General features: G+C 51.5%; 106 protein-coding genes, 1 tRNA gene, 1 other RNA gene and 2 pseudogenes (2 of these 110 cut by a window edge). 56 read left to right on the forward strand and 54 right to left on the reverse strand.

The window, feature by feature from the left end; translation table 11 throughout:
• The 4 genes from ACLJPE_RS16055 to ACLJPE_RS16070 all read right to left on the reverse strand — a co-directional run.
• Nucleotides 1–79: non-coding RNA, RtT sRNA (locus ACLJPE_RS16055), on the reverse strand (it extends 155 nt beyond the left edge of the window).
• Nucleotides 80–114: 35 nt separating this feature from the next.
• Nucleotides 115–191, reverse strand: a tRNA-Pro gene (locus ACLJPE_RS16060).
• A 90-nt stretch (nt 192–281) separates the two neighbouring features.
• A complete protein-coding gene (gene eptB / locus ACLJPE_RS16065; protein ID WP_023251479.1) occupies nt 282–1973 on the reverse strand; it encodes a kdo(2)-lipid A phosphoethanolamine 7''-transferase in 1692 nt (563 codons plus the stop codon).
• A 230-nt stretch (nt 1974–2203) separates the two neighbouring features.
• Nucleotides 2204–2908 carry an autotransporter outer membrane beta-barrel domain-containing protein gene (locus ACLJPE_RS16070; RefSeq protein WP_023233423.1) on the reverse strand — a complete coding sequence of 235 codons (705 nt, stop codon included), beginning with the start codon at nt 2906–2908 and terminating at the stop codon, nt 2204–2206.
• A 156-nt stretch (nt 2909–3064) separates the two neighbouring features.
• Between ACLJPE_RS16070 and tag the strand changes: the two genes are divergently transcribed.
• Together tag and ACLJPE_RS16080 are read left to right on the forward strand one after the other, a co-directional pair.
• Nucleotides 3065–3646 (forward strand): DNA-3-methyladenine glycosylase I, encoded by a 582-nt coding sequence (tag, locus tag ACLJPE_RS16075; RefSeq protein WP_001608639.1) that lies wholly within the window; start codon nt 3065–3067, stop codon nt 3644–3646.
• Nucleotides 3624–4064, forward strand: coding sequence for an N-acetyltransferase (locus ACLJPE_RS16080; protein WP_000619902.1), 441 nt, complete (start codon nt 3624–3626; stop codon nt 4062–4064). Before tag ends, ACLJPE_RS16080 begins: the two co-directional genes overlap by 23 nt.
• On the opposite strand, the gene ACLJPE_RS16085 is transcribed toward ACLJPE_RS16080, so the two are convergent.
• The gene (locus ACLJPE_RS16085) at nt 4033–6366 is read right to left on the reverse strand and encodes a molybdopterin guanine dinucleotide-containing S/N-oxide reductase (RefSeq protein ID WP_023233424.1); all 2334 of its coding nucleotides are present in this window, start codon (nt 6364–6366) and stop codon (nt 4033–4035) included. The two genes, ACLJPE_RS16080 and ACLJPE_RS16085, sit on opposite strands and share 32 nt — an antisense overlap.
• Nucleotides 6367–6518: 152 nt before the next feature.
• On the opposite strand from ACLJPE_RS16085, the gene ACLJPE_RS16090 reads away from it, so the two are divergent.
• Both ACLJPE_RS16090 and ghrB read left to right on the forward strand, forming a co-directional pair.
• Nucleotides 6519–7181 (forward strand): OmpA family lipoprotein, encoded by a 663-nt coding sequence (locus ACLJPE_RS16090; protein ID WP_000747548.1) that lies wholly within the window; start codon nt 6519–6521, stop codon nt 7179–7181.
• A 229-nt stretch (nt 7182–7410) separates the two neighbouring features.
• Nucleotides 7411–8385: a glyoxylate/hydroxypyruvate reductase GhrB gene (ghrB, locus tag ACLJPE_RS16095; protein WP_000804678.1), complete on the forward strand. Its 975-nt coding sequence runs from the start codon at nt 7411–7413 to the stop codon at nt 8383–8385.
• A 49-nt stretch (nt 8386–8434) separates the two neighbouring features.
• Here ghrB and ACLJPE_RS16100 read toward each other — a convergent pair whose 3' ends face one another.
• Nucleotides 8435–9145: a DUF3053 domain-containing protein gene (locus ACLJPE_RS16100; RefSeq protein ID WP_000190524.1), complete on the reverse strand. Its 711-nt coding sequence runs from the start codon at nt 9143–9145 to the stop codon at nt 8435–8437.
• 438 nt (nt 9146–9583) lie between these two features.
• Here ACLJPE_RS16100 and ACLJPE_RS16105 point away from each other — a divergent pair, with 438 nt between their 5' ends.
• The 3 genes from ACLJPE_RS16105 (at nt 9584) to cueP (ending at nt 11086) form a co-directional block, all read left to right on the forward strand.
• Nucleotides 9584–9874: an HTH-type transcriptional regulator gene (locus ACLJPE_RS16105; protein WP_000455790.1), complete on the forward strand. Its 291-nt coding sequence runs from the start codon at nt 9584–9586 to the stop codon at nt 9872–9874.
• A gap of 287 nt (nt 9875–10161) precedes the next feature.
• A complete protein-coding gene (gene cspA, locus ACLJPE_RS16110; protein WP_000014594.1) occupies nt 10162–10374 on the forward strand; it encodes an RNA chaperone/antiterminator CspA in 213 nt (70 codons plus the stop codon).
• 172 nt (nt 10375–10546) lie between these two features.
• Nucleotides 10547–11086, forward strand: coding sequence for a copper-binding periplasmic metallochaperone CueP (cueP, locus tag ACLJPE_RS16115; RefSeq protein ID WP_000047140.1), 540 nt, complete (start codon nt 10547–10549; stop codon nt 11084–11086).
• A gap of 371 nt (nt 11087–11457) precedes the next feature.
• On the opposite strand, the gene ACLJPE_RS16120 is transcribed toward cueP, so the two are convergent.
• On the reverse strand, nt 11458–11943 hold the full coding sequence (locus ACLJPE_RS16120) for a GNAT family N-acetyltransferase (RefSeq protein WP_000533909.1): 486 nt from the start codon (nt 11941–11943) through the stop codon (nt 11458–11460).
• On the reverse strand, nt 11931–12218 hold the full coding sequence (locus ACLJPE_RS16125) for a DUF1778 domain-containing protein (protein ID WP_000965886.1): 288 nt from the start codon (nt 12216–12218) through the stop codon (nt 11931–11933). The genes ACLJPE_RS16120 and ACLJPE_RS16125 overlap by 13 nt, the downstream gene beginning before the upstream one ends.
• A gap of 632 nt (nt 12219–12850) precedes the next feature.
• On the opposite strand from ACLJPE_RS16125, the gene ACLJPE_RS16130 reads away from it, so the two are divergent.
• Nucleotides 12851–13477, forward strand: a complete 627-nt coding sequence (locus tag ACLJPE_RS16130) for a hypothetical protein (protein ID WP_130559547.1) — start codon at nt 12851–12853, stop codon at nt 13475–13477.
• 70 nt (nt 13478–13547) lie between these two features.
• Here the strand turns inward: ACLJPE_RS16130 and ACLJPE_RS16135 are convergent, their stop codons facing one another.
• From ACLJPE_RS16135 to ACLJPE_RS16160, 6 genes and pseudogenes are all read right to left on the reverse strand, one after another.
• Nucleotides 13548–14540 (reverse strand): HNH endonuclease, encoded by a 993-nt coding sequence (locus tag ACLJPE_RS16135; RefSeq protein ID WP_001528230.1) that lies wholly within the window; start codon nt 14538–14540, stop codon nt 13548–13550.
• 312 nt (nt 14541–14852) lie between these two features.
• A pseudogene (locus ACLJPE_RS16140) lies at nt 14853–15626 on the reverse strand (IS3 family transposase); the annotation flags it as partial.
• 173 nt (nt 15627–15799) lie between these two features.
• Nucleotides 15800–16219: pseudogene (locus tag ACLJPE_RS16145) on the reverse strand (transposase); the annotation flags it as partial.
• Nucleotides 16220–16616: 397 nt separating this feature from the next.
• Nucleotides 16617–18686, reverse strand: coding sequence for a glycine--tRNA ligase subunit beta (glyS, locus tag ACLJPE_RS16150; protein WP_001291744.1), 2070 nt, complete (start codon nt 18684–18686; stop codon nt 16617–16619).
• 9 nt (nt 18687–18695) lie between these two features.
• Nucleotides 18696–19607, reverse strand: a complete 912-nt coding sequence (glyQ, locus tag ACLJPE_RS16155) for a glycine--tRNA ligase subunit alpha (protein WP_001168556.1) — start codon at nt 19605–19607, stop codon at nt 18696–18698.
• A gap of 138 nt (nt 19608–19745) precedes the next feature.
• Nucleotides 19746–20048 (reverse strand): YsaB family lipoprotein, encoded by a 303-nt coding sequence (locus tag ACLJPE_RS16160; RefSeq protein WP_000605592.1) that lies wholly within the window; start codon nt 20046–20048, stop codon nt 19746–19748.
• A gap of 165 nt (nt 20049–20213) precedes the next feature.
• On the opposite strand from ACLJPE_RS16160, the gene ACLJPE_RS16165 reads away from it, so the two are divergent.
• A complete protein-coding gene (locus ACLJPE_RS16165) occupies nt 20214–21209 on the forward strand; it encodes an acyltransferase (RefSeq protein WP_001182575.1) in 996 nt (331 codons plus the stop codon).
• Nucleotides 21210–21231: 22 nt separating this feature from the next.
• On the opposite strand, the gene ACLJPE_RS16170 is transcribed toward ACLJPE_RS16165, so the two are convergent.
• From ACLJPE_RS16170 to xylA, 3 genes are all read right to left on the reverse strand, one after another.
• Nucleotides 21232–21585 (reverse strand): YiaA/YiaB family protein, encoded by a 354-nt coding sequence (locus ACLJPE_RS16170; RefSeq protein WP_000340933.1) that lies wholly within the window; start codon nt 21583–21585, stop codon nt 21232–21234.
• A gap of 174 nt (nt 21586–21759) precedes the next feature.
• A complete protein-coding gene (xylB, locus tag ACLJPE_RS16175) occupies nt 21760–23214 on the reverse strand; it encodes a xylulokinase (RefSeq protein ID WP_000275319.1) in 1455 nt (484 codons plus the stop codon).
• A 99-nt stretch (nt 23215–23313) separates the two neighbouring features.
• Complete coding sequence (xylA, locus tag ACLJPE_RS16180; RefSeq protein ID WP_001149561.1) at nt 23314–24636, reverse strand: xylose isomerase; 1323 nt, start codon at nt 24634–24636, stop codon at nt 23314–23316.
• A 362-nt stretch (nt 24637–24998) separates the two neighbouring features.
• Between xylA and xylR the strand changes: the two genes are divergently transcribed.
• On the forward strand, nt 24999–26177 hold the full coding sequence (xylR, locus tag ACLJPE_RS16185) for a D-xylose utilization transcriptional activator XylR (RefSeq protein WP_000459824.1): 1179 nt from the start codon (nt 24999–25001) through the stop codon (nt 26175–26177).
• Between the two features lie 60 nt (nt 26178–26237).
• On the opposite strand, the gene ACLJPE_RS16190 is transcribed toward xylR, so the two are convergent.
• Nucleotides 26238–27062: a protein bax gene (locus ACLJPE_RS16190; RefSeq protein WP_001562170.1), complete on the reverse strand. Its 825-nt coding sequence runs from the start codon at nt 27060–27062 to the stop codon at nt 26238–26240.
• 315 nt (nt 27063–27377) lie between these two features.
• On the opposite strand from ACLJPE_RS16190, the gene ACLJPE_RS16195 reads away from it, so the two are divergent.
• The gene (locus ACLJPE_RS16195; RefSeq protein ID WP_039513527.1) at nt 27378–29405 is read left to right on the forward strand and encodes an alpha-amylase; all 2028 of its coding nucleotides are present in this window, start codon (nt 27378–27380) and stop codon (nt 29403–29405) included.
• A 173-nt stretch (nt 29406–29578) separates the two neighbouring features.
• Nucleotides 29579–30829 carry a valine--pyruvate transaminase gene (avtA, locus tag ACLJPE_RS16200; RefSeq protein ID WP_000144384.1) on the forward strand — a complete coding sequence of 417 codons (1251 nt, stop codon included), beginning with the start codon at nt 29579–29581 and terminating at the stop codon, nt 30827–30829.
• A gap of 36 nt (nt 30830–30865) precedes the next feature.
• Here avtA and ACLJPE_RS16205 read toward each other — a convergent pair whose 3' ends face one another.
• Together ACLJPE_RS16205 and yiaJ are read right to left on the reverse strand one after the other, a co-directional pair.
• A complete protein-coding gene (locus tag ACLJPE_RS16205; protein WP_001528249.1) occupies nt 30866–31339 on the reverse strand; it encodes a 4Fe-4S dicluster domain-containing protein in 474 nt (157 codons plus the stop codon).
• 116 nt (nt 31340–31455) lie between these two features.
• Nucleotides 31456–32256, reverse strand: a complete 801-nt coding sequence (yiaJ, locus tag ACLJPE_RS16210) for an IclR family transcriptional regulator YiaJ (protein ID WP_000081338.1) — start codon at nt 32254–32256, stop codon at nt 31456–31458.
• A 229-nt stretch (nt 32257–32485) separates the two neighbouring features.
• On the opposite strand from yiaJ, the gene yiaK reads away from it, so the two are divergent.
• From yiaK to araD, 10 genes are all read left to right on the forward strand, one after another.
• A complete protein-coding gene (gene yiaK, locus ACLJPE_RS16215; RefSeq protein WP_000869008.1) occupies nt 32486–33484 on the forward strand; it encodes a 3-dehydro-L-gulonate 2-dehydrogenase in 999 nt (332 codons plus the stop codon).
• 11 nt (nt 33485–33495) lie between these two features.
• Complete coding sequence (locus tag ACLJPE_RS16220; protein WP_001646653.1) at nt 33496–33960, forward strand: YhcH/YjgK/YiaL family protein; 465 nt, start codon at nt 33496–33498, stop codon at nt 33958–33960.
• Between the two features lie 23 nt (nt 33961–33983).
• Nucleotides 33984–34916 (forward strand): DUF4862 family protein, encoded by a 933-nt coding sequence (locus tag ACLJPE_RS16225; RefSeq protein WP_039513522.1) that lies wholly within the window; start codon nt 33984–33986, stop codon nt 34914–34916.
• Nucleotides 34917–35054: 138 nt separating this feature from the next.
• The gene (gene yiaM, locus ACLJPE_RS16230; RefSeq protein WP_000832313.1) at nt 35055–35528 is read left to right on the forward strand and encodes a 2,3-diketo-L-gulonate TRAP transporter small permease YiaM; all 474 of its coding nucleotides are present in this window, start codon (nt 35055–35057) and stop codon (nt 35526–35528) included.
• 2 nt (nt 35529–35530) lie between these two features.
• On the forward strand, nt 35531–36808 hold the full coding sequence (gene yiaN / locus ACLJPE_RS16235) for a 2,3-diketo-L-gulonate TRAP transporter large permease YiaN (RefSeq protein WP_000301822.1): 1278 nt from the start codon (nt 35531–35533) through the stop codon (nt 36806–36808).
• Between the two features lie 11 nt (nt 36809–36819).
• Entirely contained in the window at nt 36820–37806 is a 987-nt protein-coding gene (yiaO, locus tag ACLJPE_RS16240) for a 2,3-diketo-L-gulonate TRAP transporter substrate-binding protein YiaO (protein ID WP_023215192.1), read from the forward strand.
• A gap of 3 nt (nt 37807–37809) precedes the next feature.
• The gene (locus ACLJPE_RS16245) at nt 37810–39306 is read left to right on the forward strand and encodes an FGGY-family carbohydrate kinase (protein WP_039513519.1); all 1497 of its coding nucleotides are present in this window, start codon (nt 37810–37812) and stop codon (nt 39304–39306) included.
• Entirely contained in the window at nt 39303–39965 is a 663-nt protein-coding gene (gene ulaD / locus ACLJPE_RS16250) for a 3-keto-L-gulonate-6-phosphate decarboxylase UlaD (protein WP_039513517.1), read from the forward strand. Before ACLJPE_RS16245 ends, ulaD begins: the two co-directional genes overlap by 4 nt.
• Nucleotides 39958–40818, forward strand: a complete 861-nt coding sequence (locus ACLJPE_RS16255; protein ID WP_023218903.1) for an L-ribulose-5-phosphate 3-epimerase — start codon at nt 39958–39960, stop codon at nt 40816–40818. Before ulaD ends, ACLJPE_RS16255 begins: the two co-directional genes overlap by 8 nt.
• Nucleotides 40812–41507, forward strand: coding sequence for an L-ribulose-5-phosphate 4-epimerase (gene araD, locus ACLJPE_RS16260; protein ID WP_000893176.1), 696 nt, complete (start codon nt 40812–40814; stop codon nt 41505–41507). Before ACLJPE_RS16255 ends, araD begins: the two co-directional genes overlap by 7 nt.
• A 148-nt stretch (nt 41508–41655) precedes the next feature.
• On the opposite strand, the gene ACLJPE_RS16265 is transcribed toward araD, so the two are convergent.
• Nucleotides 41656–42471, reverse strand: coding sequence for a helix-turn-helix domain-containing protein (locus ACLJPE_RS16265; protein ID WP_023225554.1), 816 nt, complete (start codon nt 42469–42471; stop codon nt 41656–41658).
• Nucleotides 42472–42734: 263 nt separating this feature from the next.
• On the opposite strand from ACLJPE_RS16265, the gene ACLJPE_RS16270 reads away from it, so the two are divergent.
• Entirely contained in the window at nt 42735–44690 is a 1956-nt protein-coding gene (locus tag ACLJPE_RS16270; RefSeq protein WP_039513513.1) for a glycoside hydrolase family 127 protein, read from the forward strand.
• 161 nt (nt 44691–44851) lie between these two features.
• On the opposite strand, the gene ACLJPE_RS16275 is transcribed toward ACLJPE_RS16270, so the two are convergent.
• On the reverse strand, nt 44852–45013 hold the full coding sequence (locus ACLJPE_RS16275; RefSeq protein WP_023230100.1) for a hypothetical protein: 162 nt from the start codon (nt 45011–45013) through the stop codon (nt 44852–44854).
• An 18-nt stretch (nt 45014–45031) separates the two neighbouring features.
• Nucleotides 45032–46570: an aldehyde dehydrogenase AldB gene (aldB, locus tag ACLJPE_RS16280; protein ID WP_000183988.1), complete on the reverse strand. Its 1539-nt coding sequence runs from the start codon at nt 46568–46570 to the stop codon at nt 45032–45034.
• 168 nt (nt 46571–46738) lie between these two features.
• Here aldB and ACLJPE_RS16285 point away from each other — a divergent pair, with 168 nt between their 5' ends.
• Complete coding sequence (locus ACLJPE_RS16285) at nt 46739–47620, forward strand: ROK family protein (protein WP_001188277.1); 882 nt, start codon at nt 46739–46741, stop codon at nt 47618–47620.
• Nucleotides 47621–47904: 284 nt separating this feature from the next.
• Here ACLJPE_RS16285 and selB read toward each other — a convergent pair whose 3' ends face one another.
• The 3 genes from selB to ACLJPE_RS16300 all read right to left on the reverse strand — a co-directional run bounded on the left by selB (nt 47905) and on the right by ACLJPE_RS16300 (nt 51850).
• Nucleotides 47905–49755 carry a selenocysteine-specific translation elongation factor gene (selB, locus tag ACLJPE_RS16290; protein WP_039513511.1) on the reverse strand — a complete coding sequence of 617 codons (1851 nt, stop codon included), beginning with the start codon at nt 49753–49755 and terminating at the stop codon, nt 47905–47907.
• A complete protein-coding gene (selA, locus tag ACLJPE_RS16295) occupies nt 49752–51143 on the reverse strand; it encodes an L-seryl-tRNA(Sec) selenium transferase (protein WP_000200188.1) in 1392 nt (463 codons plus the stop codon). Before selA ends, selB begins: the two co-directional genes overlap by 4 nt.
• Before the next feature lie 98 nt (nt 51144–51241).
• On the reverse strand, nt 51242–51850 hold the full coding sequence (locus ACLJPE_RS16300; protein WP_000766675.1) for a glutathione S-transferase: 609 nt from the start codon (nt 51848–51850) through the stop codon (nt 51242–51244).
• Between the two features lie 475 nt (nt 51851–52325).
• Here ACLJPE_RS16300 and mtlA point away from each other — a divergent pair, with 475 nt between their 5' ends.
• The 3 genes from mtlA (at nt 52326) to mtlR (ending at nt 56198) form a co-directional block, all read left to right on the forward strand.
• Nucleotides 52326–54242, forward strand: a complete 1917-nt coding sequence (gene mtlA / locus ACLJPE_RS16305) for a PTS mannitol transporter subunit IICBA (RefSeq protein WP_023233433.1) — start codon at nt 52326–52328, stop codon at nt 54240–54242.
• 220 nt (nt 54243–54462) lie between these two features.
• Complete coding sequence (gene mtlD / locus ACLJPE_RS16310; protein WP_000645385.1) at nt 54463–55611, forward strand: mannitol-1-phosphate 5-dehydrogenase; 1149 nt, start codon at nt 54463–54465, stop codon at nt 55609–55611.
• A complete protein-coding gene (gene mtlR, locus ACLJPE_RS16315) occupies nt 55608–56198 on the forward strand; it encodes a mannitol operon repressor MtlR (protein WP_000193201.1) in 591 nt (196 codons plus the stop codon). Before mtlD ends, mtlR begins: the two co-directional genes overlap by 4 nt.
• A 9-nt stretch (nt 56199–56207) precedes the next feature.
• Here mtlR and ACLJPE_RS16320 read toward each other — a convergent pair whose 3' ends face one another.
• The gene (locus tag ACLJPE_RS16320) at nt 56208–56417 is read right to left on the reverse strand and encodes a hypothetical protein (protein ID WP_001062558.1); all 210 of its coding nucleotides are present in this window, start codon (nt 56415–56417) and stop codon (nt 56208–56210) included.
• Nucleotides 56418–56707: 290 nt separating this feature from the next.
• On the opposite strand from ACLJPE_RS16320, the gene ACLJPE_RS16325 reads away from it, so the two are divergent.
• The 7 genes from ACLJPE_RS16325 to trmL all read left to right on the forward strand — a co-directional run bounded on the left by ACLJPE_RS16325 (nt 56708) and on the right by trmL (nt 66761).
• On the forward strand, nt 56708–57070 hold the full coding sequence (locus ACLJPE_RS16325; RefSeq protein WP_000665687.1) for a YibL family ribosome-associated protein: 363 nt from the start codon (nt 56708–56710) through the stop codon (nt 57068–57070).
• Between the two features lie 487 nt (nt 57071–57557).
• Complete coding sequence (locus ACLJPE_RS16330; protein WP_023233434.1) at nt 57558–58241, forward strand: DUF3251 domain-containing protein; 684 nt, start codon at nt 57558–57560, stop codon at nt 58239–58241.
• A gap of 43 nt (nt 58242–58284) precedes the next feature.
• Complete coding sequence (gene sadA, locus ACLJPE_RS16335; protein ID WP_039513504.1) at nt 58285–62310, forward strand: trimeric autotransporter adhesin SadA; 4026 nt, start codon at nt 58285–58287, stop codon at nt 62308–62310.
• Nucleotides 62311–62608: 298 nt separating this feature from the next.
• On the forward strand, nt 62609–64264 hold the full coding sequence (gene lldP / locus ACLJPE_RS16340; protein ID WP_001055308.1) for an L-lactate permease: 1656 nt from the start codon (nt 62609–62611) through the stop codon (nt 64262–64264).
• Nucleotides 64261–65037 (forward strand): transcriptional regulator LldR, encoded by a 777-nt coding sequence (lldR, locus tag ACLJPE_RS16345; RefSeq protein ID WP_000636700.1) that lies wholly within the window; start codon nt 64261–64263, stop codon nt 65035–65037. The genes lldP and lldR overlap by 4 nt, the downstream gene beginning before the upstream one ends.
• Nucleotides 65034–66224, forward strand: coding sequence for an FMN-dependent L-lactate dehydrogenase LldD (lldD, locus tag ACLJPE_RS16350; protein WP_000587001.1), 1191 nt, complete (start codon nt 65034–65036; stop codon nt 66222–66224). The genes lldR and lldD overlap by 4 nt, the downstream gene beginning before the upstream one ends.
• A gap of 63 nt (nt 66225–66287) precedes the next feature.
• The gene (gene trmL, locus ACLJPE_RS16355; protein WP_000932335.1) at nt 66288–66761 is read left to right on the forward strand and encodes a tRNA (uridine(34)/cytosine(34)/5-carboxymethylaminomethyluridine(34)-2'-O)-methyltransferase TrmL; all 474 of its coding nucleotides are present in this window, start codon (nt 66288–66290) and stop codon (nt 66759–66761) included.
• 182 nt (nt 66762–66943) lie between these two features.
• Here the strand turns inward: trmL and cysE are convergent, their stop codons facing one another.
• The 5 genes from cysE to ACLJPE_RS16380 form a co-directional block, all read right to left on the reverse strand.
• Nucleotides 66944–67765 (reverse strand): serine O-acetyltransferase, encoded by an 822-nt coding sequence (cysE, locus tag ACLJPE_RS16360; protein ID WP_001112114.1) that lies wholly within the window; start codon nt 67763–67765, stop codon nt 66944–66946.
• 77 nt (nt 67766–67842) lie between these two features.
• Nucleotides 67843–68862, reverse strand: coding sequence for an NAD(P)H-dependent glycerol-3-phosphate dehydrogenase (gene gpsA, locus ACLJPE_RS16365; RefSeq protein WP_001076596.1), 1020 nt, complete (start codon nt 68860–68862; stop codon nt 67843–67845).
• A complete protein-coding gene (secB, locus tag ACLJPE_RS16370) occupies nt 68862–69329 on the reverse strand; it encodes a protein-export chaperone SecB (protein WP_000003370.1) in 468 nt (155 codons plus the stop codon). Before secB ends, gpsA begins: the two co-directional genes overlap by 1 nt.
• Nucleotides 69330–69372: 43 nt before the next feature.
• Nucleotides 69373–69624 carry a glutaredoxin 3 gene (gene grxC / locus ACLJPE_RS16375; protein WP_001273795.1) on the reverse strand — a complete coding sequence of 84 codons (252 nt, stop codon included), beginning with the start codon at nt 69622–69624 and terminating at the stop codon, nt 69373–69375.
• Between the two features lie 85 nt (nt 69625–69709).
• Nucleotides 69710–70141: a rhodanese-like domain-containing protein gene (locus ACLJPE_RS16380; protein WP_001156179.1), complete on the reverse strand. Its 432-nt coding sequence runs from the start codon at nt 70139–70141 to the stop codon at nt 69710–69712.
• Nucleotides 70142–70388: 247 nt separating this feature from the next.
• On the opposite strand from ACLJPE_RS16380, the gene gpmM reads away from it, so the two are divergent.
• Genes gpmM through ACLJPE_RS16395 form a run of 3 tightly spaced genes read left to right on the forward strand, consistent with a single transcriptional unit; the run spans nt 70389 to nt 74192 of the window.
• Nucleotides 70389–71933: a 2,3-bisphosphoglycerate-independent phosphoglycerate mutase gene (gene gpmM / locus ACLJPE_RS16385; RefSeq protein WP_000116588.1), complete on the forward strand. Its 1545-nt coding sequence runs from the start codon at nt 70389–70391 to the stop codon at nt 71931–71933.
• 33 nt (nt 71934–71966) lie between these two features.
• The gene (gene envC, locus ACLJPE_RS16390; RefSeq protein WP_058814511.1) at nt 71967–73226 is read left to right on the forward strand and encodes a murein hydrolase activator EnvC; all 1260 of its coding nucleotides are present in this window, start codon (nt 71967–71969) and stop codon (nt 73224–73226) included.
• A 3-nt stretch (nt 73227–73229) separates the two neighbouring features.
• On the forward strand, nt 73230–74192 hold the full coding sequence (locus ACLJPE_RS16395) for a divergent polysaccharide deacetylase family protein (RefSeq protein ID WP_001135514.1): 963 nt from the start codon (nt 73230–73232) through the stop codon (nt 74190–74192).
• Here the strand turns inward: ACLJPE_RS16395 and ACLJPE_RS16400 are convergent.
• From ACLJPE_RS16400 to kbl, 3 genes are all read right to left on the reverse strand, one after another.
• On the reverse strand, nt 74179–75213 hold the full coding sequence (locus ACLJPE_RS16400; RefSeq protein WP_000798200.1) for a glycosyltransferase: 1035 nt from the start codon (nt 75211–75213) through the stop codon (nt 74179–74181). The two genes, ACLJPE_RS16395 and ACLJPE_RS16400, sit on opposite strands and share 14 nt — an antisense overlap.
• Before the next feature lie 292 nt (nt 75214–75505).
• Nucleotides 75506–76531, reverse strand: a complete 1026-nt coding sequence (gene tdh, locus ACLJPE_RS16405) for an L-threonine 3-dehydrogenase (protein ID WP_000645990.1) — start codon at nt 76529–76531, stop codon at nt 75506–75508.
• A 9-nt stretch (nt 76532–76540) separates the two neighbouring features.
• Nucleotides 76541–77737 carry a glycine C-acetyltransferase gene (gene kbl / locus ACLJPE_RS16410; RefSeq protein WP_001213790.1) on the reverse strand — a complete coding sequence of 399 codons (1197 nt, stop codon included), beginning with the start codon at nt 77735–77737 and terminating at the stop codon, nt 76541–76543.
• A gap of 202 nt (nt 77738–77939) precedes the next feature.
• Here kbl and rfaD point away from each other — a divergent pair, with 202 nt between their 5' ends.
• The 4 genes from rfaD to rfaL are packed head-to-tail and all read left to right on the forward strand — an operon-like array spanning nt 77940 to nt 82128.
• Entirely contained in the window at nt 77940–78872 is a 933-nt protein-coding gene (gene rfaD / locus ACLJPE_RS16415; protein WP_000587780.1) for an ADP-glyceromanno-heptose 6-epimerase, read from the forward strand.
• A 2-nt stretch (nt 78873–78874) separates the two neighbouring features.
• The gene (gene rfaF, locus ACLJPE_RS16420) at nt 78875–79921 is read left to right on the forward strand and encodes an ADP-heptose--LPS heptosyltransferase RfaF (RefSeq protein WP_000699198.1); all 1047 of its coding nucleotides are present in this window, start codon (nt 78875–78877) and stop codon (nt 79919–79921) included.
• Nucleotides 79921–80874 carry a lipopolysaccharide heptosyltransferase RfaC gene (gene rfaC / locus ACLJPE_RS16425; RefSeq protein WP_001264614.1) on the forward strand — a complete coding sequence of 318 codons (954 nt, stop codon included), beginning with the start codon at nt 79921–79923 and terminating at the stop codon, nt 80872–80874. The genes rfaF and rfaC overlap by 1 nt, the downstream gene beginning before the upstream one ends.
• A gap of 39 nt (nt 80875–80913) precedes the next feature.
• Nucleotides 80914–82128 carry an O-antigen ligase RfaL gene (gene rfaL, locus ACLJPE_RS16430; RefSeq protein ID WP_023212615.1) on the forward strand — a complete coding sequence of 405 codons (1215 nt, stop codon included), beginning with the start codon at nt 80914–80916 and terminating at the stop codon, nt 82126–82128.
• A gap of 56 nt (nt 82129–82184) precedes the next feature.
• Here rfaL and ACLJPE_RS16435 read toward each other — a convergent pair whose 3' ends face one another.
• The 10 genes from ACLJPE_RS16435 to rfaQ form a co-directional block, all read right to left on the reverse strand.
• On the reverse strand, nt 82185–83330 hold the full coding sequence (locus ACLJPE_RS16435; RefSeq protein ID WP_039513499.1) for a lipopolysaccharide N-acetylglucosaminyltransferase: 1146 nt from the start codon (nt 83328–83330) through the stop codon (nt 82185–82187).
• A 99-nt stretch (nt 83331–83429) separates the two neighbouring features.
• The gene (waaZ, locus tag ACLJPE_RS16440; RefSeq protein WP_000536017.1) at nt 83430–84239 is read right to left on the reverse strand and encodes a 3-deoxy-D-manno-oct-2-ulosonate III transferase WaaZ; all 810 of its coding nucleotides are present in this window, start codon (nt 84237–84239) and stop codon (nt 83430–83432) included.
• A gap of 149 nt (nt 84240–84388) precedes the next feature.
• A complete protein-coding gene (gene rfaY, locus ACLJPE_RS16445; protein ID WP_000582813.1) occupies nt 84389–85087 on the reverse strand; it encodes a lipopolysaccharide core heptose(II) kinase RfaY in 699 nt (232 codons plus the stop codon).
• Between the two features lie 22 nt (nt 85088–85109).
• Nucleotides 85110–86123 (reverse strand): lipopolysaccharide 1,2-glucosyltransferase RfaJ, encoded by a 1014-nt coding sequence (rfaJ, locus tag ACLJPE_RS16450; protein WP_001608820.1) that lies wholly within the window; start codon nt 86121–86123, stop codon nt 85110–85112.
• Between the two features lie 17 nt (nt 86124–86140).
• Entirely contained in the window at nt 86141–87154 is a 1014-nt protein-coding gene (gene waaO / locus ACLJPE_RS16455; protein ID WP_000088482.1) for a lipopolysaccharide 3-alpha-galactosyltransferase, read from the reverse strand.
• A 5-nt stretch (nt 87155–87159) separates the two neighbouring features.
• Entirely contained in the window at nt 87160–88239 is a 1080-nt protein-coding gene (gene waaB, locus ACLJPE_RS16460; RefSeq protein ID WP_039513599.1) for a lipopolysaccharide 1,6-galactosyltransferase, read from the reverse strand.
• 85 nt (nt 88240–88324) lie between these two features.
• On the reverse strand, nt 88325–89197 hold the full coding sequence (locus ACLJPE_RS16465) for a glycosyltransferase family 52 (RefSeq protein ID WP_254893368.1): 873 nt from the start codon (nt 89195–89197) through the stop codon (nt 88325–88327).
• 105 nt (nt 89198–89302) lie between these two features.
• A complete protein-coding gene (gene rfaP, locus ACLJPE_RS16470; RefSeq protein ID WP_000229825.1) occupies nt 89303–90100 on the reverse strand; it encodes a lipopolysaccharide core heptose(I) kinase RfaP in 798 nt (265 codons plus the stop codon).
• A complete protein-coding gene (locus tag ACLJPE_RS16475) occupies nt 90093–91217 on the reverse strand; it encodes a glycosyltransferase family 4 protein (protein ID WP_001261579.1) in 1125 nt (374 codons plus the stop codon). The genes rfaP and ACLJPE_RS16475 overlap by 8 nt, the downstream gene beginning before the upstream one ends.
• A complete protein-coding gene (gene rfaQ / locus ACLJPE_RS16480; RefSeq protein ID WP_072035431.1) occupies nt 91214–92284 on the reverse strand; it encodes a lipopolysaccharide core heptosyltransferase RfaQ in 1071 nt (356 codons plus the stop codon). Before rfaQ ends, ACLJPE_RS16475 begins: the two co-directional genes overlap by 4 nt.
• Nucleotides 92285–92692: 408 nt before the next feature.
• On the opposite strand from rfaQ, the gene waaA reads away from it, so the two are divergent.
• Both waaA and coaD read left to right on the forward strand, forming a co-directional pair.
• The gene (gene waaA / locus ACLJPE_RS16485) at nt 92693–93970 is read left to right on the forward strand and encodes a lipid IV(A) 3-deoxy-D-manno-octulosonic acid transferase (RefSeq protein WP_000891580.1); all 1278 of its coding nucleotides are present in this window, start codon (nt 92693–92695) and stop codon (nt 93968–93970) included.
• A gap of 8 nt (nt 93971–93978) precedes the next feature.
• A complete protein-coding gene (gene coaD / locus ACLJPE_RS16490; RefSeq protein WP_001171884.1) occupies nt 93979–94458 on the forward strand; it encodes a pantetheine-phosphate adenylyltransferase in 480 nt (159 codons plus the stop codon).
• A 27-nt stretch (nt 94459–94485) separates the two neighbouring features.
• Here the strand turns inward: coaD and mutM are convergent, their stop codons facing one another.
• The 4 genes from mutM to radC form a co-directional block, all read right to left on the reverse strand.
• Nucleotides 94486–95295, reverse strand: coding sequence for a bifunctional DNA-formamidopyrimidine glycosylase/DNA-(apurinic or apyrimidinic site) lyase (gene mutM / locus ACLJPE_RS16495; protein ID WP_001114508.1), 810 nt, complete (start codon nt 95293–95295; stop codon nt 94486–94488).
• 97 nt (nt 95296–95392) lie between these two features.
• Nucleotides 95393–95560, reverse strand: a complete 168-nt coding sequence (gene rpmG / locus ACLJPE_RS16500; RefSeq protein WP_001051798.1) for a 50S ribosomal protein L33 — start codon at nt 95558–95560, stop codon at nt 95393–95395.
• A 20-nt stretch (nt 95561–95580) separates the two neighbouring features.
• Nucleotides 95581–95817 (reverse strand): 50S ribosomal protein L28, encoded by a 237-nt coding sequence (gene rpmB, locus ACLJPE_RS16505; protein ID WP_001519051.1) that lies wholly within the window; start codon nt 95815–95817, stop codon nt 95581–95583.
• Between the two features lie 217 nt (nt 95818–96034).
• Nucleotides 96035–96700 carry a RadC family protein gene (gene radC, locus ACLJPE_RS16510; protein WP_000380129.1) on the reverse strand — a complete coding sequence of 222 codons (666 nt, stop codon included), beginning with the start codon at nt 96698–96700 and terminating at the stop codon, nt 96035–96037.
• A gap of 175 nt (nt 96701–96875) precedes the next feature.
• On the opposite strand from radC, the gene coaBC reads away from it, so the two are divergent.
• The 3 genes from coaBC (at nt 96876) to slmA (ending at nt 99236) form a co-directional block, all read left to right on the forward strand.
• The gene (coaBC, locus tag ACLJPE_RS16515; RefSeq protein ID WP_000050107.1) at nt 96876–98096 is read left to right on the forward strand and encodes a bifunctional phosphopantothenoylcysteine decarboxylase/phosphopantothenate--cysteine ligase CoaBC; all 1221 of its coding nucleotides are present in this window, start codon (nt 96876–96878) and stop codon (nt 98094–98096) included.
• The gene (gene dut / locus ACLJPE_RS16520; protein ID WP_000976078.1) at nt 98074–98532 is read left to right on the forward strand and encodes a dUTP diphosphatase; all 459 of its coding nucleotides are present in this window, start codon (nt 98074–98076) and stop codon (nt 98530–98532) included. The genes coaBC and dut overlap by 23 nt, the downstream gene beginning before the upstream one ends.
• 107 nt (nt 98533–98639) lie before the next feature.
• Nucleotides 98640–99236: a nucleoid occlusion factor SlmA gene (gene slmA / locus ACLJPE_RS16525; protein ID WP_000818607.1), complete on the forward strand. Its 597-nt coding sequence runs from the start codon at nt 98640–98642 to the stop codon at nt 99234–99236.
• 77 nt (nt 99237–99313) lie between these two features.
• Here slmA and pyrE read toward each other — a convergent pair whose 3' ends face one another.
• Nucleotides 99314–99955, reverse strand: a complete 642-nt coding sequence (gene pyrE, locus ACLJPE_RS16530) for an orotate phosphoribosyltransferase (protein ID WP_000806167.1) — start codon at nt 99953–99955, stop codon at nt 99314–99316.
• A gap of 78 nt (nt 99956–100033) precedes the next feature.
• Entirely contained in the window at nt 100034–100750 is a 717-nt protein-coding gene (gene rph / locus ACLJPE_RS16535; RefSeq protein WP_023233389.1) for a ribonuclease PH, read from the reverse strand.
• Nucleotides 100751–100875: 125 nt separating this feature from the next.
• Between rph and ACLJPE_RS16540 the strand changes: the two genes are divergently transcribed.
• Nucleotides 100876–101739, forward strand: a complete 864-nt coding sequence (locus ACLJPE_RS16540) for a YicC/YloC family endoribonuclease (protein ID WP_000621347.1) — start codon at nt 100876–100878, stop codon at nt 101737–101739.
• Between the two features lie 49 nt (nt 101740–101788).
• Here the strand turns inward: ACLJPE_RS16540 and ACLJPE_RS16545 are convergent, their stop codons facing one another.
• Nucleotides 101789–102691: a LysR family transcriptional regulator gene (locus ACLJPE_RS16545; protein WP_023213958.1), complete on the reverse strand. Its 903-nt coding sequence runs from the start codon at nt 102689–102691 to the stop codon at nt 101789–101791.
• A 73-nt stretch (nt 102692–102764) separates the two neighbouring features.
• Between ACLJPE_RS16545 and ACLJPE_RS16550 the strand changes: the two genes are divergently transcribed.
• Both ACLJPE_RS16550 and ACLJPE_RS16555 read left to right on the forward strand, forming a co-directional pair.
• A complete protein-coding gene (locus ACLJPE_RS16550) occupies nt 102765–103646 on the forward strand; it encodes an HARLDQ motif MBL-fold protein (protein WP_001631316.1) in 882 nt (293 codons plus the stop codon).
• 250 nt (nt 103647–103896) lie between these two features.
• On the forward strand, nt 103897–104514 hold the full coding sequence (locus ACLJPE_RS16555; RefSeq protein WP_000924334.1) for a trimeric intracellular cation channel family protein: 618 nt from the start codon (nt 103897–103899) through the stop codon (nt 104512–104514).
• On the opposite strand, the gene ligB is transcribed toward ACLJPE_RS16555, so the two are convergent.
• Entirely contained in the window at nt 104511–106196 is a 1686-nt protein-coding gene (gene ligB, locus ACLJPE_RS16560; RefSeq protein WP_023212621.1) for an NAD-dependent DNA ligase LigB, read from the reverse strand. The genes ACLJPE_RS16555 and ligB overlap by 4 nt on opposite strands.
• Before the next feature lie 256 nt (nt 106197–106452).
• Between ligB and gmk the strand changes: the two genes are divergently transcribed.
• The 5 genes from gmk to recG are packed head-to-tail and all read left to right on the forward strand — an operon-like array spanning nt 106453 to nt 112317.
• Nucleotides 106453–107076: a guanylate kinase gene (gmk, locus tag ACLJPE_RS16565; RefSeq protein WP_000046966.1), complete on the forward strand. Its 624-nt coding sequence runs from the start codon at nt 106453–106455 to the stop codon at nt 107074–107076.
• Between the two features lie 54 nt (nt 107077–107130).
• Complete coding sequence (rpoZ, locus tag ACLJPE_RS16570) at nt 107131–107406, forward strand: DNA-directed RNA polymerase subunit omega (protein WP_000135058.1); 276 nt, start codon at nt 107131–107133, stop codon at nt 107404–107406.
• 18 nt (nt 107407–107424) lie between these two features.
• Entirely contained in the window at nt 107425–109536 is a 2112-nt protein-coding gene (gene spoT, locus ACLJPE_RS16575) for a bifunctional GTP diphosphokinase/guanosine-3',5'-bis pyrophosphate 3'-pyrophosphohydrolase (RefSeq protein ID WP_000280481.1), read from the forward strand.
• Between the two features lie 4 nt (nt 109537–109540).
• Nucleotides 109541–110230 (forward strand): tRNA (guanosine(18)-2'-O)-methyltransferase TrmH, encoded by a 690-nt coding sequence (trmH, locus tag ACLJPE_RS16580; RefSeq protein ID WP_410966015.1) that lies wholly within the window; start codon nt 109541–109543, stop codon nt 110228–110230.
• Between the two features lie 5 nt (nt 110231–110235).
• The gene (gene recG / locus ACLJPE_RS16585; protein ID WP_023233388.1) at nt 110236–112317 is read left to right on the forward strand and encodes an ATP-dependent DNA helicase RecG; all 2082 of its coding nucleotides are present in this window, start codon (nt 110236–110238) and stop codon (nt 112315–112317) included.
• 35 nt (nt 112318–112352) lie between these two features.
• Here the strand turns inward: recG and gltS are convergent, their stop codons facing one another.
• Nucleotides 112353–113558: a sodium/glutamate symporter gene (gene gltS / locus ACLJPE_RS16590; protein WP_000462249.1), complete on the reverse strand. Its 1206-nt coding sequence runs from the start codon at nt 113556–113558 to the stop codon at nt 112353–112355.
• 227 nt (nt 113559–113785) lie between these two features.
• On the opposite strand from gltS, the gene xanP reads away from it, so the two are divergent.
• Both xanP and ACLJPE_RS16600 read left to right on the forward strand, forming a co-directional pair.
• Complete coding sequence (gene xanP, locus ACLJPE_RS16595; RefSeq protein ID WP_000115428.1) at nt 113786–115177, forward strand: xanthine/proton symporter XanP; 1392 nt, start codon at nt 113786–113788, stop codon at nt 115175–115177.
• A 120-nt stretch (nt 115178–115297) separates the two neighbouring features.
• A protein-coding gene (locus ACLJPE_RS16600; protein ID WP_039513485.1) for an AsmA family protein crosses the window boundary here: on the forward strand, nt 115298–115343 show its 5' portion. 1664 nt of this gene lie beyond the right edge of the window; 46 of the gene's 1710 nt are visible here — the first part of the coding sequence; it begins with the start codon at nt 115298–115300; the stop codon falls past the right edge of the window.

A 115343-nucleotide genomic window follows, 5' to 3' on the forward strand; every position in this document is an offset into this window, starting at 1 on the left:
TGACGCAACGTTCTCTCGCTGCGCTCGAGTCGAACCTCTTGCCCCCGGAGGTTCTCATCCTCGTCAGGCTTCCGATACAAAAAAACCCTGCTCATTGAGCAGGGTTTCTGAATTTGGTCGGTGATAGAGGATTCGAACCTCCGACCCCTTCGTCCCGAACGAAGTGCGCTACCAGGCTGCGCCAATCACCGAATGCGGGCGCATCTTACTGCTCAGGCGCACGCCCGTCAATCCCTTAGTCGCAAAATACAATTCAATCGGCGAGAAAGTCGGCAGACAACCTACTTCGCGGCGACTTTCTGCGCATCGGGAATATGGCACCAGTTGTTGTTCTGGTTAATGCCGCCATCCGGCGATGTATACCCCAGGCAGCCCATTATCGTATCGTATAGCTCCACATGACGACGCGGCACTTTGATCTCCGCCTGCTGCTTCAGGTGAGCGAACATCTGCGCATGTTGCGGACTGGCAAGATATTTATCCGACATCCATACCAGCATCGGAACACGGAATTGCTCCGGCGGCGCCATATTGCGCGGCGTACCGTGCAAATGTTCGCGTTCGTTAATCGACTCGCCGTGGTCAGCCGCGTAGAACACAATCGCTTTTTTATCACGTAGCTGATCGAACACACTGGTAATAAAGTGATCCACATAGGTCACGGAGTTATCGTAAGAGTTGATCATCTGCGCTTTCGTGCAGCCGCTATCGACCCCAATACATTCGGGCTTCCACTGAGCGTAGCTGCGCGGATAACGTTGCGTATAGTTAAAATGCGACCCCTTAGTATGCAAGATAATCAGATGCTTACCCTCCGGATTCTGGGCAAGCGAGTTCTGCATCTCATCAATCAACAGCATGTCATCAACCGTTTTACCACGGTTACGCGGCTCGGCGCCGATCTGCTCGCGGTAGGAGATATTATCCGCCATGGTATTGCTATAGAACCACATCTCGCTCTGCATGGCGTACAGATCGGAACTGAATCCGAGCTGTTTGAGAACGGCAAACACATTCTGCTCTTTTAAGGTACGCTGCGGGTTATTATCCGCCCCGCCTTCCCGTACAAACATACAGCGTAAAGAAAGCTTCGTCGCGGTATCGCAAGAATAGCCGCGGAACGCCGCCAGATTTTTTTCCTGCGCCAGCTTCGGCGTGGTATTACGCTCGTAGCCGAAAATCCCCATGTGATCCCAACGGGTCGTCTCACCGATAATGAAAACGACGTAGGTGTCATCCCCATCCTTCGGCGCAACATAGGTAAATTTCCTGGCCGGGTTTATTAACGAATTATTGTCCGACGACTCATCTACCTGCGCCCAGGCATACAGCCCTAACGCAGATAACCAGTTTGAAGGCAGATAGGAGTTCGCCACCACGCCGCCATAGCTGGGTAAGTCGATACCTGTCGCCCGTTCAACCTTTTTTTGCTGTATATCCAGCAGGCGGATAGGCGCCCACACCATTACGCCTGCGAGTACCACTACAGCGGCGCTGCGAAAACGCTGCCCCGGCGTACGTAGCTGGCGCAACAACGTGTAGCGACAGTGGTTACTCCAGATAAAGATGAGCGGAAGCACGCTCACGGCAATCAGCCACAATACGAAGTGCAGCCCCACCACCTCTTTCGAGAGATCGATATCGGTGGTCATAACAGACGCAATAATGCCGTAGCCAATCACCACGTTCAGGAAGGTCATGTAATAACTGGCGCCAGCGGAAAACAGCACCACCAGCGTGGCCAGCACGCGCCAGACGCGTCGGCCAAACAGTGAAAGAAGACGAAGTAAGAAGAAAGTGACCAGCACCGTGGCGCCAAGTTCGACAGCTGCGGAGAGGCCTTTCCAAATGGTAAATTCTTGCGCATAACTGCCGAAACGGCGGTAAAACACGGCGCAATTCATAAACAGACCGATATAGAGCGCAAGCAAGAAACTAAGTTTCTGTTGCGTCATCGATTTAATGTATCTCATGCAAACAAACCCTGGGAATCGGGATAAAAACGACCTGTACAACGATTCTTTAATCAAACAGGTAAATATGCGGCTAACGCAGATGTGAGAAAGTCTACCAGCGCGGCTAAGTAGACCACAGGAAGCGCAAAAAGTGTCTATAGAGAATGTGATTGACCTATATATTTTTGTAAATATATAGACAGGGTATTAGATGAACTTCTAATAAGTCCAGGCGGTGGTTTATCTCGTTAAAAGCGAGCGCTCACCCCCAGGGTATACAAATAATCGCTATCCGTAGCGCTGTTTTCCGCCTGGGAAAACGCCGCATACGCCGCCATGTGCGGGTTAAGTAACACGTCCGCGCCTACGGTGACATCCAGCCAGTTTCCCGCCTGATTTCCTGCGGTCATACGACTCAATCCGGACTGCGCTTTCCAGATATTTTCCCCAAACTGTTGGTTATAGCTAATTTGCGCCCAGGGACGGACATCGCCGAACTGCGAGTTTACCCGCCAGCCTAACTTACTGACGCTGGCGTGCCATAACGGATCGGTAAGCGCTAATGTCGTCGCGCTATCGCCATATTCGTTATACATTGATGACGTCGAACCGTCGTAATGCAGCGCCGCGACCGGCCCAGTGGTCACGCGTCGGGAAAGCGGAAAATTCCAGCCCATACTGATACCGCTGGTCGCATCAAGCGGGGTTTCATCCGCCAGGCTAAGCACCGGACCCACCGTATTTTGCGTAGACTGAATACGTTCGGCCAGTATGTCGTTGTAATTCGGTTGGTGATCGCTGTCCCAGGTATAGCGTTCCGTCGTATGCCCCGGAGCCGCTTCAGCGATATATTCTTGTTGCCAGGCATACGTGGTATTGATAAAAAACGAGCAGGCCATAAGGCCCGCCAGACAACGCAATGTCCGGCGACCACGGCGTTTTCTTACAATCATCAACGCGACTCCAGAGTAGAGCCGAATTCGGCGATATTATTGTCATTGAATGAAGGATGTCGGGCATCAGCCCTGTATTAACTATTGTCCTTTTAGCGGGCCCGTCAAGGCGGGTTGAAGGAAATTTTCGCGGTAACCACAATAACGAGGAAGTCTATGCAGCGTTGCGACTGGGTCAGCCAGGACCCCCTTTATATTGCCTATCATGATAACGAGTGGGGCGTGCCGGAAACCGATAGCAGAAAGCTGTTTGAAATGATCTGTCTTGAAGGTCAACAGGCCGGTTTATCCTGGATCACCGTGCTTAAAAAGAGAGAGAACTACCGCGCCTGTTTTCATCAATTTGACCCGGTACACATCGCAGCTATGCAGGAGGAGGATGTTGAACGCCTGCTGCAGAACACGGGCATCATACGACATCGCGGTAAAATTCAGGCCATTATCAGTAACGCCCGCGCCTGGCTTGCGATGGAGCAAAACGGCGAGTCTTTCGCCGATTTTGTCTGGTCATTCGTTGATGGCCAGCCGCAGATCACCCAGGCGGCCAGCCTGGATGAGATCCCTACCTCAACACCTGCGTCCGATGCGCTTGCTAAGGCATTGAAAAAACGCGGCTTCAAGTTTGTCGGTACGACTATCTGTTACTCCTTTATGCAGGCGTGCGGACTGGTCAACGACCATATTACCGGCTGTTTTTGCCATCCGGGAGAAAAACATGATTCGCAAATCCCAGAGTGAAGACATGGCGTCTATTCTGGCGCTGTGGATGAAAAGTACCATTTATGCCCATCCCTTTATCGAAGAACGTTACTGGCACGAGAGCGAAGCAATTGTACGCGACGTCTATTTACCCGCCGCGCAAACCTGGGTATGGGAGGAAAATGGACAACTGAAAGGCTTCGTCAGCGTACTGGAAGCCCGTTTTGTCGGGGCGCTGTTTGTCGCCCCCGACGCGTTAAGACACGGCATTGGCAAAGCGCTTCTGGAATATGTCCAGCAACGTTTTCCTCTGCTGAGCCTTGAGGTTTACCAGAAAAATCAATCCGCCGTAAACTTCTACCATGCGCTTGGTTTTCGTATTGAAGATAGCGCCTGGCAGGAGGATACCGCCCACCCCACCTGGATTATGAGTTGGCAGGCGGATCAAACGCCGTAAGCGGTAGCGCCGGGCCGGTATATTTCTCAAACCAGACCAGCGCGGTGTTGCCCGCACAACCGTTCCCCAGCCGGGAACTGGGAAGATCTTTTGTCAGGACGTTTACCGCGCCGTTTTTGCATATGCCGCCTGCGGTAGGTTCAGGGTCCGGCCATGCGCCTTCGTGAATACAGATCACGCCAGGCCGAATTCCGTCGGTAACGACCGCGCCCGCCAGAACCTGCCCGCGATGATTCCAGACGCGTACCGTATCGCCATCGACGATTCCACGCGTTGTCGCATCCTGCGGATGAATCGTCACCGGTTCGCGTCCGGCTACCGCATACCGCTCCCGTAACGAACTGTAGTTAAGCTGGCTATGCAGACGGTGCGCCGGATGCGCGGAAAGTAGCTGAACCTGCCCCGCATCAGCGTTCCCGTGCCACTCATCCGGCACCAGCCACATCGGATGGCCGGGACAATCCGCGTAACCATAGCTGGCAATGCGCGCAGAATAGATTTCGATTTTGCCGCTGGCCGTTTTTAGCGGATGGTTATCAGGATCGCGGCGAAAATCCGCGAAGCGCACAAACTGCGCGTTGGCGGGATTTTCCGGCATCTCCAGTAAACGGTTAGCCTGCCAGAATGCGGTAAACGGCGGCAGCGTCACCCCCTGGCTGGCGCCACGCTGGGCGGCAATATTGTAGAAAGTCTCCAGCCACGCCAGCTCACTTTTTCCTTCGGTGAACCGAGCGTAACCGCCGGCTTCCCACCGTTCGCTCAGTTCAGCAAAAACGTCAAAATCATTCCGCGCCTCCCACCGGGGCGACACGACCTGCTTCATCGGCGCCAAATGCTGATTGCTATAGTCGCCGGTCATGGTTAAATCGTTACGCTCATAGCTGGTGGTCGCAGGCAGAACAATATCCGCGTGTTTCGCGGCGGCCGTCCAGAAACATTCTGAGATAACGACCAGTTCCGGTTTTTGCCACGCGCGAATCAGACGGTTGGTATCCTGATGATGGGTAAAGTTCGCGCCGCCCGCCCACCAGATAAAACGAATATCCGGGAAGCGGCGATCCATCCCATTGTGTTGGTAAAACCCACCGGGGTTTTCCAGCGCCTCGACAATACGCGCCACCGGTATTTTATCTACCGCATCGACCCCGCCAGGGAGGCTTCCCTGCATCGAGGCTAACACGGCGGCGCGGCGCGTCGGGTTTCCGCCGTTAGCAAAATGATAAGAAAAACCAAACCCGCCGCCAGGCGTACCAATTTGCCCCAGCATTGCGGCCAGCGTGACGATCATCCAGTGCTTTTGCTCGCCGAACTGCTGACGCTGCATTCCCCAACCGGCCATCAACATGGTGGTGTTATGATGAAATATTTCCGCCAGTTCGCGGATTTTCACCGCAGAAACGCCGCAAATTTCCGCCGCCCATTCCGCTGTTTTGGCCGTACCGTCGGTCGTGCCCAAAAGATAGTCGGCGAAGCGGTCATAACCCGTTGTGCAGCGGGCAAGGAACGCTTCATCCTGCCAACCGTTTTCCACCAGCGTATGGGCGATTCCCAACATTAACGCCACATCGGTGCCCATATGTGGGGCGATCCACTCCATCTTATCGCCAAAAAAGTCGACGCTTTCCGATCGCATCGGATCGATGCAGATCAGGCGTTTGCCGCTTTGTCGCAACGCCGCAAAATAGTCGAGCCCCTGTTCATCCGAGGCGTTCCAGGCAATTTTCAGAGTATTCAGCGGGTTCGCGCTCCAGAGCACCACCACCTCGCTGTGTTCCAGCACCACCGGCCAGCTAGTCTGCTGCTGGTAAACCTCGTTGCCACCCACTACATAAGGCATGATAGCCTGCGCCGCGCCGGTGGAATAATCGCCAAGATGGCCGGTATACCCTCCCGCCAGCGCCATGTAACGCTGCAATAGCGTAGCCGCTTTATGCAATACGCCGTTCGAACGCCAACCGTAGGAGCCAGCGAAGATGGACGATGGTCCATAACTTTCGCGAATACGTTTGTGCTGAGCGTGGATCAGATCCAGCGCGTCATCCCAACTTATGCGAACAAACTCATCCTGCCCGCGTATGCCTTGCGGCTTATCGGGAGAAGCCAGGAACCCTTTACGCACCATCGGGAAGCGAACCCGCGTTTTACTGTGAACCTGGTCATGCACAACGGTTTGCAGGGAGTTTTGGTGTGCCGTCGGGAGTTCGCCATACGAGGCAAAAATGCGTTCTCCGTCGGTTTCAACGCGGACTGGCCCCCAGTGTGCGGCGGTCAATACCGAATGACGCGATGGTACGTGGGTCAAGGTTCGCTCCTGAATTATTGGGATTATTTATTTTGCCGATCAATGTTACTTACAAATTTCAGAGTTTTCCCTGGAATTTTCTTCATGTGCAGACGTCATAATCAACCGCCACGGTCGCTGTGGTAAAAATAAAAAAGTGATAAGGATTTAAGATGAAAAAACGTGTATTTGTGATTGCTGCCATCGTGAGCGGCGCCCTGGCAGTATCTGGCTGCACAACAAACCCTTACACCGGCGAACGCGAAGCAGGTAAATCCGGCATTGGCGCGGGTATTGGATCGCTGGTCGGCGCAGGCATCGGCGCGCTCTCCTCCTCCAAAAAAGATCGCGGTAAAGGCGCGCTGATTGGCGCGGCGGCTGGCGCGGCGCTGGGCGGCGGCGTGGGTTACTACATGGACGTACAAGAAGCGAAACTGCGTGACAAAATGCGGGGCACAGGCGTTAGCGTGACGCGAAGCGGCGATAATATCATTCTGAATATGCCGAATAATGTCACCTTCGACAGCAGCAGCGCGACGCTGAAACCAGCAGGCGCTAACACGCTGACCGGCGTGGCGATGGTGCTGAAAGAGTATCCCAAGACCGCCGTCAATGTGGTGGGCTACACCGACAGTACCGGTAGCCACGATCTGAATATGCGTCTGTCGCAGCAGCGTGCTGACTCCGTCGCCAGCTCGCTGATCACCCAGGGCGTCGACGCCAGCCGTATCCGTACCAGCGGAATGGGTCCGGCGAACCCGATCGCCAGCAACAGTACGGCAGAAGGTAAGGCGCAAAACCGCCGCGTCGAAATTACCTTGAGTCCATTGCAGTAAACTACCGTACCGGGTAAAGCGGTATGCTTTACCCGGCCTGCATTACTCCCTCGCCATTCCCTCGCCAAACCGGATACATCGCGCATCATTCGGTATTCATTCATCATTTACCACGACACGGCTGCCGACAGCGGGGAAATTGGCTGGTCGATGATGGCTAAACGGGTTAATAATAAGCCTGTTCCGGTTGGCGCATGCCGCGCTTACCTTTTGATTTACGGAGAGTCGCATGAAGCCGTCCATCATTCTCTACAAAACCCTGCCTGATGATTTGCTGCATCGCCTGGAGGCGCATTTTACCGTCACCCAGGTACCGAACCTGCATCCGGAAACGGTAGCGCGACACGCGCAGGCATTTGCCAGCGCGCAAGGCCTTCTGGGCGCCAGCGAAACCGTTAACCGCGCGCTGCTGGAAAAAATGCCGGCGCTACGCGCGGCGTCGACCATCTCGGTGGGATACGATAATGTCGAGGTGGACGCCCTTACTGCCCGCAAAATAGTCCTGATGCACACGCCTGCCGTTTTGACGGAAACCGTTGCCGATACGGTGATGGCGTTGATGCTGGCCACTGCCCGCCGCGTGGTGGACGTCGCAGAACGGGTTAAAGCGGGTGAATGGACGGAAAGCATTGGCCCGGCATGGTTTGGCGTCGATGTGCATCACAAAACACTCGGTATCGTTGGGATGGGGCGTATCGGGATGGCGCTGGCGCAGCGAGCGCACTTTGGGTTTACCATGCCGGTTCTCTATCACGCCCGTCGGCGGCATCAGGAGGCGGAAGACCGGTTTAACGCCCGCTACTGCGATCTGGATACGTTGTTGCAGGAGGCTGATTTTGTCTGCGTGATCCTGCCGCTAACGGCAGAAACGCGACATCTGTTTGGCGCAACACAGTTTGCCAGAATGAAATCGTCCGCCATTTTTATTAATGCCGGACGCGGCCCGGTGGTCGATGAAAACGCGCTGATTGCCGCGCTGCAAAACGGTGAAATATATGCGGCAGGTCTGGATGTTTTTGAACAGGAACCGCTATCCGTGGATTCGCCCTTGCTGAACATGTCTAATGTCGTCGCGGTACCGCATATTGGCTCGGCAACGCATGAGACGCGCTATAACATGATGGCCTGTGCGGTGGATAATTTGATTGATGCGCTGCAGGGAAAAATAGAGAAGAACTGCGTCAATCCGCAGGCGGCGGGATAACGCTACAGGCCCGATAAGCGCTGGCTTGCGCTTATCGGGCAGACTGTCATTACTGGGTCGCGTTTACCGCCGCCGTCCAGGCCTGATTAAACGCCTGATGCTGCGAGGCCAACGGCCCAATCAGCGCATTATATTGGCTGGCCTGCTGTGAGGTCGGGAACTGAATGCCGTTCGCGACAAAGCTCACCTGCTCGCCCTGTTGCGCAATATAATCGCCCACTTGTACCAACTGCTGCGTAAAGATCTGCGCCGCCGGGATCAGCGGCTGCAAAGCATCTGCCGGCACGGTGACTACTTTTTTGTAGACCTGATCAAACACAGGTTTCAGGTCATCGGCCTGCTTTAACGCGCCATGCGCGGCATCAGCCTGCAGTTTTGCATTCTGCAACTGTTGCGCCAGCACGCCTAACGAACCATTTGCCTGCCGCAGCGGCTCACGTTGCGTCATATAATCCTGCGGAACGCGGATGGCGTTAACGCTATCGACCACCGGGCGCAGACCGGAATCCATCGCCTGGTTTACCTGCTGCGAGTAGCCATACAGTATCGCGTAATCAGACACGAACGGACCAAACTGTTTTTTCTGATCGGCCGTCAGCGTTGGTAAACGCTCTCCGCTACGCATTGCTGTATTCTGCAGGAAATCGACAAACGCTTTGCGCTGATCGCCTTCTTTATCAAAACACCCGCTCAGGCTAAACACCATTAATAACGCCACAACAGGCGCAAACCAGCGAGAGCAGGACTTACCTGTCGCCATTGTTAATACTCCTTTCACCCAAAAATGCGCACAACGACACCTGCGTGCCTGACGGCTTACAAGGATAGTCCAGGTCAGGCTTGCAGGATACCCTTTCCACGCGATCTTGTAGCGGAAAATTATGTTTATCTGCATCAATGCTTAATTTGTTATTTTATTGTTAATTTTTGACCTGACACTGCGATAAAAAACGCGGCAAGAGAGCTTTCCAGCGGGGAATGTAATATTTTTTTAATCTTTACAATTATTTTCTGAAAGACGGATATACCTTCCTGGATCAAATTGTTAGCGTCCTAAAAGTCGCGTAGCGTAAGGCATCGAAACGAATCGATAGCGCTTCCTGGCGGCGCGTCGCCCCCCACCCGCAAGTTTCCCGACTATTCTTAAGAGGCTTCGATGCACTTCACGATCCCGCTGTGTGATTTACAGGAGTTCTCAATGGAATATAAAGATCCGATGTTTGAGCTGCTGAGCAGCCTGGAACAAATTGTTTTTAAAGATGAAACGCGAAAGATCACCCTGACGCAAAAACCCAATCCTTTTACCGAATTTGAACAGTTACGGAGAGGGACGGGACTAAAAACAGATGAATTCGCCAGAGCGCTGGGCGTAACGGTTGCCATGGTTCAGGAATGGGAATCGAAACGCGAAAAACCCACGCCAGCAGAGCTCAAATTGATGCGCCTGATACAGGCGAACCCACGCTTAAGTAAGCAATTGATGGAGTAATTTTTACCCCTCTCTGTTTTAACGGTCCTGCGTAAGGACCGTTTTCCCCGCCCGATTCCTGACCTGGAGAAATAAAGTAAAATAAAAGTTGCATCGCCCGGCATTACATGAGTTAATGTGCTCAACGGTTTGACGTACAGACCATTAAAGCAGTTTAGTAAGGCAAGTCCCTTCAAGAGTTATCCATTAGATACCCCTCGTAGTGCGCATTTCCTTAACGCTTAAAAAATCTGTAAAGCACGCCATAACGCCGAAAGGCACACTTATTTTTTAAAAGGTAATACACTATGTCCGGTAAAATGACTGGTATCGTAAAATGGTTCAACGCTGATAAAGGCTTCGGCTTTATTACTCCTGATGACGGTTCTAAAGACGTGTTTGTACACTTCTCCGCTATTCAGAACGATGGTTACAAATCTCTGGACGAAGGTCAGAAAGTTTCCTTCACCATCGAAAGCGGCGCTAAAGGCCCGGCAGCTGGTAACGTAACCAGCCTGTAAGCTTAAAAAGCTCAGAATTTTGAATCCCTGCCTGATGGCGGGGATTTTTTTTATTCCAATTCCCCCTCTCCCCCAGCATAACTTTGCATTACTTTACCCTGCGTTCCTTTGACCTTTCCCTTAGGGGAACCCCTATAGTAGGCAGGGAGATTGTTCACAAGGAATTGAAGTTATGTCGAAATCATCATGGTTATTACTTTTGGGTTTATGCGCCAGCGGCTCCGCGCTTGCGGCATCCGCAGAATCCGCTTTTCTGGCGCAACATGGGCTGGCGGGAAAAACGGTTGAGCAGATCGTGGATACGATTGATCAGACGCCGCAGAGCCGTCCTTTGCCTTACTCCGCGTCGATTACCAGTACCGAGCTCAAATTATCTGACGGAGAGCAGATTTATACGCTACCGTTAGGCGACAAATTCTATCTCTCTTTTGCGCCCTATGAATGGCGGACACACCCCTGTTTTAACCACAGCCTTTCCGGCTGTCAGGGAGAAATGCCGAATAAACCGTTCACTGTAAAAGTGACAGACAGTAAAGGCGCTGTCATCGTACAAAAAGAGATGCAAAGCTATCGAAACGGATTTATCGGTGTTTGGCTACCGCGCAATATGGAAGGGACGCTGGAAGTAAGCTACAACGGTAAAACGGCGTCACATGCCATTGCCACCAGAGATGACAGCCAGACCTGTCTGACGGAATTACCATTACGTTAAAAAAATGCCCGATAACATAATGGGTTATCGGGCCTACAAAGCGCCAACAAGATAAAATTAACAGGGTGCCTTGAGAATGCATAACGCCACAAGAATGGCAGAGGTGGGCTCACTTTGTACTGACCCCAAAAACCTGGACAGATTAACCGAGGCATCAGAGAAAGAGTCCATTTAATACATGGGCTCTTTTTTGTTTCTGGCTATAACTAAATAACATTGTCCGCAATCGGAATATCCATTCCGTTGCTTTCTTGCATCACGCGGATTCCTGTCTCATCAATATTTTGTTCGTCGTATTCTTCCTGAATTTAACCTTAGACGTTCTATCAAATTATCGCTTATAGCGATTTGAACGTAACAGTCTTTGCATTCTATTGAGGGAGCCTAAGGAACAAAGTTCGCTGCTGAGTTTGTGATGATTTGAAACCATGGTGAATGTAGAAATTTTTGGCTTCTTCGGTAAGTGCATGAACCATGATTGCACGTACACCAATATTCTCGGCAACCCGATAGCAACGAAGCACTGCATCATGAAGTAAATCAGCACCAAGCCCTTTTCCATGGAATGAGAGATCGACAGCAAGACGGGCAAGTATAATGACAGGGATGGGATCTGGCATGTTACGCCGAAGGTTGCCTGTCGCTTCTGTATGGTTGACGCTACCGGTGGCCAGAGAGTAAAAACCGGCTACTTGCTTCGTGTCTTTCTTGCACACCACAAATGTTCTGGCCGCTCCGAGAGCCTGGTTTTTGAGGCCCTTTTGCTTCAACCAGTCATCGAGCACAGCTTCACCGCTGACGAACTCAGCTACCTGATGAAAAGCGGACAAAGGTTCTGGTGCTGTTACACGTCCCACTGAGGTTTCCTTGCCAGCAGTTTTTCGATAACGGGATCATCTGCGACCGGTGCATCAAGCAGATTGATGAACTCCTCATATTGCTCATCGTTAAAGTTAAATACACGGCGGTCAAGGATCACTTTCTCGGCAGCCTGGCAGGCCGTTTCCAGAATGAAATCTGTACGTGACTTGTGAAGGATTTCCGCAGCTGCATCAATGAGCGCCCGCTGCGATTCCTTAGCTCTAAGGTTAAGTTGAACATCTGATTTCATGAGACACCCCTTGTATAGCATTTGCTTTACAATGATAGCACAACCACCATGTATAGCAAACGATATACATCAAGTCGTCGTTTTTCATTTTTTGAATACTGATGTCCGCTTTGTGCCAGCAGCGGACGCTGAATGAGCAGTCTATGTTAATCAACGGGGAGCTGGTTAGGCCAAATTCAGTCTACCACAACAGATGGTGGAGTTGGCGTTTCTGAACGGAGTACTACTAAGCCCACCACGCATGACCGGGGATGGGTATTATGAAGCGATGATTGCATATCCGGATCAGAATCGGGTTGGGTTGATGGAGGATCTCTTGAAAACCTCATGCCGATCCTAGTATCGGGTAGTTTAAGCTCCCCTAGATTGATCAGAATATTTAAAATTTAGTCAGATAAATTAACAAAGCCCAACAAGCATAAGGTAGCTACTAAGTCACAGCAGGACATAACGTCAAATTTACATGGGCTCGATTTTCTGAGGTTTTGCCAGCGCGTTACTAATCTGGCGGAGCCGGAGAGACGAATTAGTCAAAGGCATTCTCCTGGTTGCCACAGAAGCCCACGGGATGCAACACTTTAAGTATATGTTATTGATTGTCTTAGAGTTCAAATGATATATTCTATTTAATTTAACATTTGAGAATTGTTGACATGGAACCTACTGATAAAAATAGTAGCGGGTGGAACCCCAAATACGTTACTGGTCTTTTTTTAACTACCATAGGTGGTCTTTGGACTTTTTTTGACTATACCTATTCCGAAACTATAAATGATTTAAATAATCAAATTTCAGCATATGAAAAATCAAATGAATGGAAGCTACCTGAGACTTTATTAAAAATAAATAAATCAGTTGAATCTCTTAATTTAAGAATAGACGAAAGAAACAGGTTGAATTATTTAGAGTTAGAAAATGATAAGTTAAAACTCGAAAACAAAGATATCAGATCCAAGATGATGAAAACAGAAGCCGCTTTAAACTCTGCCAATGAATACTTACAAACGGTTGTATCAAAACATGATGATTTTATATTAAAAAGAGGCAAATCTTATGCATTAACAGAAAATAATTTATATATATCCGCGCAAAATGTTTATAGCACTACCGTAGAGGGGCAATTCGATAATGAACCTTACACTCTCGAACTGGGAAAATCCAAAGATTTTAGTGTTGGCAATTTAACATGTAAAGTGGTTTTAACAAGTATTGCCTATATGGATAACGAGGCCTCATTTTCCAAAAGCTGTTATGACAAATCAAAACAGCCAAAATTCTAATGTGGGATTTGGTTCTAACACAATCAAGTCAGTATATTTTAAATATATACTGACTCAAAGGCATTGGGGTTTATTTTCCTTTGCATCGTCCAAAAACATTTTTACGATGCCAATCTAGATATTGGAAAGTGCCTAGGGGTATCATCACTTTTTTGCGTAAGTCGATTCCCAAAAGACGAAGCGTGAATTCATTTTTTAACTCATCGCATAAAATTAACTCACCACTATTTTCAAAGCTCAAGAAACCTTTATCAAATAAAATATCCACATTTGAAGAAAGTAAAAAACCATTAAAAGGGTCAAGACGTTCTTTATTATTTGATACTCTCCAGGGCTTGATGTGGCTTGCTCTAAGCATAAATTCATACGGAATACCAGTAACGATGCATTTCCCATATAGTTTAATTAATTCTTTTCTGTACTTTCCTTGACCTTTACGTGCGGCTATAAGCTGTTCGCGTTCTGTTACCGAGAGTGAATCGTCATTTCCAATCATTTCAATATCATTGATTAGAAAATCAATATCTTCAAATTCATTGCCATCACTAGATTTATTCTTTTTAACGATGTTAAAACCAAGTGCTTCTAATATATGAAAACAAGGTGAATTGACTCCTCCGCTAAACTCATCAGCAAACAAAGGTCTATTAATCAATGCAATAGCTGAAATACCAAAAATGACTTTAGGTGGATATCTAACTCCATCATATTCCAGGTCATAGGTTGTAGAGTTTTGGTATTTATAATCAGAATATATCAACTCACCAAACTTATCTAGTGTGTCTAAAATGTTCTCTCTAGAGAGAGAAGACATCAAAGCATTTAAGTTTGAAACTCTATGGCTTACCGATTTCGTATCTCTGTATCCTATAGATTTTTCTAATTCAACTATACTGTTATTTTTATAATATACTCCTGCCCTTGAAAGTAAATACCATGCAATTACCTTGCTAATTACTGAGCAATAGCCTTGATGTACGGTGCCTAAATAAGTGATTGGCGAATACTTCTCTGCTCTTTTTTCTAATAGATATTCACTGTGATTACTAATCTCTATTGGCATTTCCAACTAATAAGATTTAATCTTCACCTTCCAGATCTCACCTGTTTTGTCAGTTTCTGACATAGACGAAGCGAGCGCAAATCCTACATGATTTATTACCCCACGGCTACAGAAAAAAATGAGGTCGCCTTTCTTAATGGTTTTAACCATTTCTCTATAATGGTTGTATTTTTTTGCGGGCCTTGCGCTGATCCAACCATTCTCAAGTTCTTTTTTTTGTGACCATGGGCTTTGCGTAATCCAGAAGTAATTCATGTGAAATATTCACACCTCATATTAAACGGACTGATTTATAAGATATTAACTTCCTAACTAAGCCAATGCAAACCACATTAGGTGAAAGCTCACCTCTTTTTCCCTACACACTTTTTCGACTTCCGTTTTTTCAACCATCAGACCGTATTCCTCCGATATCAGATTCTTAAGGGATTATTGAGGTAGCTCGCTGTTGTATCTGTCAGCTGATGCTCTGTGACGTCCCGTACCTCGTTCAGTGTTTTGAACAGATAAAAAACCAGGATGTCTATCCGATACAGTACCCGGATGATACATTGAGCCGGGATATACAGATCGATTCCTATCACCTGCATCCCATGATGAAAACCATCTACCAAATTGAAGATCCGGAAGCGTCTGTCGTAGACAAACGCATCCTGCATAAAGTCGTTATTTCAGAACTGATTCAGCAATTCCGGTTTTATCAACAGAGTCGGATTACGCACCGGCAGACCTCGCTTTCCTTTACGATGAAAATTTGGCTTCAGCAGGCAATAAATCCGGTGTACACGCTTAAGATTCAAGCAGCAGCCCTATCTTCGGAGTTCCTGAAATAGCTTCTTAAAACTGTATGGCGGATAGTATTCTATTATTTCGGTCAACGCTCAGATCACCAGTTCATCTCGGCGTATTTCGGCTTGGAGAAAATATACCGTCCTGCTCAGCGATAATGACCTCCATGCTTGGCGTAAGTACATGGCAAATTGCACTGTCAGATAGTTGACGCTCTAGAATTTTATCAATGATTTTAAAGTTTTTTTCTACGAAATCTTTTAACTCGTAACTTTCCAGACCTAGGTCGGCAAATATCTATTTAAGCCACCGGACCTGCTCGCCGTTGATTAACATACAGCATTGTTAGCAATGCGACTATTTGGCTGCGAGATCAACTGTGAACTTCCGCTATTCGCTCATAGCAGACATTTGCGTGAGCGTATCCACCGACGTTCAGGTTTCCTGATAGCATCCCTGTACAGACCTTGTTAATTTCTGCCTTGATAGCTCTTTAGGCGGTATTCAACCGGGCTGAGTCCGTTAAATCTAAGGCTAATTCGTCGGGTATTGTAGTATCGTATGTAATCCTCAATAGCTATCTTAAGTTCATCAATATCCTTAAATTTACTGGTGTAAAAACTTTCTGATTTTAAAGTCCCGAAAAAACATTCTGCACAGGCATTATCAAGGCAGTTGCCTTTGCGGGACATACTTTGGATGATGCCAAACTCTCGTAACTGATACTGGTACCATCAATGACGGTATTGCCAGCCCTGATCTGAATGAAGAACCGGATTGGTACCCGCATCAGGTCTGGCAAATGCCTTCATGAGTATGTCATCGATCATCGGCATGGTTGGACATTCTGAAATACTGCAGGAGATCACTTCGTTATTGAAGAGATCAATATGGGCGCAGTGCACTTTTGATTTATATACCCTTCATACTTCAAGTTGCTTATGTGTTGGCTACGCTCGCTCACCCCAGTCACATAGTTATCTATGCTCCTGGGGACTCACTCCCTTGCCGCCTTTAAGCAACTCGAATTATTTTGGGTATAGTCAGGTGGGGATTTTCTCTGTCTGCCTTTTGGTGAATACCTGAGACAAACAGTCTCAAGCACCCGTAGCTATTCTAACGCCAATATCCGTACCGCCAGCGTTAATGTATTCCTGAAATATTTTTTGCCAATCAATAGAAATAACCGCGTCTATGAGTTACAGAATTATTAGCGAATCGACTGATACTATTTATATTATAAAAAAACCTGCCCGAAAGCAGGTTTTTGTTTAATTAACTGAACGCTTATTGCAGTAACGAAATATCCGCAACCTGCAGGAACAGTTCGCGTAGTTTCGACAACAGCGTCAGGCGGTTGATACGGATATCTTTCTCTTCCGCGTTAACCATGACATTTTCGAAGAATTCATCCACCGGCGCGCGCAGAGCAGCCAGCTCAATCAACGCTTCCTGATAACGACCATCGGCAAAGTACGGCTGAAGCTTATCACGCAGCACAACCAGATGTCTGGCCAACTCAATTTCCGCCGCTTCTTTCAGTACGGAGGCGTGGACGATATCGTTCAGCGGCTCAGTGGCTTTCGCCAGGATGTTGGAGACGCGCTTGTTCGCCGCCGCCAGCGCAGAGGCTTCTTCCAGGGTGCGGAAGTGCGATACCGCTTTCATACGAGCATCGAAATCTGCCGGACGGGTCGGACGACGCGCCAGTACCGCCTGGATGGTGTCGACGGTGTAACCTTCGTCCTGATACCAGGCGCGGAAGCGACCCAGCATAAAATCGATCACATCATCGACTACGTTAGCATTGGTCAGCTTGTCGCCATACAGACGCGCCGCTTCTTCGGTCAGCGTTTGCAGATCAAGAGCGAGGTTCTTCTCAACGATGATGCGCAGCACGCCCAGCGCGGCACGACGCAGCGCAAACGGGTCTTTGTCGCCTTTCGGATGCTGACCGATACCGAAGATACCCGCCAGAGTGTCCATCTTATCGGCGATCGCCAACGCACAGGCCACCGGGTTAGACGGCAGGTCATCACCGGCAAAGCGCGGCTGATACTGCTCGTTAAGCGCCACAGCGACATCTTCCGCTTCACCATCGTGACGCGCGTAGTGCATCCCCATCACACCCTGGGTGTCGGTGAACTCGAAGACCATGTTGGTCATCAGGTCGCACTTGGAGAGCAGGCCCGCACGAGTGGCGTGGTTAACGTCAGCGCCAATCTGACCGGCAATCCAGCCCGCCAGCGCCTGAATACGGTCGGTCTTGTCGCGCAGCGTGCCCAGCTGTTGCTGGAACAGCACGGTTTGCAGACGCGGCAGATGATCTTCCAGACGTTTTTTACGGTCGGTATTGAAGAAGAATTCAGCATCCGCCAGACGCGGACGCACCACTTTCTCGTTACCGGAGATAATCTGGGTCGGATCTTTCGATTCGATATTCGCGACGAAGATAAAGTTCGGCAGCAGCTTGCCCGCGTTGTCATAAACCGGGAAATACTTCTGGTCGCCCTTCATGGTGTACACCAGCGCTTCGGCAGGCACGGCGAGGAATTTCTCTTCGAATTTCGCCGTCAATACCACCGGCCATTCCACCAGCGAGGCGACTTCTTCCAGCAGGCTTTCGCTCAGGTCGGCATTACCGCCAATCTTGCGTGCTGCTTCTTCAGCGTCCGCTTTGATTTTGGCTTTACGCGCTTCGTAGTCCGCAATGACTTTACCGCGCTCCAGCAGAATTTGCGGGTACTGGTCAGCATTGTCGATAGTGAACTCAGGCTGACCCATAAAGCGATGGCCGCGAATGACGCGGTCAGACTGAATACCCAGAATAGTCGCCGGAATCACTTTATCGCCCAGCAGCAGAGTCACAGTGTGTACCGGACGCACGAAGTGGACGTCAGACGCGCCCCAGCGCATCAGTTTCGGGATCGGTAGTTTCGCCAGCGAGGTGGCTACCATGTTTGGCACCAGCGCTTCGGTACTTTCGCCCTTCACGTGGGCGCGATACAGCAGCCATTCGCCTTTGTCGGTCTTCAGACGCTCGGCCTGATCAACGGTGATCCCGCAGCCGCGCGCCCAGCCTTCTGCCGCTTTGCTCGGTTTGCCTTCGGCGTCGAACGCCTGGGCAATCGCCGGACCACGTTTTTCGACTTCGCGATCGGGCTGAGATTCAGCAAGATTCGCCACTTTCAGCGCCAGACGGCGCGGGGCGGCAAACCATTCAACGTTACCGTGCGCGAGGCCGGCGTTATCCAGCTCCGCAGTGAAGTTCGCAGCAAAGGACTCAGCCAAACTGCGCAGTGCTTTTGGTGGCAGCTCTTCAGTGCCGATTTCCACCAGAAAAGTTTTCTCAGACATGGCCGCCTCTTACTTGTCTTTGTTGCACATCGGGAAGCCGAGGGCTTCACGGGAAGCATAATAAGCCTCTGCCACTGCTTTGGTCAGGGTGCGAATACGCAAAATGTAGCGCTGACGTTCGGTGACGGAGATAGCTTTACGCGCATCCAGCAGGTTGAAGCTATGGGCGGCTTTCAGAATACGCTCGTAGGCCGGCAGCGGCAGCGGGTTTTCCAGTGCCAGCAGCTGCTGGGCTTCTTTTTCATACTGCTCGAAGCAGGTGAATAAGAAATCCACATCGGCGTATTCAAAGTTATAGGTGGACTGCTCCACTTCGTTCTGATGGAACACGTCGCCGTAGGTGGTTTTACCCAGCGGGCCATCGCTCCAGACCAGGTCGTAAACGCTGTCCACGCCCTGGATATACATCGCCAGACGTTCCAGACCGTAGGTGATTTCACCGGTCACCGGCTTGCACTCCAGGCCGCCGACCTGCTGGAAGTAGGTGAACTGCGTCACCTCCATGCCATTCAGCCACACTTCCCAGCCGAGTCCCCAGGCGCCCAGCGTCGGGTTCTCCCAGTTATCTTCCACGAAACGGATATCGTGAATGGTCGGGTCCATACCCAGCTCTTTCAGAGAACCGAGATACAGCTCCTGAATATTCTCCGGAGATGGCTTAATCACCACCTGAAACTGATAGTAGTGCTGTAAGCGGTTCGGGTTTTCGCCGTAGCGGCCATCGGTCGGACGACGAGAAGGCTGCACATAGGCAGTCGCCATCGGCTCTGGCCCCAGCGCGCGCAGGCAGGTCATTGGATGAGAAGTTCCCGCGCCAACTTCCATGTCCAATGGTTGAACAATGGTGCAGCCCTGGCGAGCCCAGTAATCCTGTAAGGTCAGGATCAAGCCCTGGAAGGTCCTGGTATCAAACTTTTGCATATTATTTCGTGCTGGATACGTGTGGATTTAAAGGAAGGAGCCAGTATACCCGCTGGATGCGAGATATACAGTATGAAACCGGTTTGTTTAGCGAAAATTGCCGGATTTCGCGGCATCACACCTCACCAGGCGCGGCTTTTACCGCATAGAAAGATGTAAAAACTGCCCATCTGCATCAAAAGAGCAGACAAAACTCTCTTTACGGAAGGTATTACCACGCATCTCATAGCTCCCCTGAAACTGCTCGAAGCCGGTAACAGCAATTTTCTGTGCGCCAGTGTTGTAACGCTGCGCCGCCTGGGCTTTACACAATGCTTCCATATCCAGTGTGCGTGTTGGGCTCACTTTACTCTGCTGGGCTTTTTGCGTCGGTGGCGGTGTCGCTGTGCATCCCACCAGAGCGATGGCTATCATCACAGTACAGAAATACTTCATTATCATTTTTATTACCGTCTGGTTTGCTGGTCAGTCTTATTATTAAGGTTTGTGGGTAACAGACACATTGTGCGAATCTCCTTACGCCATCACAAGATGTAGCGTAGAAAGTCAGATTTTTCCAGTGAGCCACCGCGCTGGAACTCTATTGAAACGGAAGCTGAGGAACTGATGCAGCCTAAAATTAACTGGATTGATAACCTGCGAGGGATCGCCTGTTTAATGGTAGTGATGATCCATACTACAACGTGGTACATCACCAACGCCCACAGCGTCAGCCCGCTAAACTGGGATATTGCGAATGTCCTGAATTCGGCTTCGCGCGTTAGCGTTCCCCTGTTTTTTATGATTTCAGGCTATCTTTTTTTTGGCGAGCGCTGCGCGCAACCGCGGCATTTTTTACGTATCGCCCTCTGCCTTATCTTTTACAGCGTTGTCGCCCTGGCTTACATTTCACTTTTTACTTCGATCAACGTCGAGCTTTCGCTAAAAAATGCGCTGCAAAAACCCGTGTTTTACCACCTGTGGTTTTTCTTTGCGATTGCGGTGATCTACCTGGTATCGCCATTAATCCAAGTAAAAAACGTGAGCGGCAAAATGCTCCTGACGCTGATGGTGGTCATTGGTATTATTGCCAACCCAAATACTGTGCCGCAAAAAATCGGCGGCGTTGAATGGTTGCCCATCAATCTGTATATCAGCGGCGACACGTTCTACTACATTCTCTACGGTATCCTGGGCCGCGCCATTGGAATGATGGAGACGCAAAAGTCATCGCTGACGCTTATCTGCACTGCCCTGTTCATCATCGCGGTATTTGTTATTTCTCGCGGCACATTGCATGAATTACGCTGGCGCGGAAATTTTGCCGATACCTGGTATCTGTATTGCGGTCCCATGGTGTTTATTTGCGCCGTCTCACTGTTCACGGTAGTTAAAAATAAGCTGAATGCGCGGACGTTACCTGGACTGGGGCTTATCTCCCGCCACTCGCTGGGTATTTATGGTTTCCACGCGCTGATTATCCATGCGCTACGTACTAATGGTCTGGAGTTAAAACGTTGGCCGCCGTTAGATATCGTGTGGGTTTTTGCCGCGACGGTGACAGGAAGCCTGCTACTTTCCATGCTGTTACAGCGTATTGATAAACGGAAATGGGTTAGCTAAACGACAATGATGGCTCCGGCCATCATTCATCATCACTGTAGGAAGCGTAAAGATCGGTTCCATATATACTGACCCCCAGCGCCACCAGGCACAGTATTTTCAGCGCGCCCGCCAGCGCCAGGTTAAATACGCCGACCACGACCATGCCGATGCCAAGCAACAGCAAAGATTTACAACGAGAAAGCAAGCGGTCATTCCCCGTGTGTTCCTGGCGAATTAAGACAGGAAAACCGCACATGACGATTGCCGCAAAAAAATATCCCTTTTCGCTTAATGTATGACAGCCTGGCCACAGTCCCACCAGGTATACCACTGCACCGACGACTAACATTCCCAGGCCGAATATCCGTTTCCTGCGCGCAACGTGATCGTCCATCTCACTCTCCTTGTGGTTGAGTGAGACACATTAAGCGAAGAAATAGCGATGAAAAAGGCGCCTGCTTAGCAATAATATAAAAATCAGAAAACACACATACTTACTTCGATATAATTCAATAGAATCAATATTTACGGGAAATGCCTTTCAGCCAAAACCGAAAGGCATTCTGACTTATGACATCAACGGCAACAGCTGCTGATAGAGTCGACGGAAGGTTTCACGACGTTGTTGATAAACCGCATGACGCTGCGCATCAGGATAATGCGCCTGCTCCAGCGGCAACTGCGGCAATACATCGGCGAGCGGAGTCTGTTTATTCACCGCAATTTGCGCCAGACGCGCCGCGCCCAGCGCTGGTCCCACATCGCCGCCAGTACGATAATCAAGCTGTAGCCCGCTAATATCAGATAGCATCTGACGCCAGTATTCGCTGCGCGCCCCGCCGCCGATAAGCGTCACGCTGGCGGGCTTGACGCCGCAGGCGTGAACCACATCCATGCCATCCGCCAGAGCATATCCCACGCCTTCCAGTACCGCCCGCGCCAGTTCCGCCGGGCCATGCTGATGGGTTAAACCAAAGAAAACGCCTTTTGCCTGCGGATTATTATGCGGCGTGCGCTCGCCGGACAGGTACGGCAAAAACCAGATCGGATCGGTATGCTCATCCGCCTGCTGTGCGGCGGCAATCAGCGCCGGGACGTTCTCCTGCCCGGTGAGTTTAGCCGCCCAGTCCAGACAAGAGGCGGCGCTCAACATTACAGACATTAAATGCCAGCGTTCCGGCAGCGCATGGCAAAAACTGTGTACTGCGCTCTCCGGTTTACTCAGAAAGCCGTCGCTGACGGCAAAATAGACGCCCGATGTTCCGAGTGAGAGCATCGCCTGTCCGGCATCGATCATTCCTACGCCGACCGCGCCAGCCGCATTGTCGCCGCCGCCCGCCACCACAGGTACTGCTGGCATGCCCCATGCGCAGGCTACCTCTGGCAGCAACATTCCGGTAATGTCACTACCTTCAAATAACGCTGGCATCTGCTGTCGGGTTAAATGACAGGCGTTGAGCATAACGTCGCTCCAGTCGCGCTTTTTCACGTCCAGCCACATCGTTCCTGCCGCATCCGACATATCGCTGGCAAAGACGCCCGTCATTCGCAGCCGCAGAAAATCTTTCGGCAGCAGAACTTTGTCTATCTGGCGGAAAATATCCGGTTCGTGGCGCTGCACCCAGACTAATTTGGGCGCGGTAAAACCGGGCATCATCAGATTACCGGTTATCGCACGCGACTGCGGCACCTGTTTTTCCAGCCAGGCGCACTCTTCGCTACAGCGTCCGTCATTCCATAAAATCGCTGGTCGCAGGACCTGCTGACGGCTATCAAGCAATGTCGCGCCATGCATTTGTCCGGCGATGCCCAAAGCCCGAACGCCACTTAACGACTGTTGCCGACCTAAACCTTTAACCGCACGATCCGTCGCCTGCCACCACTGCTCTGGTTCCTGTTCCGACCATAAGGGATGCGGACGCGATACGGTCAGTTTTTCAGTATGCGTAGCCAGCACATCGCCCTGCTCATTCAACAGGATAGCTTTTACACCCGATGTACCAAGATCGATCCCGATATACATAGTGTGGGTTCCTTTACTGAAAGCGCCCGGCAGCGCTACGCTTACCGGGCTAATCACGACTACAGGCCGGGCTAACGCGGAGTCGCCCGGTAGATAGGGTTATTTATCAAACAGATAACGGTTAACCAGATTTTCTAACAGCTCCTGATGACCGCTTTGATGTACTGGCGCCAGATTATGCTGCTCCGCATACTGCGCCAGTTCGCCTAAGGAGAGTTGTCCTTTCAGAATCTGCTGCCCCAGCTCGCCATTCCAGCCGGCATAGCGCTTCGCCACGCGTTTATCCAGCTCGCCGTCTTCAACCATACGCGCGGCGATTTTCAGCGACAACGCCATCGTATCCATTGCGCCGATATGACCGTAGAACAGATCGTATTTATCGGTGCTCTGGCGACGAACTTTGGCGTCGAAGTTGAGACCGCCCGTCGTGAATCCGCCCGCTTTCAGGATTTCGTACATCACCAGCGCGTTCTCTTCAACGCTAATCGGGAACTGATCGGTATCCCAGCCCAGTTGCGCATCGCCGCGGTTGGCGTCAACGGAGCCAAAAATACCCAGCGCGATAGCGGTCGCGATTTCATGGTGGAACGAATGGCCCGCCAGCGTCGCGTGGTTCGCCTCAATATTCACTTTGATCTCTTTTTCCAGGCCGAACTGTTTGAGGAAACCATAGACCGTTGCAACGTCATAATCATACTGATGTTTTGTCGGTTCCTGCGGTTTCGGTTCAATCAGCAGCGTGCCCTGGAAACCCATTTTATGTTTGTGCTCGACCACCATTTGCATAAAGCGGCCAATCTGTTCGCGTTCCTGGCGCAGATCGGTATTCAGCAACGTTTCATAACCTTCGCGCCCGCCCCACAGGACGTAATTTTCGCCGCCCAGTTTATGCGTGGCGTTCATTGCCGTAACCACTTGCGTCGCTGCCCAGCTAAAGACCTCCGGGTCCGGGTTAGTGGCGGCGCCTGCGCCATAGCGCGGGTTGGTAAAGCAGTTCGCCGTTCCCCACAGCAGTTTTACGCCGCTCTGCTCCTGTTTCGCCGCCAGCACATCCACCATCTGCGCGAAGTTGTTTTTATATTCTTTCAACGACGCGCCTTCCGGCGACACATCCACGTCATGGAAGCAATAAAAAGGCACATTCAGTTTGTGGAAAAATTCAAACGCCACGTCCGCTTTGCGTTTCGCCAGCTCCAGCGCTTCGCCCGGTTGCTGCCATGGACGATTAAACGCGCCTACGCCAAACATATCCGCGCCGTTCCAGCAGAAGGTATGCCAGTAACAGGCCGCGAAACGCAGGTGATCTTCCATACGTTTACCTAAAACCAGCTCGTCGGGATTGTAATGACGAAATGCCAGCGGGTTAGTCGATTGAGGGCCTTCATAGCGAACACGATCGAGTTGGTCAAAATAAGCCTGCATAGTGAGCTCCATAATCAGATAAGACGGCAAGTAAACGACATAACGTCATACTGGAATTTCCTGATTTATTGCTCAATTACGTTATTTCACACCGCTATTAAGAGAATCCCCAAATGTGCTCTGGCTCTCAAAAAAACGCTGAAAACCACAGAAGAAAAAAGCGATCGCGATCGAATCCTGGCAAATAAACAAAAAACCGTAATATATAGATAAGAAATGACAATTGTCATCCGCCGTTTGCTGTGATGAATTTCGCATAACGTTTCAGGCGCAAAATAATTTGTCATCATTCGCCAGACCGTTATGTCAGCCGTTTTGATAGTATCCATGAGTCCAGGTTCACTTTTGCAGGATATATCCTCATGTTTGATAAACGTCACCGCATCACTCTGTTATTTAACGCGAATAAAGCCTATGACCGTCAGGTAGTGGAGGGGGTGGGTGAATATTTACAAGCCTCGCAATCCGAATGGGATATATTTATTGAGGAAGATTTCCGTGCCCGTATCGATAACATTAAAGAGTGGTTAGGCGACGGCGTTATTGCCGATTACGATGATGACGATATCGCGCAATTATTGGCCGATGTCGACGTACCCATTGTCGGGGTCGGCGGTTCTTACCATCTTGCTGAAAATTATCCCGCCGTTCATTACATCGCCACCGATAATCATGCGCTCGTTGAAAGCGCTTTCCTGCACTTAAAAGAAAAAGGCGTTAACCGCTTCGCGTTTTACGGTTTGCCCGACTCCAGCCGTAAACATTGGGCGGCGGAACGGGAATACGCCTTTCGCCAGCTGGTCGCCGAGGAAAAATACCGCGGCGTAGTCTATCAGGGGCTAGAAACCGCGCCGGAAAACTGGCAGCACGCGCAAAATCGCCTCGCCGACTGGCTTCAGACGCTGCCGCCGCAAACCGGCATCATTGCCGTAACGGATGCCCGCGCCCGCCACGTATTGCAGGCCTGTGAACACCTGCATATTCCGGTGCCGGAAAAACTTTGCGTTATCGGTATTGATAACGAAGAGTTAACCCGTTATCTGTCGCGCGTCGCGCTTTCCTCCGTCGCGCAGGGGGCGCGGCAAATGGGCTATCAGGCGGCGAAGCTGCTGCACCGTTTGCTGGCGCGCGAAGAGATGCCGTTACAGCGCATTCTGGTGCCGCCGGTGCGCGTCATTGCGCGCCGCTCGACAGACTATCGCTCCCTGACCGATCCGGCGGTTATCCAGGCGATGCACTTTATTCGTAACCATGCCTGTAAGGGCATTAAAGTCGAGCAGGTGCTGGATGCGGTTGGGATTTCACGTTCAAACCTGGAAAAACGTTTTAAGGAAGAAGTTGGCGAGACGATACATGCGCTGATCCACGCCGAAAAGCTGGAAAAAGCGCGTAGTTTGTTGATTTCTACCACGTTGGCGATAAACGAAATTTCGCAAATGTGCGGCTACCCGTCACTGCAATATTTCTATTCGGTGTTTAAAAAGGAGTACGTCACTACGCCTAAGGAGTATCGCGACCAGCATAGTGAAGCGTTGTTGTAGTTTATCCAGCCTACAGATGCCTTGTAAGCCGGATAGCGTAGCGCCATCCGGCACACAGAATTACATATGCGCGGCGATCAGACGCTGGTTGTCCTGGTACATCGCGAACAAGTAGTTGTTATAGCGCGACCCCTGGGTAGAGTAACCCTTCAGCTTATGAATCATCGCCGTGGCGGTGACTTCCTGATCCGCCTTACGCAGTTGGGCGCGCGACTTGCGGAAAGAAGAATAAGCCGGATGCGTGTTCAGGTTGGCGACATACGCGCTCACCGACTCCTCAACCGACGCGAATTGTGAGTAACCTTTCACCTTACCCGGCGTATTGGTACAACGCCCTTTCGTGCACTTCATGCCGAACAGGTTATTGTTGCTACGCGCCAGTTTAGAGGTTCCCCAGCCGCTTTCCGCCGCCGCCATCGTCGCCACCATGCTGGTTGGGATAATGTCGACGCGCTCCAGCAACGTATTCCACGGAATACGACGCGTGTTGCCGGACCAGCTCACTTTATAGCGCTTCGCGATATCTTTCATACGCGCGCGTTCAGACGGCGACCAGCGGTTCTGGTACTGTTTTGAGATCAGCCAATTACGGTCCGCGGTAATCGCGGCATTTTGGCTGGTGATGTAAGGCATAACGGTCCGGAGAAACGCTTTTTTTCTGGGGGTTCCGGAAGGGTATTTTCGCAAATCAGGAAGTGAACTGCTCTTTGCACTATTGCGAGAATACTCTTGTTTACTGCTAACCTGTTTATAACTTTTCTCGGTTATGTGGGACTTTTGACTCGTTTGCGTTGCGTGCGTCTTTGCCAGCACCTCACCCGAAAATGCGATGGTGAGTAACATAAGAATCATTGCCCCATATCGTCGCATGGGAGTCAATATCATTAGGTCTCCTGGTCGGATTGATACATTCCAACACCTTTTATTTTTCACGAAGTTAAGGTTTGAACCCCAAATTCTAGCAAAAATAGGCTTAAAAAGCACCTCAGGGAATAGTCTTAATCCGAAACTATGTCAACCATTAACGATAACAGACAGCAATAATGCCAATAAAATGTGGTGCTTATCGCAAATAGAGGCGTTTTTTTGCGCCTCGTCGCTCACCCTCGCGCCTCCTCCTGCGCGACTCTCTGCGGGGGAGGAGTTCATTCGCCTAAAAACCAGGCAAGCTGATGAATATTGCCCACAAAGGATAGCGTGATGAAACTTGCCGCCTTCGCTCTGACGCTGATACCCGGTATCGCGATCGCCTCATCATGGACCTCGCCCGGTTTTCCAACGTTCTCGACGCAGGAAACCGGACGCTTTACCAGCCATGCTGCATTAACAAAAGGTACACGCGCGTTAACGCTCCATATTGACCAGCAGTGCTGGCAGCCCTCCGGCGCTATAAAACTCAACCAAATGTTGTCGTTAAAACCCTGCGAAGGCGCACCACCGCAATGGCGTTTGTTTAAAGATGGCGACTATACAATAACGGTAGATACCCGCTCCGGTACGCCGACCCTGTTGTTATCGATAAAAACTGAACCTGAACGCACCGCGCAGCTCGCCCGCCAGTGTCCCGTCTGGGATGGTTCGCCGCTCACGCTGGATGTTCGCCAAACCTTTCCGGAAGGGACAGTAGTGCGCGATTATTACAGTGGTCAAACCGATACCGTCCAAAACGGGCAAATCACGCTGCGACCTGCCGACAGCCACGGGCTTTTATTGCTGGAACGCGCGGAAACCCATGCATCAGCGCCTTTTAACTGGCGCAACGCCACCGTTTATTTTGTGCTTACGGATCGCTTTCGCAATGGCGATCCAACCAACGACCACAGCTATGGTCGCCATAAGGATGGTATGCAAGAGATTGGCACTTTCCACGGCGGCGATTTGCGCGGGTTGACGAGTCAGCTGGACTATCTACAGCAATTAGGCGTGAACGCCTTGTGGATAAGCTCGCCGTTTGAACAGATCCACGGCTGGGTCGGCGGCGGAACAAAAGGCGATTTTCCTCATTACGCCTATCACGGCTATTACACTCAGGACTGGACGACGCTGGATGCCAATATGGGCAGCGAAGCCGATCTCCGCGCGCTGGTCGACGGCGCGCACCAGCGCGGCATCCGTATTTTATTTGACGTAGTAATGAATCATGCCGGTTACGCCACGCTGGCGGATATGCAGGAGTATCAGTTCGGCGCGCTCTATTTATCCGGCGCGGAACGGCAAAAAATTCTCGGCGATCGCTGGACAAACTGGCGACCCGCCGCCGGACAAAGCTGGCACAGCTTTAACGACTACATCAACTTCAGCGACAGCGCCGCCTGGGAAAAATGGTGGGGGAAAAAGTGGATTCGTACCGATATTGGCGACTACGACAGTCCGGGATTTGACGATTTAACCCTGTCGCTGGCCTTCCTGCCGGATATAAAAACGGAATCTACCACGCCTTCCGGCCTACCCGCGTTCTATGCCAACAAGCCTGATACTAAAGCAAAGTTCATTGAAGGCTATACGCCACGGGATTATCTGACTCACTGGTTAAGCCAGTGGGTGCATGATTACGGCATTGACGGGTTCCGGGTCGATACTGCCAAAAATGTTGAGCTTCCTGCCTGGCAACAGCTAAAAACCCAGGCCAGCGCGGCATTACGCGAATGGAAGCAGGCCAATCCGGACAAAGCGCTGGATGATAGCCCGTTCTGGATGACTGGCGAAGCGTGGGGCCACGGCGTCATGAAAAGTGACTATTATCGCTATGGTTTCGACGCGATGATCAATTTTGATTATCAGGAGCAGGCCGCGAAAGCGGTCGATTGCCTGGCGGAAATGGGGCCAGTCTGGCAGCAGATGGCGGATAAAATGCAGGATTTCAACGTATTAAGTTACCTCTCCTCGCATGATACGCGCCTTTTCCGTGAGGGCGGTGATAAGGCGGCGGAACTGCTGCTGCTTTCGCCGGGCGCGGTGCAGATCTTTTACGGCGATGAATCCGCTCGTCCCTTCGGCCCCACCGGCTCCGACCCCCTGCAAGGCTCCCGTTCAGATATGAACTGGCAGGACGTGAGCGGAAAGTCAGCCGCAGCCGTCGCGCACTGGCAGCGTATTAGCCAGTTCCGCGCCAGACATCCCGCCATCGGCGCAGGCCAACAAACCACGCTGACGCTAAAACACGGGTACGGTTTTGTACGCCAGTACGGCGACGATACGGTGATGGTCGTCTGGGCAGGCCGCCGCTAATCATGGCGCTACCGGTCCCCTCGCGTACCGGTAGCCCCTTCAAAATAAAAAACTAACCTGATAAAAATTTGTAGCATAAAACATCAATACCACCGCCTGACCCCCATTTGCGCCCCGCCATTTGTAGCGTTATGGTTATCCACTTTGACAGACAGTTCGATAGATCACCCGTTATGACATTTTCACTTTTCGGCGATAAATTTACCCGCCATTCAGGCATTACCCGCCTGATGGAGGATCTCAACGACGGCTTACGCACGCCAGGCGCCATCATGCTTGGCGGCGGTAACCCGGCACACATCCCTGCAATGCAGGATTATTTCCAGACGCTACTGACAGAGATGGTAGAAAGCGGCAAAGCCGCTGATGCGCTTTGTAATTATGACGGTCCCCAGGGAAAAACGGCGCTACTGAATGCACTGGCCGTACTGCTACGTGAAACGCTGGGATGGGATATCGAACCACAGAATATTGCGCTGACAAATGGCAGTCAGAGCGCGTTTTTCTACTTATTTAATCTCTTCGCCGGACGTCGCGCCGACGGCAGTACGAAAAAGGTACTATTCCCGCTTGCGCCGGAATACATCGGCTATGCGGACTCCGGTCTGGAAGACGACCTCTTCGTTTCGGCGCGCCCGAATATTGAACTGCTGCCGGAAGGCCAGTTTAAGTATCACGTCGATTTTGAGCATCTGCACATCGGTGAAGAAACGGGGATGATTTGCGTCTCGCGCCCGACCAACCCAACCGGTAACGTTATCACCGACGAAGAGCTGATGAAGCTGGACAGACTGGCGAATCAGCACAACATCCCACTGGTGATTGATAACGCTTATGGCGTACCGTTTCCGGGCATTATCTTTAGCGAGGCGCGCCCGCTGTGGAACCCCAATATTATCCTATGCATGAGCCTCTCAAAGCTGGGGCTGCCCGGCTCCCGCTGCGGGATTATCATCGCCAATGATAAGACGATTACCGCCATTGCCAACATGAACGGCATCATCAGCCTTGCGCCCGGCGGCATGGGTCCGGCGATGATGTGCGAAATGATTAAGCGTAACGATCTGCTGCGGCTGTCGGAAACGGTTATCAAACCTTTCTACTATCAGCGCGTTCAACAGACTATCGCGATCATTCGTCGCTATTTATCCGAAGAACGCTGCCTGATTCATAAACCGGAAGGCGCAATATTTTTGTGGCTGTGGTTTAAAGATCTGCCGATTACCACCGAGCTACTCTATCAACGCTTGAAAGCGCGCGGCGTGCTGATGGTGCCGGGCCACTATTTCTTTCCCGGACTGGATAAACCCTGGCCGCACACACACCAGTGTATGCGGATGAACTACGTGCCTGAACCGGACAAAATCGAGGCGGGCGTAAAAATTCTGGCAGAAGAGATAGAACGCGCCTGGCGTGAAGGCTGACGGCTATTCCGGCCATCATGCAGGCCGGAACGACATTCAGAAAGGTTGAGAATAGAGGCGCTGGCGCTGCACGTGTGCTGCGTCAACGCACTGTAACGCACTGGTCGGGCAGGCTTCCACGCACGCCGGCCCCGCTTCCCGATGCCAGCAAAGATCGCATTTAATCGCCTGCGCGCCTGACGCGGACGCCACCACGGTCATCGCACCAAACGGGCAAGCCAGCATACAGCTTTTACAACCAATGCAGCGCGATGGCGTCACGAAGATATGCCCCCGATCACGGCGAATCGCCTGTACCGGGCAGACATTCGCGCACGGCGCGTCCTCACACTGATGGCAGACCGTGGCCGTGGTGAAGCTATCTTCTTTTATCACCCGGATACGCGGCACAAAGTCCGCCGTCGTCACCGCCGCGCTATTCTGCTGTTTCTGGTGCGACACCACGCAGGCGACCTCGCAGGTACGACACCCGATACACGCCGACGCATCCGCCATAATAAACCGGTTCATTGTTCTCCCCCTGCGTTAAAACGCCAGAATGCCAGAGAGCCATTCCCCGCCGCTTTGATCCCACTACGCAAACGGACAAATTTTGTCAGATGCCTGATAAAACCTGGCGAGCTGTCTTATTCGCGAACGGTAAATCCCAGCTCATTAGAGATAGCCTGTGCGGTTTCACGCAACGGTTTGAGCAGATTTTTCTCGCCGATCTGTTTTAGCCGTGACGTCGACAGTGAAATAGAAATGGCGTAAGGCACTCGATGGTGAATATCAAACACAGGCACAGCAATACAGGAAACGCCCAGTTCATTTTCTTCGCGATCCATTGCCATGCTGGTTTCACGAATTTGCGCCAGCTCATCGTACATTGCTGGTAAATCGGTAATGGTATTACGAGTCAGCGGCTGAATCTGATCTTTATGGCTTTCCCAGTAAGACGCCACATAATCCGGCTGACCAAACGCCATATAAATTTTCCCCATCGCCGAGCAGTACAGCGGCATATGCTGGCCAATGTAGGCACGCGTGCGCAGCATACCGGTGGTCGGTTCCAGCTTATAAATCAGGATAGCGTGATCATCTTCACGGCTGGAAAAATTCACCGTCTCGCCGGTGGCCAGGTTGAGCGCCTCAAGGTGCGGTGCCGCAACGTGGATGATATTCAGCGATGACAGGGCTTTTTGGCCGACGGCAATAAACTTTGTCGTCAGACGGTAGCTCCCGGCCGCCGGCGCTGGCGTCACGTATCCGCAGGATTGAAGCCCCTGCAACAAACGATGGACGGTGCTCTTGTTCAACCCCGCCAGCTCCGACAGGTGCGCCAGTGGGCAACCGTTCGGGTAGTTACTCAAAATTTCTATCAACATCAGGCCACGAAACAGGCTCTGACTCCCCGCAGGCTTCTCTTTATCGTTGTTCTGGCTCATCAGAAAACTCTCTCCTTTCTTGGGCGATCAGATGGTAGCTCAAAGTGTGTTGCAGTTCACGATATCAGCATAAAAAACATAACCCGATGATTTTAATCGTTTTTAAAAACCTTCTCTGGCGTTGCCATGTCAATTTTTGATCTATATATTTGGAATTACATTTCGTATTATGAAATTTATCGACAAAAAAACATACTAAAATTTCTAACAATCGACCAGGAGAACAGGGATGAAAGTAACTTTCGAAGAGTTAAAAGGGGCCTTCTACCGCGTCTTGCGGTCGCGGAATATTGCGGAAGATACCGCCGACGCCTGCGCGGAAATGTTCGCTCGCACCACCGAGTCCGGTGTCTATTCCCACGGCGTGAACCGCTTTCCCCGCTTCATTCAGCAACTAGATAACGGCGACATTATTCCTGATGCTAAACCGCAGCGGGTTACCAGCCTCGGCGCCATCGAACAGTGGGATGCTCAGCGCGCTATCGGCAACCTGACGGCGAAAAAGATGATGGACCGGGCCATCGAGCTGGCTTCCGATCATGGTATTGGCCTGGTGGCGTTACGTAATGCTAACCACTGGATGCGCGGCGGCAGCTACGGCTGGCAGGCGGCGGAAAAAGGCTATATCGGCATTTGCTGGACCAACTCCATCGCCGTCATGCCGCCGTGGGGCGCGAAAGAGTGCCGTATCGGTACCAATCCGTTGATCGTCGCCATCCCGTCTACGCCGATCACTATGGTAGATATGTCGATGTCGATGTTCTCTTACGGCATGCTGGAGGTTAACCGCCTGGCCGGCCGCGAACTGCCGGTGGACGGCGGTTTCGACGATAACGGTCAGTTGACCAAAGAACCGGGCGTTATCGAGAAAAATCGCCGCATTTTACCAATGGGTTACTGGAAAGGCTCTGGTCTGTCGATTGTGCTGGACATGATTGCCACCCTGCTTTCCAACGGCTCTTCCGTTGCCGAAGTGACCCAGGAAAACAGCGATGAATATGGCGTTTCGCAGATCTTCATCGCCATAGAAGTGGATAAGCTGATCGATGGCGCAACCCGCGATGCCAAACTGCAGCGGATTATGGATTTCATCACCACCGCTGAACGTGCTGACGACAACGTCGCGATTCGGCTGCCCGGCCACGAATTTACCAAATTGCTGGATGACAACCGCCGTCACGGTATCACCATTGACGACAGCGTCTGGGCCAAAATTCAGGCGCTGTAAGGAGCCACATCATGATTTTTGGACATATCGCGCAGCCAAATCCATGTCATTTGCCAGCCGCGATCGAGAAAGCGCTTCACTTTTTACGTACCACCGACTTTCGCACGCTGGAACCCGGCGTAGTGGAAATCGACGGCAAAAATATCTTCGCGCAGATTATCGATATGACCACCCGCGATGCTGCTGAAAATCGTCCGGAAGTCCATCGCCGCTATCTGGATATTCAGTTTCTGGCATGGGGCGAAGAGAAAATTGGGGTTGCCATTGATACCGGTAATAATCAAATCAGCGAGTCATTATTAGAACAGCGCGATATTATTTTTTATCACGACAGTGAACATGAATCATTCATTGAAATGATACCGGGAAGTTATGCCCTGTTTTTCCCGCAGGATGTTCATCGTCCAGGTTGTAATAAAAACATTGCTACGCCGATACGGAAAATAGTCGTAAAAGTCGCCATAGACGTTTTATAAAATAGAGTTTACTGGAGCACAAAATGAAAAATAATACCGGTTATATTATCGGTGCGTACCCTTGTGCACCCTCATTTCACCAGAAGAGTGAAGAGGAAGAGACGGAATTCTGGCGGCAACTCTCTGATACTCCGGATATCCGGGGGCTGGAGCAGCCTTGTCTTGAACATCTTCACCCGCTCGGCGACGAGTGGTTATTGCGCCATACACCGGGAAACTGGCAAATCGTGGTCACCGCGATAATGGAAACCATGCGCCGCCGTAGCGAAAACGGTGGTTTTGGATTAGCGTCCAGTGACGAGGAGCAGCGTAAAGCCTGCGTGGAATACTACCGTCATCTTTATCAGAAGATAAATAAACTCAATGCGAAAACCCCCGGCAAAGTCATAGCCCTTGAGCTTCATGCCGCCCCACTGGCGGGCAATCCGAACGTGGCGCAGGCAACCGACGCCTTTGCGTGCTCATTAAAAGAGATTGCCAACTGGGACTGGTCCTGCGACCTGGTGCTTGAACACTGCGACGCGATGACCGGCCCCGCACCGCGCAAAGGATTCTTACCGTTAGTAAACGTACTGGAAACTATTGCCGACTATGACATAAGCGTCTGCATTAACTGGGCGCGCTCGGCTATTGAAGGGCGGGATACCTCTCTACCGCTGATCCACACGCAGCAGGCCAAACAGGCTGGAAAACTCGGGGCGCTGATGTTCTCCGGTACAACGCTGGATGGAGAATACGGCGAATGGCAGGACCTCCATGCTCCGTTTGTACCTTTCTGTCCACAAAGCCTGATGACGGAGAAACATGTTAAAGAACTCATTACCGCCGCCGCTCCCGAACGGTTGCAGTTTACCGGCATTAAATTGTTGGAAATCAATGCCAGCGCCGATATTAATCACCGCATAAATATATTACGTGATGGTATTAATATGATGAAAAAGGCCACACGCAGCTAACCTGAATTAAACATCATCACCTTAATCCTCGGCCTGCAACTCAACGTTGCGCCGACCTAATATAAACCAAACATAAGAAATTAAGTTCCACTATTCAGCATCGAAAGAAATAAGTTTCTATAACCTGATGGAGTCGTTATGAAGCGGGTACTTGAGGGCATACTTGCGGTATTAATTGCCGTACTTTCCTGCATTGTATTTATTAACGTTATTTTACGTTACGGTTTTGAAAGCAGTATTTTGTCGGTAGATGAACTATCACGTTATCTATTTGTATGGCTGACGTTTATTGGCGCCATCGTTGCATTTATGGATAACGCTCACGTTCAGGTCACTTTTGTGGTGGAAAAACTTTCGCCAGCGAATCAGCGTCGTCTCTCGCTGCTGACGCATTCACTGATTTTATTGTTATGCATCGCATTAGGCTGGGGCAGCCTACAAAAAGCACTGCAGGACTGGAGCGATCACTCGCCAATCCTCGGTTTACCGATCGGCCTGATGTATATCGCCTGTCTGCCCACAAGCGTTGCCATCGCGTTAATCGAGCTGCGTCGGCTTTATCACTTAATAACGCGTAACGATTCCTTTCAACAACCACAGCAAGGAGCCTAATCATGGCCGTGGTGATATTTCTCTGCTGCCTGCTCGGCGGGATCGCGATAGGTTTACCCATCGCCTGGTCGCTGCTGCTTTGCGGCGCTGCTCTGATGGCATACCTGGATATGTTTGACGTGCAGATTATGGCGCAAACTTTGGTTAACGGCGCGGACAGCTTCTCCCTGCTGGCCATTCCCTTTTTTGTTTTGGCCGGTGAAATCATGAACGCGGGCGGCCTGTCAAAGCGAATCGTCGACCTGCCGATGAAGCTGGTCGGCCATAAGCCCGGCGGCCTGGGCTACGTGGGCGTTATTGCGGCAATGATTATGGCCAGCCTTTCCGGCTCTGCGGTAGCAGATACCGCTGCGGTCGCCGCGCTGCTGGTGCCGATGATGCGCTCCGCAAACTATCCGATCAACCGCTCCGTTGGGTTAATCGCTTCCGGCGGGATCATTGCGCCAATTATTCCGCCCTCGATTCCTTTTATTATCTTCGGCGTTTCCAGCGGCTTGTCGATCAGCAAGCTGTTTATGGCCGGGATCGCACCGGGCATCATGATGGGCGCGGCGCTTATGCTCACCTGGTGGTGGCAGGCCGGGCGATTAAATCTCCCTTCTCAGCCTAAAGCAACACCGCGTGAAATCTGGCAATCATTGGTTTCAGGTATCTGGGCGCTGTTTTTACCGGTGATTATTATCGGCGGCTTCCGTTCCGGACTTTTCACGCCAACGGAGGCAGGGGCGGTTGCCGCGTTTTACGCCCTCTTTGTCGCCGTGGTTATCTATCGGGAATTAACGTTTTCCAGTCTCTACCACGTGCTGGTCAATGCCGCCAAAACGACGTCAGTCGTCATGTTTCTGGTGGCCGCGGCCCAGGTATCCGCCTGGCTGATTACGATCGCGGAATTACCCATGATGGTGTCAGATTTGCTGCAGCCGCTGGTCGACTCTCCGCGACTCTTATTTATCGTCATTATGATCTCAATTATGGTCGTCGGTATGGTGATGGACTTAACGCCAACGGTGTTAATTCTTACCCCTGTATTATTGCCATTAGTTAAAGAAGCCAATATTGACCCGATTTATTTCGGCGTCATGTTCATTATTAACTGCTCTATTGGATTAATCACACCGCCCGTTGGCAACGTCCTCAACGTTATTTCCGGGGTAGCAAAATTGAAATTTGATGACGCGGTAAGAGGCGTATTCCCTTACGTTGTCGTACTGATGTCGTTGCTGGTTTTATTTATTTTTATTCCCGAGCTAATTATCACACCGCTTAAATGGATTAATTAAAGGATAATATTATGAAATTACACGTTATTGCTCGTTCATTATTGATAGCTGGTCTGACGGTTTTCAGCGTGTCGTCTCTGGCGGCGCAATCTTTACGTTTTGGTTATGAAACACCGCAAACTGACTCCCAACATATTGCCGCGAAAAAATTTAACGAATTATTAAAAGAAAAAACCAACGGCGAATTAACGCTAAAACTCTTTCCTGACAGCACATTAGGTAACGCCCAGGCAATGATCAGCGGGGTGCGCGGCGGAACCATTGATATGGAAATGTCCGGTTCGAACAATTTCACCGGCCTGGCCCCTGTATTCAACTTACTTGATGTCCCCTTCCTGTTTCGCGATACCGCGCATGCGCATAAAACGCTCGACGGTAAAGTCGGCGATGAACTGAAAAAATCACTCGATTCAAAAGGGTTAAAGGTCCTCGCCTACTGGGAAAACGGCTGGCGCGACGTCACCAACTCCCGCGCGCCGGTAAAAACGCCGGCCGATTTGAAAGGCTTAAAAATCCGCACTAACAACAGCCCAATGAATATCGCGGCCTTTAAAATCTTCGGCGCGAACCCTATTCCGATGCCGTTCTCCGAAGTCTATACCGGCCTCGAAACCCGTACGATTGATGCCCAGGAACACCCTATCAACGTCGTGTGGTCAGCGAAATTCTATGAGGTACAGAAATACCTCTCCCTCACTCATCACGCCTATTCGCCTCTGCTGCTGGTGATCAATAAAGCCAAATTCGACGCTTTAAGCCCGCAGTTCCAGGAGGCACTGCTGAGTTCCGCCAAAGAAGCGGGTGACTATCAGCGCAAACTGGTCGCCGAAGATCAGCAAAAAATTATCGATGGCATGAAAGAAGCCGGAGTTGAAGTCCTGACCGACATCGACCGTAAAGCCTTCAGCGATGCGCTGGGCAGCCAGGTGCGCGATATGTTCCTGAAAGACAACCCGCAGGGCGCCGATCTCCTGAAAGCCGTGGACGAGGTGCAATAAGTCATGAGCAATTACTGGCTGGGGTTAGATTGTGGTGGGAGTTGGCTAAAAGCCGGGTTGTACGATGGCGCAGGCCGGGAAGTAGCGGTGCAACGCCTGCCGCTACACGCTTTAAGCCCGCAGCCAGGCTGGGTTGAACGCGATATGACCGAACTGTGGCAACAGTGCGGCTCGGTCATCAACAAACTGCTGACGCACACGGGGGTGAGCGGCTCACAAATCCGTGGTCTGGGCATTTCCGCTCAGGGTAAGGGCCTGTTTCTGTTAGATAAAAGCGATCGGCCATTAGGTAAAGCGATACTCTCTTCCGACCGTCGCGCCATGGAAATTGTCCAGCGCTGGCAAAAAGAAGCGGTTCCGCAAAAACTCTACCCGCTGACCCGGCAAACCCTGTGGACCGGACATCCGGTCTCCCTTTTACGCTGGGTAAAAGAGAATGAGCCGCAGCGCTACGCGCAGATAGGCAGCGTCATGATGACGCATGACTATCTGCGCTGGTGCTTAACCGGCGTGAAGGGCTGCGAAGAGAGCAACATCTCCGAGTCCAACCTCTACAACATGGCGACGGGCCAGTACGACTCACGTCTGACCGAGTGGCTGGGCATCAGTGAAATCGATAGCGCGCTGCCCCCCGTGGTGGGTTCAGCCGAAATATGCGGGGAGATCACCGCTCAGGCGGCCGCCATCACCGGTCTGGCGGCGGGTACCCCCGTCGTTGGCGGCCTGTTTGACGTGGTTTCCACCGCCCTTTGCGCCGGTATTGAGGATGAATCAACGCTCAATGCGGTGATGGGGACCTGGGCCGTCACCAGCGGCATCGCTCACGGTCTGCGCGACCATGAGGCCCACCCTTACGTCTATGGCCGCTACGTCAATGACGGGCAGTATATCGTTCACGAAGCCAGCCCGACCTCCTCCGGCAACCTTGAATGGTTTACCGCCCAGTGGGGCGACCTCTCTTTTGACGAGATCAATCAGGCGGTCGCCAGCCTGCCGAAAGCCGGTAGCGACCTCTTTTTTCTGCCGTTTCTCTACGGCAGCAATGCCGGACTGGAGATGACCTGCGGTTTTTACGGCATGCAGGCGCTGCACACCCGCGCGCACCTGCTGCAGGCGATTTATGAAGGCGTGGTCTTCAGCCATATGACCCACCTCAACCGCATGCGTGAACGTTTTACCGACGTTTGCGCCCTGCGCGTTACCGGCGGACCGGCCCACTCCGACGTCTGGATGCAGATGCTGGCGGACGTCAGCGGTTTACGCATTGAACTGCCGCAGGTGGAGGAGACCGGCTGCTTCGGCGCGGCGCTGGCTGCCCGCGTCGGCACTGGCGTATATCGCGATTTCCGCGAGGCCCAACGCGACCTGCAGCACCCGGTGCGCACGCTGCTGCCGGACATGACCGCACACGCCCTCTACCAGCGCAAATACCGCCAATACCAGCATTTGATTGAAGCACTACAGGGCTATCACGCCCGTATTAAGGAGCACGCATTATGAGCCGACCACTACTGCAACTGGCGCTCGACCACACCAATCTGGAAGCAGCCCAGCGCGATGTCGCCCTGCTACAGGATCATGTCGATATCGTTGAGGCTGGCACCATCCTCTGTTTAACCGAAGGTCTTAGCGCGGTGAAAGCCCTGCGAGCGCAGTGCCCGGAAAAAATCATCGTCGCCGACTGGAAAGTGGCCGATGCCGGTGAAACCCTGGCGCAGCAGGCTTTTGGCGCTGGCGCCAACTGGATGACCATCATCTGCGCCGCGCCGCTCGCCACGGTCGAGAAAGGCCATGCCGTTGCCCAGTCCTGCGGCGGTGAAATTCAAATGGAACTGTTCGGCAACTGGACGCTGGACGACGCCCGAGACTGGTATCGCGTCGGGGTTCGCCAGGCGATTTACCACCGCGGACGCGATGCGCAGGCCAGCGGGCAGCAGTGGGGAGAAGCGGACCTGGCGCGTATGAAGGCGTTGTCCGACATCGGCCTTGAACTGTCAATTACCGGCGGCATTACCCCAGCGGATCTGCCGCTGTTCCGCAACATTAACGTTAAGGCATTTATCGCCGGACGTGCGCTGGCGGGTGCCGCCCATCCGGCGCAGGTCGCAGCCGAATTCCACGCCCAAATTGACGCCATTTGGGGAGAAAAGCATGCGTAATCATCCATTAGGTATTTACGAGAAAGCGCTGGCGAAAGACCTCAGTTGGCCGGAGCGGCTGGTGCTGGCAAAAAGCTGCGGTTTTGATTTTGTTGAGATGTCGGTGGATGAAACCGACGAACGTCTCTCACGCCTGGAGTGGACCTCGGCCCAACGCGCTTCGCTGGTGAACGCGATGCTGGAAAGCGGCGTCGCTATCCCGTCAATGTGTCTCTCCGCCCATCGCCGTTTCCCTTTTGGCAGCCGCGACGAAGCGGTACGCGAGCGGGCGCGTGAAATCATGACCAAAGCCATTCGCCTGGCGCGCGATCTGGGGATCCGCACCATCCAGTTAGCGGGTTACGACGTCTATTACGAAGAGCACGACGAAGGCACCCGGCAACGTTTCGCCGAAGGGCTGGCGTGGGCGGTAGAACAGGCTGCGGCTGCGCAGGTGATGCTGGCGGTGGAGATCATGGATACCGCGTTTATGAACTCCATCAGCAAGTGGAAAAAGTGGGACGAGATGCTTTCGTCACCGTGGTTCACCGTTTATCCAGACGTCGGCAACCTCAGCGCCTGGGGGAACGACGTGACCGCCGAGCTGAAGCTGGGTATCGACCGTATCGCCGCTATCCACCTGAAAGACACGCTGCCAGTGACCGGTGACAGCCCCGGCCAGTTCCGCGACGTGCCGTTTGGCGAAGGGTGCGTTGATTTTGTTGGCATCTTCAAAACGCTGCATGAGCTGAACTATCGCGGTTCATTTCTGATTGAGATGTGGACAGAGAAAGCCAGTGAGCCGGTGCTGGAAATTATCCAGGCCCGACGCTGGATTGAATCACGGATGCAGGAAGGAGGTTTCACATGTTAGAGCAACTGAAAGCCGAGGTGCTGGCGGCCAACCTGGCGCTTCCGGCGCACGGGCTGGTCACCTTTACCTGGGGCAACGTCAGCGCGGTCGATGAGACGCGCAAGCTGATGGTCATTAAGCCTTCCGGCGTCGAATATGAGGTGATGACCGCCGACGATATGGTGGTGGTAGAGATCGCCAGCGGCAAGGTCGTTGAAGGCAACAAAAAACCGTCGTCCGATACCGCGACCCATCTGGCGCTCTATCGCCGCTATCCACAGATCGGTGGGATCGTGCATACCCATTCCCGCCATGCGACGATCTGGTCGCAGGCCGGGCTCGATCTGCCCGCCTGGGGCACCACCCACGCCGACTATTTCTATGGCGCGATCCCCTGTACCCGACTGATGACCGTTGAGGAAATTAACGGCGAGTACGAGTATCAGACCGGCGAGGTGATTATTAAAACCTTTGAAGAGCGCGGTCTGGATCCGGCGCAAATCCCGGCGGTATTGGTTCATTCGCACGGCCCGTTTGCCTGGGGTAAAAATGCCGCCGATGCCGTCCACAACGCCGTGGTGCTTGAGGAGTGCGCCTATATGGGGCTGTTCTCGCGCCAGCTGGCCCCGCAGCTACCGGATATGCAATCTGAACTGCTCGATAAACACTATCTGCGTAAACATGGCGCGAATGCCTATTACGGGCAGTAACAGCCTATGTCGGATGGCGGCTGCGCCTTATCCGACCTACAAAACTTGCAATATCAATACGTTGCGATGAACTCTTGTAGGCCCGATAAGCAAAGCGCCATCGGGCATTCAGTTTGCAACCGCGTTGTCAGAGGGCCAAAGATTATACTCAAGAATTAACGTGTTCCTTACTGTAGCGCCGCTTCCAGGCGGTAGGCGTCAGGCCGGTGTGCTTGCGGAAGATCTGGCGAAAGTAACCAACGTCATTAAAACCGCACCGCTCCGCCACCTCTTTTAACGAACGTGCGTCGCTAATCAGCAACTTTTCCGCCTCGCGCACCCGCTGGCGGTGGATGGCTTCCGTTAGCGTAAGGTGAAATACCCGCCGATAAACGCGTCCCAGATAATCCACATTGCAATGCAGTTCTTTCGCCAGAACCGAGCTGGAAAGCGGCAGGTGATAGTGCGTTCGAATCAGCTGCTGCACTTTCCAGGCCAGCGACACGCCAGCGGCCTCGGCGTTTTCATTCTGCCGGGCGTCAACGGTGAGCTGCTGCAAAATCAGCAGCACGATGAACTCCAGCGCCGGGCTGCGCTGGTGCTTTTCCTGCTCGTTCATAAACTGGCGAAAAAGCGCAATCAGCGCCTGCGGATCGGCAACCTGGGTATGCTGCGGCACGGAAAGATGCGTCAGCCAGCGCGGATCGCTGTCCGGCGCTTTGACCTCAAAATGGAGCCAGTAAAATTTAAGATCGGCGGGAAACTCCTCAACGCCAATATGGCGGCGATGCGGCCAAAGCAACAGGCTTTCCCCGGCTTCGACACAGAAAACACATTCTTCTTCCTGAATTTTCAGGCGGCCTTTTTCCACAAATATAATTTCCCACGATTGCAGACGCCTGGCAGGATGACGCCCAATGCCGCGAGAAATAAATAATCCGCCGTTTTGGACTTTAATCGGTAATGTTATGGATAATTCGAGCATTAATATGTCATTTCCCGCTCATTCAGCACCGTATTTCATATTAGCCTTTGATTATTAACTAAAAATAGTCATTTCACTCGATCCATCTCACATTTTTAAATACGGGTCGGAATCGTCATCTTTTTTTACTCTTTTATCGCCTTGTCGCTCACCGCTATCTGGGCAAAATGAATCAGGTCATAACGCGAAAATAAAAATTACTGCCATAAAATACCCCGTCAGCGAGGAATATCTATGACCTCTATAGCCTTAAGGAGCACGAAATGAACGTACTGGAAGTCGATCTGCATAAACTGACGGTCAGCGATCCGTTCCTCGGACAGTATCAACAACTGGTTCGCGATGTGGTTATTCCTTACCAGTGGGATGCGTTAAACGATCGTATTCCAGAGGCTGAACCCAGCCATGCCATTGAAAATTTCCGCATTGCCGCAGGACAGCAGACGGGCGACTTTTACGGCATGGTCTTTCAGGACAGCGACGTGGCGAAATGGCTGGAAGCGGTTGCCTGGTCACTGTGCCAGAAGCCCGATCCCGCGCTTGAGAAAACCGCCGATGAGGTGATTGAACTGGTGGCCGCCGCACAGTGTGACGATGGCTATCTCAATACGTACTTTACGGCAAAAGCCCCGCAAGAACGCTGGAGCAACCTGGCGGAGTGCCACGAGCTTTATTGCGCCGGGCATCTGATTGAAGCAGGCGTCGCCTTCTTTCAGGCCACCCGCAAGCGTCGGCTGCTAGACGTCGTTTGTCGCCTGGCCGATCATATCGACAGCACTTTCGGCCCTGGCGAAAATCAGCTGCACGGCTATCCGGGCCACCCGGAAATTGAGCTGGCGCTGATGCGTCTGTATGAGGTAACAGAGCAGCCGCGCTATATGACGCTGGCAAGCTACTTTATCGGGCAGCGCGGTGCCCAACCGCACTTCTACGACGAAGAGTACGAAAAACGCGGCCAAACCTCTTACTGGCATACCTACGGCCCGGCGTGGATGGTCAAAGACAAAGCCTACAGCCAGGCGCATCTGCCAATTTCGCAGCAGCAGACGGCCATTGGCCACGCGGTACGTTTTGTCTATCTGATGACTGGCGTGGCGCATCTCGCTCGCCTGAGCAACGATGAAGGCAAACGCCAGGACTGCCTGCGCCTGTGGAAAAATATGGCGCAGCGTCAGCTATATATCACCGGAGGCATCGGTTCCCAGAGCAGCGGCGAAGCCTTTAGCAGCGATTACGATTTACCGAATGATTCGGTCTATGCGGAAAGCTGCGCTTCAATCGGCCTGATGATGTTCGCCCGCCGGATGCTGGAAATGGAAGCCGATAGCCAGTACGCCGACGTGATGGAGCGCGCGCTGTACAACACCGTCCTCGGTGGTATGGCGCTGGATGGCAAGCATTTCTTCTACGTCAACCCGCTGGAAGTGCATCCAAAATCGTTAAAATTCAACCATATTTACGATCACGTTAAGCCCATCCGCCAGCGCTGGTTTGGCTGCGCCTGCTGCCCGCCGAACATCGCCCGCGTGCTCACCTCCCTTGGTCACTACATCTACACGCCGCGTGCGGATGCGCTGTACATCAATATGTACGTGGGTAACAGCATGGAAATACCGGTTGAAAATGGCGCGCTCAAACTGCGAATCAGCGGGAACTACCCGTGGCATGAGCAGGTGAAGATTGCCATCGACTCTGTACAGCCGGTACGTCACACGCTGGCGCTACGTCTGCCGGACTGGTGCCCTGAGGCAAAAGTGACGCTCAACGGGCTGGAAGTGGAGCAGGATATTCGCAAAGGTTATCTGCATATCCGTCGAACCTGGCAGGAGGGCGATACGATAACCCTGACGCTGCCGATGCCGGTTCGCCGCGTGTATGGCAATCCGCTGGCGCGTCACGTCGCCGGTAAGGTCGCCATTCAGCGCGGGCCGCTGGTCTATTGCCTTGAGCAGGCCGATAACGGCGAAGAACTGCATAATCTGTGGTTACCGAAAGAGAGTGAGTTCCGGGTCTTTGAGGGCAAAGGGCTTTTTGCGCATAAGATGCTGATTCAGGCTGAAGGCGAGAAGCAAAGCGCCCCAGATGCGCAGCATCAGGCGTTGTGGCACTACGATAACGCGCCGTCATCGCGCCAGCCGCAGACGCTAACGTTCATTCCGTGGTTTAGCTGGGCCAACCGCGGCGAGGGCGAAATGCGGATTTGGGTCAACGAGCGGTAATACTGTGCCGGATGGCGGCTGCGCCTTATCCGGCCTACAAGATTTGCAATATCAGTATATTGCGATGAATTTTTGTAGGCCCGATAAGCGAAGCGCCATCGGGCATTACCACCAGGCTGATATCAATTCGGTAGGCCCGATAAGCGAAGCGCCATCGGGCATTACCACCAGGCTGATATCAATGCGGTAGGCCCGATAAGCGAAGCGCCATCGGGCATTACCACCAGGCTGATATCAATGCGGTAGGCCCGATAAGCGCAGCGCCATCGGGCATTACCACCAGGCTGATAACAATGCGGTAGGCCCGATAAGCGCAGCGCCATCGGGCATTACCTCTTGCGTCAGAACAGCCCCAGAGGCTTATCGGAATAGCTCACCAGCAGGCACTTGGTTTGCTGGTAGTGTTCCAGCATCATCTTATGCGTTTCGCGCCCGATGCCAGACTGCTTATAGCCGCCAAACGCCGCGTGTGCCGGATAGGCGTGATAGCAGTTGGTCCATACGCGCCCGGCCTGAATGCCGCGACCCATCTTATAAGCCAGATTGCCGTTGCGGCTCCAGACGCCTGCGCCGAGGCCATACTGCGTATCGTTAGCGATTTCCAGCGCCTCCTCCATGGTTTTAAAGGTGGTTACCGCCAGCACCGGGCCAAAGATCTCCTCCTGAAAGACGCGCATATTATTCTTACCAAACAGGATAGTGGGCTCAAGGTAATAGCCCTCTTTAAGTTCGCCATCCAGCTCCTTGCGTCGCCCACCGGTCAGAATATCGGCCCCCTCTTTTTTACCGATATCGATATAATTGAGGATAGTCTCAAGCTGGCCGTGGGAGACCTGCGCCCCCATTTGCGTACCGCTATCTAGCGGGTTCCCGCTGCGAATGCTCTCTACCCGGCGAATAGCGCGCTCCATAAAGCGCTCATAGATGGACTCCTGGACCAGCGCACGGCTTGGACAGGTACACACCTCGCCCTGGTTAAAGGCAAACAGGGCAAAACCCTCCAGCGCTTTATCAAAGAACGCATCTTCTTCATCCATCACGTCAGCAAAGAAGATATTTGGCGATTTACCGCCTAACTCCAGCGTCACCGGAATAATATTCTGCGTGGCGTACTGCATGATCTGTTGACCCACTTCCGTCGAACCGGTAAACGCCACCTTCGCGATACGTTTCGAGGTCGCCAGATATTCACCGATCTCGCCACCCGCGCCGTTCACGACGTTGACGACGCCCGGTGGTAACAGATCGCCAATGACTTCCATCAACAGCAGAACGGAAAGCGGCGTCAGGCGTGCCGGTTTAAGCACTACGCAGTTACCCGCCGCCAGCGCTGGCGCCATTTTCCAGCTTGCCATCAACAACGGAAAGTTCCACGGGATTATCTGCCCCACGACGCCAAGCGGTTCGTGAAAATGGTAGGCCACGGTTTCGCTATCAACTTCGCTGATCCCACCCTCCTGCGCACGTATACAGGAGGCGAAATAGCGGAAATGATCGATCGCCAGCGGTACGTCGGCGGCGCTGGTTTCACGAATCGGTTTACCGTTATCCCAGGTTTCCGCTGTCGCCAACAGTTCGAGGTTTTGTTCCATCCGATCGGCGATCTTAAACAAGATAGCGGCACGGTCTTGTACTGACGTATGCGCCCACTTATCTTTCGCCTTATGCGCGGCGTCGAGCGCTAAATCGATATCTTTTTTACCGGAGGAAGCGACTTCACATAGCGGCTGGCCGGTCACTGGCGTCAGGTTTTGATAATATTCGCCGTCGGCGGGCGCAACCCAGTCACCGCCAATAAAATTGTCATAGCGGGCTTTTAATTTCAGTGGGTACCCGTATTCACCTGGCTGAATACGTGTTGAAGGGGGATTGTTCGTCATGACCAACTCCTTATTGTAAAGGTACTCCACAAGGGTAGACGGTACTGGTGAATTTTTCGCCAATGGTTTCCCGCTTTACGACAGCAATCACGAATTACTTTCCTTTACGTTTCTCCGTCTGGTTTTAGCCATACTAAACAGGTGCCTGTTTAACGTACGGAGAACACTATGCAGCAATATATCGGTATTGATGTGGGAGGAACTCACGTCAAATATGGCGTGATTAACAGTGACGGCGAAGAATTAACCCATCATCAATTCGATACGCCAGAGGACGCCTCCACGTTTACCCGCAAATGGCAGGATGTGGTGGCGCGTTGCCAACAGGACTATGACATTGCGGCAATCGGGGTCAGTTTCCCCGGCCATATTAATCCCCATAACGGTCATGCGGCAAAAGCGGGCGCGCTGGCTTACCTGGATAACGTCAACCTGATGGATTTGTTCAGCGGGCTGACCGATCTGCCGCTGGTCGTGGAGAACGACGCGAACTGCGCGGCGCTGGGCGAAATGTGGCGAGGCGCCGGGCAGCATTATGACAATCTGGTCTGTATCACCATTGGAACCGGCATTGGCGGCGGTATTATCGTCGGACGAGAGCTGTATCGCGGCGCACATTTCCATGCCGGTGAATTCGGCGTCATGCCGGTCGGGAACAATGGCGAAAGTATGCATAAAATCGCGTCAACCAGCGGATTAATGGCGTCGTGCCGCCAGGCGCTGGCACTGCCTGCCGAAGAGATGCCGCCTGCGGATGTGATCTTCGAACGAATGGCGACCGATGTTCATCTGCGTGAGGCGGTCAATGACTGGGCGCGTTATCTGTCACGCGGCGTTTACAGCGTGATCTCTATGTTTGATCCGGGCGTGGTGCTGATCGGCGGAGGAATAAGCGAACAGGAAAAACTCTACCCGCTCCTGACGCGGCATCTTGAAACGTTTGAAATGTGGGAGGCGCTCCAGGTGCCGATTCAGCCCTGCCAACTGGGAAATCAGGCGGGCAGGCTGGGCGCCGTCTGGCTGGCGCAGCAAAAGCTCGACCGAAGCTAACGTATTACGCCTTATCCGGCCTGCATCGTCTACGCAGGCCCGGTAAGCGTCCGCGCCACCGGGCAAAGGCGTTACATCGCCGCGCGATAAATTTCCACAATCTCATCGTGAGTCGCCTGACTAAGGCGCAAAGAATATGGGCAAAACTATTTTGATAATAGGCTCACGATGGCTATTTTAAGAAGTCAGAAAAATAAAAAGCACATCAGGTTCGTTTGCTGATGTGCTTTTTATAAAGCAACGCAATAATTGTATTGCTTCATTTCTGATTTAAATTAACCATTTCATTCTTTTTGCGGAAATAATAACGCATCACGTAATAAATGATCATTCCCACGGCGTCGTGTAAATCCAATCCGGTCAAAATATTCAAGAATCTGAATAGCCAGTTTCCGCCCTACATTCAGCCTGTCGCGAAAATCCGCCGCACACGTTGATCCTCTCTCTTGATCCAGCTCGCGGATCATATTGGCGAAAGCGACAATCCGATCGTTACGATAGTACCGATCTTTTACGATCGCGGTAATGATGCCTTGCTGTGCCGCCTGCCGCAGCACCAGCCGCATCAATTGTTCTTCCGTTCCGGTCTCTTTCGCCAGATCGCGTACCCACCAGGGCTCATCGCCAAATAGCGGTTCAACTTTTTGCCAGACGGCCTGCTGCTCATCGCTAAATCCCGCTTTATGATTCGGCAGATGCAACCAACCGTGATGGCTATGAATCAGGCCGTCGTCGCGCATCCGCTCGATCAGCATCAGGACCAGCGCTTCATCTTCCATTGGCAGGGCCATGCGGCGTAAACGCTCGCGTCCCGGCCCCGGTTCATCGCGGTGCTGTTCGTGGTAGGTCGCCAGCGTATCGAGAATCTTACGCTGCCAGCGGGCGGCGACGGGCGCGCTTAGCAGATTGTCTCCGGCCTGGATAAAACCATGTTGCTCAATAAGCTGACGCATACCGAGAGGATTAAGCTGACGCGCCCAACCGAAATCCGGCAGGTTGACGGCGCCGCGTTCCAGATGAATGGCCAACGCCGCGCTATCGTCCTGCGCGGCGGCAAGCGTTGAAAGCCAGTGCAAATAATCTGGCTTACGTTTACCGCGACGCGGCGCCTTAAGCGTCACCACGCGTGCGCCGGCAAGGGTGGCGCGTGCGGAAATATCACGCAGCACCAGTCTGTCATTATCGGCCAGCCACAACGGCGTATCGAAGATCAGCTCGGCCAGCCCGCCTTCCAGCAAAGAGACGCGACCGGTCACATGGCTGGCGGCATGGTGAATATGTAGCGGCTGCCATTGGGAAAGCGGCGCATGAAGTGCCAGAGAAACGATCACCCGGGAAAAAGCTTCCCCCACCGGCGCATCGGAAAGCAGCCAGTCGCCGCGGTTAAGCTGTTCCTTCTCCGCATCGCCCGCAATATTGAGCGCAATACGTTGCCCGGCGTGCGCATGGTCGGTAGGCTGATTTTGTGCGTGCAGGCTACGCACCCGCATCGGTTTATTTACTCCGGTTAACCACAGCGTATCACCTACCTTCACCTCTCCGCTCAGCGCCGTTCCGGTCACCACCAGTCCCGCCCCTTTCACCGTAAACGCACGGTCGATAGCCAGACGGAAGCGATGCTGCGCGGCGTGCAAACGTGCAGGAAGCTGCTGTAAATGAGCGCGAAGTTCTGCAATACCGCGTCCTTCATTGGCAGCGGTGACAAATAAAACGGTATCGGCGAAGCCATAGTTGTCGAGCGCCGCCAGTACCTCTTCTCGTACTTCACCGATACGCGCCTCGTCCACGCGATCGGCTTTGGTCAGCGCGACGGTGAGCTGGAGATTGCCCGTCAGTTGCAGGATCTGTAAATGCTCGCGCGTTTGCGCCATGACGCCGTCATCACAGGCGACCACCAGCAAAGCGTGATCGATACCGCCTACGCCCGCCAGCATGTTAGAGAGGAATTTTTCATGCCCAGGCACATCGATAAAGCCCAGCACACGGCCATCCGGCTGCGGCCAATAGGCGTAACCCAGATCGATAGTCATCCCGCGTTTTTTCTCTTCCGGCAGACGGTCGGCATTGACCCCGGTAATCGCCTGGAGCAACGTTGTTTTACCGTGGTCTACGTGTCCGGCAGTTGCAATAATCATTTCAGCATCATCTCCATAAACCGGCTTTCGTCTTCAAGACAGCGCATATCCAGCCATAAACGGCCATCATAAATTCGGCCAATGACCGGTACAGGCAGCGTGCGCCAGCGAGCCGCCAGCGCCTCCAGCCGACTACCGCGCCCGTCGTGCGGGGTAAAGGTCATGGCGGCGCTGGGAAGGCGGTCTACCGGTAATGAACCGCTGCCGATTTGCGACAGGCAGGGTTTAACCTCCAGCGCAAATTCATCGCCGTAACGTGCCGCCAGCCGCGCCTGTAACCGCTGCGCTTGTTCGCGAATCGACGCTTCACTGCGGGTTAACAGACGCAGGGTGGGTAATTTCTCCGCCAACGCTTCCGGGTGCAGATACAGACGTAACGTGGCCTCCAGCGCCGCCAGCGTCATTTTATCCGCGCGCAGAGCGCGTTTCAGCGGATGGCTTTGCAGTTGGGCAATCATCGCTTTTTTGCCGACGATGATCCCGGCCTGCGGCCCGCCCAGCAACTTATCGCCGGAGAAGCTTACCAGGCTGACGCCTGCGGCAATGAGCTGCTGCGGCATCGGCTCTTTGGGTAAGCCATATTGACTTAAATCCACCAGCGAACCGCTGCCCAGATCCGCCACCACCGGAATATCCAGCTCTCGCCCGATTTCCGCCAGTTCCGCTTCCTCTACCGTTTTGGTAAAGCCCTCAATGCTGTAATTACTGGTATGCACCTTCATCAACAGCCCGGTATTTTCATTTACCGCCTGACGGTAATCTTTCGCGTGCGTCCGGTTGGTGGTGCCCACTTCATGCAGCGTACAGCCCGCCTGGCGCATAACATCCGGAATACGAAACGCGCCGCCGATTTCGACCAGCTCGCCACGCGAAACCACTACCTCTTTGCCGCTGGCGGTCGCCGCCAGCATCAGCAATACCGCCGCCGCATTGTTATTGACGATACAGGCGTCTTCCGCCCCGGTGATACGGCATAATAGCGTCGCCAGCGCCCGGTCGCGATGCCCCCGCCCGGCGCCATCCAAATCGTATTCCAGCGTCACCGGCGCGCGCATCGCCTGCGTTACCGCCTCAATCGCTTCTTGCGCCTGCAAGGCGCGGCCAAGATTGGTGTGCAGCACCGTCCCCGTCAGATTAATCACCGGGCGCAGCGCGCTTTGCGCCGCATTTTCCAGCCGGAGTTTCGCCTCTTGCGCCCAGTCTGCGTACCAGTCGGGAAGCGTTTGCGTATTCCGTATGACGTCGCGCGCGTCGTCAAGCATCCGCCTAAGCAGATCAACCACCTGGGTATGGCCATACCGATCGCGCAGAGAAAGAAAAGCGCTATCGTGCAATAAGCGATCGATAGCAGGAAGCTGGCTGTAGAGTGTACGCGTTTCGCTTGTCATGAAAATGCCTGGCTGTTGGTGGCCCTCTCCTGGCGGGAGAGGGATATCGACATAAGGGGGATTGTAACGTGAGTTTGCTCAGGCGGACATAATGCGCGTCAAGCCTTTGGCGCTTCGGTGCGGGCAAAGCTTTCGCGTTGAAAAAGCGTTTCGACCAGTTTGACCAGGTGGGGGCGGCTAACGCACCAGCCAGGCGCGACCCGGCGGAAGTTGAGATAGCCTACCGCACAGGCAATCGCGATAGTCGCCAGATTGACCGTATCCGTTTTTAGCGTCCCGTCGCTCAGATAACTTTCGAGCATATCCAGGCTGCGGTTGATTTTTTCCCGCTGGCGCAGCAGTTCCGTTTCCGATTGTTGCGCCGCCGGGCGCGCCTGTTCGCGTACAGACACCAACGCTGCATCCATAATACCGTCAGCCAACGCTTCGAGCTGGCGAACTTTAAGCGCTGCCATCGGGTCACGCGGGAGCATCGCTGGCGCGATATCCAACAGCTCAATATATTCCGCGATGATCGGCGAATCGAACCAGTACTCCCCTTTCTCCGTCACCAGCGCTGGCACCTTACCCAGAGGGTTGTATTGCGCCACGCCGTTATCCGCCTCGTAGGGTAATTCATTAATAAATTCGAAGGTAATGCCCTTTTCGAGCAGCAGAATAGAGATTTTGCGCACAAAAGGGCTGGTGTAGCTACCGATGAGTTTCATGCCGTGTCCTTTTTGCCAACCAGTAAAAATCATAGTATGGCTCAAATAAGACGAAAAGAGACGCAAAAAGAGGTTGCTGAATGACATAACGTGAGAAGGCTCGCGACAAAATGTTTGCCGGATCGTATTGACGTTACCCGGGCTTAAAATTTCTTGTGAATAAGATCACAAAAATTCAACAAAGCACCAAAATAAAAATGTGAAATATCTCACATAAAATTGCCTTTTAAGAGCTAAAAATTAGATTCGTTGTTTTTTTACACAGCCACTTTGTGATCAATATCACATCAATTACCTCTCTACCCCCTATATTTATGTGACACAAATCACATAAATTGTCCCTGTCTGGACAGTTGAACGATTCAGTGCCAGATTGCGCAGTATCTACACTACAGGGTCCGGCTACCTCTGCCGCTACATTAACAAACCTCGGGCTTTCAGCCTGCGCGACAGCAACATAAGAAGGGGTGTTTTTATGTCATCCGATATTAAGATCAAAGTGCAAAGCTTTGGTCGATTCCTCAGCAATATGGTGATGCCTAATATCGGCGCGTTTATCGCGTGGGGTATTATCACCGCATTATTTATTCCAACAGGGTGGTTGCCTAACGAAACGCTGGCGAAACTGGTTGGTCCGATGATCACCTACCTGCTGCCGCTGCTCATCGGTTATACCGGCGGTCGTCTGGTTGGCGGCGAACGCGGCGGCGTAGTGGGCGCTATCACTACCATGGGCGTTATTGTCGGCGCGGATATGCCGATGTTCCTCGGCTCGATGATCGCCGGTCCATTAGGCGGCTACTGCATTAAGAAATTCGACAGTTGGGTAGACGGTAAGATCAAATCCGGTTTTGAGATGTTGGTGAACAACTTCTCCGCTGGCATCATCGGTATGATCCTCGCCATCCTGGCGTTCCTCGGTATTGGTCCGGCGGTTGAAGTCCTGTCCAAAATTCTGGCGGCGGGCGTTAACTTCATGGTGGCGCACGATATGCTGCCGCTGGCGTCCATTTTTGTTGAACCGGCGAAAATCCTGTTCCTCAATAACGCGATTAACCACGGCATCTTCTCACCGCTGGGTATCCAGCAGTCCCATGAGATGGGTAAATCCATCTTCTTCCTGATTGAAGCTAACCCGGGTCCGGGGATGGGCGTCCTGCTGGCGTACATGTTCTTCGGTCGTGGCAGCGCTAAACAGTCTGCGGGCGGCGCGGCAATTATCCACTTCCTGGGCGGTATCCATGAGATCTACTTCCCGTACGTGCTGATGAACCCACGCCTGATTCTGGCGGTGATTCTCGGCGGTATGACCGGCGTATTCACCCTGACCATCCTGAACGGCGGTCTGGTCTCTCCGGCATCTCCGGGTTCCATTCTGGCGGTACTGGCGATGACGCCAAAAGGCGCTTACTTCGCTAACATCGCTGCCATCGTGGCGGCAATGGCGGTGTCCTTCGTGGTGTCTGCAATTCTGCTGAAAACCAGCAAAATGAAAGAAGAAGATGACATTGAAGCGGCCACCCGTCGTATGCAGGACATGAAAGCGGAATCTAAAGGCGCCTCTCCGCTGGCGGCTGGCGACGTGACCAACGACCTGAGCCATGTGCGTAAAATCATCGTGGCTTGCGATGCCGGTATGGGTTCCAGCGCGATGGGCGCAGGGGTACTGCGTAAGAAAGTACAGGATGCGGGCCTGAGCCAGATCTCCGTCACCAACAGCGCCATTAACAATCTGCCGCCGGATGTGGATCTGGTCATTACTCACCGTGACCTTACCGAGCGCGCGATGCGTCAGGTACCGCAGGCGCAGCATATTTCGCTGACCAACTTCCTGGATAGCGGCCTGTACACCAGCCTGACCGAACGTCTGGTTGCCGCACAGCGCCACAATACTAATGAAGAGAAAGTACGCGACCATCTGAAAGACAGCTTTGAGGAGGGTGATAACAACCTGTTCAAGCTGGGCGCGGAGAATATCTTCCTGGGCCGTAAAGCCGCTAACAAAGAAGAGGCGATTCGCTTTGCCGGTGAACAACTGGTGAAAGGCGGCTATGTTGAGCCGGAATACGTCGAAGCGATGCTGGACCGCGAAAAGCTGACGCCGACTTACCTCGGTGAATCCATCGCAGTTCCGCACGGCACGGTAGAAGCGAAAGACCGCGTGCTGAAAACCGGCGTGGTGTTCTGCCAGTATCCGGAAGGCGTACGCTTCGGTGAAGAAGAAGACGATATTGCCCGTCTGGTCATTGGTATCGCCGCACGTAACAATGAGCACATCCAGGTCATCACTAGTCTGACCAACGCGCTGGATGATGAATCCGTGATCGAACGTCTGGCGCACACCACCAGCGTGGATGAAGTGCTGGAACTGCTGGCAGGTAAAAAAGCTTAACAGTTAAGTATCCCCAAAATAGTTCGAGCTGCAGGAAGGCGGCAACGCAGTGAATCCCCAGGAGCGTACATAAGTACGTGACTGGGGTGAGCGAGGAGAGCCAACGCATCTGCAGTTCGAAATATGAAGGCGATATCCTCTCCCTTGTGGAGAGGGTTAGGTTGAGGGAAAAGCCTCACCCCAGCCCTCTCGGGTAAAAACATTAATGAAGGTTAATACTATGAAAGCATTACATTTTGGCGCAGGTAATATCGGTCGTGGCTTTATCGGCAAACTGCTGGCTGACGCGGGGATACAACTGACGTTTGCGGATGTAAACCAGGTCGTACTCGATGCCCTGAATGCCCGTCATAGCTATCAGGTTCATGTTGTGGGTGAAAATGAGCAGGTGGATACCGTTTCCGGCGTCAACGCTGTCAGCAGCATCGGCGATGATGTTGTCGACCTGATTGCCCACGTTGATTTAATCACTACTGCCGTGGGTCCGGTTGTGCTTGAGCGTATCGCTCCGGCCATCGCTAAAGGGCTGGTAAAACGTAAGGCGCAGGGCGTGGATGCCCCGCTGAATATCATCGCCTGTGAAAATATGGTGCGCGGCACCACACAGCTCAAAGGTCATGTGATGAACGCGCTGGCGGATGGCGATAAAGCCTGGGTTGAACAGCACGTCGGTTTTGTCGATTCCGCCGTTGACCGTATTGTGCCGCCATCTGCTTCCGCCACCCATGACCCGCTGGAAGTGACGGTAGAAACCTTCAGCGAGTGGATCGTCGATAAAACCCAGTTTAAAGGCGCGTTGCCGACCATTCCGGGGATGGAGTTAACGGATAACCTGATGGCATTTGTCGAACGTAAACTCTTCACGCTGAACACAGGTCATGCTATAACCGCGTACCTCGGCAAATTAGCCGGTCATCAAACCATTCGCGACGCCATTCTCGATGAGAGTATTCGCGCGGTGGTTAAAGGCGCGATGGAAGAAAGCGGCGCGGTGCTGATCAAACGCTACGGTTTTGACGCCGACAAACATGCGGCATACATTCAGAAAATCCTCGGTCGTTTTGAAAACCCGTATCTGAAAGATGATGTTGAGCGCGTTGGACGTCAGCCGCTACGCAAACTCAGCGCGGGCGACCGTCTGATCAAACCGCTGCTTGGCACCCTGGAATATGGTCTGCCGCATGTGAATCTGGTCAAAGGGATCGCGGCGGCGATGCATTTCCGTAGTGAAGAAGATCCGCAGGCACAGGAACTGGCCGCGCTGATTGACGAAAAAGGTCCACAGGCCGCTCTGGCGCAAATTTCCGGGCTGGATGCCAATAGCGATGTGGTGGCGGAGGCGGTTAACGCTTATAACGCGACCAAATGACGCAGAACCCGGCGCAGGTTAGCCTGCGCCCAAATAACAGATTGTCAGATATGCAGGCAATAATGGAACAAACCCAGGCCTTTGAAAATCGTGTGCTTGAGCGTCTGAATGCTGGCAAAACCGTACGGAGCTTCCTGATTACTGCCGTCGAGTTATTGACCGAGGCGGTGAATATTCTGGTGCTCCAGGTGTTTCGCAAAGACGACTATGCGGTGAAATACGCTGTGGAACCGTTGCTGGACGGCGACGGACCGCTGGGCGATCTTTCGGTACGTCTGAAACTTATCTATGGCCTGGGCGTACTCAGCCGCACCGAATATGAAGATGCGGAGCTGTTAATGGCGCTGCGCGAAGAGCTGAATCACGACGGCAATGAGTACGCCTTTACCGACGATGAAATCCTCGGGCCGTTTGGCGAACTACACTGCGTCATGGCGCTGCCGCCGCCGCCGCATTTTGATACGTCCGACGCGGCGCTCTACGCCATGCAAATTCAGCGCTACCAGCAGGCGGTGCGTTCGACGATGGTTCTCTCCCTGACCGAGCTGATTTCTAAAATCAGCTTAAAAAAGGCCTTTCAAAAGTAAATCCCGCCGTTAACCTCTTTCTTCTTCTTTTGGTCGGTACAGCCGCCGGTAATATTCCAGACGCTGCAAATAAATGGGCGCGCTCTCCGACGGCACCTCGGAAGGAACATAATCACGCGGCGGCGTTTTATTCAGGTATTCACGGAACGCCTGGCTGGACGCCATAAAATCGACGGCTTTATCAATAAGAAGTGGTACGTTCTCACCTATTTTTGCCATGATAGATCCTCCATGTGTGACCCGCGTCTGACTCCCGCGGTCGCTTATTTGAGTTTAGGATCAATTTAGCGTTGTCATTGAGGAAAATGTGCTTAATCGCTTTTCTTGTCGGCAAAAAAGGCGCTTCATCTTTTCTTTCGAAAAAAAGATTTTATTCTCAAAGAGATAACTAAATAATTAGCGGTGTAATACTTGCCATAATTGATTATCTTTACGTCATGAGTTGTGAAGAATCACTCACTGCGCGCATACTATAGGGTATCTATCCCATTTCTATCAGAAGCAATCCCATGAAAGAAGTTGAAAAAAACGAAATTAAACGCCTGAGCGATCGTCTTGACGCTATTCGCCACCAGCAGGCAGGTCTCTCTCTGGTTGAATCCGCCGATAAATACGCGGAGCTGGAAAAAGAAAAAGAGACGCTGGAAGCAGAAATTATCCGTCTGCGCGAAGTACACAGCCAGAAACTGAGTAAAGAAGCGCAGAAGCTGATGAACCTGCCGTTTCGCCGCGCGATCACTAAAAAAGAGCAGGCCGACATGGGCAAGTTGAAGAAAAGCGTGCGTGGCCTGATCGTGGTCCACCCGATGACGGCGCTGGGCCGGGAAATGGGGCTCAAAGAGATGACAGGTTTCGCGAAGAGCGAGTTCTAAACCTTCCGCATCCCAGGCTCTCAGGACACCCGTTGTACGGAGGATGTCTTGAGAGCATCGGGCTATATTCCGAATTTTTCATGGAAGTATTTACACCGATTATATACAAGTTCATTTTTAACGGTAATCCCTGCTTTTTCAGGATGAAAAATCCCACTATCGTGCCTGTTTGTATTTATACAATGAATTTTTTCATCCCCTTTTCTCATATCCCGCAGAATATGATTGACCCGCAAAATTAAATAACATTATCATCCATGAAAAAAAATGCTCATACATAAACATTATAATTATATTTTTATAAAGTATTGCTATGAGTAATTGATAAACAACGTCGGGTATTTGCACATTCCCATAGAAACAATGAATGTTTTAATTATAACCATATATTAATGGCTATTGGCAATGCTCGCAAAATGATGAGTTAGCTGTATAAATAACAGGTTAACTATTTATATTATATAAATTATTAACAAGGATATTTTATATGCACAAAAATGGAAAATTTATCCCCCTGCTTGCTTTGGGATTCACATTCTTTTTATCTGGTTGTGACTACTTTGCAGATAAACACCTTGTTGAAGAGCTGAAAAAACAACAAAAAGAACAAGAAACAAAGATAAACCTGTTAGAAAAACAACAAAAAGAACAAGAAGCAAAGATGAATTTGCTAGAAAAACAACAAGCTACGGTTTTCAACACAACTCAAAAGGTCGCCGAAGTCGTTGGTCGCATTGAACGCAAACAACGGCTATTCGACTACACAGAACTGGATCCATCACAAACGCGCTATTTTATTATTAACAACGGCAATATCGGATTAGCCGGGCGTATTCTATCTATTGAGCCAATAGATGATGGAAGTGTTATTCATCTTGATTTAGTTAACTTACTCAGCATTCCCGTATCAAACCTTGCGTTTAATATGACATGGGGTACGAAAAAACCTTCCGAGGCAAAAGATCTGCCTCGCTGGAAACAACTCCTGCTTAACACGAAAATGGATTCGACAATCGAACTTTTACCGGGAACATGGACAAACGTCACGCTAACATTAAAAGGCGTATCGCCCAATAATCTTAAGTATCTAAAAATAGGTATTAACATGGAGAATGTCATATTCGACAGCATACAACCTATTAATGATACGAAAAAGAAGCCAAAAAAATAATAGCCATTGATACAACTATTTTAGAAAAGGAAAGCACTTATCCATGAACAGAATATTTAAAGTCCTCTGGAATGCCGCTACGGGAACATTTATTGTCACCAGCGAAACAGCAAAAAACCGCGGCAAAAAAAGCGGCCGCAGAAAGCTGGCGGTTTCCGCACTCATCAGTCTTAGCAGCATTATGGTTTCTGCGGATGTATTGGCCAATGCAGGTAAAGATACTGGCAGCGGTGTTACTCCATCCGGCTCCACTGCAGGAACAGGGTGGATTGCAATTGGTACCGATGCCACAGCCAATACTTACACCAACGTTGATGGCGCAAGCGCCGCAATGGGTTATAAAGCCTCCGCGATGGGGAAATGGAGTACCGCCATTGGATCATACAGCCAGTCCACCGGCAACTCTTCGCTAGCGCTTGGCGTAAAATCCGTTTCAGCCGGTGACCGGGCTATTGCGATGGGGGCCTCATCCTCAGCTGGCGGGAGTTATTCGATGGCAATGGGCGTGTATGCCGATTCGAGCGGCACAAACTCGGTTGCATTAGGTTATAAATCTGTCGCAAGCGGAGCAAATTCCGCTGCATTAGGTTATCAAGCCACTGCGAGCGGCGACGACAGCGCTGCATTTGGTAATGGCGCACAAGCGATAGGCACCAACTCAGTTGCCCTTGGCGCGGGCTCTACCGCTCTGGAAGACCATTCAGTCGCCGTGGGTAACAGCACCACTCAGCGGCAGATCACCTACGTTGCTAAAGGCGACATCAATGCCAACAGTACCGATGCCGTTACAGGCGCGCAAATTTATTCTTTAAGTCAATCCGTCGCCGATCGACTAGGCGGAGGGGCTTCCGTTAATTCTGATGGTACAGTGAATGCGCCCCTCTACAAGGTGGGCACAGGCACCTACAATAACGTAGGCAGTGCGTTAAGCGCACTTAACTCTTCTATCACGAATACAGAGGCCTCTGTCGCAGGATTAGTCGATGACGCATTGCTGTGGGATGGCAACACAAGCGCATTCAGCGCTAACCACAGCGGAAGCGACAGCAAGATTACCAATCTGGCGGCAGGTACCCTGGCCGCGGACAGCACCGACGCCGTTAACGGCTCCCAGCTGTTTGCCACCAATGAAAATGTGTCTCAGAACACCACGGATATCGCTGCCAATACCGACAGCATTAACCAGAACACCACTGATATTGCCACCAACACCACCAATATCAACAGTCTGAGCAACTCCGTCACCACGCTCACCGACGATGCCCTGTTGTGGGATGCAGCCTCTGGCGCATTCAACGCTAACCACAGCGGAAGCGACAGCAAAATCACCAATCTGGCGGCAGGCACCCTGGCCGCAGACAGCACCGACGCCGTTAACGGCTCCCAGCTGTTTGCCACCAACGAAAATGTGTCTCAGAACACCACTGATATCACTGCCAATACCGACAGCATTAACCAGAACACCACTGATATCGCCACCAACACCACCAGTATCAACAACCTGAGCAACTCAGTTACCACGCTCACTGACGATGCCCTGTTGTGGGATGCAGCCTCTGGCGCATTCAACGCTAACCGCAACGGAAACGCCAGCAAAATCATTAATGTCGCCGCCGGGGACCTTTCTGAAGACAGTACAGACGCGGTGAACGGCTCCCAGTTGTATGAAACCAACCAGAAGGTGGATCAAAACACCTCTGCTATCGCAGATATTAATACGTCCATCACTAACCTTAGCTCTGACAACCTGAGCTGGAATGAGACAACGAGTTCGTTCTCTGCCAGCCACGGAAGTAGTACAACAAACAAAATCACCAACGTTGCTGCCGGAGAGCTGTCTGAAGAAAGTACCGACGCGGTTAACGGATCGCAGCTGTTCGAAACCAATGAAAAAGTGGATCAGAACACGACCGATATCGCTGCCAATACCACCAACATCACTCAGAACAGCACCGCGATTGAGAACCTGAATACTTCTGTCTCCGACATTAATACGTCCATTACCGGCCTCACTGATAACGCTCTGTTATGGGACGAAGACATCGGCGCTTTCAGCGCAAACCACGGTGGAAGCATCAGTAAAATAACCAATGTCGCCGCCGGGGCGCTTTCTGAGGACAGTACAGACGCGGTAAACGGCTCACAGTTGTATGAAACCAACCAGAAGGTAGATCAAAACACCTCTGCTATCGCGGATATCAATACGTCCATCACCAATCTTGGTACCGATGCACTGAGCTGGGATGACGAAGAGGGTGCGTTCAGCGCCAGCCACGGTACCAGCGGTACCAATAAGATAACCAATGTGGCAGCAGGTGAAATCGCCAGTGACAGTACTGACGCTGTTAATGGCTCTCAGCTTTATGAAACTAACATGCTGATTTCTCAGTATAATGAATCTATTAGCCAACTAGCCGGCGATACCAGCGAAACCTATATCACGGAAAATGGTACCGGCGTGAAATACATCCGTACGAATGATAACGGGCTTGAAGGCCAGGATGCATACGCAACGGGTAACGGCGCAACGGCAGTGGGTTACAACGCCGTCGCATCCGGTGCTTCGAGTCTGGCGCTTGGAGAGAACAGCAGCAGCAGCATTGAGGGCAGTATCGCTTTGGGCAGTGGCTCCACCTCTAACCGCGCGATTTCATCAGGTATACGAGCAACGAGCGTAACAAGCGATGGCGTCGTCATTGGCTACAATACAACAGACAGAGAGTTGCTGGGCGCGTTGTCATTGGGGACGGATGGAGTAAGCTATCGTCAAATTACCAACGTTGCGGACGGCTCTGAAGCGCAAGATGCGGTAACAGTTCGTCAGTTACAAAATGCCATTGGTGCGGTCGCCACTACACCGACCAAGTACTACCACGCAAACTCAACGGAAGAAGATTCACTGGCTGTCGGGACTGACTCACTGGCAATGGGTGCGAAAACCATCGTCAATGCTGATGCAGGTATTGGTATTGGTCTGAATACACTGGTGATGGCTGATGCCATCAACGGTATTGCTATCGGTTCTAACGCACGCGCCAACCATGCAAATAGTATTGCAATGGGTAATGGTTCTCAGACCACTCGCGGCGCACAGACTGACTACACCGCCTACAACATGGACACACCGCAGAACTCTGTCGGTGAGTTCTCTGTCGGCAGTGAAGACGGTCAACGTCAGATCACTAACGTCGCGGCGGGTTCGGCAGACACCGATGCCGTAAACGTTAGTCAATTGAAAGTCACCGACAGCCGTGTTGCCGCAAATACCGAAAGCATTAATAACCTGAACACGCAGGTGAGTAGTCTTGATACTCGCGTCACCAATATTGAAAACGGCATTGGCGATATCGTCACTACCGGTAGCACCAAGTACTTCAAGACCAACACTGATGGCGTAGATGCAAATGCCCAGGGTGCGGACAGCGTCGCGATTGGATCTGGCTCTATTGCTGCCGCTGAAAACAGCGTAGCGTTAGGCACAAATTCAGTCGCAGATGAAGCTAATACTGTGTCTGTCGGCTCTTCTACCCAACAACGCCGTATTACCAACGTTGCCGCAGGGGTGAACAACACTGACGCGGTTAATGTGGCGCAACTGAAAGCTTCAGAAGCAGGCTCCGTGCGTTATGAAACCAATGCAGATGGTTCGGTTAACTATAGCGTGCTCAACCTGGGAGACGGGAGTGGCGGTACCACTCGGATCGGCAATGTTTCAGCGGCGGTGAACGATACGGATGCGGTTAACTATGCGCAATTGAAACGCAGCGTCGAAGAAGCAAACACCTATACCGACCAGAAAATGGGTGAAATGAACAGCAAAATCAAAGGGGTAGAAAACAAGATGAGCGGCGGTATCGCCTCAGCGATGGCCATGGCCGGTCTGCCACAAGCCTACGCCCCAGGTGCCAACATGACCTCGATTGCTGGCGGTACATTTAATGGTGAAAGTGCCGTCGCCATTGGTATCTCCATGGTAAGTGAAAGCGGGGGCTGGGTGTATAAATTGCAAGGAACCAGTAACAGCCAGGGCGATTACTCTGCAGCTATTGGCGCTGGCTTCCAGTGGTAATGGAGTAACCATACTCCCGACATCAAAGGCAATGGCATTATGCCATTGCCTTTTCACTTCCCTTTGCTGTCCTCACCCCTTAATTGGCCCTACCAATTCCCGCTGAATGCGACCACATGTTCACATTTCATTAAATTACCCCTACAATATCGTTGCCAATAAATAACATCTGTTTAACTATTCATTGTCATTATCCATACACAACAATATTGGCAGGACCACTTTTACACATAATGTGACCCCAACGAGATGAGCAAAGATTCATCCCATTATGCGTGTGGTTCTCAGGAGACCTGCAATGAACCTCTGGCAACAAAACTATGACCCGGCGGGTAATATCTGGCTTTCCAGCCTGATCGCATCGCTCCCAATCCTGTTCTTCTTTTTCGCCCTGATTAAACTCAAGCTGAAAGGCTACGTTGCCGCTTCGTGGACGGTGGTTATCGCGCTCGCCGTCGCGCTGCTGTTCTATAAAATGCCGGTCGATCACGCGCTGGCATCAGTCGTGTATGGCTTCTTCTATGGGCTATGGCCGATTGCCTGGATAATCATCGCCGCGGTCTTCGTCTATAAAATTTCGGTAAAGACCGGGCAGTTTGACATTATCCGCTCGTCAATTCTGTCGATTACCCCCGATCAACGTCTGCAAATGCTGATTGTCGGCTTCTGCTTCGGCGCGTTTCTTGAAGGCGCGGCGGGTTTCGGCGCGCCGGTGGCGATAACCGCCGCGCTGCTGGTGGGTCTGGGCTTTAATCCGCTGTATGCGGCAGGGCTGTGTCTGATTGTAAATACCGCGCCGGTCGCCTTTGGCGCGATGGGTATTCCGATTCTGGTTGCCGGACAGGTCACGGGCCTGGACAGCTTTGAAATCGGTCAGATGGTAGGCCGCCAGTTGCCATTCCTGACCATTATCGTGCTGTTCTGGATTATGGCGATTATGGACGGCTGGCGCGGCGTGAAAGAAACCTGGCCTGCGGTAATGGTCTCTGGCGGTTCATTTGCTATCGCCCAGTATCTCAGCTCCAACTTTATCGGGCCGGAACTGCCGGACATTATCTCTTCTCTGGTGTCTCTGGTGTGTCTGACGCTGTTCCTCAAACGTTGGCAGCCGGTACGCATCTTCCGCTTCGGCGATATGGGCGCGTCGCAGGTCGATCAGACGCTGGCCCGTACCCGTTATACGACAGGACAAATTGTTCGCGCCTGGTCGCCGTTCCTGTTCCTGACCGCCACGGTCACTCTCTGGAGCATACCGCCGTTCAAAGCGCTGTTTGCCCCCGGCGGCGCGCTGTATGACTGGGTAATTAACGTTCCGGTACCGTATCTCGATAAACTGGTCGCCCGTATGCCGCCGGTCGTACACGAAGCGACCGCTTACGCGGCGGTGTATAAATTTGACTGGTTCTCCGCCACCGGCACAGCGATCCTGTTTGCCGCGCTGTTGTCTATCGTCTGGCTGAAAATGAAACCCTCAGCCGCAATCCAGACCTTCGGCAGCACGCTGAAAGAGCTGGCGTTGCCGATTTACTCCATCGGCATGGTGCTGGCGTTCGCGTTTATCTCGAACTATTCCGGGCTTTCCTCCACGCTGGCGTTAGCGCTGGCGCACACCGGCAGCGCCTTCACGTTCTTCTCGCCGTTCCTCGGCTGGCTGGGGGTATTCCTGACCGGCTCGGATACCTCATCTAACGCGCTGTTTGCCTCTCTACAGGCTACCGCGGCGCAGCAAATCGGCGTTTCGGATGTGCTGATGGTGGCGGCAAATACCACCGGCGGCGTGACCGGCAAGATGATCTCGCCGCAATCTATCGCCATCGCCTGCGCGGCGGTGGGGCTGGTAGGGAAAGAGTCCGATCTGTTCCGTTTTACCGTCAAACACAGCCTGATCTTCACCTGTATGGTGGGCGTGATCACTACGCTTCAGGCCTATGTTTTAACCTGGATGATTCCGTGATTGTGATGCCAAAACGCCTGTCAGACGAGATTGCCTCTCGCGTGCGGGCGCTGATTGAAGAACAAAACCTGGAAGCGGGCATGAAATTGCCCGCCGAGCGCCAGTTGGCTCTACAGCTTGGCGTATCACGCAACTCTTTACGCGAAGCGCTGGCGAAGCTGGTCAGTGAAGGCGTGCTGGTGAGTCGTCGCGGCGGCGGGACATTTGTCCGCTGGCAACACGAAACCTGGTCTGAACAGAATATCGTTCAGCCGCTGAAAACCCTGCTGGCGGACGATCCTGATTACAGCTTCGACATTCTGGAAGCCCGCCACGCCATTGAAGCCAGTACGGCCTGGCACGCCGCCATGCGGGCCACCAGCGCCGACAAAGAGAAGATCAGACTCTGCTTTGATGCGACGCTCAGCGAAGACCCGGATCTCGCCTCCCAAGCCGACGTGCGCTTTCATCTGGCGATCGCGGAAGCCTCGCACAATGTGGTGCTGTTGCAAACCATGCGCGGTTTCTTCGATGTCCTGCAATCCTCCGTCAAACAGAGTCGCCAGCGTATGTATCTCGTTCCGCCCGTATTCTCAAAGCTGACGGAACAACACCAGGCGGTGATGGACGCCATTCTGGACGGTAACGCCGACGGCGCGCGTAAAGCGATGATGGCGCACCTCAGTTTTGTCCACACCACGATTAAACGATTTGATGAAGACCAGGCCCGCCAGGCGCGTATTACCCGCCTGCCCGGCGACCATAATGAGATGACCAGGGAGAATAAATCATGATTATTTCAGCAGCCAGCGATTATCGCGCCGCAGCTCAGCGCACACTGCCTCCTTTCCTCTTCCACTACATCGACGGCGGCGCGTATGCGGAATATACCCTGCGCCGAAATGTGGAAGACCTGTCGCAGGTCGCTCTGCGCCAGCGCGTGCTGAAAAATATGTCCGATTTAAGCCTGGAAACGACCCTGTTTAACGAAACGTTGTCGATGCCGGTGGCATTAGCGCCGGTCGGTCTGTGCGGCATGTACGCCCGTCGCGGCGAAGTACAGGCCGCCGCCGCCGCAGACGCAAAGGGCATTCCGTTCACCCTTTCCACCGTCTCCGTCTGTCCGATTGAAGAAGTCGCCCCCACGCTTAAACGCCCCATGTGGTTTCAGCTCTACGTATTACGCGATCGTGGTTTTATGCGCAACGCGCTTGAACGAGCGAAAGCGGCGGGCTGCTCCACGCTGGTCTTTACCGTGGATATGCCGACGCCGGGCGCGCGCTACCGTGACGCCCACTCCGGGATGAGCGGCCCAAACGCGGCCATGCGCCGTTACTGGCAGGCGGTGATGCACCCTAAATGGGCGTGGGATGTCGGCCTGAACGGTCGCCCGCATGATTTAGGCAATATTTCCGCCTATCTGGGTAAACCGACCGGCCTTGAGGACTATATCGGCTGGCTGGCAAATAACTTCGATCCGTCCATCTCCTGGAAAGATCTGGAGTGGATACGCGAATTCTGGGACGGCCCAATGGTGATCAAAGGGATCCTCGATCCAGAAGATGCCCGCGATGCGGTACGTTTCGGCGCTGACGGTATTGTGGTGTCGAATCACGGCGGCCGCCAGCTCGATGGCGTGCTCTCTTCCGCCCGCGCCCTGCCCGCCATTGCCGATGCGGTGAAAGGTGATATCGCCATTCTGGCGGATAGCGGGATTCGTAACGGGCTGGATGTCGTGCGTATGATTGCGTTGGGGGCCGATACCGTACTGCTGGGTCGGGCCTATCTCTACGCGCTGGCGACGGCAGGAAAAGCGGGTGTCGCCAACCTGCTGGACCTGATCGAGAAAGAGATGAAAGTCGCCATGACCCTGACCGGCGCGAAATCCATTAGTGAAATCAGTGGCGATTCACTGGTGCAGGAACTGGGGAGAAGTTTGCCCGCCGCGCTGGCGCCAATGAGCAAAGGCGATGCCGCCTGAACGCCTGGCGCGTGAGAGCCCGGTAAATTTCTGCTATTCTGCCCCCGCATTTAAGGGGGCATCATGCTTAACATCGTACTCTTCGAACCAGAAATCCCGCCGAATACCGGCAACATCATTCGTCTTTGCGCCAATACCGGCTTTCGTCTGCACATCATCGAACCGATGGGGTTTACCTGGGATGATAAGCGCTTACGCCGCGCAGGGCTGGACTATCACGAATTCGCCGCGGTTCAGCGCCATCACGATTATGCCGCCTTTGTCGCCGCTGAAAATCCGCAGCGCCTGTTTGCGTTGACGACAAAGGGCACGCCCGCCCATAGCGCCGTAAGCTATCAGGATGGCGATTATTTGATGTTTGGCCCGGAAACGCGCGGCCTGCCCGCCAGCATTCTCGATGCGTTGCCTAAAGAGCAGAAGATTCGCATTCCGATGATGCCGGATAGCCGTAGCATGAACCTGTCGAATGCGGTGTCGGTGGTGGTGTATGAAGCGTGGCGCCAGTTAGGATACCCCGGCGCGGTATTGCGCAGTTGATTTGTGCCGGATGGCGGCTGACGCCTTATCCGGCCTACATTAATATTGATAATATTCGTTTCGAGCGTTATCGGCGCAGCCAGATTGGACACGGACTGCGCTTGTCTACCTGAGCGTACACGCAATACGAGAGGATGACGAGCATAGCCCAGGTTCAATATGGCAAGTAAGATAGCTCGAAATCAGATGCCGTCGCCATACTCAAACGTATGGTGTAGCCCGTTGAAATGCTGGTCCATATCCATCGACGGCTTATCGCTGCCCGGCTTGCCGACAATACGCGCCGGAACGCCTGCGGCGGTAGTGTGCGGCGGGACAGGCTGTAAAACAACGGAACCTGCGCCAATTTTCGCGCCGCGCCCCACCTCGATATTGCCGAGAATTTTCGCGCCCGCGCCAATCATCACGCCTTCGCGGATTTTAGGATGGCGATCGCCGCTCGTTTTCCCGGTACCGCCCAGGGTGACGGATTGCAGAATCGACACATCATCTTCAATAACCGCCGTCTCCCCCACCACAATACCGGTGGCATGGTCGAGCATAATCCCGCGGCCAATTTTCGCTGCCGGGTGAATATCCACCTGAAACGAGACCGAAACCTGATTTTGCAGGAAGATAGCCAGCGCGCGGCGACCTTTATTCCACAACCAGTGACCAATGCGGTAGGCCTGTAGCGCATGAAAGCCTTTCAGATATAACAACGGCGTGGAGTATTTATCCACCGCCGGATCGCGAGTGCGCACGGCCTGAATATCGCAGGCTGCCGACGCGATCATTTCCGGGTCGGCGGCATAGGCTTCTTCAACTACTTCACGGATAGCGATAGCGGGCATGATGGGCGAAGCCAGTTTATTTGCCAGCATATAGCTCAGCGCACTGCCCAGATTTTCATGCTTGAGTAGAGTGGCGTGATAAAAACTGGCCAACATAGGCTCACAGTCAGCTAAAGCGCGGGCTTCAGCTTTAATATTCTTCCAGACGATTTCCAGTTCTTCACACGGCATGGCTTACTCCAGACGGGCAGAAAACGACCAACCCGTTCTGTGCGGGTTGGGTCGTTTATGCAAACAGTTCCTTACGGCTAGTGGCGACTCAGCTCTTCCTTGCGGGCGCGACCTAATAACGTTAATGCTGCCTCGCGCGCGTTTTTTCCGCAATACAATACTTGATAAATTTCCTCGGTTATTGGCATTTCAACACCAAAACGGTGCGCCAATTCACGAACTTCTTTCGTATTGCGATAGCCTTCGACCACCTGGCCAATCTTATCCTGCGCGCCTTTAACGTCCATGCCCTGGCCAAGCATCATGCCAAAACGACGGTTGCGCGACTGGTTGTCGGTACAGGTCAGCACCAGATCGCCTAAGCCCGCCATCCCCATAAAGGTGGCGGGATCGGCGCCAAGCGCTGCGCCAAGCCGCGACATTTCGGTCAGTCCACGCGTGATTAGCGCCGTGCGGGCGTTCGCGCCGAAGCCGATGCCGTCAGACATCCCCGCGCCAATCGCAATCACGTTTTTCACCGCGCCGCCAAGCTGCACGCCGATAAAATCCGCATTGATATAGACGCGAAAACTTTTTCCGCAGTGCAACAGTTGCTGGAGATCGTCGGCAAAGGTCTCATCGGTTGAGGCCAGCGAGATTGCCGTCGGCAAACCCGCCGCCAGCTCTTTAGCGAACGTCGGACCGGAAATCACCGCCAGCGGGATTTGATCGCCTAACGCCTCGCGAGCGACATCCTGCAACAGGCGCCCCGTTTCCGCTTCCAGGCCTTTGGTCGCCCATACCAGACGCGCATCCGGACGCATCAGCGGTTTAATCTGCCGCAGCACGTCGCTGAAAACATGGCTTGGCACCACCACCAGAATGTTACGACTGGCCGCCAGCGCGGTTGCTAAGTCGCTTTCCAGGTGTAACGTATCGGGAAAAGGCACATCGGGAAGGAACGCGACGTTGCAGCGATCGTGCTCCAGGGTCGCGATATGTTTTGGGTCGTGGCCCCACAGGACAACCTGGTGGCCGTTTCTCGCCAGAGTGATGGCAAGAGCGGTGCCGTACGAGCCGGCACCGATGACTGTCATTGACGCATTACTTTGGTTCATCAGGCATCCTGATGTTCTTCAGTACCTTCGCCAGCCTGCTGCTGCAAATAGTTCATGAACAGCGCATCAAAGTTGACCGGCGCAAGGTTCAGTTGCGGGAACGTACCGCGTGAAACCAGGCTGGTGATGCACTCGCGAGCATACGGGAACAGAATGTTCGGGCAGTATGCGCCCAGGCAATGCGCCATCTGAGTACCTTCAATACCGCTGATGGAGAAAATACCGGCCTGCTGAACTTCGCACAGGAACGCGGTTTCTTCCCCCAGGGAAGCCGTTACGGTAACACGCAGCACAACTTCATAAACATCATCCGCCAGTTGGGAAGATGCCGTATCAAGATCCAGTTTAACCTCTGGCTGCCAATCTTTCTGGAAAACATGCGGTGCGTTTGGCGCTTCGAAAGAAACATCCTTGGTATAGATACGTTGGATCTGGAAAGCCATTTCAGTGTTATTTTGTTCTGACATGTGTAAAACCCTTTAGTGTTGTCCTTAAATACTTGAGTACGCCTTAACGCAACAGCGGATCCAGTCCACCACGCGCATCCAGCGCATACAAGTCGTCACAACCGCCAATGTGCTGTGCATCAATAAAAATTTGCGGAACCGTCGTTCGGCCACTACGTTTGATCATCTCTTCACGCTTCACGGCGTCGCCGTCAATCGCAATTTCCTGGAAACTCACGCCCTTGCTGTTTAACAGCGCCTTTGCACGATGGCAAAACGGGCAGGTTGCTTTGGTGTAGATTTCAATATTGGCCATGACTTCGCTCCTGTTTTTTACCCGATGGATTTCATGTCGACGCAAGGGCAAGTCATTCCCCTTACGTCATGAAAACGACGGGTAATCACTTACCGCGCACCAGAGGCAGATTCTCGCCGCTCCAGCCTGCTACGCCTTCTTTCAACACAAAGACCTTTTCAAAGCCGGCTTTTGTCAGCGCGTTAGCGGATTCCTGGCACTGCATACCAGAACCGTCGACCACGATAATCGGCTTGTCTTTGTGCTTTTCCAGTTCGCCAACATTGTTGGCTTTGATTTCGCTCGGCAGCAAATTGGTCGCGCCAGCGATATGGCCTTTACGGAAATCATCACGTTGACGTAAATCCACAACAACGGCGTCCTCTTTGTTGATAAGGCGCGTGGCTTCGCCGCGTGTAATCACCTTAACTTTTGAAGTCAGACCTTTGAACGTGGTAAATAAAACCGCCACCAGTAACGCAATCCAGGCGATACTCAGTATGGGATGACGGCCAACAAATTGCATAATTTCTTGCATGGGGGGTAACAACTCCCGACGTAGTGATTAAAAAACCAGGAAAGGAGTATACCTGCGCAGTGGCGCAAATACAGCCAGAGCGTGCACTGGAATGCATTTTTGCGGGGCGCTACGAAAAAAAATCACGCTATTACTTGCCTTCTCACGCCAGCGCGATCCCTTTCTTTGATCTTCTGAGGCTATTTTATCGATTCAGCTGTAGTAAAATTACGCAATTATTTTGTCTATTGAGTATGAGGTTGTCGCAATGTCGGTTTCTAAAAAACCTATGGTACTGGTGATTCTGGATGGCTACGGCTACCGTGAAGAACAGCAGGATAACGCTATCTTAAACGCCAAAACCCCGGTGATGGATGCTCTGTGGGCAAAACGTCCGCATACCCTGATCGACGCATCCGGTCTGGAAGTGGGTCTGCCTGACCGCCAGATGGGCAACTCCGAAGTGGGCCACGTTAACCTGGGCGCAGGCCGCATCGTTTATCAGGACCTGACGCGTCTGGACGTTGAAATTAAAGAACGTACTTTCTTTGCTAACTCAGTCCTGACCAATGCGGTAGACCAGGCGAAAAACGCCGGTAAAGCGGTTCATATTATGGGTCTGCTGTCCGCGGGCGGCGTCCACAGCCACGAAGATCACATTATGGCGATGGTAGAACTGGCCGCAGAGCGCGGCGCAGAAAAAATCTATCTGCACGCCTTCCTCGACGGTCGCGATACGCCGCCGCGCAGCGCTGAAGCCTCGCTGAAAAAATTCGAAGACAAATTCGCCGCGCTGGGCAAAGGCCGCGTGGCGTCTATCGTCGGTCGTTACTACGCTATGGACCGCGACAACCGTTGGGATCGCGTGGAAAAAGCGTATGATCTGATGACCCTGGCGCAGGGCGAATTCCAGGCGGATACCGCTGTGGCTGGCCTGCAGGCCGCTTACGCTCGTGATGAAAACGATGAGTTTGTCAAAGCGACCGTTATCCGCGCCGAGGGCCAGGCTGATGCGGCGATGGAAGACGGCGATACGCTGATTTTCATGAACTTCCGCGCTGACCGCGCGCGCGAAATTACCCGCGCTTTCGTTAACGCTGATTTCGACGGCTTTGCGCGTAAGAAAGTGGTTAATCTGAACTTTGTGATGCTGACCGAATACGCCGCCGACATCAAAACTGCCGTTGCCTACCCACCAGCGTCGCTGGCGAATACCTTTGGCGAATGGATGGCGAAAAACGACAAAACTCAGCTGCGTATTTCCGAAACGGAAAAATATGCGCACGTAACCTTTTTCTTTAACGGCGGCGTAGAAGAACCGTTTGCTGGCGAAGAGCGCATTCTGATCAACTCACCGAAAGTGGCCACTTATGACCTGCAACCGGAAATGAGCTCTGCAGAATTGACTGAAAAATTGGTCGCGGCGATCGAAAGCGGTAAGTACGACACCATCATTTGTAACTATCCAAACGGCGATATGGTCGGTCATACCGGCGTGATGGAAGCCGCCATCAAAGCGGTGGAAGCGTTGGATAACTGCATTGACCAGGTAACAAAAGCGGTTGAGTCCGTTGGTGGACAACTGTTGATTACCGCGGACCACGGCAACGCGGAGCAGATGCGCGATCCGGCGACCGGTCAGGCGCATACCGCCCACACCAACCTGCCGGTGCCGCTGATTTATGTCGGCGAGAAAAACGTGAAGGCGGTCGAAGGCGGCAAACTTTCAGACATTGCGCCTACCATGCTGTCGCTGATGGGGATGGAAATCCCGCAAGAGATGACTGGTAAGCCGCTGTTCATCGTGGAATAATCCCTCCCCATGAGGGGAAAGGCGATTAACACCATTCAACAGGCCGTGAAACCAAGAACGTTTTCAGTCAGGCCTTTGTTCTACGCCAGCGTACTTAGCGCTGGCGTATTGTTGTGCGCCTTTTCCGCCCACGCAGATGACCGTGATCAACTCAAATCTATTCAGGCCGATATCGCCGCGAAAGAACGCGACGTACGCCAGCAGCAGCAACAGCGCGCCAGCCTCCTGGCACAACTGAAAGCCCAGGAAGAGGCCATCTCGGCCGCAGCGCGTAAGCTGCGCGAAACGCAAAGCACTCTGGATCAGTTAAACGCGCAAATTGATGAGATGAACGCCTCAATTGCCAAACTGGAGCAGCAAAAAGCCAGCCAAGAGCGTAATCTCGCCGCGCAGTTGGACGCCGCTTTCCGCCAGGGCGAACACACCGGCATTCAGCTTATTCTTAGCGGAGAAGAAAGCCAGCGTGGGCAACGCCTGCAGGCCTACTTCGGCTATCTGAACCAGGCGCGCCAGGAGACTATCGCCGAACTGAAACAGACTCGCGAACAGGTCGCCACGCAAAAAGCCGAGCTGGAAGAGAAGCAAAGCCAACAACAAACGTTGCTGTATGAACAACGCGCCCAGCAGGCGAAGCTGGAGCAGGCGCGTAATGAACGTAAGAAAACGCTTGCCGGACTGGAGTCGTCTATTCAGCAAGGCCAGCAACAGTTAAGCGAACTACGCGCCAACGAATCACGCCTACGCAACAGTATCGCGCGGGCGGAAGCGGCGGCCAAAGCGCGAGCGGAGCGTGAAGCCCGCGAAGCGCAGGCGGTACGCGATAAGCAGCAGGAAGCCTCGCGTAAAGGTAGCACCTATAAGCCGACGGAAAGCGAGCGTTCGCTAATGTCCCGCACCGGCGGTCTGGGCGCGCCTCGCGGTCAGGCATACTGGCCGGTACGCGGCCCGATATTGCATCGCTATGGCGAACGGCTGCAGGGTGAGCTACGTTGGAAGGGGATGGTGATCGGCGCGTCGGAAGGCACCGAAGTCAAAGCCATCGCCGACGGCAGGGTGATTCTGGCGGACTGGCTGCAAGGCTATGGCCTGGTGGTGGTCGTGGAGCATGGTAAAGGCGATATGAGCCTTTACGGCTATAACCAGAGCGCGCTGGTCAGCGTAGGCGCGCAGGTGCGCGCCGGACAACCTATCGCCCTTGTGGGCAGTAGCGGCGGTCAGGGCAGACCCTCGCTTTATTTCGAAATTCGTCGCCAGGGTCAGGCCGTCAATCCACAGCCGTGGTTGGGAAGATAAGTTTTGCCTCAGTTTCGTCGCTCCATTCTCACGCTGGCCACTTTGCTGGCGTTTGCACATCCCGTTTTCGCTGGCAAGCTCGCCATCGTGATTGATGATTTTGGCTATCGCCCGCACACGGAAAACCAGGTTCTGGCGCTGCCGCCAAACATCTCCGTCGCCGTGCTGCCCAACGCGCCGCACGCGCGCGAAATGGCAACTAAAGCGCACAATAGCGGGCATGAGGTGTTAATCCATCTGCCGATGGCGCCGCTAAGCAAACAGCCGCTGGAGAAGGATACGCTGCGACCAGATATGAGCAGCGATGAGATCGAGCGCATTATCCGCGAGGCGGTAAACAACGTGCCGTATGCCGTCGGGCTTAATAACCACATGGGCAGCGCAATGACTTCCAGCCTGTTCGGTATGCAAAAAGTGATGCAGGCGCTGGAACATTACAATCTCTATTTTCTCGACAGCATGACGATTGGCAATAGCCAGGCGATGCGCGCGGCATCCGGTACGGGTGTGAAAGTGATCAAGCGCAAAGTGTTCCTCGACGATACGCAAAACGAGGCGGATATCCGCCGTCAGTTTAATCGCGCTATCGAACTGGCCCGTCGCAACGGTTCCGCTATCGCGATTGGTCATCCGCATCCCGCAACGGTTCGCGTGCTGCAACAGATGGTTTATCGCCTGCCGGCGGATATCACCCTGGTACGTCCAGGCAGCCTGCTCAACGAACCGCAGGTAGATACGTCCCGACCTGGTTTGACGCCGCAGAAAATTGACGCGCCGCGCAATCCCTTTCGCGGCGTGAAGATGTGCAAGCCGAAAAAACCGCTGCAACCGGTCTACGCTACGCGCTTTTTCAGCGTCATCGGCGAGAGCATTACGCAAAGTTCCGTGGTTGTCTGGTTTCAGCACCAGTGGCAAGGCTGGGGGAAAATCGCCGCGCCTAAAAACGTGAGCGCTAAGACAGATTGAGCGCCTTACGGGCCATACGACGGTGCGACAAAGTTTTGTCGCGCCATTGCCACAGCCGGAAAGACCAGAGTAGCGTCTGATAAGCCGCTTTCGCGCTGCGGACGTTAGCCATCATCCGTCTATACATGCCAGAAGTAAAAATTTCGGCAATCATACGCTGGCGGGTCAAAATATCAGGTTCTTTACGCACCGCATGACAAACGCGTAACGCTTCCCAGGTAATTTGCTGGCGAAATTCCGGGTAAATCGGAATACGACGGGCATAATCACGATTGAGCTTTTCTAATAATCGCGTAATTTTAATATAATGCCGCTGATAATTAAGATTTTTATTGCCTTGTCTTTGCAAACGGCTTACCGAATTATCATGCAGGAAATATTTATATAATGATTGTTCGGTATAACGTACGCGCGTGGCATTAAACATAACTTCCGTCGACCATAATATGTCCTGATGATGTAGTCCGGGAACGAAAGTAATATTGTTATCGGTAATTAACGCACGTCGATACACGCCCATCCAAACAACATGCGTCCAGCGCCGCGAGGCCAGCGCCATACGCAACCAATCCGGTCCGCTTAATACCCCGGTGGAACGCAGACGATCGGTCGGAATAGATTGCCAGGCGTGCCCGGTTTTTCGGACGCACCAGTCCGCATTACACTGCGCAACGTCCAGATCATCGTTAAGCGCCATGGTCATCAGCGTTTCATACATCTTCGGGTAGACCAGGTCATCCGCATCGACAAAGGCGACGTAATCGCCGGTCGCCGCTTGCAGGCCAAGATTACGGGCGACAGATGCGCCAGCATTGGCCTGATGAAGCAGTCGAACATGCGGGTAATGTTCCGCGTAATGTTTTGCTATCTCAACGGAATGATCTGTCGATCCATCATTCACAATAATAATTTCCAGCGCCGACCACGTTTGCGCGATTAACGACGCCATGCAAGCATTAAAATCCGCTCCCGCATTATATAACGGGACAATGATACTCACTTTGGTTTTACTATTTTTCATAACGATTACCAGAAAAACCTTAATTTACCCTGCCTTTATACTGTGGCTCTATTAAGAAACTATTAAGTCGCCATAATTAATTTTTACAGTAAAAAGCAAGCACAAAACTCAGAGTAGAGCGTGACGTTAGCGAGTAAAATAAGAGTAAAGCGCAATTACGAATGCTTGATGTCTATGACAATTCTTTACGGCTTTCCAGATTTTCCCTAACAAAAAAGGTTGGCGAATGACACCAACCTTTTACGATGAAACGTATATCAGACCCGATAAAATTATCGGGTCTCTATACATATTAATCCCAGCTCAAAATAACTTTTCCTGACTGGCCTGAACGCATGGCGTCAAAACCTTTCTGGAAATCATCAATAGAGAAACGATGGGTGATAATCGGTGACAGATCCAGACCGGACTGGATCAGCGCCGCCATTTTGTACCACGTTTCGAACATCTCACGACCATAAATACCTTTAATGAACAAGCCCTTAAAGATAACTTTTGTCCAGTCGATAGACATATCTGATGGCGGAATCCCCAGCATCGCAATACGACCGCCGTGATTCATGGTGTCCAGCATGGTACGAAACGCCGGCGGCGCGCCGGACATCTCCAGACCCACATCGAACCCTTCGGTCATTCCCAGCTCCGCCATGACGTCGTTCAGGCTCTCTTTCGCGACGTTGACCGCGCGGGTGACGCCCATTTTACGCGCCAGCTCCAGACGGTATTCATTGACGTCAGTAATCACCACATGACGCGCGCCGACATGTTTCGCCACCGCGGCGGCCATTACGCCGATTGGCCCCGCCCCCGATACCAGTACATCTTCGCCGACCAGATCGAAAGACAGCGCCGTATGCACCGCATTACCAAACGGGTCGAAAATAGAGGCTAAATCATCAGAAATGTTATCCGGGATTTTAAACGCATTGAACGCCGGGATGACCAGGTATTCCGCGAAGCAGCCGGGACGGTTGACGCCCACGCCAGTGGTGTTGCGACACAGGTGAGTACGACCGCCGCGGCAGTTGCGGCAATGACCGCAGGTGATATGACCTTCGCCGGAGACGCGATCGCCGATTTTAAAGCCTTTCACTTCCTGACCGATGCCGACCACTTCGCCGACATATTCATGCCCCACGACCATCGGAACCGGGATGGTTTTTTGCGACCAGTCATCCCAGTTATAGATGTGAACGTCAGTGCCGCAGATGGCTGTTTTACGGATTTTAATCAGCAAATCGTTATGGCCGACTTCCGGTTCCGGAACGTCGGTCATCCAGATGCCCTCTTCCGCTTTCAGTTTGGATAACGCTTTCATCTTACATCCTCAGGCAATCACGCCCAGTTGTTTACCAATACGCGTGAACGCGTCTACCGCACGCGTAATTTGCTCAGGCGTATGCGCCGCAGACATCTGGGTACGAATACGCGCCTGACCTTTTGGTACGACCGGATAGAAGAAACCGGTAACGTAAATGCCCTCTTTTTGCAGTTCGCGGGCAAATTTCTGCGCGACAACCGCATCTCCCAGCATTACCGGGATGATGGCGTGATCCGCGCCTGCCAGCGTAAATCCCGCGGCAGACATCTGCTCACGGAACTGCCGGGCGTTCGCCCACAAGCGATCGCGCAGTTCTGCGCCCGCTTCCACCATCTCTAACACTTTAATAGAAGCCGCCACGATCGCCGGCGCCAGGGAGTTGGAGAACAGATATGGGCGGGAACGCTGACGCAACCACTCAACGACCTCTTTACGCGCCGCGGTATAGCCGCCGGATGCGCCGCCTAACGCTTTGCCCAGCGTACCGGTAATAATATCTACGCGGCCCATTACGTCGCAGTATTCATGGGAACCGCGACCGTTTTCGCCGACAAAGCCTACCGCGTGAGAATCATCAACCATCACCAGCGCATCGTATTTATCGGCCAGATCACAGACGCCTTTCAGATTGGCGATGACGCCATCCATTGAGAACACCCCGTCGGTGGCGATCAGGACATGACGCGCGCCGGCTTCACGCGCCTCTTTCAGCCGCGCTTCCAGCTCAGCCATATCGTTGTTGGCATAGCGATAGCGCTTCGCTTTACACAAACGCACGCCGTCAATGATAGACGCGTGGTTCAGCGCGTCGGAGATAATGGCGTCTTCCGCGCCCAGCAACGTCTCAAACAAGCCGCCGTTAGCGTCGAAACAGGAGGAATACAGAATCGCATCTTCCATGCCGAGGAAGCTTGCCAGCTTTTGCTCCAGCGCTTTGTGGCTGTCCTGGGTGCCGCAGATAAAACGCACGGACGCCATACCGAAACCGTGGCTGTCCATTCCCGCTTTTGCGGCATTAATCAGCTCAGGGTGATTCGCCAGCCCGAGATAGTTATTGGCGCAAAAGTTAATAACGTGGCTTCCATCCGCCACGGTGATATCCGCCTGCTGCGCAGACGTAATAATGCGCTCTTCTTTAAACAATCCTTCCGCCCGGGCGGTTTCCAGATCGTTGGTTAACTGTTTGTAAAAATCCCCACGCATTGCGATTCTCCAGACTGGGCAAATTTCAGCACATATTACCCAAAGCGATACGTTGATACGAGATGACGCGTCATCACTTCTTTAAAATGCAGCATAAATCACGCGTATCCTCACGGGTTATCAGTGAATGGATGAATAGTGTTATGATAAGAGCATTCATGTCTGAGACAGTCTCTGACACCATAATTCAAAGGTTACAGTTATGATCATCGTTACCGGCGGCGCGGGCTTTATCGGCAGCAATATCGTTAAAGCCCTGAATGATAAAGGTATCACCGATATTCTGGTGGTGGATAACCTGAAAGACGGCACCAAGTTTGTAAACCTGGTGGATCTGAACATTGCTGACTATATGGATAAGGAAGATTTCCTGATCCAGATTATGTCCGGAGAAGAGCTCGGCGATATCGAAGCTGTTTTCCATGAAGGTGCCTGCTCTTCCACCACCGAGTGGGACGGCAAGTATATGATGGATAATAACTATCAATACTCCAAAGAGCTACTGCACTATTGTCTTGAGCGCGAAATCCCGTTCCTTTACGCCTCTTCTGCCGCCACCTATGGCGGTCGCACGTCTGACTTCATCGAATCGCGCGAATACGAAAAACCGCTTAACGTTTACGGCTATTCTAAATTTCTGTTTGATGAATATGTGCGCCAGATCCTGCCAGAAGCGAACTCGCAGATTGTCGGTTTCCGCTATTTCAACGTCTATGGACCACGTGAAGGCCATAAAGGCAGCATGGCAAGCGTGGCTTTTCATCTGAATACACAGTTAAACAACGGCGAAAGTCCGAAACTGTTTGAAGGCAGCGAAAACTTCAAGCGCGACTTCGTTTACGTGGGCGATGTGGCCGCCGTTAACCTGTGGTTCCTGGAAAGCGGCAAGTCCGGCATCTTTAACCTGGGCACAGGCCGTGCGGAATCTTTCCAGGCCGTCGCCGACGCGACGCTGGCATACCATAAAAAAGGTAGCATTGAATACATTCCGTTCCCGGATAAGCTGAAAGGTCGCTATCAGGCGTTTACGCAGGCGGATTTAACCAATCTGCGCAACGCGGGCTACGACAAACCCTTTAAGACCGTCGCCGAAGGCGTCACGGAGTATATGGCCTGGCTGAACCGCGACGCGTAAGTATGAAAATTTTGGTCATTGGCCCGTCCTGGGTGGGCGACATGATGATGTCGCAAAGTCTCTATCGCACGCTTAAAGCGCGCTATCCCCAGGCGATAATCGACGTGATGGCGCCAGCCTGGTGCCGTCCGTTGTTATCGCGTATGCCGGAAGTTAACGAGGCGATACCCATGCCGCTGGGCCACGGCGCGCTGGAAATCGGCGAGCGCCGTAGATTGGGCCATAGCCTGCGTGAGAAGCGCTACGATCGCGCCTGGGTGCTGCCAAATTCGTTTAAATCGGCGCTGATTCCTTTCTTTGCCAATATCCCGCACCGTACCGGCTGGCGCGGCGAAATGCGCTATGGCCTGCTGAACGATGCGCGCGTCCTTGATAAAGACGCCTGGCCGCTGATGGTGGAGCGCTACGTGGCGCTGGCCTATGACAAGGGCGTGATGCGCACGGCGAAAGATCTGCCGCAGCCGCTACTCTGGCCACAGCTCCAGGTTAGCGAGGGTGAAAAGTCGCTGATGTGCAGCGATTTTTCGCTATCTTCTGAACGTCCTCTGATTGGCTTTTGCCCCGGCGCGGAATTTGGCCCGGCAAAACGTTGGCCGCACTATCACTACGCCGAACTGGCAAAACAGCTCATTAACGAAGGGTATCAGGTCGTACTGTTTGGCTCGGCAAAAGACCATGAAGCCGGAAATGAGATCCTGGCGGCGCTGAATAGCGAGCAGCAGGCATGGTGTCGCAACCTGGCGGGGGAAACCCAGCTGGAACAGGCCGTCATTCTGATAGCCGCCTGTAAAGCCATCGTCACCAACGATTCCGGGCTAATGCACGTCGCGGCGGCGCTCGACCGCCCGCTGGTCGCCTTGTATGGCCCAAGTAGCCCGGATTTCACGCCGCCGCTGTCTCATAAGGCCCGGGTGATTCGTCTTATTACGGGTTATCACAAAGTGCGTAAAGGCGATACGGCGCAAGGCTATCACCAGAGCCTGATCGATATCACGCCGCAGCGGGTTCAGGAAGAGCTTCATTCGCTGTTGTCGGAAGAGGGCGTTTAATGCGGGTTTTGATCGTTAAAACATCATCGATGGGCGACGTATTACATACCCTGCCTGCGCTTACCGACGCGCAACAGGCGATTCCGGGGATTCAATTTGATTGGGTTGTCGAAGAAGGGTTTGCGCAAATTCCGTCCTGGCACAGTGCTGTCGATCGCGTGATTCCCGTCGCTATTCGCCGTTGGCGCAAGGCCTGGTTTTCCGCGCCCATCAAAGCGGAACGCACAGCCTTTCATCGGGCGGTATGCGCATACCAATACGACGCTGTGATTGATGCGCAGGGGCTGGTGAAAAGCGCGGCGCTGGTGACGCGTCTGGCGCATGGGATAAAGCACGGTATGGACTGGAGTACCGCCCGCGAACCGCTGGCCAGCCTGTTTTATAACCGTAAACACCATATCGCAAAGCAACAACATGCGGTTGAACGGACGCGCGAACTGTTCGCCAAAAGTCTGGGATACGATAAACCGCAGTCGCAGGGCGATTATGCCATCGCAAAACATTTTCTGCATTGCCAGCAGGCGGTTAGCGATCCGTATGCGGTGTTTTTACATGCCACGACCCGCGATGATAAACACTGGCCGGAAGCAAACTGGCGCGAGCTTATCGGCCTGGTGGGCAACACCGGATTACGGATAAAACTTCCCTGGGGCGCGCCTCATGAGGAGGCCCGGGCTAAACGACTGGCCGAAGGCTTTGACTATGTGGATGTGTTACCGCGTATGAGCCTGGAGGAGGTCGCCAGAGTGCTGGCTGGCGCAAAATTTGTCGTATCGGTTGATACCGGCCTGAGCCATCTCACCGCCGCGCTCGACAGACCGAATATTACGCTATATGGCCCAACGGACCCTGGGTTAATTGGAGGTTATGGGAAGAACCAAATGGCATGCTGCTCACCAGAACAGAACCTGGCGAATTTAGATGCCACAAGCGTATTTGGAAAGATTCATTAAAGAGACTCTGTCTCATCCCAAACCTATTGTGGAGAAAAGATGCTAACCACATCATTAACGTTAAATAAAGAGAAATGGAAGCCGATCTGGAATAAAGCGCTGGTTTTTCTTTTTGTTGCCACGTATTTTCTGGATGGTATTACGCGTTATAAACATTTGATAATCATACTTATGATTATCACCGCGATTTATCAGGTCTCACGCTCACCGAAAAGTTTCCCCCCTCTTTTCAAAAATAGCCTATTTTATAGCGTAGCAGTATTATCATTAATCCTTGTTTATTCCATACTCATATCGCCAGATATGAAAGGAAGTTTCAAGGAATTTGAAAATACGGTACTGGAGGGTTTCTTATTATATACTTTATTAATTCCCGTACTATTAAAAGATGAAACAAAAGAAACGGTTGCGAAAATAGTACTTTTCTCCTTTTTAACAAGTTTAGGGCTTCGCTGCCTTGCAGAGAGTATTCTGTATATCGAGGACTATAATAAAGGGATTATGCCATTCATAAGCTATGCGCATCGACATATGTCCGATTCCATGGTTTTCTTATTTCCAGCATTATTGAATATTTGGCTGTTTAGAAAAAATGCAATTAAGTTGGTTTTTTTGGTGCTTAGCGCTATCTACCTTTTCTTTATCCTGGGAACCCTATCGCGAGGGGCATGGTTGGCGGTGCTCATAGTAGGTGTTCTGTGGGCAATACTGAACCGCCAATGGAAGTTAATAGGAGTTGGTGCCATTTTATTAGCCATTATCGGCGCTTTGGTTATCACTCAACATAATAACAAACCAGACCCAGAACATTTACTGTATAAATTACAGCAGACAGATAGCTCATATCGTTATACTAATGGAACCCAGGGTACCGCGTGGATACTGATTCAGGAAAACCCGATCAAGGGCTACGGCTATGGTAATGATGTGTATGATAGTGTTTATAATAAACGCGTTGTCGATTATCCAACGTGGACCTTTAAAGAATCCATCGGTCCGCATAATACCATCCTGTACATCTGGTTTAGTGCTGGCATATTGGGTCTGGCGAGCCTGGTCTATTTATACGGCGCTATCATCAGGGAAACAGCCAGCTCTACCTTCAGGAAAGTAGAGATAAGCCCCTACAATGCTCATCTTTTGCTATTTTTATCTTTCATTGGTTTTTATATCGTTCGTGGTAATTTTGAACAGGTCGATATTGCTCAAATTGGTATCATTACTGGTTTTCTGCTGGCGCTAAGAAATAGATAAAAAAACGCGCTGATACTTATTACGGTATCAGCGCGTTTTCCATCATCAGGACTCAATCACTTATCAAACCAGCTTTTCATTTGTTCCTCGAAACGCTGCGCTACATTTTCCCAACTGTATTTTGAAAACACCAGGGATTTTGCTTTTTCGGCAATCTGGTGGCGTTCCTTATCAGCAAGCGCACGGTTAATATCATTAATTATACTGTCGCTCGACATAGGTTCTGCGAGGTGATAGCCCGTTATGCCATCTAACACAAATTCGCTAATCCCCCCTTTTTTGCTGGCAAGAACCGCTTTTCCTGCTGCCATCGCTTCTACAGCCACCATGCAAAATGCCTCTTCAACCTGAGACGGCACAATAACCAAATCGGCTATATGATAGAAGTTATGCATCTGGTCGGGAGATTGCCCCCCAGCCATAATACAATCCGTTCCAATCTCTTTTGCGGCGTCCAGTACTTTCTTTTGATACTCTGCTTTTTCACCCTTGCGGCTTGCATAAGGGTCGCCAACAACGACAAGTTTAATATTACTTCTTAAGGTACGTAATTTTTTGAACGCCTGCAAAAGCAACAGGATGCCTTTATCAGGCGAAATTCTCCCGGCATATAAGAGAACGGTGGCATCTTCCGCAATATTTAATTGCTGACGAAGATTATCTTGTGGGTTTCTTTTATAAGTCTCAGCACAAAAACCATTAGGAACAATACTAACAGCAGCGGCAGGCAATCTTTCTTCATAAAACGCTTTAAGAAACTGACTGGGCACGATAATTTTTGCATCGTTATCAGGAAGTTCTGGTTCAAATGCGTTATGCATGTGCATAACCAGTTTTGCATTCGGATTGCGCTCTCTGATCTGCCGATACAGTTTCATACTATTATGAATAACAATGACGCTATCTTCCTGGGTAGTCACTTTATCTCTAATATTAAGGACGCGCTGGGAATAGGGTAGTGGGTCGAGACGAGTCCATTTCTGAAAAAGACGCTTATAAACTTTACTAAACCCAATGTAATGAATATCACAGTTATCGTTTATTTTATTATATTCAGGATAGCCAGCATTCTTTATACAAGTAATAGCACTCGGTATTGATAGTCGTTTTGCAACCTGGTAAATCCAGGTTTCTACCGCAGCCGCACCACGAGGAGGAATTGAAAATATAGGAGTAACAGTAAATATGATTTTTTTAATCATAATAGCTATAATCCAGAATAGTTAACTTTATAGAAAAAGAAATGTTATAGAAAAAGAAATTCGTGCCAAAGCAACGCAAAATAATGATTTATCTAGTGTCTAGACAATTTTATCGTAATATATTTCATCCTCAAGTTCCGAGGCTGTAATATATGGAATAATATCGTAATGAATTGCAGTATCATCTGATAAATTAAAGATATTTAAATCACTCACATTTTTTCTCATAAAAGTAAAAAATGGCAGTATTTTAAACAGGTCTTTACTAAGCTCAGATGGCATAGGGCTGGTAGATTCGTCATAGAAACGTGGGCAACTCCCTGTTAAGTCAAGCCCAGAACATATAATACGGCCATACTTGAGGGAATAGGCAACCTGAATAGCGGTATAAGCAATAGTATGGCAAGAGCAATAGCCGATGCTGATATCCTTGCAAAATCCAGCCAGTCGTCCTCTTTTCGAAAGAGGAACTGAAATAAGTAATGCTTTATGAACCCGCTTGAGGATATTAAATTTAATTTTCTTTAAAAAGCCCCCTTTTTCTCGGCGATAAAAGGAGCGAATAATTAAACAGTTTTCTTCAATATATTTTTGATCATCTACTGAAGCCTGTTCGTACACATCAAGATTGACGATAGTAAACTGACTGTTACGGCTAAAGTTATAAAAATCTTCGCGCCGGCGATGAAGGAAGCGAACATCCGTCAGAAGGTACAAAAATGGCTTGACGTTATTGTTTAGCAAATATTGAACAGAACCATTGACTGCAATGACATCTTTCATTCGTAACAAGGACAGCGGCGTCTTTCTGGACGTAGGACCAGAAAGAAAAATAATACAATCTTCAGCCGTTCTTTTCGCAATAAGTTGCAGAACATCGGCGTGAGTTATGAAATTAACGCTACCCATAAAAAACTCGTATGTTTATCATGCAACCTATAAATAAATGTTATATTCAATAACTAATATTACATCTCAAATTCTCTCAAGTATGTCATAACGCTGCAGCAAATAAAAGTCAGTCAGCCCCTTAAATTAAACCAAACGTGCTACATTGGTCAGCGCTTTTCCTTACCCTTAATACGACGAAGGAAATTTCGAAGTTTTTTCTTATAAATCAATAAGTAAAATCCGATATCTCTCACATTATTTTTGATACCATAATGTCTTTCTAAATCAATACGATCCTTTGCTTTTCGTTGCCTGGAAGGTCTTTTTCCGGACAAATCGATAATTCTGATCTCATTTCCTTGCAGGATAAAGTTACCTTTATGGGGATCGCCCGAAACCATACCATGCTGATGCAGGGAATATATCGACTGTTTGATTTTCCCTCTCACCTCGTCAGAAATTTCTGGCATATCAACAAGTTCAATACCTTCAATATACTCAATTATCATCACGTATGTTTTTACATAGCGTAATGTTTTAATTTCCGCCAGCAGGTAAAAATCATTAAGCGTCGCAAACCCTTCACGCCGCACACGATCTGTCTGATGAAAAAGCTTTTCGTAGTAATCTCCTTTTACTAACGATTTGAAAAATCGTTCAGTATTTTTTACTTTTGGACTAAATACTTTGAGAATATATTTTCCGTAGTCTGTATTAATCAATACAACTTTTGTATCTTCTATATTACGGAAGACTTTAATAATCTGATGATTATAAGATAGAAAATCTTTGAATATCTCAATGTATTTTTCACCGTCTTTTTTGACAAAGACGGTATAGTTTTTAACCTTTTTTTCAATAATCATAATGGAGATTTAGGGAAGGAAATTATTTGTGGAAAATTTTACGATAAAGATATGCGCTTCCAGCCAGAAGGCCTTTAAAGTAATGACCTTGCACGAGAAGATGTTTATATCGCTTCTTAAATTCAACTATGGTACGCGCATCTTTTGCGGGAAAATCTTTCCAGGGCGAATTCAGTCGTGCATTTTTATAATAGATAACTGAAGGATAATTTGCCCAGGCATGCCATGGTTTTGTAGCGCCCGTATAATGAATTAAAATAGTATTATCATTAATTATATTGCTATATTTTTTATGTGACTTATCTTTCAACTCACTTTTGATAGTATAAATGGTATTATACGGTCGCGGAAGAAAAATGACTTTATCCTGTAGGAGAATATTCAAAACATCCTGATCGGGATATTTAAAAGAGTCAGCCTCTTTACCTGCCAGAAGTAAAAATGCCTTTTCAGTTAAGGCATTCTCTTTCCATAATTTCAGGTTAACAAAAACCACGCCGGAGTTAAAATAACCACCTTGTAAATTAAATGCTCTTAATCTCTCATTTACCTTATTCTGGATGGAATCAACATCTTTTACGACCGCAGCGATCTTCTCTGTCAGATCAAGCTGTAAAAGATCTTGCAAAGATCCTTTGCATACAACATCGGCATCCAAATAAAGTAATGTGTTTACCTTCTTGCTGAGATAATCGAAAGCAAATAAACGAAAATACATTGCTCTCGACCATACTTTAGTTTGAGGCAATACCTCAAGGCTTTCTACTTTAATAAGATAAAGAGAAATTTTTATGTGATGCTGTACGGCTAAACGCTCTATATATTTTACAAAACACGGGGAGTATGAATCACAAATAATATGGAAAGCGAGCGGGATATTATTATTTAATACAACTGAAGCAATTGATACCCCCACACCATCAAGATAGTTTTCATCAACACCATAAGAAATGTTTAATACGTTATCATCATTATTATTATTACTTTCATCAAAAACTTTATATTCAGCTATTTCTATCTCAGGAAATGAATCCATTACATCACCTATGGGTTTTATTCAAGAAGTTTACGTTTAAAGTAGGCTATATAATAATTTATACCCGAAGTATAATGCTTCTGATTAAACATATGCTTTGCCGCATAACGTAACTGATGACTAGTGACTGGATTTAAAAGTGCACAATGAGACCATGGTGAGTTGCTCTTAGCCTGTAAAAAATATTGTGACACAGGATAAGCCCCCCAACTATGCCAGGGCTTCGTTGGTCCGATATAATGAACAAATACAGTCTCAGCATCAACTGGATTAATAACTGAATCTTTTAATTCATAGTTAAGACTAAATTGTGTATTAAATTTTTTATCAACAAAACGTGCTTTATTCACTAACAATATATTTAATACATCCTGATCAAGGTGCGTTATGCGCTGTACTACCTCCGGATCTTTTAGCATTTCAATCGCTTTCTTAGAGATATTTTCTGCGGTCCAAAGAGGTATGTTAATTAAAATAAAACCGGCATTAAAATAGCCAGAAACCAGCCCAGGCGTTGCCAGGCTAACCGAGCGCTTAGTCCACCATTCCAACTCGCCTTCAGCAACGACAGCCGCAATCTCATTTTCAGCGAAGTTAAGATCAATAAGCTCCTGAATACTCCCCTTACATGCAATATCAGCATCCAGATAAAGTACTCTATCTGTTTTATCTGAAAAATAATCGGCGATAATGAATCTAAAGTATGTTGCATAGGTCCAGTTTTTGGTACTGGGTAGCGATTTTAAGCGCTCACAGTCGATTAGGTAAACAACAATCTGCGTAGCGTACTGTTTTGCTAATGCCTCAAATCGCTGCTGGTCTTCAGAGTCAAAGAAATCGGTAAAAACATGGAAAGCTAACGCCTTCTCTGGGTTAGCAAGGAGAACCGATGCAATAGAGACACCACAGCCAAAAAGAAAGTTTTTATCAATCCCATAAGCTATATTAAATTTATCAGCATCACTATGTTGTGCATAGTTATAATCTAAAGTCTGTTGAATGACTTCTTCTTCAAAATATTTTCTGCTCATAGTGATCACTTTTGTAATTTCGAGAATATTGCATTATTAAAATTTTTAAAATATAGCACATCGTAAAATCTCTCAATCGTGCCGGGAATAATATCATGCTGATATTTTACTTCACCAGAAATAACACAATTAAGGTGTCCTACAAAATCATCTATAGCCCCCGGGGTGTAAAGCTCACCATTCAAACCGGGTTTAATCATATCGCGCGGACCAGACATACAATCAGAACTAATACACGGAATTCCATATGACATTGCTTCCAGCAGGGTCATAGGAAATCCCTCAAACGCAGAGGTAAGTAGTAACGCGGTGACATTTTTTATTTTTTGCTGTACGACTTGCCACGGCGCGCTTTGCCAACCATACCAGATCACACGCTGCTCAATACCAAGCTCCCGACTATAGGCCTGGCACTTTTCAAAATCTGAGCCATCACCAATAATATGTAGCTGCCATTCCCCTGTCGTACGAGCTAAGCCATCAAATAAATCTTTAACTCTTTTCTGTCCTTCAAATTTAAGACGCCCTACATAGAGAAATACAGCGGGTTTATCGCGCTCAGGCGACGGCACAATGATTGTTTTAATAGAGACAGGATTATAAACGACGCTAATATTTTGCGCTGAGATACCCCGTGCCATCATCTGTTCTTTAATACCACTACTGATGGCCAGATGATAATCTGCGTACGTTATACATTCTGCATGTTTTTTATGGTCGAGCGAAAAATGCGGCCACGAGAAAATAGTAAACTGTTTACCACTTTTCTTTCGTGCTTTATTGGCATAAAGACATGAGATGACATCAATACATATCACAATATCCGGTGACGTTTCTTTCAGCCACGGACTAAAATTATAAACATGCTTAGCTCGACGAAGAAAACTTAATTTTATATTTGAGAATGATTGCGCATATTTAATCGCTTTTAGCCATGCTTTATCCATTTTGTCATTACGACAAAAGAAAAACATTTCACAGTTGATTTTCGGAGAGCTATTTTCAAACGTATGGATAACGTTGCTAATAACGGTTTCCATCCCTCCAAAACCAGATACCGCTTCGCCTATAAATGCTATTTTCAATGAAGTCACCATTTGCTGACACTCATGTTATTCGGCTTCCTTCACTTTTAAAATTCTGTAAGAACAAACCCAATCAACACTATATTTATACTGAGACCTGATTAAAATCGAACCCCAGTCCATGATTAAAGCTATCTTTTAGAAAAGGGCTGGTTATTTTATAGTTTTTGATAGTTGAGATATTATTTAGGTTATACTGAACTGTGCTATTAAATCCATATATCTCTAATGATATCCCTTGCTCCAGATATTCTAAAATAATGTCCTCGGCTATCATTTCAGAGCTAACATTCAATACACCATTAAACTGATGAGAGTCATATCGAGGGTGAGGAATATATATATCAACCGCTTCTTTTTTAATAAGCCGCTGAAGATGCTGAAGAAAAACACACTCATCTTCTTTATTTTTTAACGCATCAGTATATACTGTTCCCAATAATACTTTTTTAAAGCCATTATTCGTATCAGGAAGACCGTTATGGTGTACCAATATAATTCCTTCGGTCTTTTCAATTATGTTGGTTCTATTAGGAAATAGAGTATAATGTTTTGCGTCTAACTTTAATATTTCATCTTTATGATATTTACGCCCCATCAGCTTTCGTATTAACTTCGATGTGGCGCTTATATTCTTATTTTCATACATTATACTTTTCTGATTGATATTATTTGTACCATCATCAAAGGTTTTTATTTCAGAAAAAGTGATACAGGATAAAATATGGTGTATAAGCGGGACATGAAAATTCGCGAAGAAAACAGTATGATATTCTCTGGCATACTTTTCCATGATTTTTTTAGCATACCGTGTTCTTTGAATCGTTTTAAATGTCGAAAATTTTGCTACCTGCGGGACGATGTCTGAGTGCCGACATAACGGCTGAATTTTTTTTAAATAGTACTGATTTTTTACGTTATCTACATCGCCAATAAATAAAACATCAACTTTTTTCAACTGCTCTTTTTCTATAATTGACCGTGCAATCAATAATTGCAAATTAGTCATGCATATGAATAGAAACATATAGCCTCTAAGCTATTTAAATATATAAATTTTATATTAAAGATTTTTTCTTATTGTTCTTTCTTTAATTCGAGCGGCTTTAACATCCGCCTGATGAATCAACCCCGATTCTTTTTGCAAAATCTCTCGCAGGGGGAGAGAGAAATACTCACGCATAAACCGGAATATATCTCGCTGAGTCAGGCCAATATTCATTGAAGAAAAATAAAGCCCAATTAAATCCTTGTCACGCCAGCGAAGGGGAACGTGCTGACGTATCTGCGCGCGATGCAGGTCGATTACGGAGATTTTTAAATCCTCTTCACGACCTGTGAAAGGTAAATGCAGAAGAAAGTGGCAAATATAACAGTCACGATGGTTAATTCCCCCGGCGTGCATTTTACGTACCATAGTCGCAACACGCTTAATAATCATCCACTTCACCTGCGCGTCCGGTGGATTAACAGCCCAGTCAGCACAGTAGTCTTCAAGGCTAATCGTGGGCGTTAAATCTTCGGTGATAATAAATGATGTTCTGGTTAGCGGATTTACGCCTTTTTCACCAAAACCAACGCCGTGCATCGTATCAACGCCCAGCTCATGTAGACGATGAATGGCGTGCCATTCTCTGTCAGCGCCCAGAACAGGCATACGTAACGAAATCAGGTTCTTCACAATTTCTTTCAGCGAAGTGCCTTTATGCCACTTCAGGAAGTAGCTTTTGCCGTCCAGCTCAAACCGCAATGTTCGACGCGTCTCCAGCTCTCTGAACACTTCGCCCTGTAACGTTTTCACTTCCTCAAAAGCATCTTTACCGCGCCATAGTGTGGTTAACGGCGCTTTCAGCTCAACCATCTAAATCACCTGTAATAATATCTGCGGCCTTCTCCGGTAAGCTGTATAAATCCTGGGTATCAGCATAATACCGCGCATTTTCAGCCCAGGCGCTGCGTAAGGAAGGCTGTGTCAGCGCTTTGAGTAAAACCTCATTTAGCGCATCCTGGCGGAATGGTTCAGTCATCGCTTCGCCACAGTTTGCATCCACAATATAATGTGCATAACCGCACACCGCGGTTGTCAGCACCGGCAAACCAGCAGTAATGGCTTCCAGCAAAACAATACCAGCAGCTTCCTGATAGGCTGGATGCAGTAAAAGGTCGGCTGCCGCCATTAACTCCGCGATATCATTACGTCCGGAGAAAAAATGCACATTCGTGCCAACGCCGCTTCTTTCAGCCAGCGCTGCAAACTTCTTCGGCTTATCCTGCCCGACAACATAGAGCACCGTATTTTGCCGTAAAGATTCGGGTAACGATGCCAGCGCTTCAATAGAGCGATCCACACCTTTACGGGTAAAGTCAGACCCTACTTGCAACAGTAATTTTTGCTGTTCTGAGATACCATTTTTCTGACGATAAATTTGACGACTGTTTGGGATCTGTTGGCTATATTTTCTGTCCGGGTAAATCCCCGGAGGAAGAATATGGAAACGCTCCGCTTCAGTCTGATAATGTTTTTGGAAGTCAGCAATCTGCTTATTCGTCAGCATTAATAGTTGCGTCGGCTTGCCGTGTTCAAACGTGGCGCGTTCAAAAGCAGCATAATGCCGATAGCGTGATGTCAGGCGATAGAAAAATCCTTTTTCCTGTGCGACTTTTTCGGCGTAACACACGTCTGCGGCGTAATACACATCAAGGCCCGGCATCTTATTGAATCCAACCACCCGATCGACAGGGTGGTCGCGCAAATGGTGTTGCACCCAGGCATAATATTCTGCGTTACGACCGTGGTTCGTCCGGGATTTAACCGGCACGCGGATTAATTCAAAGTTATCCGGGCATTCCCCTTCCCATGACTGAGTATAAACACGAACCTGATGCCCTCGCGCCGCCACGGTTTGGGCAATGCGCATAAAATCACGCTGCAGACCGCCAAAAGGAAAATATTTATATAAGCAAAAGGCAACTCTCATAGCAGGCTGTCCAAATCTATGGTGCGTGCCTCATGCGGCAGCATTTTTTCCGTCGCGGCGATAACATCTTCAGCCGGAATCACGGAAAGGTATTTTTTATTACGATCAAGCTCATGCCGTTCAGGCATCGGCTGATAATTTCCTGCCCAAAACTGAATGATGTCGTCGGTCCAGGGACGCCAGAACACATGATCCGTCGCGCCGAAAAGGCAAATAACCGGCGTTTTGACTGCTGCGGCAATATGACCAGGGGCCGAATCAACACCGATAAAGAGATCCGCATGGTCAATCAACGCGCCCAATTCAGGAAAGCGAGTTTTACCCGCCAGACCAGTAACCGGTTTTGTCTCACAGCCGCGTGCAATAGCATCCACGCAGGCCATCTCGTCTGCGGCCGGGCCTGACGTCAGTACAACCTGATAACCGCGGCGCTGCACGGCATCAATAACCTGCGAGAATTTATCATTATCCCAGCACTTAAATAGCTGCCGTGCCGTAGGTTGAATAACAACATATTGTCGGGTTACGCCAAGTTGTTTGAGCTGTTGTCGCATGTTTTCCCAATGTTCCGGGCGATAGCTCATGGTGGTTTCCGTGACATACTGTTTTAACGCTAACGGCTTTAGCGCGGATAATGTGCGCTCAACAGCATGTTCTCCCGCATAAGGTACTAAATGCGTAAAGCTCTTTTTCCATAAAGCAGACTGACGATTACCGAAATCCTGCGAGATTTTTGTTTTTGCGTTTAAAAAACGCACAATGAGCGCCACGCTCCACTGATCGGTGAGATTGACGACCAGATCATACGAGTTAGCACGCAATTTTTTGATTAGCGATAGCGCGTTTTTAATCTTCTCTTTTGTTCCTGCGCCTTTGTTACTGATGCCGTAGAGTGCATTAATCTCCGGATTTTCCGACAATATCGGTATGGTGTTCTGGTAAAGAAGCACATCGATTTTTGCATCGGGATAATTCTGCTTCAGCGTACTGATGACAGGGGTGGTAAGTAACATGTCTCCATAAAAACGCATTTTTATAATCAGAATTCTTCGAAATGGCTTTTCCACAAGCGACTCTTTGGTTGAAATTGTCCGGATAAATAAGCAGAAAAAAGCACGCTACCGCCCCAGGCTTCACAGCAACCCGATAGCTAATACCGCACTCATTTTAGATGCGCTAGTGTAACACTTCTTTCGCAGCAATCCGATACGAATAATTTTTATACACAATCATTTTTTTAATTATAAATTCAAAGAGATAATAATTTATCCCTCTCTTGTGAATGGTCATTCCCATTGTCTGGGGCGACAAGGGCGGCAAATTTCAATGGATTGCGTAAAAATGCAAAAATAATGGGGTTCAGCGCCTGGAATCCTCGCTTCTGAGCCAATTTGGCGCAAAAATGGGAAAAGTAATGGTAAAGCCCAGGCTAAATACATAGAATCCCCAGCACATCCATAAGTCAGCTATTTACTATGCTCGAATTGCTTTACACCGCTCTTCTCTACCTTATTCAGCCTCTGATCTGGATACGGCTTTGGGTGCGTGGACGTAAAGCGCCGGCCTATCGTAAACGTTGGGGTGAACGCTACGGATTCTACCGCCGTCCGTTGAAACCGGGCGGAATCATGCTGCATTCCGTCTCGGTGGGCGAAACTCTGGCGGCCATCCCATTGGTCCGCGCTCTACGTCATCGCTATCCCGATCTGCCTATTACCGTAACGACCATGACGCCGACCGGCTCGGAGCGCGTCCAGTCCGCCTTTGGCAACGATGTTCAGCACGTTTACTTGCCTTATGATTTGCCCGATGCGCTCAATCGTTTCCTCAATGAGATTGATCCTAAGCTGGTATTGATCATGGAGACTGAGCTCTGGCCAAATCTGATTGCTGCGCTGCACAAACGTCATATTCCGCTGGTTATCGCTAATGCGCGGCTTTCCGCCCGCTCCGCCGCGGGTTATGCGAAGCTTGGCAAGTTTGTCCGTACGCTCCTGCGCCGTATCACCCTGATTGCCGCGCAAAACGAAGAAGATGGCGAACGCTTTGTGGCATTGGGCGCGAAGAACAATCAGGTCACGGTCACCGGCAGTCTGAAATTTGATATTTCAGTTACGCCGCAGCTGGCGGCTAAAGCCGTTACGCTACGCCGCCAGTGGGCGCCGCACCGTCCGGTCTGGATTGCCACCAGCACCCACGATGGCGAAGAGAGTATCGTTATCGCCGCTCACCAGGCGTTATTACATCAATTCCCGAATTTATTACTGATTCTGGTGCCCCGCCATCCAGAGCGTTTCCCGGATGCTATCAATCTTGTGCGTCAGGCAGGGTTAAGCTACATCACTCGCTCTTCGGGCGAAGTGCCGTCCGCCAGCACCCAGGTCGTGGTAGGCGATACTATGGGCGAATTAATGTTGCTCTATGGCATTGCCGATCTCGCCTTTGTTGGTGGTTCGCTGGTTGAACGCGGCGGTCATAACCCGCTGGAGGCCGCCGCTCATGCGATTCCGGTACTGATGGGTCCGCATACCTTTAACTTTAAAGATATTTGCGCCCGTCTGGATCAGGCGAGCGGACTTATCACGATTACCGATGCGGCTACGCTGGCAAAAGAAGTTTCCTCTTTACTGACCGACGCTGATTATCGTAATTTCTACGGACGTCACGCAGTTGAAGTGCTGTATCAAAATCAGGGCGCGCTCCAGCGTCTGCTGCAACTGCTGGAACCTTATCTGCCACCGAAAACGCATTGAGGACTGTCATGCAAAAACGGGCGATTTATCCAGGCACGTTTGATCCGATTACTAACGGTCATCTCGATATTGTGACGCGCGCAACGCAGATGTTCGACCATGTCATTCTGGCCATCGCCGCCAGCCCCGGCAAGAAACCCATGTTCACCCTGGACGAACGTGTGGCGCTGGCGCAAAAAGCGACCGCACACTTGGGTAACGTAGAGGTGGTGGGCTTTAGCGACCTGATGGCCAATTTCGCCCGCGACAGACAGGCGAATATCCTGATTCGTGGTCTGCGCGCGGTGGCGGATTTTGAATATGAAATGCAGTTGGCGCATATGAATCGCCATCTGATGCCGCAACTGGAAAGCGTTTTCCTGATGCCGTCCAAAGAGTGGTCGTTTATTTCATCGTCGCTGGTCAAAGAAGTGGCGCGCCATCAGGGCGATGTGACCCACTTTCTGCCGGACAATGTGCATCAGGCGCTAATGGATAAGTTGAAATAAGTTTCCTTCCTTGCCGGGCCTGGCATTTTACTTCTGACAGTGACGGCAATAGAACGTCGCACGCTGTGCGTGTTTCGTTGCGACTATCGGCGTACCGCATACCCGACACGGCTCGCCTTTGCGCCCGTACACCTGCAACTCCTGCGCAAAATAGCCCGGTTTCCCATCGCTTTGCAGAAAATCCTTCAGCGTTGTCCCGCCTTGTTCAATAGAGCGCAGCAAAACGGCTTTAATCACCCGTGCCAGCAGATCGCACTCCTCTGTCGAGAGTGACGACGCCAGGCGATCAGGGTGAATACCAGCGGCAAACAGCGACTCGCTGGCGTAGATATTCCCCACGCCGACCACCAGCTTGTTATCCATCAGCCAGGGTTTAATCGCCGTCTTCTTCTTCGCGCATTTCTGCTGCAAATATTCGCCATTAAACTCATCGCTTAGCGGCTCCGGTCCCAGATGCGCCAGTACGTTATGCCCTTCCAGCTCTTTGGTCCATAACCAGGCGCCAAAGCGGCGAGGATCGGTATAACGTAGAATTTTGCCGTTGCTCATCACCAAATCGACATGGTCGTGCTTTTCCGCCGGCAGCGCTTCCGGCAGTATCCGCAAGCTTCCCGACATCCCCAGGTGAATAATTATCCAGCCGTCAGGCAGCTCCAGCAGTAGATATTTAGCACGACGCTGAACGCTAAGGACGGGTGTATCGCTCAGACGATAAATTTCATCTGAAACCGGCCAGCGCAGACGGCCGTTACGGATATGGGCGTGCAGGATAGTAGCACCAACTAAATGGGGTTCAATACCCCGGCGGCTGGTTTCAACTTCGGGTAATTCAGGCATAACGTCTCCGGCTGTGTGGCAGGTCTCATTAATATGGGGACGGCCAGAAAACAAAAAACCCCGCCGAAGCGAGGTTTTTGTTACATCAAAGCGAGAATTATTTGATTTTCGCTTCTTTGTAGATCACGTGCTGACGGACAACTGGATCGAATTTTTTCAGTTCCAGTTTTTCCGGTTTAGTACGTTTGTTCTTCGTCGTGGTATAGAAGTGACCAGTACCAGCAGAAGAAACCAGCTTGATTTTCTCACGAATACCTTTAGCCATGACTTATTTCCTCTTAGTACTTAGTACTTTTCGCCACGGGCACGCAGTTCAGACAGAACTGTTTCGATGCCTTTTTTATCGATGATACGCATACCTTTAGCAGATACACGCAGGGTGACAAAACGCTTCTCGCTCTCAACCCAGAAACGGTGAGAGTGCAGGTTAGGCAGGAAACGGCGTTTAGTCGCGTTCAGTGCGTGGGAACGGTTGTTACCGGTCACCGGACGCTTGCCAGTAACTTGGCAGACTCGGGACATGTCTATTCTCCAAAAATCAAATTAGCTCGAGCTTCGTATGGGGTATCGGCGCCTCGTCAGGCTTTACAGCCTGGTCATCGCGCAGTTCTATTGAACTCTCGATTGCCAGGCCCAAATGCCAAACCCGAGATTCTCAAAGGTGGCGTAGTATACGCTGACCCGGCGATATGCTCAAGTCCCGAACAGACAAAGATCCCGATGGATCGCGCAAAGAATCTTAAATCCAGCCGCGTTCGGCAAAAGAAACGTACTCTCCGCGCCCAATTATCAGGTGATCGAGCACCCGGATATCCATAAACTGGCAACACTTTATCACGCGCTCAGTGATAAGTTTATCTGCTTTACTTGGCTCTGCGCAGCCTGAAGGGTGGTTATGCGCCAGAATGACCGCTGAAGCATTGAGTTTAATCGCTTCCCGAACAATCTCACGCGGATGCACCTCTACGTGGTTAAGCGTGCCGGAAAACAGGCGGCTGTGCTGAAGCACCCGGTGCTGGGCATCAAGGAAGATCACCAGAAAGATCTCACGCTCTTCACCCGTCAGTTGGCTTTGCAGAAATTCCCGCGTCATTTCCGGACTCAGCAACGCACTTTCCTCATTCATGCGCACGCTGTAATAGCGCCTTGCCAGCTCAGCAATGCCTTTCAACTGCGCGAATTTCGCCAGGCCGATGCCGTTTACGCCGCGAAACTGCGCAAAGTCCGCCGACAACAGGCCATACAGCGACCCAAAGTGCTGCAATATCTCTTTTGCCAACGTCATAACATCTTTTCCCGGCGTGCCGGTACGTAAAAAAAGCGCCAGCAGCTCCACGTCGCTGAGGGAAGCAATGCCGGATCTGAGCATTTTTTCACGCGGTAATAATTCGTCCAACGTATCCATACGCGCACCTCCTTTTTTAAGGAAGCGGCATAGTGGCACAGCCTTTGGGAGAGATCGACGCCCTGATTTTGTTCTTGCGTAGCGCCTCGCAAAGTGGAGCGCAGGCAACGACACGACGCCGTAGAGATTGTGATAAAATAGCCGCCTTTCAAAGTCACCCAACAGGAAAGACATGATGAGCCTGGCCGGTAAAAAAATTGTTCTCGGCATTAGCGGCGGTATCGCTGCGTATAAAACGCCGGAGCTGGTGCGCCGTTTACGTGAGCGCGGCGCTGACGTGCGCGTAGCAATGACCGAGGCGGCAAAAGCCTTTATTACCCCCCTGAGCTTACAGGCAGTGTCGGGCTATCCCGTATCCGACAGTCTGCTTGACCCTGCCGCTGAAGCCGCGATGGGGCATATCGAGTTGGGGAAATGGGCCGACCTGGTGATTCTTGCCCCCGCGACCGCCGACCTGATCGCCCGTGTAGCATCGGGTATGGCTAATGATTTAGTCTCCACCATCTGCCTGGCGACGCCAGCCCCGGTGGCCGTTCTTCCGGCCATGAACCAACAGATGTACCGCGCTGCCGCCACGCAACATAATCTGGAGGTGCTCGCCTCTCGCGGCCTGTTCATTTGGGGGCCGGATAGCGGCAGTCAGGCGTGCGGCGATGTAGGCCCAGGCCGAATGCTGGACCCATTAGTTATCGTTGATAAGGCCGCCGCGCATTTCGCTGCCGTCAACGATCTGCGACATCTTAATATCATGATTACGGCAGGCCCGACGCGCGAACCGCTCGACCCGGTGCGTTATATTTCCAACCACAGCTCAGGTAAAATGGGCTTCGCTATTGCGGCGGCCGCCGCGCGTCGCGGCGCAAATGTCACGCTGGTCTCCGGTCCCGTTTCGTTACCAACACCGCCTTTTGTAAAACGGGTTGATGTCATAACCGCGCTGGACATGGAAGCCGCTGTTCAGGCCGCCGTTCAACAGCAGCATATTTTCATTAGCTGCGCCGCCGTGGCTGACTATCGCGCAGAGACTATCGCCAGTGAAAAAATCAAAAAACAGGCGGCGCAAGGTGATGAATTACTAATAAAAATGGTCAAAAACCCGGACATTGTCGCCGGGGTGGCCGCGCTCAGTGACAATCGACCCTATGTTGTTGGGTTTGCCGCGGAAACGAATAATGTGGAAGAATACGCCCGGCAAAAACGTATCCGTAAGAACCTTGACCTGATTTGTGCAAATGATGTTTCTCTTTCAAATCAGGGATTTAATAGCGATAAAAACGCTTTACACCTTTTCTGGCAGGATGGAGATAAAGTCTTACCGCTTGAGCGAAAAGAACTCCTGGGCCAATTATTACTCGACGAGATCGTGACCCGTTATGATGAAAAAAATCGACGTTAAGATTCTGGACCCGCGTGTTGGTCAGCAGTTTCCGCTGCCGACTTATGCTACTTCTGGTTCTGCCGGGCTTGACCTGCGCGCCTGTCTCGACGACGCCGTAGAACTGGCGCCTGGCGCAACGACGTTGGTGCCTACCGGATTGGCCATTCATATCGCCGATCCATCACTGGCGGCAGTCATGTTGCCGCGTTCGGGCCTGGGCCATAAACATGGTATCGTGCTGGGCAACCTGGTCGGGCTGATTGATTCCGATTATCAGGGGCAACTGATGGTTTCGATCTGGAACCGTGGTCAAGACAGTTTTACCATTGAACCGGGCGAACGTATCGCGCAAATGGTGTTTGTTCCGGTCGTTCAGGCCGAATTTAATCTGGTGGAAGCATTTGACGCCACCGAACGTGGCGAGGGCGGCTTCGGTCATTCTGGCCGTAAGTAAATTTTACGCATCCCCATAACGTCATAATACTGCCGCAAGCGCTGAGTTTGCGGTTATAGCGTGGGTGCTCGCCTGGCAAGTGCTTATTTTCAGGGGTATTTTGTAACATGGCAGAAAAACAAACTGCGAAAAGGAATCGTCGCGAAGAAATACTTCAGTCACTGGCGCTGATGCTTGAATCCAGCGATGGAAGCCAACGCATCACGACGGCAAAACTGGCGGCCTCGGTCGGCGTTTCCGAAGCGGCGCTATACCGCCATTTTCCCAGCAAGACCCGCATGTTCGATAGCCTGATTGAGTTTATCGAAGATAGTCTGATTACCCGTATCAATCTGATTTTAAAAGATGAAAAAAACACCAGCACGCGTTTGCGCCTGATTGTGTTGCTGATTCTGGGTTTTGGCGAACGCAACCCTGGCCTGACGCGCATTCTTACCGGGCACGCGCTGATGTTTGAACAGGATCGCCTGCAGGGGCGCATTAATCAGCTTTTTGAACGCATCGAAGCGCAGCTCCGCCAGGTGCTACGAGAAAAAAGAATGCGTGAAGGCGAAGGCTACACGACGGATGAAAATCTGCTGGCAAGCCAGCTGTTAGCCTTCTGTGAAGGTATGCTTTCACGGTTCGTGCGTAGCGAATTTAAATACCGCCCAACGGACGATTTCGACGCCCGCTGGCCGCTCATTGCCGCTCAGCTACAGTAACGCTGACTGGATAGTGGCTCACGCCTTATCCAGGCGACAGAAACATAGGCCCGGTAAAGCGCCACCGGGCAATTCGCTTACACGCCAAATTCTTCCCGGTATGCTCGCACAGCCGCCAGATGCTCAGCCATATCAGGTTTTTCTTCCAGATAGGCAATCAGGTCTTTCAGCGTAATGATGGAGATAACCTTACAACCATAGTCGCGCTCCACTTCCTGAATCGCGGAAATCTCGCCGCGGCCACGTTCCTGACGATCCAGCGAAATCAGTACGCCAGCCAGCGTAGCCCCGTGCGCCTGAATAATCTCCATCGACTCGCGAATCGCCGTACCTGCGGTAATCACGTCATCCACCAGCATCACGCGGCCCTGTAGCGCGCTGCCCACCAGACTCCCGCCTTCGCCATGATCTTTTGCCTCTTTGCGGTTAAAGCAGTACGGCAGGTCTTTATCGTGATGTTCCGCCAGCGCAACCGCCGTCGTCGTCGCGATCGGAATACCTTTGTATGCGGGGCCAAACAGCAGATCAAATTCAATACCGGAATCCACCAGCGCTTCGGCATAAAAACGGCCTAACAACGCCAGGTCGCGCCCGGTATTAAACAGCCCGGCGTTGAAGAAATAGGGGCTTTTGCGCCCGGATTTCAGCGTAAACTCGCCAAACTTTAGTACCTGCTTGTTAAGCGCAAACTCAATAAACTGGCGCTGATACGGTTTCATGGATTCGCTCCTTTTCTTACTTTCATCATTTACGAAATTTACGGACAAAAAAAAGGCGACTTTTCAGTCGCCTTAAAATCAATTTTCTAACGCCGCCTTCTGCGTCGCCACAATGGATTCAATTCCCCCTCGGGCCAGCGCCAACAAAATGAGAAGTTCTTCATGGCTGAACGGCTCGCCTTCCGCGGTACCCTGTACTTCAATAATGCGGCCGTCTTCAGTCATCACGACGTTCATGTCGGTTTCTGCGGCGGAATCTTCAACATATTCCAGATCGCAGATCGCTTCGCCGTTAACGATGCCTACGGAAACCGCCGCCACCATGCCTTTCATCGGGTTGGTTTTCAGCTTACCGTTGGCAACCAATTTATTCAGCGCATCCGCCAACGCCACGCAGGCACCGGTAATAGACGCTGTACGCGTACCGCCATCGGCCTGGATTACATCGCAGTCCAGCGTAATGGTAAATTCGCCGAGCGTTTTCAGATCGACCGCCGCACGCAGCGCACGCGCGATCAAACGCTGAATTTCCATAGTACGACCGCCCTGCTTACCCTTTGCTGCTTCACGCGCGTTACGGGTATGGGTAGCGCGAGGCAACATGCCATACTCTGCGGTGATCCACCCCTGTCCTTGTCCTTTCAGAAAACGTGGGACGCCTTCTTCAATGGAGGCGGTGCACAACACTTTGGTATCTCCAAATTCGACCAGTACCGAGCCTTCAGCGTGTTTTGTATAGTTACGGGTCAGGGTTACGGGACGCACCTGATTAGCGCTACGGCCTGCTGGACGCATATTGAGATCTCCGGCTTAAAACGAATGTGGCTGCGCATTATACGGACTTCCGATGGTTATTCCTATCCTGACAAGGCCTGGATAGCTATAATCCCCTCATCTCTCCTTTAAAAACGGGAACATCTATGATCCGCAGTATGACCGCCTACGCCCGGCGTGAAATCAAGGGTGAATGGGGTAGCGCGACCTGGGAAATGCGCTCGGTAAACCAGCGTTATCTGGAAACTTACTTTCGTCTGCCGGAACAGTTCCGTAGTCTTGAACCCGTCGTGCGCGAACGCATTCGTACACGCCTGACGCGTGGCAAAGTCGAATGTATGCTGCGTTTTGAACCCGATGCCAGCGCGCAAGGCGAGCTTATTCTGAATGAAAAGCTAGCGAAACAATTAGTTAGCGCCGCAAACTGGGTCAAAATGCAGAGCGACGAAGGGGAAATCAATCCGGTTGATATTTTGCGCTGGCCAGGTGTCATGGCGGCGCAAGAGCAGGATCTGGACGCGATTGCCGCAGAAATTTTAGCCGCGCTGGACGGTACGCTGGATGACTTTATCATCGCGCGCGAAACGGAAGGCCAGGCGCTGAAAGCGCTGATTGAACAACGTCTGGAAGGCGTCAGCGCCGAAGTAGCGAAAGTCCGCGCGCATATGCCGGAAATCCTGCAATGGCAGCGTGAACGCCTGGTCGCGAAGCTGGAAGATGCTCAGGTTCAGTTGGAAAACAACCGTCTGGAGCAAGAGCTAGTGATGATGGCGCAGCGCATTGATGTGGCGGAAGAGCTGGATCGTCTGGAAGCGCACGTCAAAGAGACTTACAACATTCTGAAGAAAAAAGAGGCGGTAGGTCGCCGTCTGGACTTCATGATGCAAGAATTTAACCGTGAGTCGAACACCCTGGCCTCCAAATCCATCAACGCTGATGTAACTAACTCCGCTATTGAATTAAAAGTGTTGATCGAGCAAATGCGCGAGCAAATCCAGAATATTGAATAATTCTGGCGCTCAATATGTCACAGAGCCCGCCTTATGCGGGCTCTCGCGTTTATCGGTAGTACGTTTTTAATTTCCGGCGAATAGCGTCGATAAGGCGTCGCTTCCACTCTACCGTTGAAGCCCGATACTGCATAAAAATAGCGCCTTCCGCCTGCTCCCCGGCAAGCGGCAGGACAAAAAGACCGCGCTTATCGGATAAATTTTCATACCAGGGGCGCGGTACAATCGCCATTAGCGGCGCCGACTGGACAGCAGGCGCAAGTTGACTGTAATCATGACAAACAAACGCCAGCGGACGTTCAAACCCGGCACGAGCCTGCTGCCTGTCCAGTTCGTTGTTCTCTTTTGTCCACGGCAAACAGTAAATGTGCTGATAATGCTGTAGATCAGCAAAATTCAACTCTGCGGCATTCTCCAGACGTGAACGCAATGGCGCGCCATAAACCGCAATCAAACGCGTAGTCCCCACCCGCTCGTAATGCAGAGCGCTGACCTGCTTTTGATGGTCGCCAATTGCCAGCACCAAATCAACCGAGCTATCCAACAGTTCATCACGCCAGGGTCGGCGGGCAAAAGGAAGGCACTCGATCACCGCCTGATGAAGATGACCTTTCTCTGCGAGAACGGGCGTAAGCAGCGCGTTCAATGCGGGAGGAAGTACCACCCGGAAACAACGGGAGCCGTTCTCTTTATCGCCAAACAGCTCCTCATTAAGCGAAACAAACACAGGCGCCAATTTGTCACGCAGCGCCTGCGCATAAGGCGTAGGAATCTGGCGGTTCCCTTCCCGTCGAAACAACGGGTCGTTTAGCACATCGCGCAATCTCATTAACGCATGACTTACCGCAGAAGGCGACAAAGCCAGCTTTTGCGCCGTTTTCCCCGTAGAGCTCGTCTCCAGCAGCACATACAGTACTTTTAACAGGTTCATATCCATTTGCAGCAAGTTCATTAAACGTCTCTCTTATTGAACCTGGCTAAATTACTGCCAGGTATACTGCGGGCGCTTCAATCAGGAGAACATTATGAATCGCTATGCATTATTCTTTGTATGTATATTTTCAACATCAGCACTTCCTGCCATGGCGGCATTAGATCCTTCACAACCGTTATCACCCGCGCCTCCGTTATCACTGTTTAAAGCGTGGGCTAAGCCTATAAAGCCGTTTCAAATCACAGAAGGCGTGTGGTATGTCGGCACGGAAAATCTCTCTTCTATTCTGCTGACCACTCCGGCAGGGCATATTCTTATTGATGCGGGGTTGGATGAAAGCGCACCGCAAATTAAAGCGAATATTGAAGCGGCAGGATTCCGCCTCACAGACATACGCTATCTATTGAACAGCCATGCGCGGCTGGATCAAGCGGGGGGCATGGCACGTTTGAAAGCGTGGAGCGGCGCACAATTGGTCGCCAGCCAACCCAACGCCGATCAGATGGCGAGGGGTGGACGAGAGGATTTTGCGCTTGGCGATGCGCTCCCCTTCCCGCCCGTCACCACTGATAAAATTATCCACAACCAGGAAAGCATCAGCCTCGGAGGGATAACCGTGACAGCACTATTCACGCCCGGACATCTGCCCGGCTCAACTTCCTGGCGCGTAACGCTCCGCAACGGCAAGACGCTAATTTACGCAGATAGTCTCGCCACACCTGACTATCTGCTGATTAACAACAAAAATTACCCTGACTTGGTTACTGATATTCAGAGCAGCTTTAAGACACTGGCCGCCCAGCATGTTGATATCTTTATTGCCAACAAAGGTGACCGCTTCGGGCTACTGGAGAAACGACAGCAACTTCGCAACGGCGATACACAGGCTTTCTTTGATTCCAATGGCTTGCAACAGTATGTGGAACGCTCGCGCCAGCGCTTCATCACACAACTTACCGCACAGCAGCCATAATGAAATGATTCACCGGCGGCGCGTCCAGGGCGCCGTTCTTTTAAATTATCTAAGTCAAAATAGAAAAACCTCGCATACAATAAACCACAAAAATGATGTTCAATTTATTGATATTTATAATAAATAATTATTAATCATAAATTTAAAATCATTACTAAAATTTATTAATCGTGTAATGCCTTAGAAAATCTCAATCGTGATACAGCGCACAAATCGTTAATCTTCGCCCCCAGTAAATTAGGGGGAAATCATGCTGTTGCACGTTCTTTATTTAATTGGCATCACTGCCGAGGCCATGACGGGCGCACTCGCTGCGGGTCGTCGTCGCATGGATACATTCGGCGTAATTATTATTGCTACCGCCACCGCCATTGGTGGAGGATCGGTTCGCGACATTCTGCTCGGTCACTATCCGCTGGGTTGGGTGAAGCATCCCGAATATGTCATTATTGTGGCGACTGCCGCTGTATTGACCACCATTGTTGCCCCCGTCATGCCCTATTTACGCAAGCTTTTCCTGGTACTTGACGCGCTGGGGTTGGTGGTTTTCTCTATTATTGGCGCTCAGATAGCCCTTGATATGGGCGAAGGGCCAATTATCGCCGTGGTAGCCGCCGTCACTACCGGCGTCTTTGGCGGCGTGCTCCGCGATATGTTCTGCAAACGCATTCCACTGGTGTTTCAAAAAGAGCTATATGCCGGCATTTCGTTCGCCTCGGCGGTGCTCTATATTGCGCTGCAACATTACGTCATGAATCCGGATGTCGTCGTTATCTCTACGTTACTGTTTGGCTTTACAGCAAGGTTATTAGCGCTACGTCTTAAACTTGGCCTGCCGGTATTTTATTACCGCCATGAAGGGCACTAAGACCCAAATCCGGGAATATGCTGAGCAGCCAGCCATCTGCTCAGCGCTTTGATCTGCGGATTATTCCGCCAGTCGATGACTCTCCCGGCACGACGCTCGCCCGTCGCTGGTAACTGCCGCCAGTGTTGCTCTGTTCGCATTAATAACTGCTCCCATGAACGATCGCCGCTGGCCTGTAATGCAGCCTGCGTTAAGGGGATATCCATCGCCATGATCCAGCGGGTAAACGACTGCCGGCGCGCCAGGTTAAATTGCCGCCATATCTGCTCGCTTTTTCCTTTAGCAAAGCCTGGCGTGTTGGCTATTTGCGCTGACGTCAGGGCAAGCCAGGAGAAGATATGCTCAAAGCGATGCGTCTGATGCAAGGCCCGCCAGCTGGCTTCGCCCATTCCGTCCAGACCCAACGCCGATCGTGATCCCAGCCATACCAGCCTGGAGATAAACTGTTCCTGACACGTTGCCGACGCGTAAAAGCAGGTCAGCGAGTTGAAATGGCTATCAGGCGGTACAGGCTTACTCCGCTCACGACTCCGCCAGACGACCTCATCAAGCCGGGGAATGCCTTGCCCGGCCAGACTCACCAGGATCTGATCGCCCGGCGCGATATCCCACGCTTCCCAACGTTTCACAGAGCCGATATTGACCCGCTGAACCCGCTTATCATCCAATATAACGGGGACAAGCGACGCTACTACGGTAATTTTGCCGCTTTTCCCCACCGAGAACTGAATAGCGCTCACTTGCGCGACCTGCGCTACTGGCGGATATTTCCATGCTGCCAGCCAGTCGCCCTGCCCGGGTCGCCAGTATTGTGCCGCGGGCTCTTTAGCCATGCGTATCACTACGCCATCCGTCACAAAGGGCAACGCTGACGTCAGCCATGACTGGCGCGCCCGCTCGACCTCGCTGGCATCTTTTACCGCCAGGGTATATTTCTTCGTCAGACTGAATCCAGCCTTAGCAAGTTGGCTTAATCTTTCGGGCATATTTGCCGGACCGTCCGGCCACGCCCAAATAAAAATACCCAACGAATTTAGCGCGGAGGCGTTATCCTGGCGCATTAACATTCCTGCGACTTTCGAGCGCGCATTCATCCCGCCCATCCGTTGCTGGATATGCCCCTCGCGCTGTAGAAAGATTTCGCCCTGCAACACCGCGTTAGCAAGCGCGCCTTGTGTTGTCTGCGGTATAGAGGGGATCAGGCGAATTTTTGGCGTCCAGTCCTCGCCTTGTAGTCCGTTACCTCGGCTGATAGCCCTGGCCAGTTTACCGTTTTGATAAACCAGCGTTACCGCTACGCCATCCACTTTTGGTTGTACCCAAAGCTCGCTGCGCCCGCGCATCCACTGTTCTACCGCCTGCCGGTCCGCGAGTTTACGTACGCCCGTATGCGCAACAGGATGCATTGTTGTACCGTTTAACGGCGGTGAAACCGGAGTAGATGAAACATCCTGACCAACACAGCGTTGCCACTGAACCAGCCTTGCGCTGAGTTGGTCGTACACACTATCGTCAACCGCGCTAACGCCTTGTTTCCAGTAAATGTCATTCCAGTCAGCGAGCTGTTGCTGTAAACGGGCAATTTCTTCAGCGGCCCTTGCTGGCGGCCAGGCCGGGCAAAGCGCCCCACTCTGCGAATGCCACAATAAAATTCCCCACGCCATACTTTTCCATAATCTCATCACGACCTCCTGCGCACATTGCCCGGCAGGTATAGCGCTTTAGTGAATAAAAACCGACAGGTAAAAATGCATCATCCGAGCCGCTTTCCAGATTTTTTGGTGGGTTGCTGCAACGACGCGATAAAAGCGGAAAAAGGGACGCAGAATGCAATAATCTGGCGCAAAAAGTGTGACAAAGACTACGTCGCATAACGGCGATGTGTATAATAAGCCCGTATCAAGGCTCTATTTCGATAATCACAGACGTAAGATACTCATGGCTCAAGGTACGCTTTATATTGTTTCTGCCCCCAGTGGCGCGGGTAAATCCAGCCTGATTCAGGCTTTATTAAAAACCCAACCGTTGTATGACACTCAGGTTTCCGTTTCACATACCACGCGCGCGCCGCGTCCGGGTGAAGTGCACGGTGAGCACTATTTCTTTGTAAATCATGATGAGTTTAAAACCATGATTGGCAGGGAGGCGTTTCTGGAGCACGCGGAAGTGTTTGGCAATTACTACGGCACTTCGCGCGAAACCATTGAGCAAGTGCTGGCAACCGGCGTTGATGTTTTTCTCGATATCGACTGGCAGGGCGCCCAGCAAATTCGCGAAAAGATGCCGCAAGCACGCAGCATTTTTATTTTGCCGCCGTCAAAGATCGAATTGGATCGCCGTTTACGCGGTCGCGGGCAAGATAGCGAAGAAGTCATTGCCAAACGAATGGCGCAAGCGGTTGCAGAAATGAGCCATTACGCCGAATATGATTATCTTATTGTGAATGACGACTTTGATACCGCGTTAAGCGACTTGAAAACCATCATTCGCGCTGAACGTCTGCGTATGAGCCGCCAAAAGCAGCGTCATGACGCTTTAATCAGCAAATTGTTGGCAGACTGAACCCACTTTCAGTATCATGCCCAGTCATTTCTTCACCTGTGGAGCATTTTAAGTATGGCACGCGTAACTGTTCAGGACGCTGTAGAGAAAATTGGTAACCGTTTTGACCTGGTACTGGTCGCCGCGCGTCGCGCTCGTCAGATGCAGGTAGGCGGAAAGGATCCGCTGGTACCGGAAGAAAACGATAAAACTACCGTTATCGCGCTGCGCGAAATCGAAGAAGGTCTGATTAACAACCAGATCCTTGACGTCCGCGAGCGCCAGGAACAGCAAGAGCAGGAAGCCGCTGAATTACAAGCCGTTACCGCTATTGCTGAAGGTCGTCGTTAATCACAAAGCGGGTCGCCCTTGTATCTGTTTGAAAGCCTGAATCAACTGATTCAAACCTACCTGCCGGAAGACCAGATTAAGCGTCTTCGGCAGGCGTATCTCGTTGCACGTGACGCTCACGAGGGCCAGACACGTTCAAGCGGTGAACCCTATATCACGCACCCGGTAGCGGTGGCCTGTATTCTGGCCGAGATGAAACTCGACTACGAAACGCTGATGGCCGCTCTGCTGCATGACGTGATTGAAGATACCCCCGCCACCTATCAGGACATGGAACAGCTTTTCGGTAAAAGCGTTGCCGAGCTGGTAGAGGGGGTGTCGAAACTTGATAAGCTCAAGTTCCGCGATAAGAAAGAGGCGCAGGCCGAAAACTTTCGCAAAATGATTATGGCGATGGTGCAGGATATCCGCGTCATTCTCATTAAGCTTGCTGACCGTACCCATAACATGCGCACGCTGGGCTCATTACGCCCGGATAAACGTCGTCGTATTGCCCGCGAAACGCTGGAAATCTACAGTCCTCTGGCGCACCGTTTAGGTATTCATCACATTAAAACCGAGCTGGAAGAGCTGGGTTTTGAAGCGCTGTATCCCAATCGTTACCGCGTCATCAAAGAAGTGGTAAAAGCGGCGCGCGGCAACCGTAAAGAGATGATCCAAAAAATCCTCTCTGAAATCGAAGGACGCTTGCAAGAGGCGGGAATTCCGTGTCGCGTTAGCGGTCGCGAAAAACATCTTTACTCGATCTACTGTAAAATGGTGCTCAAAGAGCAGCGTTTTCACTCGATCATGGACATTTACGCGTTTCGCGTCATCGTTCATGACTCCGATACCTGCTATCGCGTACTCGGCCAGATGCACAGTCTCTATAAGCCGCGTCCGGGACGCGTGAAAGACTATATAGCCATTCCCAAAGCGAACGGCTATCAGTCTTTGCACACCTCGATGATCGGCCCGCACGGCGTTCCTGTTGAAGTCCAGATCCGTACCGAAGATATGGATCAGATGGCGGAAATGGGGGTCGCGGCGCACTGGGCGTATAAAGAACACGGTGAGACCAGCACCACGGCGCAGATCCGCGCCCAGCGCTGGATGCAAAGTCTGCTGGAGCTACAACAGAGCGCCGGTAGTTCGTTTGAATTTATCGAAAGCGTAAAATCCGATCTCTTCCCGGATGAGATTTACGTTTTCACCCCGGAAGGGCGCATTGTCGAACTGCCTGCTGGCGCTACGCCGGTGGATTTTGCCTATGCAGTGCATACCGACATCGGCCACGCCTGCGTCGGCGCGCGTGTCGACCGGCAGCCTTATCCGCTGTCGCAGCCGCTTAGCAGCGGTCAGACCGTCGAAATTATTACCGCGCCAGGCGCGCGTCCCAACGCCGCCTGGCTGAACTTTGTCGTCAGCTCTAAAGCGCGCGCTAAAATTCGTCAGTTGCTGAAAAACCTCAAACGTGATGACTCCGTAAGCCTGGGCCGTCGTCTGCTTAACCATGCTTTAGGCGGCAGTCGTAAGCTGGCGGAAATTCCGCAGGAAAATATTCAGCGCGAACTGGATCGAATGAAGCTGGCAACGCTTGACGATCTGCTGGCGGAAATCGGTCTCGGCAACGCGATGAGCGTAGTGGTCGCGAAAAATCTGCAGCAAGGCGAAGCCGTGGTGCCGACCGTTGCGCAATCGAATCACGGCCACCTGCCGATTAAAGGCGCGGATGGCGTGCTTATCACCTTTGCGAAGTGTTGTCGTCCGATCCCAGGCGACCCGATCATCGCTCACGTCAGCCCAGGTAAAGGACTGGTGATCCACCATGAATCCTGCCGTAATATCCGTGGATACCAGAAAGAGCCAGAGAAATTTATGGCGGTCGAATGGGACAAAGAGACGGAGCAGGAATTCATTACCGAAATCAAGGTGGAAATGTTTAACCATCAGGGCGCGCTGGCTAACCTGACGGCGGCGATTAATACGACCACCTCCAATATTCAAAGTCTGAATACTGAAGAGAAAGATGGTCGCGTCTATAGTACCTTTATTCGCCTTACCGCACGCGATCGCGTACATCTGGCGAATATCATGCGCAAAATCCGCGTGATGCCAGACGTCATTAAAGTCACCCGTAACCGAAACTAGCGCTATGAATCCAAAACGTTATGCGCGTATATGCGAAATGCTCGCCAGGCGTCAGCCTGATCTCACGGTCTGCATGGAGCAAGCCCACAAACCTCATAACGTTTCTGCAATCATTCGTACCGCAGATGCCGTTGGCGTCCATGAAGTCCATGCCATCTGGCCTGGTAGCCGGATGCGCACCATGGCTTCCGCGGCGGCGGGCAGCAACAGTTGGGTACAGGTGAAAACTCACCGTACCATTGGCGATGCGGTAGCCCATTTGAAAGGACGGGGAATGCAGATTCTGGCAACCCATCTTTCTGATAAGGCCGTAGACTTTCGCGAGATTGATTACACGCGCCCGACCTGTATTCTGATGGGTCAGGAGAAAACCGGTATTACTCAGGAAGCATTAGCCCTGGCGGATCGGGATATCATCATTCCGATGATCGGCATGGTACAGTCGCTGAACGTTTCCGTCGCCTCCGCGCTCATTCTTTATGAAGCCCAGCGTCAGCGTCAGAACGCGGGCATGTATCTGCGTGAAAATAGCATGTTGCCGGAAGATGAACAGCAGCGCCTGCTGTTTGAGGGCGGTTATCCGGTGCTGGCGAAAGTCGCTAAACGTAAAGGTCTGCCTTATCCTCGCGTCAATCAGCAGGGCGAAATCGACGCCGATGCTGACTGGTGGGCGACGATGCAGGCGGCAGGGTAATCACCATGTCAGGCCGCTTGTTAGACGCTGTTCCGCTCAATTCCCTGACAGGTGTCGGCGCAGCGCAAAGCAGTAAACTGGCGAAAATTGGCCTGCATACCGTCCAGGATTTGCTATTACATCTTCCTCTGCGTTACGAAGACCGTACCCATCTCTACCCCATTGGCGAACTGCTGCCTGGCATCTACGCCACCGTTGAAGGTGAAGTGCTGAACTGCAATATCACTTTCGGCGGTCGTCGGATGATGACCTGCCAGATTAGCGACGGTTCCGGCATTCTTACCATGCGCTTTTTCAATTTTAACGCGGCGATGAAAAACAGCCTGGCGACGGGGCGACGTGTGCTGGCCTACGGGGAAGCGAAGCGCGGCAAGTATGGCGCAGAGATGATCCATCCGGAATATCGCCTGCAGGGCGATCTCAGCACGCCGGAACTTCAGGAAACGCTCACCCCCGTCTATCCGACCACCGAGGGCGTGAAGCAAGCGACACTGCGCAAGCTTACCGATCAGGCGCTGGAGTTGCTCGACACCTGCGCCATTGCCGAACTACTGCCGCCGGAACTGGCGCAGGGTATGATGAGCCTGCCGGAGGCGCTACGTACCTTGCATCGCCCGCCGCCGACGCTCCAGCTCGCCGATTTAGAAACCGGCAAACACCCGGCGCAGCGGCGGCTTATTCTTGAAGAGCTACTGGCGCATAATCTCAGTATGCTGGCGCTTCGCGCAGGCGCGCAGCGCTATCACGCTCAGCCGCTAAGTACCAACAACATATTGAAAGACAATCTGCTGGCGTCGTTGCCGTTTAAACCCACGAGCGCGCAGGCGCGGGTGGTGGCAGAGATCGAACACGATATGGCGCTCGATGTGCCGATGATGCGTCTGGTTCAGGGCGACGTGGGTTCCGGTAAAACGTTGGTTGCAGCGCTTGCCGCCTTGCGCGCTATTGCCCACGGTAAGCAGGTCGCGTTGATGGCGCCGACCGAACTGCTGGCTGAACAGCACGCAAATAATTTCCGCAACTGGTTCGAACCGTTGGGCGTTGAAGTGGGTTGGCTGGCGGGTAAGCAAAAAGGTAAAGCGCGTCAGGCGCAGCAAGAGGCTATTGCCAGCGGTCAGGTGCAGATGATTGTCGGCACCCACGCTATCTTTCAGGAACAGGTGCAGTTCAACGGCCTGGCGCTGGTCATTATCGATGAGCAGCACCGCTTTGGCGTCCACCAGCGGCTGGCATTGTGGGAAAAAGGCCAGCAGCAGGGCTTTCATCCGCATCAATTGATTATGACCGCAACGCCCATTCCTCGAACCCTGGCGATGACTGCCTACGCCGATCTCGATACCTCGGTGATTGACGAGCTACCGCCGGGCCGTACCCCTGTCACTACCGTTGCTATTCCGGATACCCGTCGCCATGAAATCATTGATCGTGTGCGCAATGCCTGCACAACCGAAGGCCGTCAGGCCTACTGGGTCTGTACGCTGATTGAAGAGTCCGACCTGCTGGAAGCGCAGGCGGCGGAAGCTACCTGGGAGGAACTCAAGCTGGCGTTACCGGAGTTGAATATCGGCCTGGTACACGGCCGCATGAAGCCCGCCGAAAAACAGGCGGTGATGCAGGCCTTTAAGCAGGGTGAACTGCATTTGCTGGTCGCCACTACGGTGATTGAGGTGGGAGTCGATGTTCCTAACGCCAGTCTGATGATTATTGAAAACCCGGAGCGACTGGGCCTGGCGCAGTTACACCAGCTCAGAGGACGCGTTGGCCGTGGCGCGGTCGCATCGCACTGCGTGCTGCTCTATAAATCGCCGTTGTCGAAAACGGCGCAGAAGCGTTTACAGGTATTGCGCGACAGCAACGACGGCTTTGTGATTGCACAAAAAGATTTAGAGATTCGCGGCCCGGGGGAATTACTGGGCACGCGCCAGACAGGTAACGCCGAATTTAAAGTAGCTGATTTGCTGCGCGATCAAGCCATGATCCCCGAAGTTCAGCGTATTGCCCGTCATATTCACGAACGTTATCCGCAGCAGGCACAAGCGCTGATTGAGCGCTGGATGCCGGAAACCGAACGTTATTCCAACGCCTAATGAGCACGGCGGCTTTAATGCCGCCGTACAAACTATTATTGCGCGAAAATCGGTAACAGCAGGTACAGCTTGATTACCAACGCATTAACGATATCGATAAAGAACGCACCAACCATCGGCACCACCAGGAACGCCATATGCGAGGGGCCAAAACGGTCGGTAATCGCCTGCATATTAGCAATGGCGGTCGGCGTTGCGCCCAGGCCAAAACCGCAGTGACCCGCCGCCAACACCGCTGCATCGTAGTTTTTCCCCATCATGCGCCAGGTGACGAAGATCGCGTACAGCGCCATGAAGATGGTCTGTACCACCAGAATCGCCAGCATCGGCAGCGCCAGCGACGCCAGTTCCCACAGCTTCAGGCTCATCAGCGCCATTGCCAGGAACAGTGACAAACTCACGTTCCCCAGCACCGAAACAGCACGCTCAAATACGCGATAAAAACCCACCAGCGCCAGGCCATTGCTGAGGATCACCCCAACAAATAGCACACAAACGAAGACCGGCAGTTCAAGCACCGTTCCCGCCAGTAGCTGCGCTACGATTTTGCCCACGGTCAGACAGATAGCAATCAGGGCGATGGTTTCGATTAGCACCAGAGAGGTGATCATACGGCCCACATCCGGCTTTTCAAAGGCTGTCGGCACGGCCTGATCGTCAGGCATTCCATCCGGCGTGGTGGAGTGTTTCACCAGATAACGCGCTACCGGACCGCCAATCAACCCGCCCAGCACCAGGCCAAAGGTTGCACATGCCATCGCAACTTCGGTGGCATTGGCAAAACCATAACGTTCGACAAACAGTTTACTCCACGCCGCGCCGGTACCGTGTCCGCCGGACAGCGTAATTGACCCGGCAATCAGCCCCATTAACGGGTCCAGCCCCAACAGACTCGCCATGCCGATACCGATGGCATTCTGCATCAGCAGTAATCCGACCACGACGACCAGGAAGACGCCAACAACGCGTCCCCCCTTGCGCAGGCTGGCAAGGTTAGCGTTAAGGCCGATCGTCGCGAAAAACGCCAGCATCAACGGATCGCGCAGGGTCATATCAAAGTTGACCTCCCAACCGACGCTTTTTTTCAGTACCAGCAGAGCAACCGCGACCAGTAACCCCCCTGCCACCGGCTCCGGAATCGTATATTTCTTCAGTAAGGAGACAGACTGGACCAGCTTGCGACCCAGTAGCAGCACCAGCGTGGCGGCGACAAGGGTCGATAAGGTATCGAGTTCAAACATTTAAAGCTCCTGTAGTGCGCTGTGACACGTGCGCACAAATCATTTCCTGAGTCAGTTTTTTAGCTCTTTGCGAGTCTTCGGCATGGATTTTAAGCAGAAAAAGGCAAAAAGTTATATAAAAAGGTGCATTTATCTTTTTTAAATATTAAGAATATTCGCTCGCAATCGTTTGCTTTTACCACCTGGTCAGATAAAATCACCGCTTTTCCACCACGAGAATGTCCCTGATGTCCGTTAACGCCATCGAGCCGGCAGATGCGCAACCGGTTGCGCAGACGCAAAACAGCGAATTAATTTACCGTCTTGAAGATCGCCCGCCGCTCCCTCAAACACTTTTTGCCGCTTGTCAGCATCTGCTGGCCATGTTTGTCGCGGTAATCACGCCAGCGCTGTTAATCTGCCAGGCGTTGGGTTTACCGGCGCAGGATACGCAGCACATTATCAGCATGTCGCTGTTCGCCTCCGGCGTAGCCTCTATTATTCAAATCAAAGCGTGGGGGCCGGTAGGATCGGGGCTGTTATCCATCCAGGGAACCAGTTTTAACTTTGTCGCCCCGCTGATTATGGGCGGTACCGCGCTGAAAACCGGCGGCGCGGACGTCCCGACGATGATGGCGGCGCTGTTCGGCACGCTGATGCTGGCAAGCTGCACCGAGATGGTGCTTTCTCGCATTCTACATCTGGCGCGCCGGATTATCACGCCGTTAGTCTCCGGCGTCGTGGTGATGATTATTGGCCTGTCGCTGATTCAGGTGGGGCTAACCTCCATCGGCGGCGGCTATGCCGCCATGAGCGACAACACCTTTGGCGCACCGAAAAACCTGCTGCTGGCCGGCGTCGTCCTGGCCATTATTATCCTGCTGAATCGGCAGCGTAATCCCTACCTACGCGTGGCTTCTTTGGTTATTGCCATGGCGGCAGGCTATCTTTTGGCCTGGTTTATGGGCATGTTGCCTGAGAATAACGCGCCAGTCTCGCAGGACATCCTGATGGTGCCGACCCCGCTGTATTATGGTCTGGGCATTGACTGGAACCTGTTACTGCCGTTGATGCTGGTCTTTATGATTACGTCGCTGGAGACCATCGGCGACATCACCGCCACCTCTGATGTCTCCGAGCAGCCGGTATCCGGCCCCTTGTACATGAAACGGCTAAAGGGCGGCGTACTGGCTAACGGCCTGAACTCATTTGTTTCAGCGGTATTTAATACGTTCCCGAATTCCTGTTTCGGTCAGAACAACGGCGTAATTCAGTTGACCGGCGTCGCCAGCCGCTATGTGGGATTTGTCGTCGCGCTGATGCTGATTGTGCTCGGCCTGTTCCCGGCGGTAAGCGGTTTTGTGCAGCATATCCCGGAACCGGTGCTCGGCGGCGCCACGTTAGTGATGTTTGGCACCATTGCCGCCTCCGGGGTGCGTATTGTCTCGCGTGAGCCGCTGAACCGCCGCGCGATTCTGATTATCGCCCTGTCGCTGGCCGTGGGTCTTGGCGTCTCGCAACAGCCGCAGATCCTGCAGTTCGCGCCGGAATGGGTGAAAAATCTGCTCTCATCCGGAATTGCCGCTGGCGGCATCACGGCTATCGTGCTGAACCTGATTCTCCCGCCGGAAAAACCGTAAAAACCCTGCGGCGGCGACGCGATTCGCCGCTGCTGTAACGCTCTTTCACCATTCCTGTCTTGAGGATTGCACGCAAATCGTGCATAAATCCCCTATGTGCATTTCACGGGATGGAAGACCATGAAATTGATTGGGAGGTTGCTTCTCTATGTGCTGATCGCCTGTT

Origin of the sequence: Salmonella sp. SAL04196, assembly GCF_046550835.1 — a bacterium.
GTDB classification, from domain to species: Bacteria; Pseudomonadota; Gammaproteobacteria; order Enterobacterales; family Enterobacteriaceae; genus Salmonella; species Salmonella enterica.

Coding starts and splice junctions, on each gene's coding strand:
- eptB (WP_023251479.1), bottom strand. CDS start 1,973: ATGAGATACATTAAATCGATGACGCAACAGAAACTTAGTTTCTTGCTT.
- ACLJPE_RS16070 (WP_023233423.1), bottom strand. CDS start 2,908: ATGATTGTAAGAAAACGCCGTGGTCGCCGGACATTGCGTTGTCTGGCG.
- tag (WP_001608639.1), top strand. CDS start 3,065: ATGCAGCGTTGCGACTGGGTCAGCCAGGACCCCCTTTATATTGCCTAT.
- ACLJPE_RS16080 (WP_000619902.1), top strand. CDS start 3,624: ATGATTCGCAAATCCCAGAGTGAAGACATGGCGTCTATTCTGGCGCTG.
- ACLJPE_RS16090 (WP_000747548.1), top strand. CDS start 6,519: ATGAAAAAACGTGTATTTGTGATTGCTGCCATCGTGAGCGGCGCCCTG.
- ghrB (WP_000804678.1), top strand. CDS start 7,411: ATGAAGCCGTCCATCATTCTCTACAAAACCCTGCCTGATGATTTGCTG.
- ACLJPE_RS16100 (WP_000190524.1), bottom strand. CDS start 9,145: ATGGCGACAGGTAAGTCCTGCTCTCGCTGGTTTGCGCCTGTTGTGGCG.
- ACLJPE_RS16105 (WP_000455790.1), top strand. CDS start 9,584: ATGGAATATAAAGATCCGATGTTTGAGCTGCTGAGCAGCCTGGAACAA.
- cspA (WP_000014594.1), top strand. CDS start 10,162: ATGTCCGGTAAAATGACTGGTATCGTAAAATGGTTCAACGCTGATAAA.
- cueP (WP_000047140.1), top strand. CDS start 10,547: ATGTCGAAATCATCATGGTTATTACTTTTGGGTTTATGCGCCAGCGGC.
- ACLJPE_RS16125 (WP_000965886.1), bottom strand. CDS start 12,218: ATGCTATACAAGGGGTGTCTCATGAAATCAGATGTTCAACTTAACCTT.
- ACLJPE_RS16130 (WP_130559547.1), top strand. CDS start 12,851: ATGGAACCTACTGATAAAAATAGTAGCGGGTGGAACCCCAAATACGTT.
- ACLJPE_RS16135 (WP_001528230.1), bottom strand. CDS start 14,540: ATGCCAATAGAGATTAGTAATCACAGTGAATATCTATTAGAAAAAAGA.
- glyS (WP_001291744.1), bottom strand. CDS start 18,686: ATGTCTGAGAAAACTTTTCTGGTGGAAATCGGCACTGAAGAGCTGCCA.
- glyQ (WP_001168556.1), bottom strand. CDS start 19,607: ATGCAAAAGTTTGATACCAGGACCTTCCAGGGCTTGATCCTGACCTTA.
- ACLJPE_RS16160 (WP_000605592.1), bottom strand. CDS start 20,048: ATGATAATGAAGTATTTCTGTACTGTGATGATAGCCATCGCTCTGGTG.
- ACLJPE_RS16165 (WP_001182575.1), top strand. CDS start 20,214: ATGCAGCCTAAAATTAACTGGATTGATAACCTGCGAGGGATCGCCTGT.
- ACLJPE_RS16170 (WP_000340933.1), bottom strand. CDS start 21,585: ATGGACGATCACGTTGCGCGCAGGAAACGGATATTCGGCCTGGGAATG.
- xylB (WP_000275319.1), bottom strand. CDS start 23,214: ATGTATATCGGGATCGATCTTGGTACATCGGGTGTAAAAGCTATCCTG.
- xylA (WP_001149561.1), bottom strand. CDS start 24,636: ATGCAGGCTTATTTTGACCAACTCGATCGTGTTCGCTATGAAGGCCCT.
- xylR (WP_000459824.1), top strand. CDS start 24,999: ATGTTTGATAAACGTCACCGCATCACTCTGTTATTTAACGCGAATAAA.
- ACLJPE_RS16190 (WP_001562170.1), bottom strand. CDS start 27,062: ATGATATTGACTCCCATGCGACGATATGGGGCAATGATTCTTATGTTA.
- ACLJPE_RS16195 (WP_039513527.1), top strand. CDS start 27,378: ATGAAACTTGCCGCCTTCGCTCTGACGCTGATACCCGGTATCGCGATC.
- avtA (WP_000144384.1), top strand. CDS start 29,579: ATGACATTTTCACTTTTCGGCGATAAATTTACCCGCCATTCAGGCATT.
- ACLJPE_RS16205 (WP_001528249.1), bottom strand. CDS start 31,339: ATGAACCGGTTTATTATGGCGGATGCGTCGGCGTGTATCGGGTGTCGT.
- yiaJ (WP_000081338.1), bottom strand. CDS start 32,256: ATGAGCCAGAACAACGATAAAGAGAAGCCTGCGGGGAGTCAGAGCCTG.
- yiaK (WP_000869008.1), top strand. CDS start 32,486: ATGAAAGTAACTTTCGAAGAGTTAAAAGGGGCCTTCTACCGCGTCTTG.
- ACLJPE_RS16220 (WP_001646653.1), top strand. CDS start 33,496: ATGATTTTTGGACATATCGCGCAGCCAAATCCATGTCATTTGCCAGCC.
- ACLJPE_RS16225 (WP_039513522.1), top strand. CDS start 33,984: ATGAAAAATAATACCGGTTATATTATCGGTGCGTACCCTTGTGCACCC.
- yiaM (WP_000832313.1), top strand. CDS start 35,055: ATGAAGCGGGTACTTGAGGGCATACTTGCGGTATTAATTGCCGTACTT.
- yiaN (WP_000301822.1), top strand. CDS start 35,531: ATGGCCGTGGTGATATTTCTCTGCTGCCTGCTCGGCGGGATCGCGATA.
- yiaO (WP_023215192.1), top strand. CDS start 36,820: ATGAAATTACACGTTATTGCTCGTTCATTATTGATAGCTGGTCTGACG.
- ACLJPE_RS16245 (WP_039513519.1), top strand. CDS start 37,810: ATGAGCAATTACTGGCTGGGGTTAGATTGTGGTGGGAGTTGGCTAAAA.
- ulaD (WP_039513517.1), top strand. CDS start 39,303: ATGAGCCGACCACTACTGCAACTGGCGCTCGACCACACCAATCTGGAA.
- ACLJPE_RS16255 (WP_023218903.1), top strand. CDS start 39,958: ATGCGTAATCATCCATTAGGTATTTACGAGAAAGCGCTGGCGAAAGAC.
- araD (WP_000893176.1), top strand. CDS start 40,812: ATGTTAGAGCAACTGAAAGCCGAGGTGCTGGCGGCCAACCTGGCGCTT.
- ACLJPE_RS16265 (WP_023225554.1), bottom strand. CDS start 42,471: ATGCTCGAATTATCCATAACATTACCGATTAAAGTCCAAAACGGCGGA.
- ACLJPE_RS16270 (WP_039513513.1), top strand. CDS start 42,735: ATGAACGTACTGGAAGTCGATCTGCATAAACTGACGGTCAGCGATCCG.
- ACLJPE_RS16275 (WP_023230100.1), bottom strand. CDS start 45,013: ATGGCGCTGCGCTTATCGGGCCTACCGCATTGTTATCAGCCTGGTGGT.
- aldB (WP_000183988.1), bottom strand. CDS start 46,570: ATGACGAACAATCCCCCTTCAACACGTATTCAGCCAGGTGAATACGGG.
- ACLJPE_RS16285 (WP_001188277.1), top strand. CDS start 46,739: ATGCAGCAATATATCGGTATTGATGTGGGAGGAACTCACGTCAAATAT.
- selB (WP_039513511.1), bottom strand. CDS start 49,755: ATGATTATTGCAACTGCCGGACACGTAGACCACGGTAAAACAACGTTG.
- selA (WP_000200188.1), bottom strand. CDS start 51,143: ATGACAAGCGAAACGCGTACACTCTACAGCCAGCTTCCTGCTATCGAT.
- ACLJPE_RS16300 (WP_000766675.1), bottom strand. CDS start 51,850: ATGAAACTCATCGGTAGCTACACCAGCCCTTTTGTGCGCAAAATCTCT.
- mtlA (WP_023233433.1), top strand. CDS start 52,326: ATGTCATCCGATATTAAGATCAAAGTGCAAAGCTTTGGTCGATTCCTC.
- mtlD (WP_000645385.1), top strand. CDS start 54,463: ATGAAAGCATTACATTTTGGCGCAGGTAATATCGGTCGTGGCTTTATC.
- mtlR (WP_000193201.1), top strand. CDS start 55,608: ATGACGCAGAACCCGGCGCAGGTTAGCCTGCGCCCAAATAACAGATTG.
- ACLJPE_RS16320 (WP_001062558.1), bottom strand. CDS start 56,417: ATGGCAAAAATAGGTGAGAACGTACCACTTCTTATTGATAAAGCCGTC.
- ACLJPE_RS16325 (WP_000665687.1), top strand. CDS start 56,708: ATGAAAGAAGTTGAAAAAAACGAAATTAAACGCCTGAGCGATCGTCTT.
- ACLJPE_RS16330 (WP_023233434.1), top strand. CDS start 57,558: ATGCACAAAAATGGAAAATTTATCCCCCTGCTTGCTTTGGGATTCACA.
- sadA (WP_039513504.1), top strand. CDS start 58,285: ATGAACAGAATATTTAAAGTCCTCTGGAATGCCGCTACGGGAACATTT.
- lldP (WP_001055308.1), top strand. CDS start 62,609: ATGAACCTCTGGCAACAAAACTATGACCCGGCGGGTAATATCTGGCTT.
- lldD (WP_000587001.1), top strand. CDS start 65,034: ATGATTATTTCAGCAGCCAGCGATTATCGCGCCGCAGCTCAGCGCACA.
- trmL (WP_000932335.1), top strand. CDS start 66,288: ATGCTTAACATCGTACTCTTCGAACCAGAAATCCCGCCGAATACCGGC.
- cysE (WP_001112114.1), bottom strand. CDS start 67,765: ATGCCGTGTGAAGAACTGGAAATCGTCTGGAAGAATATTAAAGCTGAA.
- gpsA (WP_001076596.1), bottom strand. CDS start 68,862: ATGAACCAAAGTAATGCGTCAATGACAGTCATCGGTGCCGGCTCGTAC.
- secB (WP_000003370.1), bottom strand. CDS start 69,329: ATGTCAGAACAAAATAACACTGAAATGGCTTTCCAGATCCAACGTATC.
- grxC (WP_001273795.1), bottom strand. CDS start 69,624: ATGGCCAATATTGAAATCTACACCAAAGCAACCTGCCCGTTTTGCCAT.
- ACLJPE_RS16380 (WP_001156179.1), bottom strand. CDS start 70,141: ATGCAAGAAATTATGCAATTTGTTGGCCGTCATCCCATACTGAGTATC.
- gpmM (WP_000116588.1), top strand. CDS start 70,389: ATGTCGGTTTCTAAAAAACCTATGGTACTGGTGATTCTGGATGGCTAC.
- ACLJPE_RS16400 (WP_000798200.1), bottom strand. CDS start 75,213: ATGAAAAATAGTAAAACCAAAGTGAGTATCATTGTCCCGTTATATAAT.
- tdh (WP_000645990.1), bottom strand. CDS start 76,531: ATGAAAGCGTTATCCAAACTGAAAGCGGAAGAGGGCATCTGGATGACC.
- kbl (WP_001213790.1), bottom strand. CDS start 77,737: ATGCGTGGGGATTTTTACAAACAGTTAACCAACGATCTGGAAACCGCC.
- rfaD (WP_000587780.1), top strand. CDS start 77,940: ATGATCATCGTTACCGGCGGCGCGGGCTTTATCGGCAGCAATATCGTT.
- rfaF (WP_000699198.1), top strand. CDS start 78,875: ATGAAAATTTTGGTCATTGGCCCGTCCTGGGTGGGCGACATGATGATG.
- rfaC (WP_001264614.1), top strand. CDS start 79,921: ATGCGGGTTTTGATCGTTAAAACATCATCGATGGGCGACGTATTACAT.
- rfaL (WP_023212615.1), top strand. CDS start 80,914: ATGCTAACCACATCATTAACGTTAAATAAAGAGAAATGGAAGCCGATC.
- ACLJPE_RS16435 (WP_039513499.1), bottom strand. CDS start 83,330: ATGATTAAAAAAATCATATTTACTGTTACTCCTATATTTTCAATTCCT.
- waaZ (WP_000536017.1), bottom strand. CDS start 84,239: ATGGGTAGCGTTAATTTCATAACTCACGCCGATGTTCTGCAACTTATT.
- rfaY (WP_000582813.1), bottom strand. CDS start 85,087: ATGATTATTGAAAAAAAGGTTAAAAACTATACCGTCTTTGTCAAAAAA.
- rfaJ (WP_001608820.1), bottom strand. CDS start 86,123: ATGGATTCATTTCCTGAGATAGAAATAGCTGAATATAAAGTTTTTGAT.
- waaO (WP_000088482.1), bottom strand. CDS start 87,154: ATGAGCAGAAAATATTTTGAAGAAGAAGTCATTCAACAGACTTTAGAT.
- rfaP (WP_000229825.1), bottom strand. CDS start 90,100: ATGGTTGAGCTGAAAGCGCCGTTAACCACACTATGGCGCGGTAAAGAT.
- ACLJPE_RS16475 (WP_001261579.1), bottom strand. CDS start 91,217: ATGAGAGTTGCCTTTTGCTTATATAAATATTTTCCTTTTGGCGGTCTG.
- waaA (WP_000891580.1), top strand. CDS start 92,693: ATGCTCGAATTGCTTTACACCGCTCTTCTCTACCTTATTCAGCCTCTG.
- coaD (WP_001171884.1), top strand. CDS start 93,979: ATGCAAAAACGGGCGATTTATCCAGGCACGTTTGATCCGATTACTAAC.
- mutM (WP_001114508.1), bottom strand. CDS start 95,295: ATGCCTGAATTACCCGAAGTTGAAACCAGCCGCCGGGGTATTGAACCC.
- rpmG (WP_001051798.1), bottom strand. CDS start 95,560: ATGGCTAAAGGTATTCGTGAGAAAATCAAGCTGGTTTCTTCTGCTGGT.
- rpmB (WP_001519051.1), bottom strand. CDS start 95,817: ATGTCCCGAGTCTGCCAAGTTACTGGCAAGCGTCCGGTGACCGGTAAC.
- radC (WP_000380129.1), bottom strand. CDS start 96,700: ATGGATACGTTGGACGAATTATTACCGCGTGAAAAAATGCTCAGATCC.
- coaBC (WP_000050107.1), top strand. CDS start 96,876: ATGAGCCTGGCCGGTAAAAAAATTGTTCTCGGCATTAGCGGCGGTATC.
- dut (WP_000976078.1), top strand. CDS start 98,074: ATGATGAAAAAAATCGACGTTAAGATTCTGGACCCGCGTGTTGGTCAG.
- slmA (WP_000818607.1), top strand. CDS start 98,640: ATGGCAGAAAAACAAACTGCGAAAAGGAATCGTCGCGAAGAAATACTT.
- pyrE (WP_000806167.1), bottom strand. CDS start 99,955: ATGAAACCGTATCAGCGCCAGTTTATTGAGTTTGCGCTTAACAAGCAG.
- rph (WP_023233389.1), bottom strand. CDS start 100,750: ATGCGTCCAGCAGGCCGTAGCGCTAATCAGGTGCGTCCCGTAACCCTG.
- ACLJPE_RS16540 (WP_000621347.1), top strand. CDS start 100,876: ATGATCCGCAGTATGACCGCCTACGCCCGGCGTGAAATCAAGGGTGAA.
- ACLJPE_RS16545 (WP_023213958.1), bottom strand. CDS start 102,691: ATGAACTTGCTGCAAATGGATATGAACCTGTTAAAAGTACTGTATGTG.
- ACLJPE_RS16550 (WP_001631316.1), top strand. CDS start 102,765: ATGAATCGCTATGCATTATTCTTTGTATGTATATTTTCAACATCAGCA.
- ACLJPE_RS16555 (WP_000924334.1), top strand. CDS start 103,897: ATGCTGTTGCACGTTCTTTATTTAATTGGCATCACTGCCGAGGCCATG.
- ligB (WP_023212621.1), bottom strand. CDS start 106,196: ATGAGATTATGGAAAAGTATGGCGTGGGGAATTTTATTGTGGCATTCG.
- gmk (WP_000046966.1), top strand. CDS start 106,453: ATGGCTCAAGGTACGCTTTATATTGTTTCTGCCCCCAGTGGCGCGGGT.
- rpoZ (WP_000135058.1), top strand. CDS start 107,131: ATGGCACGCGTAACTGTTCAGGACGCTGTAGAGAAAATTGGTAACCGT.
- trmH (WP_410966015.1), top strand. CDS start 109,541: ATGAATCCAAAACGTTATGCGCGTATATGCGAAATGCTCGCCAGGCGT.
- recG (WP_023233388.1), top strand. CDS start 110,236: ATGTCAGGCCGCTTGTTAGACGCTGTTCCGCTCAATTCCCTGACAGGT.
- gltS (WP_000462249.1), bottom strand. CDS start 113,558: ATGTTTGAACTCGATACCTTATCGACCCTTGTCGCCGCCACGCTGGTG.
- xanP (WP_000115428.1), top strand. CDS start 113,786: ATGTCCGTTAACGCCATCGAGCCGGCAGATGCGCAACCGGTTGCGCAG.